100 protein-coding genes and 4 tRNA genes (1 of these 104 running past the window's edge) are annotated in these 115,343 nt (G+C 58.7%); 77 read left to right on the forward strand and 27 right to left on the reverse strand.

All coding sequences use genetic code 11. The annotated features are described in order from the left end of the window. The 8 genes from Q0I19_RS02415 to Q0I19_RS02450 all read right to left on the reverse strand — a co-directional run. On the reverse strand, positions 1 to 467 hold a 467-nt coding region (locus Q0I19_RS02415), incomplete at its 3' end, for a TPM domain-containing protein (protein WP_296023237.1). A 17-nt stretch (positions 468 to 484) separates the two neighbouring features. Continuing rightward, positions 485 to 1,561 (reverse strand): Trm112 family protein, encoded by a 1,077-nt coding sequence (locus Q0I19_RS02420; protein WP_294758233.1) that lies wholly within the window; start codon positions 1,559 to 1,561, stop codon positions 485 to 487. A 20-nt stretch (positions 1,562 to 1,581) separates the two neighbouring features. Then, positions 1,582 to 2,052 carry a hypothetical protein gene (locus Q0I19_RS02425; protein ID WP_294758231.1) on the reverse strand — a complete coding sequence of 157 codons (471 nt, stop codon included), beginning with the start codon at positions 2,050 to 2,052 and terminating at the stop codon, positions 1,582 to 1,584. Beyond that, entirely contained in the window at positions 2,049 to 3,374 is a 1,326-nt protein-coding gene (locus Q0I19_RS02430) for an SPFH domain-containing protein (protein ID WP_294758229.1), read from the reverse strand. The genes Q0I19_RS02425 and Q0I19_RS02430 overlap by 4 nt, the downstream gene beginning before the upstream one ends. A gap of 64 nt (positions 3,375 to 3,438) precedes the next feature. Next, on the reverse strand, positions 3,439 to 5,217 hold the full coding sequence (locus Q0I19_RS02435) for a zinc-ribbon domain-containing protein (protein WP_294758228.1): 1,779 nt from the start codon (positions 5,215 to 5,217) through the stop codon (positions 3,439 to 3,441). Between the two features lie 40 nt (positions 5,218 to 5,257). Continuing rightward, a complete protein-coding gene (locus Q0I19_RS02440; protein WP_294758226.1) occupies positions 5,258 to 6,904 on the reverse strand; it encodes a hypothetical protein in 1,647 nt (548 codons plus the stop codon). Positions 6,905 to 6,948: 44 nt separating this feature from the next. After that, a complete protein-coding gene (locus Q0I19_RS02445; protein ID WP_294758223.1) occupies positions 6,949 to 7,662 on the reverse strand; it encodes a procyclic acidic repetitive family protein in 714 nt (237 codons plus the stop codon). 15 nt (positions 7,663 to 7,677) lie between these two features. After that, positions 7,678 to 8,064 (reverse strand): hypothetical protein, encoded by a 387-nt coding sequence (locus Q0I19_RS02450; RefSeq protein WP_294758221.1) that lies wholly within the window; start codon positions 8,062 to 8,064, stop codon positions 7,678 to 7,680. 206 nt (positions 8,065 to 8,270) lie between these two features. Between Q0I19_RS02450 and Q0I19_RS02455 the strand changes: the two genes are divergently transcribed. The 3 genes from Q0I19_RS02455 to Q0I19_RS02465 are packed head-to-tail and all read left to right on the forward strand — an operon-like array spanning position 8,271 to position 11,493. Further along, complete coding sequence (locus Q0I19_RS02455) at positions 8,271 to 9,911, forward strand: hypothetical protein (RefSeq protein WP_294758219.1); 1,641 nt, start codon at positions 8,271 to 8,273, stop codon at positions 9,909 to 9,911. Next, the gene (locus Q0I19_RS02460) at positions 9,908 to 10,867 is read left to right on the forward strand and encodes a hypothetical protein (RefSeq protein WP_294758217.1); all 960 of its coding nucleotides are present in this window, start codon (positions 9,908 to 9,910) and stop codon (positions 10,865 to 10,867) included. The genes Q0I19_RS02455 and Q0I19_RS02460 overlap by 4 nt, the downstream gene beginning before the upstream one ends. Continuing rightward, positions 10,864 to 11,493 carry a response regulator transcription factor gene (locus Q0I19_RS02465; RefSeq protein WP_294758215.1) on the forward strand — a complete coding sequence of 210 codons (630 nt, stop codon included), beginning with the start codon at positions 10,864 to 10,866 and terminating at the stop codon, positions 11,491 to 11,493. Before Q0I19_RS02460 ends, Q0I19_RS02465 begins: the two co-directional genes overlap by 4 nt. A 130-nt stretch (positions 11,494 to 11,623) precedes the next feature. Here Q0I19_RS02465 and Q0I19_RS02470 read toward each other — a convergent pair. Next, positions 11,624 to 11,707, reverse strand: a tRNA-Leu gene (locus tag Q0I19_RS02470). A gap of 205 nt (positions 11,708 to 11,912) precedes the next feature. Here Q0I19_RS02470 and trkA point away from each other — a divergent pair. From trkA to Q0I19_RS02505, 7 genes are all read left to right on the forward strand, one after another. Beyond that, positions 11,913 to 13,274: a Trk system potassium transporter TrkA gene (trkA, locus tag Q0I19_RS02475; RefSeq protein ID WP_294758213.1), complete on the forward strand. Its 1,362-nt coding sequence runs from the start codon at positions 11,913 to 11,915 to the stop codon at positions 13,272 to 13,274. 7 nt (positions 13,275 to 13,281) lie between these two features. After that, positions 13,282 to 14,739, forward strand: a complete 1,458-nt coding sequence (locus tag Q0I19_RS02480) for a TrkH family potassium uptake protein (protein ID WP_294758211.1) — start codon at positions 13,282 to 13,284, stop codon at positions 14,737 to 14,739. 123 nt (positions 14,740 to 14,862) lie between these two features. After that, complete coding sequence (locus Q0I19_RS02485; RefSeq protein WP_294758209.1) at positions 14,863 to 15,639, forward strand: polysaccharide deacetylase family protein; 777 nt, start codon at positions 14,863 to 14,865, stop codon at positions 15,637 to 15,639. 63 nt (positions 15,640 to 15,702) lie between these two features. Beyond that, a complete protein-coding gene (locus tag Q0I19_RS02490) occupies positions 15,703 to 16,674 on the forward strand; it encodes a pectinesterase family protein (RefSeq protein ID WP_294758208.1) in 972 nt (323 codons plus the stop codon). Between the two features lie 77 nt (positions 16,675 to 16,751). Further along, complete coding sequence (locus Q0I19_RS02495) at positions 16,752 to 17,294, forward strand: hypothetical protein (RefSeq protein WP_294758206.1); 543 nt, start codon at positions 16,752 to 16,754, stop codon at positions 17,292 to 17,294. A 17-nt stretch (positions 17,295 to 17,311) separates the two neighbouring features. After that, entirely contained in the window at positions 17,312 to 18,631 is a 1,320-nt protein-coding gene (locus Q0I19_RS02500; RefSeq protein ID WP_294758204.1) for an alpha-amylase family glycosyl hydrolase, read from the forward strand. 15 nt (positions 18,632 to 18,646) lie between these two features. Further along, positions 18,647 to 19,426 (forward strand): Cof-type HAD-IIB family hydrolase, encoded by a 780-nt coding sequence (locus Q0I19_RS02505; protein WP_294758202.1) that lies wholly within the window; start codon positions 18,647 to 18,649, stop codon positions 19,424 to 19,426. Positions 19,427 to 19,503: 77 nt separating this feature from the next. Here the strand turns inward: Q0I19_RS02505 and mscL are convergent, their stop codons facing one another. Together mscL and Q0I19_RS02515 are read right to left on the reverse strand one after the other, a co-directional pair. Then, on the reverse strand, positions 19,504 to 19,911 hold the full coding sequence (mscL, locus tag Q0I19_RS02510; protein WP_294758200.1) for a large conductance mechanosensitive channel protein MscL: 408 nt from the start codon (positions 19,909 to 19,911) through the stop codon (positions 19,504 to 19,506). Between the two features lie 22 nt (positions 19,912 to 19,933). Then, complete coding sequence (locus tag Q0I19_RS02515; RefSeq protein ID WP_294758198.1) at positions 19,934 to 20,752, reverse strand: Mrp/NBP35 family ATP-binding protein; 819 nt, start codon at positions 20,750 to 20,752, stop codon at positions 19,934 to 19,936. Between the two features lie 161 nt (positions 20,753 to 20,913). On the opposite strand from Q0I19_RS02515, the gene Q0I19_RS02520 reads away from it, so the two are divergent. Next, positions 20,914 to 22,227, forward strand: a complete 1,314-nt coding sequence (locus Q0I19_RS02520; RefSeq protein ID WP_294758196.1) for an oligosaccharide flippase family protein — start codon at positions 20,914 to 20,916, stop codon at positions 22,225 to 22,227. Positions 22,228 to 22,272: 45 nt separating this feature from the next. On the opposite strand, the gene Q0I19_RS02525 is transcribed toward Q0I19_RS02520, so the two are convergent. The 3 genes from Q0I19_RS02525 to Q0I19_RS02535 all read right to left on the reverse strand — a co-directional run bounded on the left by Q0I19_RS02525 (position 22,273) and on the right by Q0I19_RS02535 (position 26,651). Next, entirely contained in the window at positions 22,273 to 24,033 is a 1,761-nt protein-coding gene (locus tag Q0I19_RS02525; RefSeq protein WP_294758194.1) for an ABC transporter ATP-binding protein, read from the reverse strand. A 308-nt stretch (positions 24,034 to 24,341) separates the two neighbouring features. Further along, complete coding sequence (locus tag Q0I19_RS02530) at positions 24,342 to 26,183, reverse strand: SGNH/GDSL hydrolase family protein (RefSeq protein ID WP_294758193.1); 1,842 nt, start codon at positions 26,181 to 26,183, stop codon at positions 24,342 to 24,344. A gap of 395 nt (positions 26,184 to 26,578) precedes the next feature. Further along, positions 26,579 to 26,651, reverse strand: a tRNA-Ala gene (locus Q0I19_RS02535). A gap of 331 nt (positions 26,652 to 26,982) precedes the next feature. Here Q0I19_RS02535 and Q0I19_RS02540 point away from each other — a divergent pair. From Q0I19_RS02540 to Q0I19_RS02655, 24 genes are all read left to right on the forward strand, one after another. Continuing rightward, complete coding sequence (locus tag Q0I19_RS02540; RefSeq protein WP_294758192.1) at positions 26,983 to 27,264, forward strand: hypothetical protein; 282 nt, start codon at positions 26,983 to 26,985, stop codon at positions 27,262 to 27,264. Positions 27,265 to 27,269: 5 nt separating this feature from the next. Beyond that, positions 27,270 to 28,049 carry a hypothetical protein gene (locus Q0I19_RS02545; RefSeq protein ID WP_294758190.1) on the forward strand — a complete coding sequence of 260 codons (780 nt, stop codon included), beginning with the start codon at positions 27,270 to 27,272 and terminating at the stop codon, positions 28,047 to 28,049. Between the two features lie 28 nt (positions 28,050 to 28,077). After that, positions 28,078 to 28,857 (forward strand): ATP-binding protein, encoded by a 780-nt coding sequence (locus tag Q0I19_RS02550; RefSeq protein WP_294758188.1) that lies wholly within the window; start codon positions 28,078 to 28,080, stop codon positions 28,855 to 28,857. 189 nt (positions 28,858 to 29,046) lie between these two features. After that, entirely contained in the window at positions 29,047 to 29,754 is a 708-nt protein-coding gene (pyrH, locus tag Q0I19_RS02555) for a UMP kinase (protein ID WP_294758186.1), read from the forward strand. A gap of 63 nt (positions 29,755 to 29,817) precedes the next feature. Then, positions 29,818 to 30,372, forward strand: a complete 555-nt coding sequence (gene frr / locus Q0I19_RS02560) for a ribosome recycling factor (protein WP_294758183.1) — start codon at positions 29,818 to 29,820, stop codon at positions 30,370 to 30,372. A 50-nt stretch (positions 30,373 to 30,422) separates the two neighbouring features. After that, complete coding sequence (locus Q0I19_RS02565) at positions 30,423 to 31,286, forward strand: phosphatidate cytidylyltransferase (protein ID WP_294758182.1); 864 nt, start codon at positions 30,423 to 30,425, stop codon at positions 31,284 to 31,286. A 12-nt stretch (positions 31,287 to 31,298) separates the two neighbouring features. Next, on the forward strand, positions 31,299 to 32,450 hold the full coding sequence (gene dxr, locus Q0I19_RS02570) for a 1-deoxy-D-xylulose-5-phosphate reductoisomerase (RefSeq protein WP_294758180.1): 1,152 nt from the start codon (positions 31,299 to 31,301) through the stop codon (positions 32,448 to 32,450). 37 nt (positions 32,451 to 32,487) lie between these two features. Continuing rightward, positions 32,488 to 33,579 (forward strand): M50 family metallopeptidase, encoded by a 1,092-nt coding sequence (locus tag Q0I19_RS02575; RefSeq protein WP_294758178.1) that lies wholly within the window; start codon positions 32,488 to 32,490, stop codon positions 33,577 to 33,579. 12 nt (positions 33,580 to 33,591) lie between these two features. Further along, positions 33,592 to 34,644 (forward strand): flavodoxin-dependent (E)-4-hydroxy-3-methylbut-2-enyl-diphosphate synthase, encoded by a 1,053-nt coding sequence (ispG, locus tag Q0I19_RS02580; protein ID WP_294758176.1) that lies wholly within the window; start codon positions 33,592 to 33,594, stop codon positions 34,642 to 34,644. A 26-nt stretch (positions 34,645 to 34,670) separates the two neighbouring features. Next, entirely contained in the window at positions 34,671 to 38,978 is a 4,308-nt protein-coding gene (locus tag Q0I19_RS02585; RefSeq protein ID WP_294758174.1) for a PolC-type DNA polymerase III, read from the forward strand. Between the two features lie 103 nt (positions 38,979 to 39,081). Beyond that, on the forward strand, positions 39,082 to 39,972 hold the full coding sequence (locus tag Q0I19_RS02590; RefSeq protein ID WP_294758170.1) for a GH25 family lysozyme: 891 nt from the start codon (positions 39,082 to 39,084) through the stop codon (positions 39,970 to 39,972). Positions 39,973 to 40,303: 331 nt separating this feature from the next. Continuing rightward, positions 40,304 to 42,283, forward strand: coding sequence for a toprim domain-containing protein (locus Q0I19_RS02595; protein WP_294758168.1), 1,980 nt, complete (start codon positions 40,304 to 40,306; stop codon positions 42,281 to 42,283). Positions 42,284 to 42,305: 22 nt separating this feature from the next. Further along, positions 42,306 to 44,552 (forward strand): DNA gyrase subunit A, encoded by a 2,247-nt coding sequence (locus Q0I19_RS02600; RefSeq protein ID WP_294758166.1) that lies wholly within the window; start codon positions 42,306 to 42,308, stop codon positions 44,550 to 44,552. Between the two features lie 49 nt (positions 44,553 to 44,601). Further along, positions 44,602 to 44,677, forward strand: a tRNA-Gly gene (locus tag Q0I19_RS02605). Between the two features lie 51 nt (positions 44,678 to 44,728). Further along, positions 44,729 to 45,061, forward strand: coding sequence for a hypothetical protein (locus Q0I19_RS02610; protein ID WP_294758164.1), 333 nt, complete (start codon positions 44,729 to 44,731; stop codon positions 45,059 to 45,061). 20 nt (positions 45,062 to 45,081) lie between these two features. Continuing rightward, positions 45,082 to 46,998, forward strand: coding sequence for a hypothetical protein (locus Q0I19_RS02615; RefSeq protein WP_294758162.1), 1,917 nt, complete (start codon positions 45,082 to 45,084; stop codon positions 46,996 to 46,998). 118 nt (positions 46,999 to 47,116) lie between these two features. Then, positions 47,117 to 47,782 carry a ribulose-phosphate 3-epimerase gene (gene rpe / locus Q0I19_RS02620; RefSeq protein WP_294758159.1) on the forward strand — a complete coding sequence of 222 codons (666 nt, stop codon included), beginning with the start codon at positions 47,117 to 47,119 and terminating at the stop codon, positions 47,780 to 47,782. A gap of 21 nt (positions 47,783 to 47,803) precedes the next feature. Continuing rightward, positions 47,804 to 48,826: an RnfABCDGE type electron transport complex subunit D gene (locus Q0I19_RS02625; RefSeq protein WP_294758158.1), complete on the forward strand. Its 1,023-nt coding sequence runs from the start codon at positions 47,804 to 47,806 to the stop codon at positions 48,824 to 48,826. Next, positions 48,801 to 49,982, forward strand: a complete 1,182-nt coding sequence (locus tag Q0I19_RS02630; protein WP_294758156.1) for an Rnf-Nqr domain containing protein — start codon at positions 48,801 to 48,803, stop codon at positions 49,980 to 49,982. Before Q0I19_RS02625 ends, Q0I19_RS02630 begins: the two co-directional genes overlap by 26 nt. Further along, positions 49,963 to 50,616 carry an Rnf-Nqr domain containing protein gene (locus Q0I19_RS02635; RefSeq protein WP_294758154.1) on the forward strand — a complete coding sequence of 218 codons (654 nt, stop codon included), beginning with the start codon at positions 49,963 to 49,965 and terminating at the stop codon, positions 50,614 to 50,616. Before Q0I19_RS02630 ends, Q0I19_RS02635 begins: the two co-directional genes overlap by 20 nt. A 25-nt stretch (positions 50,617 to 50,641) precedes the next feature. Beyond that, positions 50,642 to 51,940 (forward strand): DUF1015 domain-containing protein, encoded by a 1,299-nt coding sequence (locus Q0I19_RS02640; protein ID WP_294758153.1) that lies wholly within the window; start codon positions 50,642 to 50,644, stop codon positions 51,938 to 51,940. A gap of 15 nt (positions 51,941 to 51,955) precedes the next feature. After that, a complete protein-coding gene (locus Q0I19_RS02645) occupies positions 51,956 to 52,492 on the forward strand; it encodes a hypothetical protein (protein WP_294758151.1) in 537 nt (178 codons plus the stop codon). Beyond that, positions 52,489 to 53,307 (forward strand): putative RNA methyltransferase, encoded by an 819-nt coding sequence (locus Q0I19_RS02650; RefSeq protein WP_294758150.1) that lies wholly within the window; start codon positions 52,489 to 52,491, stop codon positions 53,305 to 53,307. The genes Q0I19_RS02645 and Q0I19_RS02650 overlap by 4 nt, the downstream gene beginning before the upstream one ends. A 96-nt stretch (positions 53,308 to 53,403) precedes the next feature. Further along, positions 53,404 to 53,487 (forward strand) — tRNA-Leu (locus Q0I19_RS02655). 142 nt (positions 53,488 to 53,629) lie between these two features. Here the strand turns inward: Q0I19_RS02655 and Q0I19_RS02660 are convergent. Beyond that, complete coding sequence (locus Q0I19_RS02660) at positions 53,630 to 54,292, reverse strand: site-specific integrase (protein WP_294758149.1); 663 nt, start codon at positions 54,290 to 54,292, stop codon at positions 53,630 to 53,632. A 208-nt stretch (positions 54,293 to 54,500) separates the two neighbouring features. On the opposite strand from Q0I19_RS02660, the gene Q0I19_RS02665 reads away from it, so the two are divergent. The 10 genes from Q0I19_RS02665 to Q0I19_RS02710 all read left to right on the forward strand — a co-directional run bounded on the left by Q0I19_RS02665 (position 54,501) and on the right by Q0I19_RS02710 (position 66,230). Next, positions 54,501 to 56,981 carry a LuxR C-terminal-related transcriptional regulator gene (locus Q0I19_RS02665; protein WP_294758146.1) on the forward strand — a complete coding sequence of 827 codons (2,481 nt, stop codon included), beginning with the start codon at positions 54,501 to 54,503 and terminating at the stop codon, positions 56,979 to 56,981. A 261-nt stretch (positions 56,982 to 57,242) separates the two neighbouring features. Continuing rightward, positions 57,243 to 57,482 (forward strand): DUF2442 domain-containing protein, encoded by a 240-nt coding sequence (locus Q0I19_RS02670; protein ID WP_294758144.1) that lies wholly within the window; start codon positions 57,243 to 57,245, stop codon positions 57,480 to 57,482. An 18-nt stretch (positions 57,483 to 57,500) separates the two neighbouring features. Then, positions 57,501 to 58,259, forward strand: a complete 759-nt coding sequence (locus Q0I19_RS02675; RefSeq protein ID WP_294758142.1) for a hypothetical protein — start codon at positions 57,501 to 57,503, stop codon at positions 58,257 to 58,259. 22 nt (positions 58,260 to 58,281) lie between these two features. Next, a complete protein-coding gene (locus Q0I19_RS02680) occupies positions 58,282 to 59,088 on the forward strand; it encodes a hypothetical protein (protein WP_294758140.1) in 807 nt (268 codons plus the stop codon). Positions 59,089 to 59,105: 17 nt separating this feature from the next. Beyond that, complete coding sequence (locus Q0I19_RS02685) at positions 59,106 to 59,840, forward strand: hypothetical protein (RefSeq protein ID WP_294758139.1); 735 nt, start codon at positions 59,106 to 59,108, stop codon at positions 59,838 to 59,840. Next, complete coding sequence (locus tag Q0I19_RS02690; protein ID WP_294758138.1) at positions 59,824 to 60,702, forward strand: DUF3137 domain-containing protein; 879 nt, start codon at positions 59,824 to 59,826, stop codon at positions 60,700 to 60,702. Before Q0I19_RS02685 ends, Q0I19_RS02690 begins: the two co-directional genes overlap by 17 nt. A 14-nt stretch (positions 60,703 to 60,716) precedes the next feature. Next, positions 60,717 to 60,917: a hypothetical protein gene (locus Q0I19_RS02695; protein WP_294758136.1), complete on the forward strand. Its 201-nt coding sequence runs from the start codon at positions 60,717 to 60,719 to the stop codon at positions 60,915 to 60,917. Between the two features lie 36 nt (positions 60,918 to 60,953). Next, positions 60,954 to 61,490 (forward strand): DUF3592 domain-containing protein, encoded by a 537-nt coding sequence (locus Q0I19_RS02700; protein WP_294758134.1) that lies wholly within the window; start codon positions 60,954 to 60,956, stop codon positions 61,488 to 61,490. A 481-nt stretch (positions 61,491 to 61,971) separates the two neighbouring features. After that, entirely contained in the window at positions 61,972 to 64,899 is a 2,928-nt protein-coding gene (locus tag Q0I19_RS02705; RefSeq protein ID WP_294758132.1) for an acyl-CoA dehydratase activase, read from the forward strand. Between the two features lie 14 nt (positions 64,900 to 64,913). Beyond that, the gene (locus Q0I19_RS02710; protein ID WP_294758130.1) at positions 64,914 to 66,230 is read left to right on the forward strand and encodes a 2-hydroxyacyl-CoA dehydratase; all 1,317 of its coding nucleotides are present in this window, start codon (positions 64,914 to 64,916) and stop codon (positions 66,228 to 66,230) included. A 78-nt stretch (positions 66,231 to 66,308) separates the two neighbouring features. Here the strand turns inward: Q0I19_RS02710 and Q0I19_RS02715 are convergent, their stop codons facing one another. Then, on the reverse strand, positions 66,309 to 66,755 hold the full coding sequence (locus tag Q0I19_RS02715) for a CBS domain-containing protein (protein ID WP_294758128.1): 447 nt from the start codon (positions 66,753 to 66,755) through the stop codon (positions 66,309 to 66,311). A gap of 225 nt (positions 66,756 to 66,980) precedes the next feature. Between Q0I19_RS02715 and Q0I19_RS02720 the strand changes: the two genes are divergently transcribed. The 11 genes from Q0I19_RS02720 to Q0I19_RS02770 all read left to right on the forward strand — a co-directional run bounded on the left by Q0I19_RS02720 (position 66,981) and on the right by Q0I19_RS02770 (position 81,924). Beyond that, positions 66,981 to 67,334 carry an Asp23/Gls24 family envelope stress response protein gene (locus Q0I19_RS02720; protein ID WP_294758126.1) on the forward strand — a complete coding sequence of 118 codons (354 nt, stop codon included), beginning with the start codon at positions 66,981 to 66,983 and terminating at the stop codon, positions 67,332 to 67,334. A 14-nt stretch (positions 67,335 to 67,348) separates the two neighbouring features. After that, positions 67,349 to 69,034, forward strand: coding sequence for a DAK2 domain-containing protein (locus Q0I19_RS02725; RefSeq protein ID WP_294758124.1), 1,686 nt, complete (start codon positions 67,349 to 67,351; stop codon positions 69,032 to 69,034). A gap of 48 nt (positions 69,035 to 69,082) precedes the next feature. Beyond that, entirely contained in the window at positions 69,083 to 71,161 is a 2,079-nt protein-coding gene (gene recG / locus Q0I19_RS02730) for an ATP-dependent DNA helicase RecG (protein WP_294758121.1), read from the forward strand. Between the two features lie 92 nt (positions 71,162 to 71,253). Further along, positions 71,254 to 72,609, forward strand: coding sequence for a serine hydrolase (locus Q0I19_RS02735; protein WP_294758118.1), 1,356 nt, complete (start codon positions 71,254 to 71,256; stop codon positions 72,607 to 72,609). 13 nt (positions 72,610 to 72,622) lie between these two features. After that, positions 72,623 to 74,068, forward strand: a complete 1,446-nt coding sequence (locus Q0I19_RS02740; protein WP_294758116.1) for a nicotinate phosphoribosyltransferase — start codon at positions 72,623 to 72,625, stop codon at positions 74,066 to 74,068. Between the two features lie 65 nt (positions 74,069 to 74,133). Continuing rightward, positions 74,134 to 74,517, forward strand: coding sequence for a hypothetical protein (locus Q0I19_RS02745; protein WP_294758114.1), 384 nt, complete (start codon positions 74,134 to 74,136; stop codon positions 74,515 to 74,517). A gap of 499 nt (positions 74,518 to 75,016) precedes the next feature. Next, on the forward strand, positions 75,017 to 76,036 hold the full coding sequence (locus tag Q0I19_RS02750; protein WP_294758112.1) for a glycosyltransferase family 2 protein: 1,020 nt from the start codon (positions 75,017 to 75,019) through the stop codon (positions 76,034 to 76,036). 12 nt (positions 76,037 to 76,048) lie between these two features. After that, entirely contained in the window at positions 76,049 to 76,702 is a 654-nt protein-coding gene (locus Q0I19_RS02755) for an HAD family hydrolase (protein WP_294758109.1), read from the forward strand. Between the two features lie 211 nt (positions 76,703 to 76,913). Continuing rightward, positions 76,914 to 77,765: an ABC transporter substrate-binding protein gene (locus Q0I19_RS02760; protein WP_294758108.1), complete on the forward strand. Its 852-nt coding sequence runs from the start codon at positions 76,914 to 76,916 to the stop codon at positions 77,763 to 77,765. Next, entirely contained in the window at positions 77,758 to 80,685 is a 2,928-nt protein-coding gene (locus Q0I19_RS02765; RefSeq protein WP_294758107.1) for a response regulator, read from the forward strand. Before Q0I19_RS02760 ends, Q0I19_RS02765 begins: the two co-directional genes overlap by 8 nt. Before the next feature lie 273 nt (positions 80,686 to 80,958). Continuing rightward, a complete protein-coding gene (locus Q0I19_RS02770) occupies positions 80,959 to 81,924 on the forward strand; it encodes a type II secretion system protein (protein WP_294758106.1) in 966 nt (321 codons plus the stop codon). Between the two features lie 73 nt (positions 81,925 to 81,997). On the opposite strand, the gene Q0I19_RS02775 is transcribed toward Q0I19_RS02770, so the two are convergent. After that, a complete protein-coding gene (locus Q0I19_RS02775; RefSeq protein WP_294758104.1) occupies positions 81,998 to 82,927 on the reverse strand; it encodes a sugar phosphate nucleotidyltransferase in 930 nt (309 codons plus the stop codon). Positions 82,928 to 82,985: 58 nt separating this feature from the next. Then, on the reverse strand, positions 82,986 to 83,948 hold the full coding sequence (locus Q0I19_RS02780; RefSeq protein WP_294758102.1) for an RING finger protein: 963 nt from the start codon (positions 83,946 to 83,948) through the stop codon (positions 82,986 to 82,988). A gap of 192 nt (positions 83,949 to 84,140) precedes the next feature. On the opposite strand from Q0I19_RS02780, the gene prfB reads away from it, so the two are divergent. From prfB to Q0I19_RS02795, 3 genes are all read left to right on the forward strand, one after another. Continuing rightward, positions 84,141 to 85,262, forward strand: coding sequence for a peptide chain release factor 2 (gene prfB, locus Q0I19_RS02785; protein WP_294758099.1), 1,122 nt, complete (start codon positions 84,141 to 84,143; stop codon positions 85,260 to 85,262). Between the two features lie 3 nt (positions 85,263 to 85,265). Further along, on the forward strand, positions 85,266 to 85,739 hold the full coding sequence (locus Q0I19_RS02790) for a helix-turn-helix domain-containing protein (protein WP_294758097.1): 474 nt from the start codon (positions 85,266 to 85,268) through the stop codon (positions 85,737 to 85,739). A 102-nt stretch (positions 85,740 to 85,841) separates the two neighbouring features. Next, entirely contained in the window at positions 85,842 to 88,196 is a 2,355-nt protein-coding gene (locus Q0I19_RS02795) for an HAD-IC family P-type ATPase (protein WP_294758094.1), read from the forward strand. A 69-nt stretch (positions 88,197 to 88,265) separates the two neighbouring features. Here the strand turns inward: Q0I19_RS02795 and Q0I19_RS02800 are convergent, their stop codons facing one another. The 6 genes from Q0I19_RS02800 to Q0I19_RS02825 all read right to left on the reverse strand — a co-directional run bounded on the left by Q0I19_RS02800 (position 88,266) and on the right by Q0I19_RS02825 (position 95,402). Beyond that, a complete protein-coding gene (locus tag Q0I19_RS02800; protein ID WP_294758092.1) occupies positions 88,266 to 89,759 on the reverse strand; it encodes a DUF1846 domain-containing protein in 1,494 nt (497 codons plus the stop codon). 142 nt (positions 89,760 to 89,901) lie between these two features. Continuing rightward, a complete protein-coding gene (gene feoB / locus Q0I19_RS02805) occupies positions 89,902 to 92,271 on the reverse strand; it encodes a ferrous iron transport protein B (RefSeq protein WP_294758090.1) in 2,370 nt (789 codons plus the stop codon). 156 nt (positions 92,272 to 92,427) lie between these two features. Next, on the reverse strand, positions 92,428 to 93,150 hold the full coding sequence (locus Q0I19_RS02810) for a DnaJ domain-containing protein (protein ID WP_294758088.1): 723 nt from the start codon (positions 93,148 to 93,150) through the stop codon (positions 92,428 to 92,430). Continuing rightward, entirely contained in the window at positions 93,147 to 93,998 is an 852-nt protein-coding gene (locus Q0I19_RS02815) for a DUF5685 family protein (protein ID WP_294758085.1), read from the reverse strand. Before Q0I19_RS02815 ends, Q0I19_RS02810 begins: the two co-directional genes overlap by 4 nt. 6 nt (positions 93,999 to 94,004) lie before the next feature. Beyond that, positions 94,005 to 94,397 carry a hypothetical protein gene (locus Q0I19_RS02820; RefSeq protein WP_294758083.1) on the reverse strand — a complete coding sequence of 131 codons (393 nt, stop codon included), beginning with the start codon at positions 94,395 to 94,397 and terminating at the stop codon, positions 94,005 to 94,007. A gap of 111 nt (positions 94,398 to 94,508) precedes the next feature. Then, positions 94,509 to 95,402 (reverse strand): pyridoxal-phosphate dependent enzyme, encoded by an 894-nt coding sequence (locus Q0I19_RS02825; RefSeq protein WP_294758082.1) that lies wholly within the window; start codon positions 95,400 to 95,402, stop codon positions 94,509 to 94,511. 236 nt (positions 95,403 to 95,638) lie between these two features. On the opposite strand from Q0I19_RS02825, the gene Q0I19_RS02830 reads away from it, so the two are divergent. The 15 genes from Q0I19_RS02830 to Q0I19_RS02900 all read left to right on the forward strand — a co-directional run bounded on the left by Q0I19_RS02830 (position 95,639) and on the right by Q0I19_RS02900 (position 110,596). Beyond that, entirely contained in the window at positions 95,639 to 96,037 is a 399-nt protein-coding gene (locus Q0I19_RS02830; RefSeq protein ID WP_294758080.1) for a sigma factor-like helix-turn-helix DNA-binding protein, read from the forward strand. After that, a complete protein-coding gene (gene ffh, locus Q0I19_RS02835; protein ID WP_294758078.1) occupies positions 96,027 to 97,373 on the forward strand; it encodes a signal recognition particle protein in 1,347 nt (448 codons plus the stop codon). The genes Q0I19_RS02830 and ffh overlap by 11 nt, the downstream gene beginning before the upstream one ends. Positions 97,374 to 97,478: 105 nt before the next feature. Beyond that, positions 97,479 to 97,721, forward strand: a complete 243-nt coding sequence (rpsP, locus tag Q0I19_RS02840; protein WP_294758369.1) for a 30S ribosomal protein S16 — start codon at positions 97,479 to 97,481, stop codon at positions 97,719 to 97,721. A 30-nt stretch (positions 97,722 to 97,751) separates the two neighbouring features. Next, positions 97,752 to 97,985: a KH domain-containing protein gene (locus Q0I19_RS02845; RefSeq protein ID WP_294758077.1), complete on the forward strand. Its 234-nt coding sequence runs from the start codon at positions 97,752 to 97,754 to the stop codon at positions 97,983 to 97,985. A gap of 235 nt (positions 97,986 to 98,220) precedes the next feature. After that, positions 98,221 to 98,751, forward strand: a complete 531-nt coding sequence (gene rimM / locus Q0I19_RS02850) for a ribosome maturation factor RimM (protein ID WP_294758075.1) — start codon at positions 98,221 to 98,223, stop codon at positions 98,749 to 98,751. Positions 98,752 to 98,755: 4 nt separating this feature from the next. Next, a complete protein-coding gene (trmD, locus tag Q0I19_RS02855) occupies positions 98,756 to 100,018 on the forward strand; it encodes a tRNA (guanosine(37)-N1)-methyltransferase TrmD (RefSeq protein ID WP_294758073.1) in 1,263 nt (420 codons plus the stop codon). A gap of 212 nt (positions 100,019 to 100,230) precedes the next feature. After that, positions 100,231 to 100,494: an HPr family phosphocarrier protein gene (locus Q0I19_RS02860; protein WP_007046747.1), complete on the forward strand. Its 264-nt coding sequence runs from the start codon at positions 100,231 to 100,233 to the stop codon at positions 100,492 to 100,494. Between the two features lie 65 nt (positions 100,495 to 100,559). Beyond that, on the forward strand, positions 100,560 to 102,410 hold the full coding sequence (uvrC, locus tag Q0I19_RS02865) for an excinuclease ABC subunit UvrC (RefSeq protein ID WP_294758071.1): 1,851 nt from the start codon (positions 100,560 to 100,562) through the stop codon (positions 102,408 to 102,410). Between the two features lie 19 nt (positions 102,411 to 102,429). After that, on the forward strand, positions 102,430 to 103,677 hold the full coding sequence (locus tag Q0I19_RS02870) for a response regulator (RefSeq protein WP_294758070.1): 1,248 nt from the start codon (positions 102,430 to 102,432) through the stop codon (positions 103,675 to 103,677). After that, complete coding sequence (locus Q0I19_RS02875; RefSeq protein ID WP_294758069.1) at positions 103,677 to 105,392, forward strand: sensor histidine kinase; 1,716 nt, start codon at positions 103,677 to 103,679, stop codon at positions 105,390 to 105,392. The genes Q0I19_RS02870 and Q0I19_RS02875 overlap by 1 nt, the downstream gene beginning before the upstream one ends. After that, a complete protein-coding gene (locus Q0I19_RS02880) occupies positions 105,376 to 106,344 on the forward strand; it encodes a substrate-binding domain-containing protein (RefSeq protein ID WP_294758067.1) in 969 nt (322 codons plus the stop codon). The genes Q0I19_RS02875 and Q0I19_RS02880 overlap by 17 nt, the downstream gene beginning before the upstream one ends. A gap of 327 nt (positions 106,345 to 106,671) precedes the next feature. Next, positions 106,672 to 107,745 (forward strand): galactose ABC transporter substrate-binding protein, encoded by a 1,074-nt coding sequence (locus tag Q0I19_RS02885; RefSeq protein ID WP_294758065.1) that lies wholly within the window; start codon positions 106,672 to 106,674, stop codon positions 107,743 to 107,745. 114 nt (positions 107,746 to 107,859) lie between these two features. Further along, positions 107,860 to 109,368 (forward strand): sugar ABC transporter ATP-binding protein, encoded by a 1,509-nt coding sequence (locus Q0I19_RS02890; RefSeq protein WP_294758063.1) that lies wholly within the window; start codon positions 107,860 to 107,862, stop codon positions 109,366 to 109,368. Between the two features lie 14 nt (positions 109,369 to 109,382). Continuing rightward, the gene (locus tag Q0I19_RS02895) at positions 109,383 to 110,366 is read left to right on the forward strand and encodes a beta-methylgalactoside transporter (protein WP_294758061.1); all 984 of its coding nucleotides are present in this window, start codon (positions 109,383 to 109,385) and stop codon (positions 110,364 to 110,366) included. A 2-nt stretch (positions 110,367 to 110,368) separates the two neighbouring features. Next, positions 110,369 to 110,596, forward strand: coding sequence for a hypothetical protein (locus Q0I19_RS02900; RefSeq protein ID WP_294758059.1), 228 nt, complete (start codon positions 110,369 to 110,371; stop codon positions 110,594 to 110,596). A 58-nt stretch (positions 110,597 to 110,654) separates the two neighbouring features. Here the strand turns inward: Q0I19_RS02900 and Q0I19_RS02905 are convergent, their stop codons facing one another. The 3 genes from Q0I19_RS02905 to Q0I19_RS02915 are packed head-to-tail and all read right to left on the reverse strand — an operon-like array spanning position 110,655 to position 112,928. Continuing rightward, a complete protein-coding gene (locus Q0I19_RS02905; protein ID WP_294758057.1) occupies positions 110,655 to 111,233 on the reverse strand; it encodes a flavin reductase family protein in 579 nt (192 codons plus the stop codon). After that, the gene (locus tag Q0I19_RS02910) at positions 111,230 to 112,213 is read right to left on the reverse strand and encodes a glycosyltransferase family 2 protein (RefSeq protein WP_294758056.1); all 984 of its coding nucleotides are present in this window, start codon (positions 112,211 to 112,213) and stop codon (positions 111,230 to 111,232) included. The genes Q0I19_RS02905 and Q0I19_RS02910 overlap by 4 nt, the downstream gene beginning before the upstream one ends. A 19-nt stretch (positions 112,214 to 112,232) precedes the next feature. Continuing rightward, positions 112,233 to 112,928, reverse strand: coding sequence for a Crp/Fnr family transcriptional regulator (locus tag Q0I19_RS02915; protein ID WP_294758054.1), 696 nt, complete (start codon positions 112,926 to 112,928; stop codon positions 112,233 to 112,235). A gap of 103 nt (positions 112,929 to 113,031) precedes the next feature. On the opposite strand from Q0I19_RS02915, the gene Q0I19_RS02920 reads away from it, so the two are divergent. The 3 genes in view from Q0I19_RS02920 to Q0I19_RS02930 are tightly spaced (each overlapping or abutting the next) and all read left to right on the forward strand, a layout consistent with a single transcriptional unit that may run on beyond the window. Further along, on the forward strand, positions 113,032 to 114,099 hold the full coding sequence (locus tag Q0I19_RS02920; protein ID WP_294758052.1) for an MqnA/MqnD/SBP family protein: 1,068 nt from the start codon (positions 113,032 to 113,034) through the stop codon (positions 114,097 to 114,099). Further along, positions 114,089 to 114,856, forward strand: a complete 768-nt coding sequence (locus Q0I19_RS02925) for an ABC transporter permease subunit (protein WP_294758051.1) — start codon at positions 114,089 to 114,091, stop codon at positions 114,854 to 114,856. Before Q0I19_RS02920 ends, Q0I19_RS02925 begins: the two co-directional genes overlap by 11 nt. Then, on the forward strand, positions 114,853 to 115,343 hold the 5' portion of the coding sequence (locus Q0I19_RS02930; protein ID WP_294758050.1) for an ATP-binding cassette domain-containing protein. 73 nt of this gene lie beyond the right edge of the window; only the first 491 of its 564 coding nucleotides appear in the window; the start codon lies at positions 114,853 to 114,855; the stop codon falls past the right edge of the window. The genes Q0I19_RS02925 and Q0I19_RS02930 overlap by 4 nt, the downstream gene beginning before the upstream one ends.

Below are 115,343 nucleotides of genomic sequence, written 5' to 3' on the forward strand. Positions count from 1 at the left end.
TAGAAATCCAGCGTGTCAGCGCACATTTCTATGTAGGTGTCGGAGGCCTTGTAATACGATCCGTCCGAGAGCATCGGCACGATCTTATCTTCGATCTGGGCGATGCGGTAGTCGGTAAAGGCGGTCACGCCGTCGCCGTAGGTGATGGTAACATAATCGCGGGAATCCAGCGCGATCAAAAACAGAATGCCGCTTTTGCCCTCGCCGTAGCCAAGGTCATAGCCGCGGTACCAATCCTTGGCGAACTCGCGCACGTTCTGTCCGCCGATGTCAGACACCGTCAGCAGGTAGACATTGACACCGTGTCCGGCGCTGGCGTCCTGCGCCTTTTGCTCCAATTCGGCGGTCACTTCGGGTTTGAACAGCTCGTAGGTGTCCATCACCAGCGGCATTTCGGCAAACGCCGGCAGGGCGCAGAACAGGCACAGCAGCAGGGCTGTCAGCAGAGAAAACAGGTTTTTCTTCATAAGGCTGTTTCCCCCTTTCAAAGCAGGATGGCAAGCAGGATCATCAGCGGAACACTGATGCCCGCAAACCAGGCGGCAAACTTGCGCTTGTCGACGGGCAGATCGCCCACCAGCTTGCCGGTCTGCCCGTTCATGGCGAACAGATAATCCTTGCCCTGCCATTTGGTGTGCAGCATCCAGACGGGCAGCAGTGCGTAGTGCTTGGCGGTGTAATCTATGCTGATGTTCTCACTCAGGGTGCTTACGCTGCTATAGCCGGTAATGCTGGCCGAAAGTTCGCTGCTGACCGAATTCTGCATACGGCTGTGGGCGCGGGCCTGGCAGGTGTCGGCGTCCTCGTCGTATTTGTCGGCCATGTAGCCCGGCAGATAGGCGGTCGAGAAGGGCTGGAAGGCGCGGTAGTCATACGGCTCAATGGCGTCCATGTGGCCGTTGGGCATCTTGGTCGAGCCGTCCACGGGCACGCCCATAAACTGGGTAGTACCCGCGCGGCGGACATCATAGTGCTTGGTCGTGGTGATGACGTAATCGCCATTGCGGTGGGACGAGGAGTTGGACGCCGCATAATGCCCCGAACCGGACGCGTTGGCATCATACAGCCAGAAGGGGACATACACGCCCTTGATCTCCTCAATGTGGTTTTGTGCCGAGAAGGCGCTGGGCAAAAACCGCTTGCCGCGGTAGTATTTTTTCAGTGCCGCCTTGGCGGCGTTTTTGTCCAGCACAAACGGCAGGACAAGCTCGGGGCGCTGCATCCCGCTGAACTGCCCCGCGATGACCGTGGGGTTGCCGCAGTAGGGGCAGCTGGTCGCGGCGGTGGTTTCGTCACAAATCAGCTCCGCCCCGCAGGACGGGCAAGAGTAGCTGCGCAGCCCGGCGGCCTCGTTCTCGCTCCAGACGGAGTCGGGCGGGGGCGCCTCTTTGTTTTGCGCGGCGGTTTCGGCAGCGGCTTCCTTTTGGGCATACATGGCTTCTATCTCGGCGGTGTCGTAGCTGCTGCCGCAGAAATCGCACACCAGCTTGCCGCTGGCGCCGTCAAAGTGCAGCGGGCCGGTACAGGCCGGGCATTGGTAGTTGGTAAGCTGCGTTGCCATTATGCGTCACCTCTCTTTCTTTAGGTTGGCAGCTGCTGTGTCAGCTCCATCATAAAATCTTTCAGGGTTTGGCGGGTGTCACCGTCGGCATCCAAATAGCGGTAGACGGTCTCGCCCTCCGGGGTCTCATAAATCAAACAAAGGGTTTCCAGCGGCGCATCGGCAACAAACAGTCCGCCGTGGGTCGTTTTTTCGTCCGGCAGGGTTTCCAACCCCAGCTTTTCTGCCAGAGCCAGGGCATCCTGCCAACAACTGTCCGCAAGGGGGACATCCTCCTGCTCCACCCAGTCGCCGTCCTTGTAATGGCAGCTGTACACACAGCCGCCGGACGGGTCGGTCTTTATGCTGAACCCGTATTCGTCATCATAGCACATGCCGGAATAGCTGATGCTGATACCCACCAGCGTGCCGGGCGGGGCTTTTTTACAGCCGGACAGTATCAGACAAGTGGCTGCGGCGCACAGCGCCGCAGCCAGCCGTTTTTTCATCACTGGCCAAAGGGCTTACCGCACTCCGGGCAGAACTTGGGCGGGTGAGCCGGGTCATCGGGCGTCCAGCCGCACTGGCTGCACTTGGCGGGGGCGGGTGCGGGCTTGGGGCTGCCGCAGTTGCAGCAGAACTTGCCGGTGTTGGTGGTGCCGCAGCTGCAAACCCAGCTGCCTGCCGCAGGGGCGGGTGCGGGCTTGGGGCTGCCGCAGTTGGCGCAGAATTTACCGGTATTGCCGGCCTGGCCGCAGCTGCAGGTCCACCCGGCGGGTGCGGGGGCAGGTGCAGGCGCGGGGGCGGGCTGTGCCGCTTGCTGCTGGGCACCCATCTGGTACAGGTTCTGGGCGTTCATGCCGCCCGCGGCGCCGGCCATATTCATGCCCATAAAGGCCATGGCGGGGCCTGCGCCCTGGTTGCCGGCGGCGGTCTGCATGGCGCTGGCCTGTGCGCCCACAAGGTGTGCGGCGGCGCGGGTCGGGTCCATAAAGGCGGCGTTGCGCTGCATCTCCTTGAGCATCTGCTCGTCTTCCTCGCTGGCCTTTACGCTGGACACGCCGAAGGATACGATCTCAATGCCGCGCAGCTTGCCCCACTTGGCGCTCAACACGTCGTTCAGGGCTTCTGCCAGCTCCATGGTGTGGCCGGGCAGGGAGGAGTAGCGTATGCCCATATCGCTGATCTTGGCAAAGGCGGGCTGCAGGGCGGTCATCAGCTCGGATTTCAGCTGCCCGTCAATTTCGTCGCGGGTGTAGCCTTCCTCGACATTGCCGCAGACGTTGGTGTAGAACAAGATGGGGTTGGTGATGCGGTAGCTGTACTCGCCAAAGCAGCGGATGGCAATGTCGATGTCAATGCCCGCGCGCTGGTCGACCACGCGGAAGGGAACGGGGCTGGGTGTGCCGTACTTGTTGCCCACCAATTCCTTGGTGTTGAAGTAGTAGATGCGCTGATCCATCGGGGCTTCGCCGCCGAAGGTAAAGCGCTTGCCGATATTCTGGAATACTGCGCCGATGGATTCGGACAGATCGCCGCTGAACAGCGTCGGCGCGCTGCCGGTGTCGTAGGTGTACTCGCCGGGTTCGGCGCACATATCCACGACCTTGCCCTGCTCCACGATCATGGCGCACTGGCCGTCGGCTACGGCCACGATAGAACCGTTGGTGATGATGTTGTCATTGCCTTTGGTGTTGGCGCTGCGTCCGCTCTGGCGTTTCCAGCCGCGGGTGGCCAACAAATCGGCGGGCATTGCCTCACAATAAAAGTATTCCTTCCACTGGTCGGCCATTACGCCGCCGGCAGCGCCCATTGCAGCTCTGATAAGTCCCATAGTGAACCTCCTTTATATAGGGGGCGGGCAGTGCCCGCCCCGTCTTGTGTGGTAGATGCAGTCGTTATGCGTTGGCCAGGGCAGCTTTGTACTCATCGTAACGGGGCGGAAGTTCCTCCAGTTCCTCGTCCCACTCGGTGCCGTCCAGCCTCATGTAGAAGCTGATGGAACAGGCCGAGCCGTCGTCGCCCTCGTAGTCGTACATGAACAGCGAGATGTGGTCATTGTACGGGTACAGGTAGAAATTGTATGCCTGGTCCTCGGTAATATGCTGGTCAAGCACAAAGTCATAGCCGTCCAGGATCGGCTCAATGTGGTCATCGTATACGTTGACCCACATCGTGATAACGGGGTCGTCGGGCATGCCGTCGCGGTAAACCTCAAAGTAATGTCTGCCGTCAGAGGTCTCACCGATGTAGCCCCAGCAGTCGTAGGTGTCGGTGTCGAAATAATCGCGGTTGGGCACGTTCTTGTAGTTTTCCATGCGGAACCAGCCGTACCAGTTGGTGTTGCCCAGATCGTCGTAGGTGTTGCCGTCGTCGTAACTATAGGGCGGGTCCGGCTCATTGGGGCCGTCGGTGCCGTTCAGCGAGCCATTACCGTCATCCGGGTCAAAGTCGTCGCCGTCGTCATCGCCGCCGTTCAGCAGGGCGGGGTCGATTTCAGGCTTGGTGTCGCTGCGCTTAAAGACCATGGTCATGCCGTCAAACTCGATGGTCAGCAGGTCGCCCTCGCGGGTGTAGGCCATGGCAGGGGTGTTGGGGTCGGTCAGCGCGTAGAAGTTGCCGTCCTTCCATTGGAAGGTGACAAAATCCTCCATGTAGGTTTCGCCTGTGCCGTCCGCACGCAGCTCAATGTAGAAGTCCTCCATATCGACAAGGGCAAGTTCTTCCTTGGAGAGGGTGTATTCGCTGTCGGCGGCGGATTCCAGTACATAGATGCCCACGTCGGTGTCGGTCGGGGTGGTCTGCGTCATGTCACCGCCGTCGGTGGGCTGCTGCTCGACTGTGCCTTCCTTGACAAGGTAGAGTGTCACGCCCTGCCCCTGCACGTCAGCCAGCGTTATCAGGCCGTTTTTCAGGGTGCCTGTGCAGGTCAGGCCGCTGCAATCCAGCTGCAGGGTGTCACCGTTCAGCGTCCACTTGCCGTAGGCCTTGGTGCCGGCGACCATTGCAACGCACTTGCCCTTGTCGTTCAGATCCAGGGTAAAGCCGCTGCCAAAGGCCGTGCCGATCTCGCGGGAGGAACCGCCAATCTCGGCGCGGGTCACCTTCCAGGTGCCCTGGTTGGGGTCGGCGGCGTTGGGCTTGCCTGTGCGCAGGGAACCGCTTATCATCGTGACGATGATCATCAGCAGGAACACCACAGGAATGGCAAGCAAAATCAGCCGCTTCGGGCTTAACGGGGCGCGGCGGCGCGGGGGTTTGACGCCGGGGGCTACGCTGCCGTAAGGGTTGCCGACCGTGCCGCCGGGCGGGGGCGGTGTGATAACATTAGGCGCATCGGGCGGGGTGGATTGCGGCGGGGGGCTTGCATAGCGCGGTGTGCCGGGCTGCGGCGGTGCGGCAGACGCATTGCCTGCATAGGGGTTCGCCGGGGCGGCAGGTGCCGGGCTGGGGTTGGCGTAAGGGTTGCCCGCCGGGGCTTGCGGGGCAGCAGGCGGGGGCGTCGGCGGGGCCGCAGGTGCGGGTGCCGGCTGCGGGGCCGGTGCGGGTTGTGCCGGGGGTTGCGGAACAGCTGCGGGCTGTGCGGGTGCCTGCGGTACGGAGACTTTTGCTCCGCAATTTTCGCAGAATTTAGTACCGGGCTTTAACTCGGCACCACATTGCGTACAGGTTGCCATAGTGTCTGCCTCCTTTACAAGATAATCGTTTCAGATTTTTTTATTCGTCTGTCATTTGGAACCAAACGGATTCGTCCTTCGGCAGGTTCAGCAGGGATTCCCCGCCGATATGCCTTACATAAAAGCCGCCGTAATCGGTGGGCATCATGGCCACGGTTTCGCGCTGTGCGCGTCCTACATCCATGCGGTACAGCGAAATGCTGCAGATCCAGCCGCGGTCATCCATGCCAAGGTAGGTGATGCCGCTGTCCCATGTGGCGGGCTCTTGGGTTTCGTTTCGGTATTCGCCGATGTAGAAGTTCGGCTGATCCTCGCCAATTTCAAACCAGGTGCCGGTGTAGTCGCTTACATACGAGCCGATCAGGTTGGGAAGTCCCATCGGGTCGGCATTGTGCATGGCCTCGACCAGATTGTACTTTTCATTGTCGCGGGAGACAGCGTACACCGTTGTATACTCGGCTTCAAAATCCGGATCATAGGCGGTGCCGATCTCAAACTTGACGATCTCGTTGACGCCGTACAGCGGGCCGCCGTTGGCCATGGTGCCGCACTGTGCGCCGCTGATCACGTCAATATACTCGACGCTGCCGTCCTCGGTCAGCAGGAACACATAGGGGGCGTAATCCTGGCCGACGCTGGTCATGAGCATCTTCACATAATTGCCGTAGCAGCCGCTTACCGTAAACTCGGTTTGGTCGCCCAACTCGTACCATTCCTTCATGGTCTGGTAGGTTACGGCGCCGTCGGTGGTTACATAGTCGGTCAGGGCGCGCACCGTCACCTTGCCGGTGGCGGTCACATCGCAGGTAAACCATTCGTCCTGCCCGTGCAGCACCTGGCCGCTGGCCTGCCGCTTGTTGGGGTCAACCTGAACATCTGTCCAGTACATTCCCGACCCGGCGGCGGTGTACATCGGTACGGTCACGACAAAACCGTTTGAAAAATGGGGAAATATGGAGTAGTAGGTAAATACACTGTCAAGCTCGCTCAGGCTTTGCGCGCGCATCTTGTACAGCATGGCGGTATATTCGGGGTCATTGCCGCCGCAATAGACATCGAAATTCTGTGCTGCGGCGCGCTGCAGCGCGTTCAAGGTCTTTGCACTGTCGGTGTAGCCCATGTATTCCAGCAAATCCAGATTGGTAAGTTCCTGCCCTGTGGCAAAGTTGTAATGGTAGCTGCCTACATCGTGGTTGAACATCCTGTCGGAACTGGTCACCTGCAGGCTCAGCACGGGGCCGTTCCAGTTGCTGACCCAGATGATGTAGCTGGTGTCGATGAAATCATTGCGGGAACGGGCATCCAGCGCACGCTCCACCAGATAGCCGTATCGGTAGTCGATTATCGCGTTGATGTTCTTGGCGTCCTCGGTGTCATCGTCGATCTGCGGCACTTCATAAAAATAGGTGTCCTCGATGCCGTAGGGGTCGGTGTAGGTAAAGCGCTCGCTGTACAGCGGGATAATGCGGGAATCATCCAGCCTTTGGCTGTTTTGCGGCTTGACAGCGGCTTCGTCTTTCTGAACGGTCGGGGCCGTATCGTCGGACGACTCGGCTGTCGGTTCCGTTATCGGGGCGGAAACCGACGGAGCGGCAGAGGATGCCGGGGCAGGCGGGGCATTGCTGCGCCCGCAGCCCGTTGTGATCAGCAGCAGGGCCGCCGCCGTCAGGGATAGCAGTTTTTTCATGGTCGGTTCACCTGCCTTTCGTTTGCGGTTGTCGGGCTTTTACTTTAGCCAAAGGTGACGCTGCTCAGCACGGCGTCGCCCTCGGTGCCGGGTTCGATGTCCACGCCGGAGATCCTGATGCTCAGCCAGCCGCCGGTGGGCATCTCGCCGTAGTATTCCGTCCACCACATACCGACCTTTTTGTAGCTGCGTCCGGCCAGCTCCACGCCGCCGATGGTGCGCGGGGCAAGCTCCTCCACGTTTTCAAAGTCGTCGTAATAGTAGTTGATCTTGTCCAGATCTCTTTGCAGCTCAAATAACATGCGCGGGTCGCCGGAGAAGATATTGCTGGGGTCATCGGTCGGGAACAGCTTAAAATCCCCAAAGCTGTTCGTGGCAGGCTTGTACCAGCCCTGGTCGGGGCAGGTCACATTGAGTACCAGCGTATAGTCCGTGCCGAATGCCTCCAGGGTCACGGTGTTCAGGCCGGCAGCCGACGGGTAATCGGGATTCTCCGCGGGGGCGGAAGCGGGGGTCGGTTCGGGTTCGGCTTCCGGCGTGGCGGCGGGTTCGGGGTCTGCGGCAGGGGTGGCGGGGTCGGTCTTGGCTTCGGTCGAGGTTTCGGGCTTGGGTTCAACAGCCGGCTCGGTGGCCTGAGATTTCAGCTCAGCCAGGCCGGAGCTTACCTCGGAGGTAACATCCCCCTTGGAACAGGCGGTCAAAGCCAGAAGCATGGTGGCTGCCAGCGCGGCAGCGAGTGTACGTTTTACCTTTTTCATAACTGTCCTCCTTTGTCATAAACTGTCGATCATTGCGCTTAGATAGGCCGGCGAGACAGAGGCATACACAAAATCGTCGATGATATGGTCTTTCTTCGCCATGCAGACGGCGGCGGCCAGCTCCGGGTATTCGGCCTCGTCCACCAGCAGGACGGTTTTGCACCTGGGGCGCATATCCTGCAGGCTTGCCGACAGCAGCAGCCGATCCGACAGCCTGCGCGGGGCGCGGGTGCAGACCTCCATCAGCAGCACATTTGCGCGGCAGGAACGGCACAGCGACGCGATGTCCTGCGTTTGCGGGCCGACGCTGTGCACCAGGAAATCCGGCCTTTGGCGTTCCAGCGCCATCGTCAACGCGCGGGTCATCACAGAATACTGTGCATCCAAAACGATCCTACGCACGGTACGACCCCCTTTCCGAATGTGCTATCCGTCATCTATATCATACAGCAAGGCGACTTTTTGCGCCCCCACCAAATGGATAGTTTTCATCAACGAAAAGATAAAAATTTGTAAGATACTTGCAAAAATCATCGGTTTGCCCCATAATAATGAAAAAGGGAACTATACCCCCGCCCGCAGAACTTCGCCCGAAAGGACTGTGCCCCATGTCAAAGTTGCAATACCGCAATCTGTATGTAGCCCTTGCCGTTACGGCGCTGATATTCTGCGCCGTGGTTATGCGGGTGTGCTATCTGCCGTACTCCGGGCTGTGGCGCACACTGCTGTACAATGCGCTTATCGGCGCATGGGGCGTTTCGGTCTGGTGGCGCATCCTGCAAAGGCAGACCCGAAATTGCCTGCTGCTGTCGGCGGCGCTTATGCTGCTGTGGCTGGACCTGCGCCTGATCCGCTTTGATTTCGCCACGACCCCCGCCGCGCTGCGCCATCTGTGGTACAGCTATTATGTACCCATGCTGTTGATTCCCACGCTGTCGGTCTACGCGCTGTTTTTTCTTGACCGTTCGCAGACGCGGCCGCTGTTTCGGTATCGCCTTGCCATATTTGTTGTGCCCGTTGCGCTGTTTACGATGGTGCTTACCAACGACTTCCACCAGATGGTGTTTGCTTTCCCCTTAGGGTATAAAACCCTCGATGATCCCGATTACACCTACCGCTTCGGCTACTACCTATGCATAGTGTGGATTTTATTCTGCGGCCTGTTTACGGTCGTCTATCTGGTACGGCGCTGCCGCATCCCCCACACGGGAGGTTTTCTGTGGCTGCCGATGCTGCCCATTGCTGTGGCGCTTGTGTACGGCATTTTGTATATACTGCAATTTCCGTGGCTGCGCAGGATAGCCGGGGACATGACGGTTGTGCAGTGCCTGACCTTCACGGCAACGTATGAAGCCTGTATCCAATGCGGGCTGATACAATCCAACTCCGGCTATGCCTCGTTTTTTGAGGTGTCATCGGCCAAGGGCATCATCACCGACAGACAGTTTTCCACGGTCGTGCGCTCGGCCCGTGCCGCGCCGCTTACGCAGGACTGTATGCGTCAGGCAATCGCGGGCACTGTACAGCCGGACCGCAACACCCTGCTGCATGGGCATACGATTTCCGGCGGCTATGTTTTCTGGCAGGAGGATATCACCGAGCTGGCTGACCTGCTGGAGCAGATGCGCATCACGCAGGAGGAACTCAACGACATCGGGGACATCATTCAGGCAGAGACTGCACAAAAGGCCAAGTGGCTGCAATTGAGCGAACAAAACCGCCTGTACGACCAAATCGAGGCTGTCACCGCCCGTCAGCTGGCCTTGATGCAGAAGCATCTTGCCAATCTGCAATCTGCCCCCGATGCCGAGAGTGCACGGCGGCTGCTAAAGCAGATCGTCATACTGGGTACCTATATTAAAAGGCGCAGCAACCTGGTGTTTGTCTGCGACAAGGCCGACGTCATCGACACCGCCGAGGTGCGCCTGAGCCTGTTTGAATCGGCCGAGAGTCTGCGCATCAGCGGCATACAATGTACCGTGCAAATCAGCGAGACCGCGCAGATACCCGCAAGCTGCGCCGTGGCTGTCTACGACGCCTTTGAGGCGATTCTGGAGGCCACCCTGCCGGGCATGGAAAACCTGTTGTTCTGCGCCTTGCACAGCGGACAGGGCTGGACTGTCCGCTGCAGCATACAGGGAGCCCGCCGCCCGCTGAATATCCCGGACTTTCCCGCCATGCAGTCGGAATGGGACGAGGACGGCCTTTTGTATCTGACATTGCCCCTGCCGGAAGGAGGCTGCCCATGATTTCCCGCAATGCCGTAAAAGAGAGCTTCGACACGCTGCCTGCAGGCATCTGCTGCTTTAACCGCAACGGTCTGCTGCGATTGGTCAACCACAAAATGCAGAGCATTGCGGCGATACTCTGCGGGCGTGACCTGCAAACGCTGGCAGATTTGCAGCAGGCGCTGCACAACCCCGGCGGCGGGGTGTGCCCGGTGGACGCGGCAACCGGAATCTATCGGTTCCCCGACGGGACGGTGTATCGTTTTGTTTTTCACGACGGAACGGACAAACAGGGTGTTTTTTATACCGAGGTCATGGCCTTCGACGTCAGCCGCCAGGCGGCACTGCATGCAGAGCTGGCACAGGAAAACGAGCGACTTGCCGACGCAAACCGACGCGCCAAACGCCTGTACGACAACATGCCCGACATTGTGCGGGAGGAAGAAATATTAAAAATGAAGATGCGGGTGCATGACGATATCGGTCATACCCTTATTGCGGCGCGACGCGCCCTGCGCCATGGGCAGGAATTGGAAGAAATACGCCGTCAGGCTGCCGAATGGCAGCGCGCCATCGACCTTTTGTGCCGTGCCGGGCAGGAGGATACCGCATATGACCCGCTGGAACACATGCAAAAGCGTGCCGCCGCCCTGGGCGTCACAGTTTGGCTGCACGGCGAATACCCGACGCAGCGCGCCGAACGGGAGCTGTATGCGCTGATTCTGCGGGAGTGCACCTCCAACTGTGTGCGCCACGCCGGTGCCAGCGAACTGTACGCCGATTCCGCCCGCAGCGGGCAGCAGTGGCAACTGTGCATAAAGAACAACGGCCTGCCGCCGGAAAAGACCGTTCGGGAGGGCGGGGGACTGTCCTCCCTGCGCCGCCGCATAGAAAAAGCAGGGGGCACCATGACGGTACATTCCCTGCCGAATTTTGTTCTGGAGATCACCCTGCCGCATAAGGAGGAACAGCCATGATACGGGTAATGATCGTTGAGGATCAAAAGCTGGTGCGCAGCCTGCTGGAAAGCTATATCCAAAATGAGGAGGGCTACCGTCTGGCTGTGTCCATACCGGGTGCGGCCGAGGCCCCGATTTTGTGCGATACCGAGGACATCGACCTGATTTTGATGGATGTGCAGACAGCCCAGCGCGAAAACGGCCTGACCGCCGCCGAAAAAATACACAAGGCGCATCCGAATATTAAGATCGTGGTGGTGACATCTCTCATCGACCATGAGATACTGAAGCGCGCCAAGGCGGTCGGTGTGGACAGCCTGTGGTACAAGGACGGTGACGAGGGTACGCTGATGCAGGTCGTGCGCAGCACGATGCAGGGGGCACATATCTTCCCCGATGCGCCGCCCAGCGTAAAAATCGGTCTGGCAGCCAGCAGCGAGTTCACCCCGGCAGAAATGCGTGTGCTGCGCCTGTTGGTGCGCGGGCTGTCTTACAGCGGCATCGCGCGGGAACTTTGCGTGGAGCCGTCCACGGTGAAATACCACGTCATCAATATGCTGCAAAAAACAGGGCTGGAAAACAAGCTGCAGCTTGCCATCGCCGCCAGCGAAGCCCGCCTTGTGGTGGATTTTACCGAGGAGTAGGAAATACGAACCATAAAATTCGACCCTGCCCGCAGAGAAACTGCACTGTGGCTTCCCCCAAAGGGGGGAAGGCTTTTCCCCGGCACAACAAAAAAGGGCGCAGGAACTTTTGTTCCTGCGCCCTTACCCTTGGTGCGGAAGATGGGACTTGAACCCACACGTCATAGACACACGCACCTCAAACGTGCCTGTCTGCCGATTCCAGCACTTCCGCATAGCATTGACTGCAAGCATGATTCTACCACATATCCAAGGCAAAAGTCAAGCATTTTTTGCAAATTTTGTGCGGCGCACGGCAGCTGCCCCAAAAAAGTTATGCAAACGTCAAAAAATGTCCTATTGCTTTTTTGTACCACTTTGCTATAATGGCTATATAGTAAAAGTGTGCGCCTTAGCGCAACAACAAAGGAGCATCTCTTATGAGGATCGTGGTCGTCGGTTTGGGCAAGGTAGGCCGTGCCTTGGCGGCACAGCTTACCGCAGAAAAACACGATATCGTGGTGGTGGATCAAAACGCCGCCCTGATCGACAATTTTGTCAACATCTATGACGTGCGCGGCGTACCCGGCAACGGTGCGAGTTATGACGTGCAGAAAGAGGCGTTTGAAGACGGTGCCGACCTGTTGATCGCCACCACCTCCAGCGACGAAATCAACATTTTGGCCTGCATGGTCGCCAAAAAAATCGGCACCCAGCACACCATTGCCCGTATCCGCAACCCCGAATATGAGCAGCAGCTGCACTTCATGCGCGATGAGCTGGGCCTTTCGATGATCGTCAACCCCGAAAAGGCCACCGCGCGTGAGATGGCCCGTGTGCTGCGTTTTCCCAGTGCCATCAAGCGCGAGCAGTTCTGCCGCCAGCGCTTTGAGCTGATCGAGTACCGCATCACTGCCGACAACCCGCTGGTGGGTATGGCCCTGGCCGACCTGTACCGCAATATCCGCGTCAAGATCCTGATCTGCGCTGTGGCGCGCCGCAACGAAACCATCATTCCCGGCGGCTCCTTCACGCTGGAGGCGGGGGATAAAATCTATCTGACCGCCTCCACCCGCGACCTGGAAGAATTCTTCCGCCGTCTGCACCTGTTCCGGGCCAAGGCCAGCAATGTCATGATCGTCGGTGCCAGCCGCATGGCCTACTATCTGGCGCGTGAGCTGGAAGATATCCAGAAAAAGATGATCGTCATCGACTCCGATGCTGCCCGCTGCCAGGCTATGAGCGAAAAGTTCCCCGGCGTACTGGTCATCCACGGCGACGGTGCCGACAGCGAGCTGCTCAGCGAGGAAGGCCTGGCCGATATGGACGCCTTTGTCGCCTTGACAGGCATGGACGAAACCAACATCATTCTGGCCATGTATGCCTCCCAGTTTGACTGCAAGGTCATCGCCAAGATCAACCGTTCCTCCTTTGCCGATCTGGCCGCCGCCAAGGGTCTGGTGGACAGCGTTGTCTCGGCAGCGTCCGTCACCACCGAAACCATCGTGCGCTATGTCCGCGCTATGCAGAACAGCTTTGATTCCGACAACATCAAGACGCTGCACCGTCTGGTCAACGGTCGGGTCGAGGCGCTGGAATTCAACGTCGGCGCCGATTTCCCCTTCATCAATGTGCCGCTGAAGGACCTGACCCTCAAGGACGGGCTGCTGCTTGCCGGCATCGTGCGCGAAAACAACAAGACGGTCATCCCCTCCGGCAACGATGCCCTGCAGCCGGGGGACGACGTGGTGGTCGTCACCACCGATACCACGCTGCGCTCACTGCGCGACATTGTAAAGTGAGGCGGCTATGAATTACAGAATGGTCGTCTTTGTGCTGGGCCGCATCTTTTTGGTGGAGGCAGCCATGATGCTGCTGCCGATGGTGTGCTCCGCCATTTACGGGGAATGGTACATGCTGCCGGCGTTTTTGCTGCCGGCGGTCATTTTGCTGCTGCTGGGGCTGGCTGCCAGCCTGCGCACCCCCAAAAACACCACGATTTATGCCCGCGACGGCTTGGCCATCGTGGCACTGGTGTGGGTACTGATGTCGGCTTTCGGCGCACTGCCGTTTGTCATTTCGGGCGAGATCCCCGCCTTTGCCGACGCCTTTTTTGAGATGGTGTCCGGCTTTACCACGACAGGCTCCACGATCCTGATAGACGTCGAGGCGCTCAGCCACGGTGCCTTGTTCTGGCGCAGCTTTTCCCACTGGGTGGGCGGCATGGGCGTGCTGGTGTTCGCCATGGCTGTGCTGCCGATGACCGACGGCCGCGCCATGCACCTGATGCGCGCCGAGGTGCCCGGCCCTACCTGCGGCAAGCTGTCCAGCAAATTGAGCGACAGCGCCAAAATCTTGTACGGTATCTACTTTGCCATGACCGCGGTTGAGGTCGTATTCCTCTGCGCGGGCGGTATGTCGCTGTACGATTCGCTGATCCACTCCTTCGGCACGGCGGGCACCGGCGGCTTCAGCAGCCGCGGGCTCAGCATTGGTGCCTACCACAGCCCCTATTTTGAGTGGGTCATCGGCATCTTTATGCTGCTGTTCGGCATTAACTTTAACCTCTACTACTTCATTTTGATGCGCCATTTCCGCGAAGCCTTCGGCTCGGAGGAGCTGCGCGCCTATCTGGGCATTGTGCTGTTCTCCACCGTGACTATCGCCGCCAACATCCTGTCCATGGTGGGCGGCGTCGGCGAAGCTGTGCGCACGGCGTTTTTCCAGGTGTCGTCCATCATCACCACCACCGGCTACGCCACGGCGGACTTCAACCTCTGGCCGACCTACTCCCGCATTTTACTGCTGCTGCTAATGTTTGTGGGCGGCTGCGCAGGCTCGACGGCGGGCGGCTTAAAGATATCCCGCGTGATCATCTTCTTTAAGGCGGCGCGGCAGGACCTGAACAAGATGCTGCACACCCACGCCGTGACCACCATCCGGTTTGAGGGCAAGCCCTTGGACGAAAAGACCCTGCAGGGCGTACACAACTATTTTAACGTCTATATGTTGCTGGTCATGCTGTCCACCGTGCTGGTCAGCCTGGACGGCTTTGATTTGACCACGACCTTTACGGCGGTCATTACCTGCCTAAACAATGTCGGCCCCGGTATGGAATTGGTCGGCCCTATGGGAAATTTCTCGCATTTTTCGGATCCCGTCAAGTACCTGCTGTCCTTCGATATGCTGGCAGGCCGTCTAGAACTGTACCCCATGCTGGCGTTGTTCGCCCCGCGCCTGTGGCGCAGCCGCCGCACCATGCGCTAACACACCCCGCTTCGGCGGGGTTTTATTTTTGCCTGCCGCCGCATACGCTGTACAAAACACGCTTGAATCGGGGAGGGCTGTGCCGTGCGGCAAAAAAATACACATTCCGAGACTCTGCAAAAAATGTTCGTTTGTGCAGCGGCAGCGATGCTGTTGGCGGGCGTGGCGCTGACGGCGCATCACCTGTACCATGCCGAAAATGCCGAAACCGCTACCCCCAACGACTGCTTTGCCGCAGCCGCCGCGCAAAATCCGGCGCTGCCCAAGATGGTCTGCCTGACCTTTGATGACGGCCCCAGCAAGAACACCGATGCCATCCTGCAAATTCTGGACGAAAACAAGATCCCCGCCACCTGGTTTGTCTGCGCACAGGACGCAAACGAAGCGTACCTGCCCAAAATCGCGGACATCCTGGCGGCGGGGCATCAGATCGCTTTGCACAGCGCCACCCACGAATATGCAAAAATCTACCGCAGCACCGACGCGTTTTGGCGTGATATCGACGAATTGAAGGACGCCCTGCGCCCCTACCTTGACCCCGACGCGCTGGAATGGCTGCGCTTTCCGGGCGGAAGCACCAACACGGTCAGCCACCGATACGGCGGCAGCGACATCATGAAACGCCTGAAAGCCCAGACCGAGGAACGCGGTCTGCACTGGATAGACTGGAACGTCTGCGCCGAGGACGCCACTGCCGCCCACCCCAACGCCGCGCAGATTTTGCGCAACATAAAGCGCGAGGCCGAGGGGCGGGACATCTGCGTGGTGCTGATGCACGACACCAAGGCCACGGGGCAGACCGTGCAAGCGCTGCCGGATATCGTGCAGTATTTTAAGGAGCAGGGCTACGCCTTTTGCACGGTGGCGCAGATGGACGCTGCCAAAAATAAAGCGGAATAGTCTGGAAATGAAACGGATTTTGCGGTATACTAAAGGAAATACAGAGTAAAGAGGGTATAACGTATGCAGGAACGCAAAACCATTGTCATCGCCGCCGACGGCAGCGGCGACTTTGCCACCCTGACCGCCGCCGTGCAGGCGCAGCAAGCCGATGCGCAGCAGCCCGTGCGGTTTTACATCAAAAAGGGCATCTACCGCGAGCGCCCGTTCATCGAGCTGGCAGACTACTGCCTGCAGGGCGAAAGCCGCACCGAAACGGTGTTCACGGCGGGCGTGGGCGGGCGCGACCCCTGGCCCGGCGAGGAAAAGACGGGCACTTTCCGCAGCTACACGCTGTTTTTGGGCGGCCGCCGCGCCGAGGTGCGCGACCTCACGGTAGAAAACACCGCCGGGGACGGGGCCAAGGCAGGGCAGGCGCTGGCAGTTTACGCCGATGCCGCGCGCGTCTATATGGAAAACGTGACCCTGCTGGGCAACCAGGACACCCTGTTCACGGCACCGCTGCCCGAACAAGAGCGCGAGAAAAACGGTTTTCGCGGCCCGCGTCAGGACACCCCGCGCCTTGACACCGTGCAGTATTACCGAAATTGCACGATTCGCGGCAACATTGATTTTATCTTCGGCGGTGCCAACGCCGTGTTTGACCGCTGCCGCATCGAGCCGTGGCGCCACGCCAAACCTGTCAGCTATATCACCGCACCCAGCACCCCCGCCGGGCAGCCCGGCTACCTGTTTGTGGACTGCACCGTGCAGGGCAACTGCCCCGCGGGCAGCGTGTATCTGGGGCGCCCGTGGCGCAAGGACGCCGCCTGCTGCTGGCTGCACTGCCGGTTGAGCGAGGAAATCAGCCCCGACGGCTGGGACAACTGGAACAACCCCGAAAACGAAGCCACCGCCCGCTTTGCCGAGTACGAAAATACCGGCAGGGGTGCAGCCGCCGCACGGGCTTTCGGCACTGTGAACGATGCTGAAACCCTGCAAAAGCAGCTGGAAAATTTGACCGCACTGCGTGCAATGTTTGATGTGGAAGCGTAAACTGCGCAAAATGACCAGAAAATCCTTGAAATGTAAAACAAAACAGTGTATAATGTGCAAAGTAAGAGGGAAAAGAAATGCGTAAGACCGAAAGTCAAAAAATCGCCCTGTGCGGGGTGCTGGGGGCGCTGTCCGTCGTGCTGCTGCTGTTGGGCAGCGCATTGCAGATCGGCACCTACGCTGCGCCCATGCTGGCGGCGTTTTTGCAGATCCCTGTGCTGGAGGAATACGGCCCCAAGTATGCGCTGCTTTTGTACCTGACGGTATCTGTTTTGGCGGTGCTGCTGGTGCCCGAAACCGAGCTGGCACTGTTTTACGCGCTGGTCATGGGGTATTACCCCGTGCTGCGCACAGCCCTCCAACGCGTAAAAAACACGCTGCTGCGTTGGGTTGCCAAGTTTGCGGTGTTCAATGCGGGCACGGCGCTGCTGTATCTGGTGCTGTTCGCGCTGCTTGGCCCCGCTGTTCTGAACGAGCTGCTTGAGGACGGCGTCGGCATGGCAGCCATGCTTTTGGCCATGGGAAACCTGTCCTTTTGGCTGTGTGACCGTGCGCTGCTTAACCTGACCCGCTACTACCATGTTGCCCTGCAGCCCAAACTGAAAAAGAAGTTCTTCTGAAAAAAGGAGTCATAGCTATGTGGTACGAGGAAGCCGTTGTCTATCAAATTTACCCGCTGGGGTTGTGCGGCGCGCCGCTGCAAAACGAGGAGCCGGACGGCGCGGACAACCACCGTCTGCTGCGCCTGCTGGATTGGGTGGCGCACATCAAAAAGCTGGGCGCGACCTGCGTTTTGTTCAACCCCTTGATGGAAAGCGACGCCCACGGCTACGACACCCGCGATTATAACCAGGTGGATCGCCGCTTGGGCAGCAAGCAGGATCTGCAGCAGGTGTGCAGCGCCCTGCACGCTGCGGGCATCCGTGTGCTGTTTGATGGTGTGTTCAACCATGTGGGGCGCGGCTTCTGGGCGTTCAAGGACGTGCAGCAGCGCCGCTGGGACAGCCCTTATAAGGACTGGTTCCACATCAGCTTTGACGGCAACACCAACTATAACGACGGCTTCTGGTACGAATCGTGGGAGGGCTGCAACGAGCTGGTCAAGCTCAACCTGCAAAATCCGCAGGTAAAGCAGCACCTGTTTGACGCCGTGCGCGGCTGGGTGCGCGATTATGACATTGACGGTCTGCGTCTGGACGTGGCATACTGCCTTGACCTCGGCTTTTTGGGGGAGCTGCGCGGTCTTGCCAACGGTATCAAGCCCGATTTTGTGCTGGTGGGCGAAACCCTGCACGGCGACTACAACCGTTGGGTCAACGACCACGCCTGCCACAGCGTGACCAACTACGAGTGCTATAAGGGGCTGTATTCCAGCTTTAACACCGGCAATATGCACGAGATCAGCTACAGCTTAAACCGCCAGTTCGGGTCCGAGCCGTGGTGCCTGTACACCGGCAAGCATCTGCTCAGCTTTGTGGATAACCACGATGTGACGCGCATTGCCACGATCCTGACTGACAAAAATCACCTAAAGCCCGTCTATGGTCTGACCTTTGGTATGCCCGGTGTGCCCGCCGTCTACTACGGCAGTGAGTGGGGCATGGAAGGGGACAAGCGCAACGGCGACCCGACCCTGCGCCCCGCCGTGGAAACCCCGCAGGAAACCGAGCTGACCGCATGGATCGCCGCACTCGCCAAGGCAAAGACCGGCAGCAAGGCGCTGTGCTACGGCAGCTACCGCAATGTGCTGGTGCAGCCCAAGCAGCTGATTTTTGAGCGCTGCGCCGACGGCGAGCGGGTGCTGGTTGCCATCAACGCCGATGCAAACCCCTTTGATGCCCACTTCGACGCGGGCTGCGGGCGCGCGGTGGACTTGATCGACGGCACCGACCACGACTTCGGCGGCGGCAGCAAGCTGGAACCGTACAGCTGCCATTTCTGGAAGTGTGAACGCTAAGGAGGAAAATTCGCTGTGCATCCGATAAAAATCGTGTTTTTTGATATTGACGGCACACTGATCGATATGCAGACCAAGCGCATTACCCCCGCCACGCTGGAAACCCTGCGCCGTCTGCGCGCGGGCGGGGTCAAAATCTGCCTGGCCACGGGGCGCTCGCCCATCACACTGCCGGACATTCCCAACGTGAAATTTGACGCTTACCTGACTTTCAACGGTTCTTTGTGCTACACCGAAACCGAAACCATTTTCAGCAACCCCCTCGCCCCCGACGATGTGCGCACACTGGTGCGCAATGCCACGGCTCTGGGGCGCCCTGTGGCTGCCGCCATGCGGGACGAGCTGGCCGCCAACGGGGCTGACCAAGATTTGACGGACTACTTTGCCATTGCCAACGAGGTGCCGCGCATCGTGCCGGATTTTGATGACCTGTGCAATACAAAGGACATTTATCAGGTTATGTTGGGTTGCCGCGCCGCGGATTACGAGGCTGTTTTGCAGGGGGCGCACGGGGCAAAAATTGCCGCCTGGTGGGACCGCGCCGTGGATGTCATCCCGGCGGGCGGCGGCAAGGGCATCGGCATACAAAAAACGCTTGCCTATTTCGGGTTGACCCCCGCGCAGGCGGCAGCCTTTGGGGACGGCAACAACGACTGCGAAATGCTGGACGCCGTGGGCACGGGCATTGCCATGGGCAATGCCTCGCCGGAATTGAAAGCCCGTGCCAATGCCGTCTGCGGCGATGTCGCACAGGATGGTGTTTACCGGTATTGCTTAGAACAGCACTGGATTTGACGGACATTACATAACAAAAAAGGTTTGGACAGGCGAAAGCCTGTCCAAACCTTTTTCTGCTTTTTATGTTTCTGCGGTTATTGGTCGCCGCCGCGCTTTTTCAGCTCTGCCAGAATTTCAGCCAGCAGCTCCTCCTGCGTGGGGGCTTTGGGTGCCGGTGCTTCGGGGGCGGGTTCCTCCTTTTTGCCAAACTCCAGCAGCTTGTTCATGCCTTTCAGCATTAGGAACAAAACCAGCGCCAGAATCAAAAAGTTGATCACCGCCGACACAAACGCGCCGATGCCCAAATTGATATCAAAGGGCAGATGCAGCACGACCTCGCTGAAATCCGCCTTAAACAAAATGCCGATGACGGGGTTGATGATGTTCTCGGTCAGGGAGGTGACCAGCGCACTGAACGCACCGCCGATCAAAACACCGACGGCCATATCCATCATGTTGCCTTTTAGGGCAAAAGCCTTAAACTCTTCCAAAAACTTCTTCATACCGCATCCCTCACTTTGCTATTTACTTCAGCAGCTTTGCCACGGCGTTGGCAGCGCCGTCCAGCGAATCCCCTGCGAACATCTCGATCATGCCGGCGTCGGCCTCCTTGGCCAGTTCGGGGTCGATGGGCATCTTGGCCAGAACAGGCAGGCTGTACTTGGCGGCGATCTCGTCCACATGGCTGTCGCCAAAGACGTTGATATGCTTGCCGCAGTCGGGGCAGACAGCGTAGCTCATATTCTCGACCAGGCCGAGAATGGGCACGTTCATCATCTGGGCCATCTGCACGGCCTTGCCCACGATCATGCCCACCAGCTCCTGCGGGCTGGACACAATGACAATGCCGTCCACGGGCAGGGTCTGGAACACGGTCAGCGGCACGTCGCCGGTGCCCGGAGGCATATCCACAAACAGGAAATCCACATCCCACACCACGTCCTGCCAGAACTGCTTGACAGCACCGGCAATCACGGGGCCGCGCCATACCACGGGGGCTTCGGGGTCGTCCAGCAGCAGGTTGATGCTCATCACCTGCACGCCGGTGCGGCTTTCCACGGGGCTGATGCTCTCACCGTCGCCGGTGGCGGGGCCTTTCACGCCGAACAGGCGGGGGATGGACGGGCCGGTGATATCAGCGTCCAGAACGCCGGCCTTGTAGCCCATGCGGCGCATCGAAACGGCCAGCATGGCGCTGGTCATGCTCTTGCCGACGCCGCCCTTGCCGGACACAACGCCGATGACCTTTTTGATACGGCTGTTCTTGTGCGGCGGCTCGTGGCTCGGCGCGCGGTGATCGCAGTTTGCGCTGCAGCTGCTGCAATCGTGCGTACATTCACTCATTGCTTACTTGCTCCTTCTTGAACGGCAGGCACAGCCCGCCGCGTTTTTGCATACGCCAATAGTTTAACAAATCCTGACGGAAAATGCAATACTTACCAATACCATATCGGCATATTACAGGAAAACCCCGCATACCGTATCGGTAGGGAAGGGGGTGCCCCATGGCACAGCGCAGCGTTTACCTGAAGAATGCGGCCCGGCTGGCAGTATCGGGCATGGTGCTGCGGCTGCTGGGCATGGGCTACCGCGTGTTTTTGTCCCACCGTTTGGGCACCGAGGGTATGGGCCTGTACCAGCTTGTTTTGGCGGTGTACACGGTGTTTGTGGCGCTGGCGTCGTCGGGGCTGAATGTTGCCTCCACCCGTTTGGCGGCGCAAAGCCTGGCGCGCGGGCGGGGCATGGCGGCAACGCTGCGCAGCCTGTGCGGTACGGCGCTTTGCTTTGGCACGGCGGCCATGGTGCTGCAATTCGCCCTGGCGGGGGTGTGCGCGCGGGTGTTTTTGCACGATATCCGCGCCGAGATGCCGCTGCGTATTCTGGCGCTCAGTCTGCCGTTTCTTGCGGTGGCGGGGGCAGTGCGCGGCTGTTTTTTGGCGGCGCGCAAGGTAAAGCCCAACATTACGGCGCAATTCGTCGAACAGCTGGTGCGCATGACCACGGCGGCGTGTGCTTTGCAGATGTGGCAGCACTGGGGCGCGGGGTATGCCTGCGGGGCGGTGCTGCTGGGCAATACCGTCAGCGAGGCGGTGTCCTGCGGGATTATGCTGGCTTTTGCCGCTAAAACGCCGGAATTTGCCGCAACCCCCGCCGAGCCGCTGCACCCCTACACCGCCAAGGAGTTGTATGCCATCGTCCTGCCGGTCGAGGGCAGCCGCCTGCTGGCAGGGGGCTTGCAGGCGGCGGAAAGCGGGCTGATCCCGTACACGCTGACGCTGTACACGGGCAGCCGTGCCGACGCATTGGCGCAGTATGGTGCCTTAAAAGGCATGGCATTGCCGCTGCTGTTTTTCCCGTTTTCGGTGCTGGCAGCGCTGTCCGGCCTGCTGATGCCGGAAATTACCCGCGCCCACACCGCCCGCAACATGGCGCGGGTGCGGCATCTGGTGCGGCGTATGCTGGCGGTCACGGGGGCACTGTCGATACTGGCGGGGCTGGGGTTTGCGCTGGCGGGCGCACCGCTGGCGGAACTTTTGTACGGCGACCCCGCCGTGGGGGTGTATGTGCGGCACCTGAGCGCCGCCGCGCCGTTTATGTATATGGAAAGCATGGTGGACGGCGTGCTGAAGGGGCTGGGCGAGCAGCTGGCGAGCTTTCGGTATTCGCTGCTGGACTCGGCCTTTCGCATAACGGCCATCATGCTGCTGTTGCCGCGCTATGGCATGGGGGCGTTTTTGGGTATCATGGTGGCATCCAACGCGATGACCTGCCTGTTGAATATGAACCGTATGCGCAAAAAGCTCAAGGCAGCGTCATAAAAAATGTGCCGGGGCATCGCCCCGGCACACGGTTTTTGTATAGGGTTACAGCGTCTGCCCGCTTACCAGACCGTTCCACAGACGGTAATAAATGCCTTTCTGCGCCAGCAGCTCGGCGTGGCTGCCTTCCTCCTCAATGCCGTCTTTGCCCAGCACCAGGATGCGGTCGGCGTTTTGGATGGTCGTCAGGCGGTGCGCAATGGTCAGCGTCGTGCGGCCAACGGCCAGCTTGTCCAGACTTTGCCCGACAAGGATCTCACTCTCATTGTCCAGGGCGCTGGTTGCTTCGTCCAGCAGCAGAATACGCGGGTTCTTCAAAAATACCCGTGCAATGGAAATGCGCTGCTTCTGCCCGCCGCTCAGCTTGACGCCGCGCTCGCCCACATAGGTGTCGTAGCCGCTTTTCAGCGCGCGCACAAACTCGTCGGCACCCGCTAGGCGGGCGGCTTCCTCAATTTCGGCGCGGGTGGCATCGGGGCGTCCGTAGGCGATGTTTTCCGCCACCGTGCCGCTGAACAGGTAAACGTCCTGCTGCACCACGCCAATGGCACTGCGCAGGCTGTGCAGCGTCACGCTGCGCACGTCCTGCCCGTCGATCAGAATACGGCCGCCCGTGACATCGTAAAAGCGGGGGATCAGGTTGCACAGGGTGGTTTTGCCGCCGCCGCTGGGGCCGACCAGCGCCAGACTTTCGCCGGGGTGGATGGTCAAATTGACGTGGCGCAGCACCTTGTTGTGGTCGTCAGGGTACTCAAAGCTGACGTCCTGCAGCTCAATGCCGCCCTGCGTGACCTGCAGCGCCTTGGCGTCGGGGGCGTCGGCAATGGCAATGGGGGTGTCCATGATTTCGGCAAAGCGCTCGATGCCCGTCATGCCGCGCTGGAACTGCTCGGCAAATTCTACGATGCGGCGAATGGTGGCAATCAGCGTAGATACATACAAAACATAGGCGACCAAATCGCCGGGCGTGATGGCGCCGTACACCAGAAACAGACCGCCCGCCAGAATGACCACCAGATACATCAAGCCGTCAAACAGACGTGTCGAGGTGTTGAACGCCGCCATAGCGTAGTAGCCCTTGGTTTTGATGGCCTCAAACGCGCGGTTGCCCTGCTCAAACTTTTCGCGCTCCAGATCCTCGGCGGCAAACGCCTTGACGACGCGCTGCCCCAGCAGGCTGTCCTCGATGGTGGCGTTCAGCTCACCGATCTGGAACCGCTGCTCGCGAAAACGGGCGCGCAGCTTCTGGTTCAGCTTGACCGAAACCACACCCATCAGCGGCACACAGGCGAACACCACCAGCGTCAGCAGCACGCTGGACTGGCACAAAATCACAAAGGATGCGGCGATCTTGATGCCCGCAATGAAAAATTCCTCGGGGCAGTGGTGGGCAAACTCGGTCACATCAAACAGGTCGTTGGTAATGCGGCCCATGATTTGCCCGACTTTGGTGTTGTTGTAATAGGTGTGGTCCAGCCGCAGCAGGTGGTCAAAGGCATCGCGGCGCATGTCGGTTTCAATATGCACGCCCATAATGTGGCCGACGCTGGACATGAAATACTGCGCTGCTGCGTCAATAATGCGCAGCACCAGATACAGCGCCGCCAGCTTCAGCACCAGCGCGGCGGTCAACGAGCCGACCGAGTTGGTCAGCGTGCTCATGATTTTGGGCAGGATGATATCGCACAGGGTGGTCAGTGCGGCGCAGAAAAGGTCAAAGCACAAAACGCCCTTGTACTTGGCCAGATAAGGCATAAAGCGGCGCATCAGTGCGCCGTTGCTGTTTTTGCGTTCGTTATTTGCCATAAAAACAAGGTTCTCCTTTTGGTAATGTTCACAAGAAAGCCGCCCGAAAGGGCGGCGCAGTTTGCAGAAAAAGTTACTTGCCGGAAGATTTGTAGGGATGGGTCTTGACCCATCCGCACATTTGGCCGCGCGCAGCGCATAAAATCGCGCCGAATGGCGCGCGGTTATCTCGCAGTGTCGTGCTTTTGGCAAGGCAGCACGGAACGGTCGAGACCGTTCCCTACAAAGCATTCGATAGGTTGCAAATGCTGCATAAAGTCAAAAAAGGTTTTTCGACAACCTGAGCCGCCCGAAAGGGCGGCATGGGATTATGTTTCGGGGACGTCGGTGGTTTCGGGGGCGGGGTCACTTTCACCGCTTGGTTCGTTGGTGGTTTCCGACTCTGATGGTGCGGTCGGCGGCTCCGTCGGTGTGGTGGTTTCCGTCGGTGTGGTGGTTTCCGTCGGCGTTGTAGGCTCCGTCGGCGTGGTAGGTTCCGTGGGCGTTGTAGGCTCCGTCGGCGTGGTAGGCTCCGTCGGTGCGGTAGGTTCCGGCGGCGTGGTAGGCTCCGTCGGTGTGGTAGGCTCCGTCGGTGTCGGCGTCGGGGTTGCTGTGGGCGTTGCCGTCGGAGTAGGTGTCGGAGTGGGTGTTGGAGTGGGTGTCGGAGTGGGTGTTGCCGTGGGCGTGGCCGTCGGCTTGGCGCTCGGTGTGGCCGTAGGTGTGGGAGTGGCGGCAGCTTTGGTCTGTGTACAGCCGGTGTGTTTGCAGTGGAAAGCGCCGTCCTCACCGGCTGTATCGCTCCAGGCGTGCTCCTGATAGAGCGCTTTGTTTACCGTTACGGTCTCGCCGCACAGGCTGCAATTATACACATAGCCGTGTACGGCGGTGCAGTCGGCGGGGTATTGGGTGGAACCTTCATTCAGAGAAAGCGGCGATTTACCGCTGTATTCTTCCGAGTTGGGATAGGTATGTTCGCACTTTGCAAACACGGCGGTCACAACCTCGCCGCCGGCATTGGCCGTGGCGGGCATGGTAAAGGCAAGGGTGGCATCTGTGTAAAGGGCACCGTCGCTGGCCAGCCAGCCGCGGAATACCCAACCCTTATCGGCCGTGGCTGTCACGGCGGCGGCAACACCGCCCTTGCTTACCAGCTGGCTGGTCGAACCGGACAGCACACCGTTGCCCTGCACGACAAATTCCAGCGGAACCTTGGCATCGCGCACGGCGATGGGATCTTCCTTGATCAAATTGACAGGTACGCCCACGGGGGTCGGGATCGTGCCCAAGGGCTGGGGGCGTCGATCCTCCGTGATGTAGGCGTGGGTGCGCACATACTGAAACAACGCTGTTACGGCGGTTTTGGAAAGGTGCACGCCGTCCGACAGCGTGTAGTCTTTTTTGGCCCAGCCTGTGGATTCGTCCCGCAGGACCTCGGCGGTGTTCAGAAACTTGAAGTCGTTATCCGTGCACATCGTCTCAATGGCGGCATTGTAGGCGTCCACCTGTACCATGTCCAGGCGGGTGTTGCTGCGCTGCTTGTCCAGCGGGGGAATGGCGCTGACAATGATATCGCAGTAGGGCCAGGCATCGCGAATGGCCTTCAGACCCTTTAAGTAGGTGGAAATAAAGGACGTTGCATCGGTGGAAGTGCCGCTCAGGTTGTTGGTGCCGTAGCAGATGATGATGCGTTTGGGCTTGAGCATGGCCACAGCCTTGGGCACGGTGTACATCTTGGAGGAACCCGTGAACTGCTCACATTCCAGTGTGGTGATGGCACCCGCCCCCATGCTGACAACGCCGATATTGTTGGCCGAGGTGGTGAACGCCTTGCCGGTATCGTCGGCGTATAAAAGGTAGCGCGCCGTGTTGGAATCGCCGATAAACAGTGTCTCGTCCACATAGCTGCGGCCCGCGTCGGCGGTTTCGGGCAGAACCGTGCCGATTTCAGCGGGATCGGTCACGACCGATACCGAGGCCGAGGCTGCACCGGAGCTTCCGCCGGACGAGGCCGACGCAGGGGAGCCGTTGGGCAGGGCCGAAGGATTCTTGCGTTTGGGGGCGGTCACGACCAGCACAACAGAGACCGCAACCGTAACGACCACGGCGGCAGCGGAGGCAATCAGGATGGTCAGCTGTCGGCGTGACAGCGTGGAAAGAAAAGGCATTTTCATAGCGGACACTCCCCTAAACGCAAATACTTATCTGTATGATACAACAAAATTGATAGGGACGCAAACCTATATTGCATAAATTTACATCTTGGACAAAGCCTGCCCGTAAATTTTGGGCAGGTTTTATGAAAGGCGATGGAGAAGTCGGGAAACCTTGCGCCCCGCAGCGGCGGGGACGGGCTGTTCGAATCCTCTACAGGTCAACATAAAAGCAAAAGCCCCGCCGGGGTACGGCAACCGGCGCATGGACCTGGAGGAATTCTCCCGCGCCCTCGCAAACAGCCCACCGGGCTGATTTGCGCCCCGCTGCGGCGGGGACTGGCTGTTCGAATCCTCTACAGGTCAACATAAAAGCAAAGCCCCCTGCCGGGACACGGCAGGGGACTTTGTTTTTATGGACCTGGAGGGATTCGAACCCTTGACCTCTCGGATGCGAACCGAACGCTCTCCCAACTGAGCTACAGGCCCATATTTGCGACTTGATTATTTTAAGCCATTCGCCGCAAAATGTCAAGTGCCAAGCGGTAAAAATTTCAAAAGAAATTTCCGCAAAATTATTTTGCAGAAAATTTTACGCATAAGATTCCCCTTGGCGCAAAAAAATGATTGCTATACCGTACAATGCGTGGTATACTGAAACTACCCCACGCGGCGGCGTAGAAAAACGTATACGCCGTGTGGATTGAATCCACCTGTGTTACATTTTATAATTGATCCAATGCCGCACAATTTGCGGCACTAACAACCGCAAAAAATGTGCGGTTGTTGCAGAATGTGACATTGTGGAGTGTGAAAAGGAATGAAAGGTCAAACATCAGACGGAGAGCTTGCTGTGCTGCGGCGCGAGTTCTCGGAGCTTGCGGGGTTACAGGCAGCGGGCTGCATAACCTATACGCTGCGCAAACACGCGGATGCATTGTACATAGCTGCGCAGAAAAATGGTCTGCCCGCGCGGGAGTGCATCTTCCCCGGTCAGGACGCTGCGCAGGCGGAGCTTTTGCTGTGTTTCCTGTACGAAAATGCCGTTTCGCCCCAGCAAATCAACGATGTGATCCGGGACCTGTATCCGGGCTTGAGGTGACTGCTATGCCGCTGTTAGAAAATCTTGTTTTTGCGGCAGAACTGCCGCAGGAGCCGGCACAGGTCACGGCGCTTTTTGCCGTTTCGCAGTCCTTGGAGCGCGACTGCATCCGGCTGTACGCCCACAGCCAGCCCTGCGTAACGGCGGGCGTGTACGCAACGGCGGAGGCACTTTTGCAGGCGCTGCAGGAGGGAATTTGCCCGCAGGTGGTGGCGGTGGATGTGCTGCTGCCCGAAGCGACGTTTCAAAACCTGCTGCAAAGCGTGCAGAAATTGCCCGGTTTGCCCAGCCCGAAAATCCTTCTGCTGACACCTTTTCCCGAAACCGCCGCCGCGCGCGGCGCTTTGCACAAGCTGGATCGCTACGCCCGGCTGGTGCGCCCGTACAGTATGGAAGCGCTGTTCGGCACAGTGTATGCCCTCGGTGCGGACGAGCGCAGCACGCGCATCTATCATATTCAGCGGCTTTGCTGTGCGGCGATGCAAAGCCTGAAAGCCGACCCCACGCTCACCGGTACGCAGTATCTGAACCGGATTTTGCTGTGCGCCCTGCTTTATGAGCAGGAGCTGCCGCTGAGCCGCTTATACCAGATCGCGGGCGAGGAACGCGGTATCGACGAAAAGGCGGTCACGGCGGCGCTGTCCCGCCTGTCGGGGGCGCTGTGCCGCAAGCACACCGAAGGGTATGTTGCGCTGTGCTGGCGCTGCGGCTGCACATCGCAGACGCCGCTGTCCAACGGGCGGCTGATTCGCGCGCTGATTGAGGAATTGCGCACCTACCTATGATATGCCACACCTTACGGAGGCGATGCTTATGGAATCGCAGGAGAAACAGGATACCCTTTTGGCCCTGCGCGGCGGGCTGCAGGGGCGTATGGCGCTCTCTTTTGATATGCTGGAAAACACGCTGGAAGTGCTGCAAGGCCGCTTGGACGATGCCGACCAAGAGGACGTTGCAGCGCTGCTGGCTGCCGCACGGGAAGAATTGCAGGACTTGCGCCGCCTGAGCCGCCATACCGTCCACGCTGCCTGTCTGGGGCTGACGGAGCCGGAGTTATACCCCATGGAACTGGCAGGAACCCTGCGTGAAATGTGCGATTTTTGCAGCCGCGACCTGCAGGAGCTTGGCAGCGGCATAGAGATTCGGCTGACCTGTGAGCCGGGCGTGCAGATTTTGCCGACCATGGGCGATGCCCGGCTTGTGGCACGCATTACGGGCAATTTGCTTTCCAACGCCATCGAAGCAGGGGCAAAGCGGATTTGCCTGCACCTGTTTGCCGATAAGCTGGTGTACAGCGATGACGGCTGCGGTATGCCGCAGGACGCGGCGGAGCTGTTGAGTAACGGCGTCAGCGCCGCACGGCTGGAGCAGTGCGGTGCCACCGGCCTGAGGGAGATACGCCGCTGCGCCGAGGCGATGGGCTGGCAGATCTGCGCACGGCAAGGGCAGGGGACACAGCTGGAATTTACCCTGCCGCCCTGCACGGTGGATATCGGCAGCCTGCTCTTAGAGTCCGACAACTGGTATGCCGGGCGCAGCCGCGAGGTCCTGCACGGGGAACTGGTGCACGGGCTGCGCGCCTGCCGGCAATAAAAAGCAAACACATCCGTAAACGACGCGGGTGTGTTATTTTTTGCCTGTGAGCACAGGGGGCCAAAATCTTTTTTTCGGTGTGACTTTACTTTGCGCACAATCTATTGTAAAATAGAAACAATCATATTGGTTCACTGTGCCCTTGCGCTGCGGCGGCGGGGGCAAATACAAAACAGGTGGTGCTTTATTATGGCAATCCAGTACAAACGTATTCTTCTCAAAGTCAGCGGCGAGGCGCTTTCCGGCGCTAAGGGCACCGGCTTTGACGAGGCGACCATCGCCTCCATCTGCGCGGGCATCAAGGCCGCCCATGACCTGGGCGTGCAGATCGGCATCGTTGTGGGCGGCGGCAACTTCTGGCGCGGACGTTCCAGCGGCAGCATGGATCGCATGGACGCCGACAAAATCGGTATGCTGGCAACCGTTATGAACGCGCTGGCGGTCAAGGATGCGCTGCGTCAGCAGGGTGTGCCCGCCGTGGTCATGACCAGTTCCTTCATGCCCCAGGTGGCCGAGGTGTTCACCAGCGACAAGGCTATCGCCGCGCTGGAAAGCGGCAAGATCGTTGTGTTCGGCGGCGGTACCGGCAACCCCATCTTCTCCACCGATACCGCCAGCGCCCTGCGCGCGCTGGAAATCAGCGCGGACGCCATGTTCAAGGCCACTATGGTCGACGGCGTTTACGACAAGGACCCCCACAAGTACGCCGACGCCGTGCGCTATGACACGCTGACCTTCACCCGCGTGCTGGACGAGCGTCTGGCCGTCATGGACTCCACCGCCGCAACGCTGTGCCGCGACAACGGCCTGCCCATTCTGGTGTTTGACTTGGGCGAGCCCGCCAACATTGCCAAGGCCGTGCAGGGCGAGGTCGTGGGAACCCTGGTAAAAGAATAAGTTGAAAAATTCATAAAATCCCCCTATTCTGATAAATATTGACAAAATAAGGAGAAAACGATTATGAGCAGCATGACCAAACCTTTTGAAGAAAAAATGAACGCCAGCGTGGACCATCTGGTGCGTGAACTGGCCGCTATCCGCGCCGGCCGCGCCAACCCCGCCGTGCTGGACCGCGTGGCAGTGGACTACTACGGCAGCCCCACGCCCATCAACCAGATCGCCGCCGTCGCCGTGGCCGAGGCCCGTATCCTGACCATCACCCCCTGGGATCGTTCCATGCTCAAGCCCATCTCCAAGGCTATCCAGACCAGCGACATCGGCATCAACCCCATTGACGACGGCCAGGTCATTCGCCTGGTTTTCCCCGCCCCCACCGAGGAGCGCCGCAAGCAGCTGACCAAGGACGTTGCCAAGCAGGGCGAAGAAGCGAAGATCGCCGTGCGCAATGTCCGCCGCGATGCCATGGATAAGTTCAAGGCCCAGAAAAAGGCCGGTGAGCTGACCGAGGACGACCAGAAAAAGCTGGAGGAAGAGACCCAGAAGCTGACCGACAAGTATGTCAAGCAGGTCGACGAGATTTGCGCCAACAAGAACAAGGAAATCATGGAAGTCTGATTTTCTGGTGTGACCCAGACAAATTTTTCACCTGAAAGGGAACTACCGCTATGAAGACCCGTGTTATTACCGCCGTCGTGGGGCTGGCTTTTCTGGCCCTTGTTCTTACCTTTTTTGATACGCTGTTTTTTGACCTGACGCTGACGGCTATCTGCCTGTTGGCCATCCATGAGGTATTTTCCGCCATGGGCTTTGGCAAAAAGCAGTGGTACCTGTACGCTGTCACCGTGCCGTTTACGCTGATGATCATGCTCAGCGGCATGCAGGCCGTGCGCGCAGTGTTGCTGCCGTGCAGCTTTTTGGTGGTGCTGTTCTTCAACATCTGCCAAATCAAAAACGTTAAGACGATCGATTTCGGCAGGCTTTCCGGGTTTGTGTATTTTTCCGGCGTTATCATCTTCTGTTTCTATTCGCTGGTACACTTAAAGCGGGTGCTGCCCTTTGCAACTTACCGCTATGATGCCATCTACTTCATTCTGCTGATTTTGTGCTTTGCCTGGGGCGGCGATACCGCGGCTTACTTTGCAGGCCGCGCCTTCGGCAAGCACAAGCTGGCCCCCGTGGTCAGCCCCCACAAAACGGTGGAGGGCGCTGTCGGCGGTGTGGCGGGCAGCATTGCGGCCGGTATGGTGCTGACGCTGGTCTACTCGCTGCTGTCTGCGCGGTATCATGTCATTACCATCAATGTGCAGCCGTATCATTACCTGATCCTGGCCGTCATGGGCGGCATTGCCTCGGTGCTGGGCATCCTGGGCGATCTGTTCGCCTCGGCCGTCAAGCGCCAGGTGGGCATCAAGGACTACGGCACCATTTTTCCCGGTCACGGCGGTATTCTGGACCGATTTGACAGTGTGATGTTTGTCGCGCCGTTTGTGTCCATCGCCGTGCGGTTCTTCTTCTATATGATTCACTAAAAGGACGATAGTATGAGCAAAACAATTACCTTGCTTGGCTCTACCGGTTCTATCGGCACCCAAAGCCTGGACGTGGCGCGCATGCACGGCTACAAGGTGTTCGGCCTTGCGGCCAACTCCAGCGTGGAGAAACTGCTTGCGCAGATCAACGAATTCCACCCCGAATATGTGGCCGTGGCGGAGCCTTCCGCCTATGAAAAACTCGCCGCTGCGCTGGCAGGGCAGGCCGATGCGCCCAAGCTGCTGCAGGGGGCCGAGGGGCTGCGCACCCTTGCTGCCATGGACGGCGCCGGAACGGTGCTGAACGCCGTGGTCGGCATTGCCGGTCTGCCCGCCTCCCTCGCCGCCATTGAAAGCGGCCACGACCTGGCACTGGCCAACAAAGAAAGCCTTGTCACCGGCGGCCATCTGGTCACCGATGCCGTGGCCAAACACGGTGTGCACCTGCTGCCTGTGGACAGCGAGCACAGCGCCATCTTCCAGTGTCTGCAGGACGCCCACAGCGCCAAAACGCTGGAAAAGATCCTGCTGACTGCCTCCGGCGGCCCCTTCTTCGGCATGACGACCGAGCAGCTGCGCACCAAGACCAAGGCGGATGCCCTCAAGCATCCCAACTGGAATATGGGCGCCAAAATCACCATCGACTCGGCCACCTTGATGAACAAGGGCCTGGAATTGATCGAGGCAGCGTGGCTTTTCGGCCTGCCGGAGGATAAGATCCAAATCGTTGTCCAGCGCGAAAGCATCATCCACTCGGCGGTGCAGTTCAGCGACCATTCCATTCTGGCGCAGCTGGGCGTGCCGGATATGCGCATCCCCATCCAGTATGCGCTGACCTGGCCCGAGCGTATGCCCAGCCCCGTGCCGGAGCTGGACTTTGCGGCGCTGACCAAGCTGAGCATCGCCCAGGCCGACGACGAGACCTTCCGCTGTCTGGCCGCCTGCAAAAAGGCCATCCGCAAGGGCGGGCTGGCACCCTGTGCCGCCAACGGTGCCAACGAGGCCGCCGTGGCGCATTTCCTGCGGGATGAAATCGGCTTTTTGGACATCGGCCGCCTGGTCGAGGGCATCGTGGACAGCGATTCCTTCGGCGGCGATTACACGTTGGACGATGTGTACGAGTGCGACCGCATGGCGCGCGCGTATGTCGAAAGCCATCTGTAAAATCTATGGGCGACACCGCATTTTTTGAGAGGTTCCTATGACGTTTTTCATAACTGCCGCTGTATCGCTGTTGGTGTTCGGCAGTGTGGTGCTTGTGCATGAGCTGGGGCATTTTTTGGCCGCGCGGGCAGCGGGCATCCGTGTCGAGGAGTTTTCTGTCGGTATCGGGCCGCGCCTGTGGGGCTTCACCGGCAAAAACGGCACCCGCTACTCGCTGCGTTTGCTGCCCCTGGGCGGCTACAACCTGTTCGAGACTCCTGCCTCGGAGGATGAAACTGACGATGCTGCGCAGGAAAACGCCCTGACCTGTCAGGACAAGCCGCTGTTTCCCGCCCCGATGGAGAACCTTTCTTTTGAGGAAGCCCCGCCTCAGCAGCGCTTTTTGGTGACGCTGGCGGGAGCTTTGATGAACTTTTTGCTGGGGGCGGCGCTCATGCTGGTGCTGGCGCTCTCCATGCAGGTGCTCGGCTCCAACCGCGTGGCGGATTTTACCGAAAACGCACCCAGCGCCGCCTATTTGCAGGCAGGGGACGAGATTCTGTGGGTGGACGGCACCCGCTGCCGCAGCAGCTTTTCGCTGCTGAACAGCTTTGACGGCACGCAAAAAGAACATACGCTCGTCATAAAAAGGGGCGGTGAGGTCATGACCCTGCGCGGTGTGACCGTTGCCCCCCAAAAGGACGAAAACGGCGCGCTGAAAAGCCCCATCGACTTCCGCGTCGTGGGTGTGGCCAGAACGCCGCGCGCCGTGCTGAATCAGGCGGTGGATTTCTTCAGCTTTTACAGCACGATGATCCTGCGCAGCTTCGGTGACCTTGCCACCGGCAAGACCGGCATGGATCAGCTTACAGGCCCCGTGGGCACCGTCGCGGTGGTGCGGCAGGCCATCTCCTACGGCTGGCAGGACGTTGTCTCGCTGATGGCGCTGCTGACCATCAACATCGGCATCTTCAACCTGCTGCCCGTTCCCGCACTGGACGGCTGCAAGCTGCTGTTTTTGGCGTTTGAGTCGCTGACAGGGCGTGCCGTGCCCCTGCGTGCGCAGGCCGTCATCAATGCGGCGGGTATGCTGGCGCTTATGGGGCTGATGCTGTTTGTGACCATGCAGGACGTGATACGCATTTTTTAAGGAGGCACAACCATGAACCGTCAACTGAAACGGGAAGTGAAAATCGGCAATATTACCATCGGCGGCAACCACCCGATTGCCGTGCAGACCATGCTCAACGTGCCGGTCAAGGATATTGCCGGCAACGTGGCACAGGCACAGCGCGTCGCCAAGGCGGGCTGCCAGATCGTGCGCGTCACCGTGCCCACGCCGGAGGATGCCGCCGTGGTGTCCGCCATTAAAGAGGCCGTGGATATCCCCGTTGTGGCCGATATCCACTTTGACTACCGCGCCGCGCTGGCGGCTCTGGACGCCGGTGCCGACAAGATCCGCATCAACCCCGGCAACATCGGGGACGATGACCGCGTCAAGGCGGTGGCGGATGCCTGCAACGCCAAAAATGTACCCATCCGCATCGGCGTAAACGGCGGCAGTCTGGAAAAGCATATCCTTGCCAAGTACGGCGCCCCCGTGCCGGAGGCTATGGTCGAAAGCGCCTTGTACCATGTGCGTCTGCTGGAAAAGCACGACTTTAATAATATCGTTATATCGATCAAATCCAGCAATGTACCCCGTATGATGTCCGCCTACCGGCTGCTGGCAGCGCAGACGGATTACCCCCTGCACGTCGGCGTGACCGAGGCGGGCGGCAACCGTATGGGGCTGATCAAGTCGGGCATGGGCATCGGCGGCTTGCTGCTGGAAGGCCTGGGCGACACCCTGCGCGTCAGCCTGACCGATGAGCCGGAAAACGAGGTCTACGCGGGGTATGACATCCTGCGCGCCGTCGGCTACGCCGTGGCGGGGCCGGAGATCATCAGCTGCCCGACCTGCGGGCGCACCCAGTACCCGATGATCGAAATCGCACAGGAGGTCGAAGCCCGCCTGCGGGACGAGGGCTTCCAAAAGCCGCTGAAAATCGCCATCATGGGCTGCGTTGTCAACGGCCCCGGTGAAGCCAGCGATGCGGACATCGGCATTGCGGGCGGCAAGAACGAAGCGCTGCTGTTCATCCGCGGCGAGAAGATCCGTATGCTCAAGGGCGACATTGTCGGCCAGCTGCTGGAGGAGATCCACAAGCTGTAATATTTTCACGCATCAGAGGTGTCCATTTGAAACCTTTTGTCACGCAGGTATGGCCGCAGTTCACGGCCGATGCCCAGTTCTGCAATGCGTTCTCCACCGTTTTGGTGGAGCGCGTTGAGCTGTACCGCACAAAAAGACAGGTCGTAATCTGCCTGCGCAGTGCCGAACCACTGGATTCAGCGCTGTGCGGGCGCCTTTGTGCGTCCTTGCAGGACACCTTTGCCGGGTATGAGCTGCAGGTCAAAAACTATTTTGCCTACCCCAACATCACCCCCGAATCCGTCGCGCTGATGATTGAGGAGCTCAAGCAGCGGGGTATGCCCGTCAACGGATTTCTGGACAAAAAGCAGCCCGTAACCTTTGGGGCGGACGGCATTACCGTGCATGTCAACGCGGGACGCCCGATTCTGGAGAGCGTGGAATTCCCCAAGGTGCTGGCAGAGCTGATCCAAGAACGCACCGAGGCACTGCCCATTGTGCGTTTGGCTGACAGCGGCGCTGCGCGCAGTGAGGAAGAATTTGAAAAATACCTGCAGGAGAAAGCGCCCGTCATCAAGTTTGAGGCCAAGGAAACCCCGCCCGATTTCACCATCGAGGGGCTGGCGCTTACCAACAAGCCGGTCAAGCTGTTTTACGGCAAAAACTTCAAGCCTGCCGAGACCCGCCGCTTAAACGATCTGGGCGACGGCGGCAAGGTGACGGTCTGGGGCGATGTCTTTGCCACCGAGGTCAAGGGCAGCCGCCGCAAGATTTATTTCACTTCCATCACCGACTATTCGGGCTCGGTCAACCTCAAAGTTCTGGGGGACGAGGACGCCGATATGTCCAAGTGGGAGGGGCTGAAGCCCGGCACCACACTGATCGTGCGCGGCAACTATATGTATGACAAATATGAGCATGACTACGTCATTTTGCCCTATGATGTCCTGCAGGTAGAGCGCGCGCAGCGGCAGGATACCGCGCCCGAGGGGCAAAAGCGTGTGGAGCTGCACCTGCATACCAAGTCCAGCTCGATGGACGGCTTCAACGACCCCGGCAAGATCGTGCGGCTGGCGCACCGTATGGGACACCGCGCCGTCGCCATCACCGATCACGGCGTCTGCCAAGGCTACCCCGAAGCCATGCTGGCCACCGATGCCATCCACGAAAGCGACCCCGGCTTCAAGCTGATTTACGGCTGCGAGGCGTATTTTGTCGATGATATGATCCCCGCGCTGTACGGCGGTGCCAAAATGCCGCTGGACGGCAGCTTTGTTGTGTTCGACACCGAAACCACCGGTCTGGACCCGCATACCGAGCGCCTGACCGAAATCGGCGCGGTGTTTGTCGAAAACGGCAAAATCAACGCGGAAAAGAAATTCTGCACCTTCGTCAACCCCGGCAAGCCCATTCCGCCGCGCGTGGTGGAGCTGACGGGCATCAACGATGCCATGGTGGCGGACGCCCCCACGCCGGACGAAGCCATCCGCGCCTTCAAGGAATTCTGCGGCGACCACATTCTGGTGGCGCACAACGCCCACAGCTTTGATATGCTGTTTATCCGCAAGGCAGGGGAGAGCGCGGGCGTCAGCTTTGACGAAAACACCTACATCGACACGCTGCCTATGGGGCAGGCGCTGTTCCCCGGGCTGCGCAACTATAAGCTGGACACCATCAACAAGCACCTGGAAATTCCGCCGTTCAACCACCACCGCGCCGTGGACGATGCCATGGCATTGGCGCGCATCTTTGAGGTGATGCTGGCTGATCTGGAAGAAAAGGACATCCACAATGTCGAGTCCATCAACACGGGTCTTGGCGGCAACAAAGAGGTGCTGAAAAAGAAATACTACCACCTTATTATTTTGGTGCAAAATCAGGTGGGGCTTAAAAATCTGTACCGCATCGTCAGCGCGGCGCACACGCAGTATTTCTTCAAAAAGCCGCGCGTACCCCGCAGTTTGCTGAACCAGTACCGCGAGGGGCTGTTGCTCGGCTCGGCGTGCGAGGCGGGTGAGTTGTACCGCGCCATTGTGGCGGGGCAGCCCTATGAGCAGCTGCTGCGCATTGCCGAGTATTACGATTTTCTGGAAGTGCAGCCGCTGGGCAACAACGAGTTTATGGTGCGCAACGGTCAGGTGGATTCCATGGAAGCCATCAAAAACTTCAACCGCACCGTCATCAAGCTGGGCGAGGACCTGCACAAGCCCGTTGTCGCTACCGGCGACTCCCACTTCCAGGAGCCGGAGGACTGGATCTACCGTGCGGTCATTCAGGCGGGCAACGGCTTTAAGGATGCCGACAACCAGGCGCCGCTGTATTTCCGCACCACCGATGATATGCTGGAGGATTTCAGCTACCTGCCCAGGGAAAAAGCCTTGGAGGTCGTGGTGACCAACCCCAACAAGATCGCCGCCACCATCGACAACAACCTGCGCGCCATCCCCAAGGGAACCTACCCGCCCAGTATTCCGGGTGCCGAGCAGGAATTGCGCGATGATACATGGAAACACGCCGCGCGCGACTACGGCACACCGCTGCCGGACGTACTGCAAAAGCGGCTGAAAAAAGAGCTGGATTCCATCTGCGGGCACGGCTACGCGGTTTTGTATGTCATTGCCGTGCGTCTGGTGGCGTACTCCAACGCGGGCGGCTATCAGGTGGGCAGCCGCGGCTCGGTCGGCTCGTCCGCCGTGGCGCACTTCTCCGGCATTTCGGAGGTCAACTCCATGCCGCCGCACTATCTCTGCCCCGAGTGTAAGCACAGCGAGTGGATCAACGACGGTGTGCACTTTGACGGCTTTGACCTGCCGGATAAAAACTGCCCGGTCTGCGGCACCAAGATGATCGTGGAAGGGCATGATATCCCGTTTGAAACCTTTCTGGGCTTTTACGGCGACAAGGAACCCGATATCGACCTGAACTTTTCGGGTATGTATCAGTCCTGCGTACACCGCTATACCGAGGAGCTTTTCGGCAAGGAGAACGTCTTTAAGGCGGGCACGGTGTCCGGCTTGCAGGATAAGACCGCCTATGGCTACGTCAAAAAGTATCTGGAGGAGCGCGGCAAAACCGTCAACCGTGCCGAGGAAAACCGCCTTGTCATCGGCTGCACGGGCGTCAAGCGCACCACGGGGCAGCACCCCGGCGGCATGGTCGTTGTGCCGGATACCTTTGATATCTACGATTTCTGTGCCATCCAGCACCCTGCGGACGACGTCAAGGGCGGCTTGCTGACCACCCACTTTGAATTTAAGTACCTGCACGACACCCTGCTTAAATTGGACGAGCTGGGCCACGATGTGCCGACCTTCTACAAGTATTTTGAGGAATACTCCGGCATACCCATCGACTCGGTGCCGATGAACGACGAAAAAGTCTACAGCCTGCTGACCAGCCCTGCCGCCCTCGGCGTCACCGAGGAGCAGATCGGTTCGCGCACAGGCACCTTCGGCATCCCCGAAATGGGCACCAACTTTGTGCGTCAGATGCTTTTGGACGCCCAGCCGAAGAATTTCTCGGAATTGATCCAGATCTCCGGCTTGTCCCACGGCACCGACGTCTGGACGGGTAACGCCGACGAGCTGATACGCTCCGGTACCTGCACGATCGCCGAGGTCATCGGATGCCGTGACAGTATTATGCTGTACCTGCTGCGCAAGGGGCTGGAACCCAAAATGGCCTTTGACATCATGGAGGCCGTGCGTAAGGGTAAGGTGGCCAAGGGCGGCTTTAAGGCCGGGTGGGAGGAAGCCATGCGGGAGCACGATGTGCCCGACTGGTATATTGAATCCTGCCGCAAGATCAAGTATATGTTCCCCAAAGCCCATGCCGTGGCCTACCTGATGGCGGCCATTCGGCTGATGTGGTTCAAGGTGTATCACCCTGCGATTTTCTATGCCGTGTACTTTACCGTGCGCGGTGCGGATATCGACTACGAGGCGGCCGTCGGCGGTGTGCGGGTAGCCAAACAGCACCTGAAAGAAAACGAGGCGATCCCCAAGGACGAGCGCACCGCCAAGGATGACGATGCGTTGGTCAGCCTGCAATTGGAAAACGAGATGCTGCAGCGCGGCTGCGAATTTTTGCCCATTGAACTGGGCAAGAGCTATGCCAGCAAGTATGTGGTGGAGGACGGCAAGGTCCGTTTGCCGTTTACCTCGCTGCGCGGTCTGGGCGATGCCGCCGCCATTGCGTTGGAACAGGCGACCATGAACGGCCAGCAGTATATTTCGGTGGAGGAATTGCAGCAGGCCAGCGGCGTGGCAAACTCGGTGTTCGATAAGCTGCGCGCGGTGGGCGCTTTGGGCAGCCTGCCCGAAACCAGCCAGGTGGATTTGTTCAGTATGATGTGACCGTGCAAGGCGCCGTTCCCTTTTTTGGGAACGGCGCCTTTTTCGTCCCGTAATAACAATCCGGCGCCCGGCGGCATACTATATCCGCAAAGGGGGGCTTACTATGGCTGTGTTTCAAAACGGCATTGACGTGTCGCGGTATCAGGGCAGCGTCAACTGGCCGCAGGTGGCGGCGGCGGGCAAGCAGTTTGCCATTGTGCGCGTCGGTTCCAGCGGCAGCGGGGGACTGTACATTGACCCGTACTTTTACCAGAATGTCAACGCCGCCCATGCGGCGGGGCTGCGCGTCGGTGCCTACTATTACACCTACGCCCGCACACAGGAGGCAGTTGCCAACGAGCTGACGGTTTTCCTGAACGCCCTGCAAGGCATACGCCTGGAATACCCTGTTTTTGTGGACGTGGAATCCAAAAATCTGACCACCCTCGGCCGTGCACAGCTGACGGCGCTGGTGCAGTATGCCATGGATATCCTGTACCAGCGCAAATGGTACGCAGGGTGGTACAGTTACACCAACTATATCAACGATAATATCAACGCGGGGGCGCTCAGTGAATATCCGCTGTGGGTGGCCGACTACCGCAAAACACTCGGCTACCGCGGAAGCTATGCCATGTGGCAGTATTCCGGCAGCGGCAGCGTAAACGGCATTACAGGTGCATGCGATTTGAACCGCAGTTACCAGGATTTTCTGCCGGCCATCAAGGCGGGCGGGTTCAATAATTACGGGGCCGACGGCCCCGCCTTGCAGGAGGTGCAAAACAAACAGCTGGTCGTTTTTAACGAACGGACGGAGTATTTTTACACCGCCAACCTCAATGACGTGGTGGGGTACCTGCCCCTTGGCAGCTACCGTGTCACAAAGCGCACGACGGAAAAATACGCCGGGTACGATTGGGTGGTTTTTCGCTACAAGGGCGGCGAATACTGGACCGTGCTGCTGGGCGACCGCAACCGCTTGGAGGATTGCACCTGCGGAAAGGACAGCGATTGAAATTTACCTCTTGAAATACAACCATAAGTTGTGATATAATGGGGACAGAATTTGACAAGCCCGCCTATTTTGTGGTTTAATACAAAGGCAACACTGCACAATTCCCGCCTTACGGCTTAAGCACCGCTCCGGCGGCTGCGGCACGGCATCTGCGTTGCCAAAATGCTCGCCAATACACAAAGTATTGCCTGTGCTTTTGGCTTAGCAGCTGCCGCACCTCGCTCGCCGTATCAGCACTTAGAATTCTGCCGTGTTGCCTAGAATCTACGCAAAATGCGCCGGAGAATATCCGACTTGAAGATAGTAAAAAAGCGATAAAGCAGGGAGAATTATGCCGAAGAAACAACAGGAATACGGAAACGAAACCATACGCCAGCTCAAAGGTGCCGACCGTGTGCGCAAGCGCCCGGCGGTTATCTTTGGTTCGGACGGTGTGGAGGGCTGCGCCCATTCCATTTTTGAGATCGTGTCCAACTCCATTGACGAAGCCCGCGACGGCCACGGCAACCGCATCAATGTCACCCTTTTCCCCGAACACGTCGTCGAGGTCGAGGACTTCGGCCGCGGTATCCCCGTGGATTACAACAAGGTCGAGGAGCGCTGGAACTGGGAACTGATTTTTTGCGAGCTGTACGCCGGCGGCAAATACGGCGAGGGCAGCGGCAACTATGATTTCAGCCTGGGTCTGAACGGTCTGGGTCTGTGCGCCACCCAGTACGCCAGCGAGTGGATGACCGCCGATGTCTACCGCGACGGCTTCCACTACCATCTGGATTTCAAAAAGGGCGAAAATGTGGGCGGCCTGAAAAAAGAGCCGTTCTCCGGCCGCCGCACCGGCTCGGTCATCCGCTGGAAGCCCGACACCGAGGTCTTTACCGACATCAACGTCCCCGCCGCGCAGTTTCAGGATATGCTGCGCCGGCAGGCTGTCGTAAATGACGGCGTGACGATGGTTTTCAACGACAAATCCGGTCTGGAGCCGCAAAAGTACGAGTATCTGTACGAGCACGGCATTACCGACTACGTCAACGAAATTGTGGGCGACAAGGGGCTTACCCCCGTGCATTTCTGCACAGGCGCTGCCACGGGCCGCGACCGCGCCGACCAGCCGGATTATCAGGTCAAAATGAACGTGGCGTTTGCCTTTTCCAACACGGTGCAGACGCTGGAATACTACCACAACTCCAGCTGGCTGGAGCATGGCGGCAGCCCCGACCGCGCCGTGCGCACCGCCTTTGTGAACCAGATCAACGCCTGGCTCAAATCGAAAAACCTGTACAAGAAAAACGAGAGCGCCATCACCTTCAACGACGTGCAGGACTGCCTGGTGCTGGTATCCTCCAGCTTTTCCACCCGCACCAGCTACGAGAACCAGACCAAAAAGGCCATCACCAACAAGTTTGTGGCGCAGGCGATGACCGAGTTCCTAAAGCACCAGATCGAGGTCTATTTTATCGAGCACCCCGACGAGGCCGAAAAAGCCTGCAAGCAGGTGCTTATCAACAAGCAAAGCCGCGAACACGCAGAAAAAGCGCGTATCACCATCAAAAAGACGATGACCCAGCAGATGGATCTCGCCAACCGTGTGCAAAAATTCGTCGATTGCCGCACCAAGGACGCCGCCCGCCGCGAGCTGTATATCGTGGAGGGTGATTCCGCTATGGGCGCGGTCAAGCAGAGCCGCGACTCGGAATTTCAGGCTATCATGCCCATCCGCGGCAAGATTCTGAACTGCTTAAAGGCCGACTACGCCCGCATTTTTAAGTCAGAGATCATCACCGACCTGATTCGTGTCATGGGCTGCGGTGTCGAGCTGGGCGGCAGCCACAACAAGGATCTGGCCAGCTTCAATCTGGACAATCTGCGCTTTAATAAAGTGGTCATCTGTACCGATGCCGACGTGGACGGCTACCAGATCCGCACGCTGGTGCTGACGATGCTCTACCGCCTGACGCCGACCCTGATCAACAAGGGCTACGTCTATATCGCCGAGTCCCCGCTGTACGAGATCAACACCAAAAACAAGACCTTCTTTGCCTACACCGAGCCGGAGAAGGCGGACATTCTGCGCCGCATTGAGGGCGAAAAATACACGATCCAGCGTTCCAAAGGCTTGGGCGAAAACGACCCCGAGATGATGTGGCTGACCACCATGAGCCCCGACAGCCGCCGCCTGATCAAGGTGCTGCCCACCGATGCCGAGCGCACCTCGCAGGTGTTTGACCTGCTTTTGGGCGACAATTTGCAGGGCCGCAAAGAGCATATCGCCATGCACGGCGCCGAATATCTGGACGATTTGGATGTAAGCTGATAGAAACCCCGAGGATAGAGTAATGGCTAAAAAGAAAGAGAAAAAACTGACCCCCGCCAGACCCCAGCTGGGGGACAACGTGGAAATCCTGTCGGCGGGTGAAATTCTGGAATCTCCCATCACCGACACGCTGGAAATCAACTATATGCCCTACGCGATGAGCGTCATTGTTTCCCGCGCGCTGCCGGAAATCGACGGCTTCAAGCCCGCCCACCGCAAGCTGCTGTACACGATGTACGAGATGGGCCTGCTGAAGGGCAACCGTACCAAGAGCGCCAACATCGTGGGCAGCACCATGCACCTGAACCCCCACGGCGACGCCGCCATCTATGATACGATGGTGCGAATGGGACGCTCCAACGAGAGTTTGCTGGTGCCTTTTGTGGACTCCAAGGGTAACTTCGGCAAGGCGTACAGCCGCGACATGGCCTACGCCGCCGCCCGTTATACCGAGGCCAAGCTGGAGCCGGTCTGCGACGAATTGTTCCGCGATATCGACAAGGACACCGTGGATTTTGTGCCCAACTATGACGGCACGACCACCGAGCCGACCCTGCTGCCCGTCACCTTCCCGACGATTCTGGCCAACAATACGCTGGGCATTGCCGTCGGCATGGCGTCCAACATCTGCTCCTTTAACCTGGAGGAACTTTGCAACGCCACCGTTGCCCTGATGAAGGACGCCAAGGCGGACTTGCGGGAAATTATCCCCGCACCGGATTTCGTCGGCGGCGGCACGATTCTGTACGATGCCGACGAGATGAACAGCGTGCTGGAAACCGGCCGCGGCAGTGTGCGTGTGCGCGCCAAGTGGAGCTACGACAAGGCCAATAACTGCATTGACGTGACCCGCATCCCGCCCACGACCACGGTCGAAGCTATCATGGACAAGATCACCGAGCTGGTCAAGCTGGGCAAGATCCGCGAAATCAGCGACATGCGTGACGAGACCGACCTCAACGGCTTGAAGCTGACCATCGACCTCAAACGCGGTCAGGACCCCGACAAGCTGATGAACCGCCTGTACAAAGCCACCCCGCTGGAGGACAGCTTTGCCTGCAACTTCAATGTCTTGATTGGCGGGCAGCCCCGCGTGCTGGGTGTGCGCGATATCCTGCTGGAATGGATCGCCTTCCGCGCCGAGTGTGTGCGCCGCCGCACCTACTACGACCTGAAAGGCAAGGAAAAGCGGCTGCACCTGCTGCAAGGCTTAAAGGCTATTTTGCTGGATATCGACAAGGCTATCGAAATCGTGCGCAACACCGCCGAGGAATCCGAGGTCGTGCCCAACCTGATGATCGGCTTCGGCATTGACGAGGTGCAGGCCGAGTATGTGGCGGAAATCAAGCTGCGCCACCTCAACCGCGAATATATTCTCAAGCGCACCGAGGAAATCGAGGAGCTGGAAAAGGCCATTGAGGACTTGCAGGATATCCTGAACCGTCCCGCGCGCATCAACAAAATCATCATGCGTGAGCTGGCCGACGTCGCCAAAAAGTATGGCAAGCCCCGCCGCTGCGAAATTCTGTACGAGCTGCCCGCCGCCGAGGCGGAGGAGCCGGAGCAGCAGGTGCCGGATTACCCCGTCAACCTGTTCTTCACGCGCGAGGGGTACTTCAAAAAAATCACCCCCCAGAGCCTGCGCATGAGCGGCGAGCAAAAGCTCAAGGACGGCGACGAGGTGCTGTTCACCTGCGAGGCCACCAACAGTGTAGAGCTGCTGTTCTTTACCAACCACCATCAGGTCTACAAGTCCCACGCCTATGACTTTGCCGACAGCAAGGCGAGCGTGCTGGGCGATTACGTTGCCTCCAGCCTTGGCATGGACGAGGGCGAGGTGCCGCTGTATATGGTGGTCACGCCCGACTACAAGGGCTGGATGCTGTTCTTCTTCAAGGGCGGCAAGTGCGCCAAGGTGCCGCTGTCCAGCTACGAGACCAAGCAGAACCGCCGCAAGCTGCTGAAGGCGTACAGCGACAAGGACGAGCTGGCCTTTATGCGCTACCTGCCTGAGGAAACCGAGCTGGCCATCTTTACCTCCAACAACCGTCTGCTGCTGGCGGCCACGGCGCTCATCCCTGAAAAAGCCACCCGCGATTCCGCCGGTGTCAACGTAGTTACGCTGAAAAAGAACGCCAAGATCACCCGCATCACCCCCAGCGACACGCTGGAACTGACCGATGCCCACCGCTACCGCGTGCGCACCCTGCCCGCGACAGGTGCCATCATCCGCGCCGATGATACGGCAGAACAACTGACCCTCGGCTAAAAAAGTATTGACAAATCCGCTGCTTTGCGGTATAATTGCAGTCACTGATGCGGGATTAGCTCATCCGGTAGAGTGACTGCTTCCCAAGCAGTAGGTGGCGAGTTCGAGACTCGTATCCCGCTCCATACAGCGTACTGACAGATTGGTCGGTACGCTTTTTTGTTAGGAGAATCTGTATGCTCAACGCATTTCCTATTTATCATTGGTTCCGCAACGGCAACCCCTATTCGGGGGCGGAGGGCGGTATGCGGTATGTCATAACACCGTGCAAGCGCCCCGACCCTGCGGACGAAACCGGCAAGAAAAAGCTGTCCTTCCTGTGCGCGCAGGTGTGGCCCGGCCCCTGGAGCATTGAGCACACAGCCGAAGAAAAAATAGAAACGCAGGAGTTTTCTGCCGACCAGCAGGGTCTGGATGCCGCTGTGGCCTGGCTGAAAGAACGCTACGATGCCGAGCGCAGCCGCTGGGACAACATCCCCTCGATTCTCGACTGTGAGCCGGACCGATAACGCGATGTAAGGGGTATTTCATGTTGCAGAAGAATAAGTGGGGCACAGGCAGTGCCGTGCTGTTTGCCGCAGCGTATGCCGTGTACCTGTATGCGGCAGTCATCAGCGGCGGTTCCTTGGGGGCGCTGCTGATGTTTCAGGCCGCGCTGGCGCTGGGTGTGGTGCTGGCGGGGTACACCGTAGCCAAGCGTTTTTTGCCGGGGGCAGGCTTTCGCAAATTGCTGCCGATATCCTTCACGGCGGGCTGCGTACTGCTGTATCTCTGCTATATTGCTGCCCATGGTCAGCGCTGGGTGCTGCTGCTTCCGCTGCTGCTGGGGCTTGTTTCTGCCAAGGAAGTCGTGCAAAAGCTGCGCCGCTATCAGCCCTGCCGTGCCGATGCGATCCTGCTGGCAACGCTGGCGTGCTTTACGGCCGCTTATGTGTTGTGCGCGGTGCTGCCCTTTGCCAGGGCGGACAAGCTGACCAATTTTGCCTATCATCAGGATATGCTGTGGTCGGTGGGCAATGCCGCTGCCGCTAAACTGGGCTTTCCGATCCAGGATATGCGCTTTGCGGGTACCACGCTGAACTACCACTATCTCAACGATGTCACGGCGGGCATCCTGGCGTTTGCGCTGGGCAACCTGCCCGCCTACGAATCGCTCTGCTTTTACTGGTATCTGCCGGTGGTGTGTGTGCTGGTGCTGTCCCTATATGAACTGGCGTGCCGCTTTACGGCACACCGTACCTTTGCGGCGCTGGTGCCGGCAGGGGTGCTGTTCGGCGTGGGCAGCACGGGTGTGTTTCAGTATGTGACGAACATCAACGGCATGGGTACGGCCACCGTCAGTCTGTGCGCCGTATTTGCGCTGTGCGCGTATCTGGATGACGCGGCAGCGTTTCGCAGGCTTTCCCTGCCGCGCAAGCTCGGCTTTTACCTGCTGGGGTATGCCGTCGGGTTTGGCTGTTCTATGTTCAAAAGCACCATCGGCGCACTGGCGTGTCTGGCTATGCTGGCGGCGGCGCTGGCAGGGCTGCCGACCCGCAAAAGCGGCGTGCGGTATTTCGGGCTGGCGGCAGTCAGCGGGGCGGGCTTTGCCACCGCGTATCTGTCGGTTTTCTCCAAGGCGGTCAATAACCTTGTGTTCAGCGGCTGGCAGGGGCTGTGGCAGCTGCCCCAAAATGTGCTGAAGGCCGGCGGCGTCATCGCCGCTGTGTATCTGGCGGCGATGCTGTACAGTCTGGCGCACTTTCCCGCGCTGCGGTTTGACGCACTTATGGCAAATGCCGTGGCGATCGGCGGGGCGCTGGCCGTAAGCCTGTACACCCACTATTCCGCATCGCAGGTGTATTTTGTTCTGATCGCCGTGCCTATGATGCTGGTGTGCTGTCTGCCCCTGCTGGACCGCCTGTGTGCGCAAAAGCGTCCGGCCTGGGGCTGCGCGGCGGCGGTGCTGGCGGTGTGGATGGGCATCAACTGCCTGTCGCTTTTGCCCAATGCCCGCAGCGGTGTGCAGGCGCTGCTGCGTATTTACCACCTGCGCGTCAGCGATTACGCCGAGGAAAACATCACCGCGCAGGATTATGACGCGATGCTTTGGCTGAAAAACAACAGCGATGCCGAGGATATCTTTGCCACCAACCGCAACAACAAATGGTACGAGATAGGGGAGGGCGTGTTCCACTACTACACCGCCGCCAGTGAGCGCCGCTGCTATCTGGAAAGTTACCGCTACTGCATGGATTACAGCGGTATGTACCACGAGGTGCGCCGTCGGCTGGAGCAGGTCAGCGACGGTATCTTCCATAAATACAGCGAGGATGAGGCCTTTGCCGTTGCCGGACAGGAGGATATCGACTGGCTGGTGGTTTTCACCCCGGTGAACGACCCCGCCTGGCAGCGCAGCCCTGCCTATGAAAATGACACGGTTAAAATTTACCGTGTCAACGAATAAAATGAAATCTCTGCAAAAAGGCAGCCCAATTTCGGGTTGCCTTTTTGTGTAAAATAGGGTATACTATACTCGTATGTCTGTAACAATTCTGCGTAAAAGAATCACGGGAGAACCCTATATGAGTAAAGTTGCCGCTTCTATACTTTCTGCCGATTTGGCGAACCTCGCCGAGGACAGCCGCCGCCTGCTGAACGCCGGTGCGGATATTCTGCATTTTGATGTGATGGACGGGCATTTTGTGCCCAATATCAGCTACGGTGCCCCCGTGCTGACCTGCCTGAAAAAGGCTTTGCCCGACGCGTACTACGATGTACACCTGATGATCAGCGAGCCTGCCCGCTATGCCGTGGATTTTGCCAAGGCCGGCGCGGATCTTATCACCTTCCACTACGAGGCTGTACCCGGCAAGGTGGGCGAAACCATTGACGCCATCCGTGCGCTGGGCTGCAAGGTGGGTATCAGCATCAAGCCCGGCACCGCACCGCAGGAAATTTTTGCCTGGCTGGACAAGGTGGACCTTGTGCTGGTGATGAGCGTAGAACCCGGCTTTGGCGGCCAGAGCTTTATGCCCGCCGCACCCGAACGCATCGCCGCCCTGCGTAAGGAGTGCGACCGCCGCGGCCTGCACACCCTGCTGGAGGTGGACGGCGGCATCAACACCGAGACAGGTGCCCTGTGCGCGGCAGCCGGTGTGGACTGGCTGGTAGCAGGCAGCTTTTTGTTTAAAGCGAAGAACCCCGAAGCCGAGATCCGCACCCTGCACGATTTGAGCTATCAGAGCTAATGTAAGGAGATAATCGATCTTATGGCCAAACATAAGTATCCGGAACGCAGCGAAAACTATTCATTTTACAGCGACCTGCTGTGGTGCAGTGTGCCGCTGACCGGCATGGCATGTTATTTTTACGGTATGCGCCCGGCGCTGCTGATGCTGGCAGGTCTGCTTACGGCCTATCTGTTTGACTGCGCGCTGGCCCCCCTGCACGGGGAGGGTTACCGTTCCCACGAGCCGTCCAGTGAGTGCTTTGCCGCGCTCATCGTATTGATGATGCCCGCTACGGTGTCCTATGCGGTGGTCGTGGCGGCGGTCATTGCATCGGTGCTGGCCAAGGAGGCTTTCGGCGGCGAGGGACACTATCCCTTCCACCCGGCGGCTGTCGGCATGGCGGTCGCAGGGATTTCCTGGCCGGAACAGCTGTATCTTTACCCCGTGCCCGGCACCAGGCTGCCCCTCTTAAAGCCCGCCTACGACTATGCCACCGTCGAAGGCATGAGCGCCACCCTGCGCGGCGGCGGTCTGCCCAGTGACAGCACCATGGAGCTGCTTACCGGCAACGTTTCCGGCGGTATGGGCACCTGCGCCGCACTGGTCATTGCGGCATGCGGGCTGTTTTTGCTTGCGCGCGGGCATCTGCGTCCGGGTGTGCTCATCCCGTTTTTTGTGCTGTGCGTGGGTCTGCCGTGGCTGCTCCCGCAGCTGAATGAGCTGCCGGTTTTCAGCGCTCCGTGGCAGTTTGTGCGTCAGCGCGTCTACCTGGAAAAGTATATCCTGCTCTCCGGCACGACGCTGTTCGGCGGCCTGTTCCTGGCGTGTGAGCCTGTTACCATGCCCAGCCGTACAAACGCCCAGGTGGCCTACGGCATCATTTTGGGCGTGGCGGTGTTTGTGTTCCGCAGCTTCAGCCCGTATGAAACGCCGATGTGCTTTTCTTTGCTGATCGTGGACGCCATTCCCGAATGGCTCGACCTGATCAGCCACCGTACCGAGCGTATTCGCTTTATGAAAAAGGAGGAAAAGCGCCTTGCCCAATCATCCGACACGGAATGACCGCCGCAAAGGTGAGGATCGTTCCGAAACCCTGATCATACCCCACATTACAAAGGAAATGGTGCAAAAGGCGCAGCAGATGGCCGACCAAGGGGCCTCCCGCGCCGAGATCGAGCAGGCTATATTTGCGATGCAGCAGGCGCCGTTCCAACCGGAACCGCCGCAGACCCCGCCGCCCCGCCGTGGCTTCAGGGGCTTTGGACGCCGCGAGGCCGCCCCGATCGAAACACCGTCGACCCCAACGGTGACCCCGCCCGAAAAACCGGCCGCAGCCGATGCCGAGCCGACGGTGGCTTTTGCGCCGCAGTCCGAACCGCAGCAGGAGCCGCTGCCCGCGCAGGAGCTGCCGCCGCAGTCCGAACCGCAGGCAGAAACGCCCGAACAGCCCGCACCGCAGACGGCGGCGGAACCCCCGCAGCCGCCGCAAACCGCAGCGGCCCCCGCGCAGCCTGCCGCCGAACAGCCCAAGACAGCACCGCGTTCGTCCTCCCGCATACCCCGCAGCTATCAGGAGGCCGAGGCCGATTTGAACGAAAAGATCCGCCGCGACCATATCTGGCTGTCCAACCCCGTCATGGTGCGCGGGCTGGGGCTGGCGCCTGTCATCGGCGCCGCGCTGGACGGCAGACGTGCCCTGATGCTTTGCGTGGCCTGTCTGATCCTTGTCACGCTGACCCGCCCCATCGCCGTCGCAGTCTGCCACCTGACCCAAAACCGCTGGCGGCCGATTATATACTGCTACACGGCAGCGGTTTTGTACATTCCGACGTATATTTTACTCTACCGCATTTTTGGCGCCGACATGTCGATGCTGGGCATCTACCTGCCGATCCTGACGGTCGATCCGGCCATTGTCAAGCGCATGGAATTTACCGAGCTGGAGCCTGTCTCCACAGCGCTGCGCCACGGCTGGAACAACGCGCTGGGCATGTGCGCGGCACTGCTGCTGGTAGGCTGCCTGCGCGAATTTTTGGCCACGGGGTCGGTGTTCTACTATGTCATTCTGAACAGGACCCTGCTGCCCATGGCAGCCCTGCCCGCCGGCGGCTTTGTGCTGCTGGGCGTTCTGGCGGCGTGCTGGTGCGCCGTTGTAAACCTGTACAACAACTACAAGCATGAGGAGGTGCGCCGTCTGTATGCCAAACGTAAGTCTTGATTTGAGCAGCGTGGGCTACGGCGTGCTCCAGTTTTTGAGCTATATGGTGCTGGCTGTTTTTGCCGAAAACGTCATTTTGTCCCGCGCCCTGGGTGTTACCCGTCTGCTCAAGCTCGTGCCTGACTATAAGGCGCAGATTTGGAACTTCGCCCTGCCGCTGATACTGGTCATGACCCTGTCGGCCCCCTTTGGGTGGCTGGCTCACAACGTCATTTTTATCTGGCTGCGCGGGGTGCTGCCCGCCTGGATGCCGCTGTCCGCGCTGCGCCCGCTGGTGTATCTGACCTGCGGCGTGGCGGCCATGGGCATCACCTGGCTGCTGTTTTTGCTGCTGCCGAAAAAAATCGCCGAGCCCTGCCGCGAGCAGCTCAGCCTGGCCACCTGCAGCACCGGCGTGCTGGGCACGCTGCTGATTTGCGCCAACCAGAACTATACCATGCTGCAGTGCATTGCCTTTGGTTTGGGCAGTGCGCTTGGCTATATCTTCATCGTCTTTATTGTGCGTGAGGGCCGCCGCCGTCTGAACAACAAGGCCGTGCCCGCCATCTTTAAGGGGCTGCCCAGCTCCCTGATTTACGTCGGCATCCTGTCGCTGGCCATCTATGCGCTGGTCGGCCATGCCGTCGTGCTGTAACCGCTTTTTCAGAGGGGATGTGTTGATGATGTCGTTTCCGTGTTTTTCTGCCGCCGATATCCTGCTGCCTGCCGAAACCGTGCCGCTGGAAACCTGGGCCTGCATTGCCGTGGATCAGTTTACCTCCCAGCCGGACTACTGGCAGCGCGCCGAGGCGCTGACCGCCGATAAGCCCAGCACGCTGCATATCGTGCTGCCCGAGGCATACCTTGGCACTGCCCAGGAGGAGCCGCGCCTGCAAAGCATCCGCGCCGCCATGCGCAGCTACCGCAGGGACGTTCTGACCCGCGCCGTGCACGGCTATGTGTATGTCGAGCGCACCCAAATGGACGGTACCGTGCGCCAGGGTCTGGTCGGCATGGTGGATTTGGAGGCCTACGACTACACTCCCGGCGCAAAGCCGGCCATCCGCCCCAGCGAGGCAACGGTCGTGGAGCGCATCCCGCCGCGGCTGCGTGTGCGCCGCGGTGCCGAATTGGAGACGCCCCACGTCATGATGCTGGCCGACGACGAACACGGCACGTTGATCGAACCGATCGGGGACATCAAGGATACCCTGCCGCTTTTGTATGACGGCGAGTTGATGCTGTGCGGCGGTCATCTGCGCGGCTGGGCCGTGCAAACGCCGGAACTCATCGCACAGGTGGACGCCGCGCTGGCCGCCCTGGCGGACCCCGCTGCCTTTGCCAAGCGCTGGCCCGCCGCCGAAGGGCAGACCCCCATGGTGCTGGCCGTGGGGGACGGCAACCACAGCCTGGCCACCGCCAAAGCCTACTGGGAGGAACTGAAACCCGGCTTGACCGAGGAACAGCGCCGCACCCATCCGGCCCGCTGGTGCCTGGCAGAGGTCTGCAATGTACACAGCCCTGCCATTGAGATCGAACCCATCCACCGTGTGGTGTTCGGCGTGACAGCCAAGGAATTGTTTGCCGACCTGGACGCCTGGGACAAGCAGCAGAAACCCACAGCCCCCACCGCGCAGCAGACACTTTGCCTGGCTGACGCGGCAGGGGAGAGCCGCGTGGCGCTGCAAAACCCGCCCGCCCCGCTGACTGTGGGCAGTATCGAGGCATTTTTGGCCGACTGGCTGCCCCAACACCCCGCCTGCAAGGTGGATTACATCCACGGTGCCACCACGGCCCTGAGCCTGGCCGCCGACCCCGCGCACCCCGCCACAGCCATTTTGCTGCCGGACTTTGCCAAGGCCGATTTGTTCAAGGGTGTGGTTTTGGGCGGTGTGCTGCCCCGCAAGACCTTCAGCATGGGCCATGCCGAAGAAAAACGCTACTATAACGAATGCCGCGACCTTACTGCGGAACAATAAGAAATGGACGTAGACATGGAAAAAACACAACAAACTCCGGGCGGTGCACCGCATCGTCGCCGCCGCAGACGCGGAAACACCAGCGCCCCGCAGCAGCCCCGCCGTGAGGGGGAGACGACCGCCCGCGCCGAGGCACCGCGTCAACCGCAAGAGCCGCAGCAGCCCGCCAAGGGCGGCAAACCGCCCCGCGGCCGCCGCCCCGCCCAGGCACAGCCCAACCGTGCCGAAACCCCAGCGCAGCCGCCCAAGCAGCCGCGCCCCCGCAACGCCGCGGCACAGCCGCCCAAGCGCGAGCCGGCAGTGCGTCCGCAACCGGCTCCCAAGGCGCAGCCTGCCCGCCCGCCGCGCGCACCCCGCCCCCGCGCCGAACAGGAATCTGCCGGGCTGGAGTTGATTTCCCGCCGCCCGCCGAAGCAGAAGTTCGCCAGCTTTGAGGAATATCTCTCTGCCCACGGCGGCATCACCGCACCGCTGCCCCCGGAGCCGGAGCACACCGAGCCGCTGCCGGAGGTTTCCGCAAAATTGCCGGAATCCCCGGCTGACAACGCATGACCCCCGCCACAGCGTCGGCCCTGCGCTGCCCGGTCTGCCACAAGCCGCTGCTGCTTGTGGGTCGCAGTCTGCGCTGCGCCGCCTCCCACAGCTTTGACCTTTCCAAAGAAGGGTACGCAAACCTGCTGCCGCTGCAAAAAAAGCACGCCGCCGACCCCGGCGATGGCAAGGAAATGGTGCGCGCCCGCCGCACGTTTCTATCGGCGGGATACTATGCGCCGTTGATGCAGACGCTGACAGAAATTTGCGCCGCGCTGCCGCACGGCCATGTGGTGGATGCCGGCTGCGGTGAGGGAAGCTATGACGCGGCCCTGCTGCGCGCTCTGCCCGAAACCGAGCTGGTAGGCTTCGATTTGTCCAAGGAGGCTGTGCGTCTGGCCGCCAAGCTGGTGCCGCAGGCTGCATTCTGCGTGGGCGGCAGTTTCTGCGCCCCCGTGCGCGACGGCTGGGCCGATGTGATTTTGAACATATTCTCGCCCTTTGCAGGGGCGGAGTTCCGCCGTATGCTGGCATCGGGCGGATACCTTGTATATGCTGTGCCCACAGCGCGCCATCTGTACGGCCTGAAACAGGTGCTGTACAAAACACCCTATGAAAATGAGGTTCGGGATATCGAGTACGAGGGCTTTTCCTTTTGCTATGCAAGGCAATCTGAAAGCAAAATCACGGTGCAAGGCCCGGATCTGCAGGCACTGTTTGCCATGACGCCCTATTACTGGAACACCCCCGCCGACGGTGCCGAGCGCCTGGCTGCCTGTGACAGCGTGACCACCGAAATCGGATTCCGCTTTTTGGTGTACCGAAAAATCGGCTGACGCAAAGCCGCCGATCTGTGCATTTTCTTCTTGAAAAATGCAAAAAGCCACTTGACAATTTACGGTGATGACTTTATAATATATAAGTCGTCATACGCCGGTGTGTTGGAATTGGCAGACGAGACGGACTCAAAATCCGTTGGTGGTGACACCGTGTGGGTTCGACCCCCACCACCGGCATTCCTTATACCTAAGCCTTTTAGCGGCTTAGGTATTTTTTGTGTGGCAGACAAGATTTAGGCTTGTCTGCCATTTTGTCTGCCACTTTTGCCCCAAATGGCAGACAAAACGGATTCCATCTCCGCTGGGCTTGTCGGTTCTCTCAAGCAATTTTTCGCTTGGGAGATTTCTTTTTTTCGGGTAGTTCGCCAAGGTTGATTTTGCTGGCAATCATGTTCGCAGCTTCCATCTTGCTGTCCACGTCGATGTGGGCGTAAATATTGGCTGTGGTGGAGAAGCTGGAATGCCCCAGCCACATCTGTACCTCTTTCATTGCGACTTTGTTTTTGATAAGCAAACTGGCGCAGGAGTGGCGGAAATCGTGATAGCGAATCGGACGGAAACCGTTCTTCAAGAGCATTTCGCGGAAAACCCGTGTCACATAGTCCGGGGTCACAAGATGCCCCATATCATCCACGCAGATGTAGTCCTTATACTCCTTGCAGTAGCTGCCGCCGCAAAGTTTCATTTGATGGTGCTGGTGTTTTTGGGCTTTCAGTAAAGCCTGTTCTGCTGCGGGAATCAGAGGCAAACTGCGGAAACTGGCCTTGTTTTTCGTCCGACACTTGGAAACGTCCACCACTTTGCCATCCACATTGATGCGTTCAAAGGTGCGCGAAATCGTGATGATTTTCCGGTCAAAGTCGATGGCCGACCATTGCAGACCGATTGCCTCGCCGCAGCGCAATCCATAGAGCGCGGCAAGCATAACAGGTTGTCGGGCAGAAAGCGGATTTACTTTTTCAAGAGACGATCCCCGTTCCAATCCCTGTTCAGGATTAGGGGTTGCTTAGAAACAGAAAAAACTACATCTTGCCGTGCAGGACATGATGGTGTAAAATGAAAATAACGAGAGGGTCCCTTCGTAAAGGCAGCAATACGGCATAATCAAAAGCTGCAGATGATGCAAAGACTTACAGCCGTGCGGTTTGCATGGAAGTCTGCGAGAATACAATTCGTTGGAGGTGTGCATTATGCCCAAGCCAAAATGGAATCTGAACACCATTTACATATCTGAGCGGCTGCAAGAGAGCCTGCGGCCTATTTCCCGCTGCGCCATGACGACTGTGGTCGCGCCCATGGGCTATGGAAAAACCACAGCGGTGAACTGGTATCTCGGCGAGCGTGCCAAAGCAGAGGTGCTGCATATCATCCGTATCAGTGTGTATTCCGACAACCTTGCGATTTTCTGGAAGAGCGTACAGGAGGCGTTTGCCCGCGCAGGGTTCACCTTCCTGCGGGAGTATCCCTGCCCAACGGACGCGGCAGGCGGCGGGCTGCTGGTAGACGATCTCTGCCATATGCTGGCGGATGAGTCCCCCTGTTACATCTTCATTGACGATTTTCATCTGCTGACTGACAAGCGTGCCTCCCTATTCCTTTGTATGCTGGCAAATCGGCTGCTTGCCAATGTGCATATGATCGTTGCCAGCCGTGACCGCTTTTTGCCCGCTGCGGAGGCTGTGCGGCTGGGGGGCAAGGTATATCAGATCGGCAGGGAACAGCTGCGTCTCAACCATACGGAGCTTGCGGTTTATGCCCACCGCTGCGGGACAAAGCTATCCGATGCGCAGGTGGAAAGCCTTCTCTATTCCAGTGAGGGCTGGTTCTCTGCCGTGTATCTGAACCTGTGCACCCTCTCCGAGCGCGGCGTGCTGCCCAGCCGGAATTCCGACATTTACACCACTTTTACCGCCGCTATGATCGATCCGCTGCCGGAAAAGCAGCGGGAGTTTTTGGCGGTAATGGGCCTTGCCGATGAGTTTACCGTCGAAATGGCGCAGTGTATCACAGGGGATGCGGATGCGGCGCGCATCCTTTCCATGCTGACCGAGCAGAACGCCTTCGTCACGCGTTTGCCGGACGGCGTGACCTATCGCTTTCATCACATGATGAAGGAATGCGCTGAACGGAGCTTTCACAAGATGAAGGCGGAAACACAAAAGCTCTATTGGGAGCGCTTCGGGCAGTGGTATGAAAACCAAAAGCAGTATCTTCACGCCATTGCCGCCTACCGAAAAAGTGAGGACTACCACGCACTGCTGCGGGTCATTCGCGGTGATGCGGGCATTCTGTTGGCCTCGCTGAAGCCGGAGGATGTGCTGGACGCCATAAACAAATGCCCCGCCGAGACATTGAAGGCCAATCCCTTTGCCATTTTGGTCCTGATGCGGCGGATGTTCACATGGCGGCAGATCCCGAAAATGCTGGAGCTGAAAGAACTGCTGCTGACAGCCATTGCGGAACACCCGGAATTGTCGGCGGAGGAGCGCGGCAACCTGCTGGGGGAGTGCGACCTTATCCTGAGTTTTCTCTGCTATAATGACATCAGCGCCATGAGCCGCCTGCACCGCAGTGCCAGCAGGCAGATGTCCCGCCCCGCCATCAGCATCCGATCCGGCGGCGGCTGGACCTTTGGCTCACCGTCCGTCCTGATGATGTTCTACCGCGCACCGGGAGAACTTGAGGGCGAGCTGGCCGAGATGGATGAGTGTATGCCCCATTACTATAAGGTCACGAACAACCACGGACAGGGCGCGGAAACCATTATGCGCGCGGAGGCGCTGTTCTGCCAAGGAAATTTTACCGATGCGCACATCGAGCTGGAGCGCGCTTACGCACAGGTCAGGGACAACGGGCAAATCAACATGGCGCTGTGCTGTGATTTCCTGTCGCGGCGGCTTTCTCTGCACACCGATGTAGAGCAGCGCTATACCTTTGCCGAAAGATACGCAGAGCTGCTGCAATATCACGATGCATCGTGGATCAACATCTGGAACGCCACCGGTGCCTATTATCACGCGCTGCGGGGCGAAACAGAAAAGATCCCGGAGATTTTTTCGCAGCACAGGCTCTCCACTGTCAATATGCTTGCGCCGGGCAAGCCCATGATGGAAATGATCGAAAATCAGGTGTATCTTGCCCAAGGCGCCTATGCCAAGGTGGTGGGACGCAGCGCGGAACTGCTGGCGGTGTGCGAGGCGATGCACTACGCGCTGGTAGCGCTGCACATCCGTATCCAGACGGCGGCAGCCTATGAGAAATTGGGCAAGACCGAGGAGGCCCGTGTATGGCTGCGGAAAGCGCTTGCCGACGCGGAACCGGACGGCTTTGTGATGCCGTTCGTGGAGAACTACGACGGCCTGCAGCCCATTCTTGCGCGCGAGATGAAGAACGACCTGATCGTAAAGATCACCGCCCTTGGCGAAGCGGCAAAGGCGCGGAACGCCGCAAGCGTGCGTCCGGCAGCATTTGATGTGCTGACAGCGCGGGAATTTGAAATCGTAGAGTTGATGGTGCAGCGGCTCAGCAACCGTGAGATCGCCGAAAAGCTCTATCTCTCCGAGGGGAGCGTCAAGCAGTACGCGAACCAGATCTATTCAAAACTTCATATTGACGGCGATACCCGAACCAAGCGAAAGCAGCTTGCCGAGCTGCTGGGGCAAAAGCCTTAGGGCAACACCGCACGATTCCCGCCTTACGGCTTAAGCACCGCTCCGGCGGCTGCGGCACAGCATCTGCGTTGCCAAAATGCTCGCCAATACACAAAGTATTGCCTGCGCTTTTGGCTTAGCATCTGCCGCGCCTCGCTCGCCGTATCGGCACTTAGAATTATGCGGTATTGCCCTAGCCTTTGGTTAATGGTTATCCCACCCGATCCACCGTACAATGTAGGTACGGTGGATCTTTATTTTTACAGAAGGGAGGGCCTACACTTGAACCGAAGGTATCTCACAGCTGTCACGCCGCTGCCTGATTATATTTTGCAGGTCGATTTTGTGTCCGGAAGTCGGCTTTTGCTGGATATGAAGCCGCATCTGGATAAGATTCGGTTTCGCCCGCTTGCTGATGCGCGGGTGTGGAACAGCGCTGTGACCAACGGCATCTTTGTCCGCTTTGGCGATGTGGAATTGAGCCACGATGAGATATTGTCTATGGCGGAGCAGGAGCATTGACAAAAGGAGCGTATCACGATGAAACATGTAGAACGATTTTTGTCTCTCGCTTTGGTGGCGGTGCTGTGCCTGTGCCTTGCTGCCTGCGGCGAGAGCAATAGCAACGAAGATTACGGCGATGACGGCAGCGACTACAATTTGTATGGTGTCCCGGATTCCATCGAGGGACTGGTCAAGGACAGTGAGCAGATGGCAAATCTGTACCTGTACGGCGGCGCATGGACAGGGGAGGACAATGGAACCCTGATTGCTGCCACCAGTGATGACGGCGATGAGGTGCGCTTTGCCCTGTATGATGCCGATGAAGAACTGACTGCCAGCGGGTTCATACAGTTTGTGCCGGAGTATGATTATGACTATTTCTACAACGAGCACGACGGAATCGCATATCGCAGCTGGTTCGATGAGGACGGCGCACTGTATGTGGCAGATCTCGGGACCTTTACGCGGGTGACAGGCGATGCACCGGGCGAAAATATCGGTGACACCGGCTTTGAGAGGATGGCAGGCACCTGGTATCTAGATGCCGAAGCGGACGCGCGCAGCATCCTTGTGTTTGACGAAAACGGCGGTTGGGAGCTGATGGAGCGTCCCGACGGCGACGGGGATCCCGCCGTGGTGGACAGCGGCATCATCGAGGTGGCACCCGATGACGACGAAGAACTGTATCTTGCGGTTTCTTCCCAATTCGATGATGTGGTCTATGAGTTCACCCTGATCGACGACGATACCATGTGCTGGGGCGGCGAGTTCGAGTACTATCAGAAGATGGCATAACAGCCACAGGAAGGAGAGGGCAATGAAAAAGTTTTTTGCTTTCATTTCGGCGTCGGCGCTTCTGTTCCTTGCCCTGCTGGCAGGCTGCGGCACCGCCGAGGAACAGATTGCCCCGCAGGACGACCCCAACGAGGGACTGGGCGGTGACCTTACCGAAGATACCGTGAATGACTTCAGCGGCTTTGAGGGTATCTGGCTGGGCGAGGCAAACAACGACTACGATTCCATCGAGTTTGATGCGGATGGAAATTGGACGCTTTACCTTTGCGGTGAGGCTGTAGATGAGGGTTATCTCCGCTATGAGCCGGAGTGGGAGGCCGTCTATGCTTACAGCAGCCGGGATGATTCCGGCAGCCGCATTGCCATGCAGGACGGTCAGCTCTACACAGCCGCCTACGGCTACTTCAATCCCGGTGAAGGGATGGAGTACCTTTGGTATGAGGATGGCAGCCAACGCACCGAGGACGATGCGGAGGTACCTGACGAAAATACAAGCCCGAACAGCGGCGCAGATTCCTACTGGAGCTGGGATTCCGACCTTTGCCAGCGGAATGTTTCGGAATTCGAGGGCATTTGGTACTATGACGGCGACCTGTCGTCCGAAACCTATATCGTCATCGACGGAAACGGCAGCTGGAGCTATTACCGGCGCGCCCCCGGTGCAGAGCCTGCAGAAATGGATTGCGGAACCTTCTCTTACTCTACGGACGAGGTAAGCACCTATTATGCAGATTCCACGATGTATGACGGCGTGTCCTACTGTGTCTTTGAGCTTGACGAGGATTCACTGGTATGGGGCGATGAAGGCGTTTATTACCTGATGGAGTGACCGGAAGGAGGTGTATCATGAAAAACCGGTGGAAGAACACCGCATTCTTTGCGCAGGTGATGGTGCTTTGCCTGGGCCTTGCCGCCTGCGGCAATTCCGATGATGTGGCGGGGGATGATTGGCGCACGACCGGTATGGTGGTCGACAGCGGAACCATCACCCATGACGGCGACAGTGTGGATGTTCTGGTCACAGTGAGCGAGAGCAGCGCAGCCTTCTATCGGGACATCCCGGAGCAGGTACTGTTCGACAGCGTCGCCTTCCCCATGGACATTCCCGATGCGGAGCAGGCGTTTCACACCATCTCCTTTGACGATCTGGACGGCGACGGCGAGAGCGATGTATGGGTGAGCTTTCTTCACGAAAACGGGGATGCAACGGATCTTGTCTGGATCTGGGATCCGGAGGAGCGCTATGTCTATCGGGAGGATCTGTCCGCGGTTCCGGCGGACGAGGGCGATCCAAGCGATTATGCAGGGCTTTGGGAGTACCCGGACGAAAATCTTTGGCTGCGCATCTATGAGGATGCGACATGGGAATTTGTAAATGATCAGGAAGATGTCATGGAGTACGGCACACTGTGGGCGGACGAAAACGGTGTGACGCTGCACTTTGACGGCAACGGCGATACCCTGCAGCTGGATCGCAGCGTCAGCGGCGATCTCATCAACAGCGTGAACGGCGATATGCTTTTCCCGGCGGAGAGTGACCGGCAAGGCAGAATAGGAGACGAATATGGAAGAGAAGAATAAAAACCTGACGGATGAACAGCTTTCGCAGCAGCTGCGCAAGAGTAACGGCGGAAAATGGGGAGGAACGTTCCTTTCGCTGCTGGGCGGCGTGCTCGTCTTTGCGGGGATCGTGCAGGGCGGCAACCTTGTACTGATCATTGCGGGCGTTGTGATCCTCGCGCTGGGACAGACGGCAAAGGGGAAATCCAAGGAGCAGGCCGGCCGCCGGACCTTCGATGCCCTGGCACCGGATATTGTAAGCACAGTCTTTGACAACATACAGATGGACCCCGCCCCGCACATATTGGATGCGAAGGATACAAACATCCCCCTGCCCGGCCACACCTATTGCAGCGGCAGCGGGTATATCCGCGGAACCTATCAGGGGCTGACCACCGAATTGTGTACCGTCAGGCTGACGGAGGTGAACGAGTTTCAGCGCGAGGAAACCGGTCAGTGGGAGAAAAACGAGCGCGAGGTCTATACCGGGCAGTGGATGCTGTGCGAGCTGAACCGGGAATTTCCGACCTGGCTGACCATCTGGCCAAGAGAACGGATGGATAAACTGTTCGGCAGCAAAACCATCCGGACAGGAAACGAGGCCTTCGATAAGCGCTTCAATGTAAGCAGCGATGATGAAGCCGCAGCCCTGCACATTCTGACGCCCGACTGCGCAGAGAAAATCCTGGCGCTGGCAGATTCCTCCTTCGGTAAGTTTGCCGTAAACCTCAACCGTGACGGCAGACTGTATCTCGCGGTTCACAGCGGGCACGGCTTTTTTGACCTCGGCAAGGGCCGTGAGGACCCGGCACAGCTGCGTGGGCGCTTTACCCGCGAACTGACGTGGTTTACGAATATGATCGATGTATTCCGCGGCGCGTAAAGGGGGTGGGCAATATGCCGCTTTGGCTTGCTGTGGTGCTGTTGGCATTGGCAGTTATCGGCATCGTGCTGTGCCGTAAATATCTGCGCCGAAACAAAACCGTGCGCATCCTCGGTATCAGTATCTGTGTGCTGCTGGCGTTGGCCTGTATCCTGTATATCGGCCTGACCCTTCTCTTTGTGGATGCGGTGCAAAACCAGCCGCCCACATTGTGACAGGAAAGGCACCGGCAGAGGTGTGAAGGAGGTCGTATGAAAAAGAATCGAATCCTCATGATCAGTATCGTTCTTGCAATAGCGTTTGTGGCGTGCCCCATAGAATCTACGCGGAATATCACAGCGGGAATCGGCTTCATTCTCGGCGCTTTTTCGGTGGCATGGCTCGGGGTTCGCCAGCGGAAAGGCGCACGGCAGGAATACGAGGATACTGTGCGGCGGTACACAGGCACCACGATGATGAAGGTGGTATGGGTCGAGGAATCGGTCAACGAACGGTGGGAGCAGCAGGAGGACGGCAGTGAACAGCTGCGCCGGGAGACGGTCTATCTTCCAACCTATGAGTACACCGTGAACGGCAAGACCTATCGGTACGCAAGCCGTCAGACCGTTTCCGGCAAGCGGGAACTGGGACGGCAGGTGGTCGGTTATTACGATCCCACCCGGCCCGACCGTATTACCGAAAACAAGCCGCGAAAGCCTGTTTTGGGCGGGATGTGCTTCTTTATGTTTGCCGCATTCCTGCTCTGGTTCGGTATCCTGTCCTTTGCCGGTATGCTTTCCGTTTCCTGATACTGCGGGCACTGCTGCCCAACAGCGCGATGAAGGAGACATGATGAAAAAGCAATTTGTAAGCATCCTGTTTGCCCTGTGCATGGTGCGCTGCCTTGTGCCTCTGGCTCCATTTGTTCAAAAATACTTCGCAATTTGTTTGAACTTTCTTCATGGCTTTGTCACAACTTAACGGTATACTAAATGTGTTCCGACGGAAGGGAGCAGGGACCCGACCATCGGAGCAGGAACCCCAAGTTTTTTCATCCATACTCCTCTTTTCTTTTGACGGCGAAGCGGTGCGGGCACAAAAGCCTGTGCCGCTTTGTCGTTTTTTGGGCGGGGTTCTATGACAGTTTGCGCCGACTGTACTGCATTTTACGCAAAAATACTTGCGAAATTTCGGCAAAGGGCGTAAAATTAAATAGTTATGGCACTTTTGCAATGGGCAAAAGGTGTAGAGAGGAAAGTACTTTGTATCTCCGTGGGAGGTTTAATTGCTATGCGTGTTGGCTTGGATATCGGTTCCACCACCATTAAATGTGTTGTGCTGAATGATGCCGATGAGATCGTATATTCTACCTATGAACGTCATTTTAGTCATATTTTAGAAAAAGGCCGCGCCCTTTTGCAAAAGGTCGCTGCCGAATATCTGCCCGACGGTCGGGCAAAGCTTGCCATTTCCGGTTCTGCCGGTATGGGTCTGGCGGACAGCTGCGGTGTGCCTTTTGTGCAGGAGGTCTTTGCCACCCGCGTGGCCGCCAACCGTCTGGCGCCGGGCACCGACTGCATCATCGAGCTGGGCGGTGAGGATGCCAAGATTTTGTTCCTGACCAACGGCACTGAGGTGCGCATGAACGGCAGCTGCGCGGGCGGCACGGGCGCGTTCATCGACCAGATGGCTACCTTATTAAAAATGGGCGCGGACGAGATGGACAAGGCCGCCCAACAGGCGACCCGCACCTACACCATCGCCAGCCGCTGCGGTGTGTTTGCCAAAAGCGACATCCAGCCGCTGATCAACCAGGGCGCGCAGGCAGGGGACATCGCCGCCTCCATCTATCAGGCTGTGGTCAACCAGACCATTGCGGGTCTGGCGCAGGGGCGTCCTATCCGCGGCAACATCCTGTATTTGGGCGGGCCGCTGACCTTCTCCCGGACGCTGCGCCAGAGCTTTGACAAAACGCTGGGCGTCACCGGCACCTGCCCCGAAAACAGCCTGCTGTTTGTGGCGCTGGGCGCTGCCTACTATGCCGACGAGGAATCCGACCTGAACACCGTGGCCAAGCGTCTGGGCGAGTACAGCGCCACTGCCACCTATGTCAGCCTGCCGCCGCTGTTTGCCGACAAGCAGGAGTATGAGGAATTCCACGCCCGCCATCTGAAAGCCACAGTACCCTGTGTACCCTTTGGCGCGGATTGCGGCCCTGTGCATATCGGCATTGACTCCGGCTCGACGACCATCAAGCTGGTGGTCATTGACCAAAACGCCAACATTCTGTTCACCAGCTACCGCCCCAACCTTGGCAACCCCATTCCGCTGGTGCGCGAAACGCTGCTCAAGCTCTACCAGGAGCATCCCAACTTGCAGATCGCCAGCGTGACCACCACCGGCTACGGCGAGGAACTGGTCAAAAATGCCTTCCATTGCGATCGCGGTCTGGTCGAAACGGTGGCGCACTTTACGGCGGCCAAGCACTTTTTGCCCAACGTTGATTTTATCATCGACATCGGCGGCCAGGATATGAAGTGCTTCAAAATTGAGGACGGCGCCATCAGCAACATCTTCCTCAACGAAGCCTGTTCCTCCGGCTGCGGCAGCTTTTTGCAGACCTTTGCACAGGCGCTGGGCTATGACGTCAAGGAATTTGCCGCGCTGGGTCTTTTTGCCGACAAGCCCGTTGACCTCGGCAGCCGCTGCACCGTGTTTATGAATTCCTCGGTCAAGCAGGCACAAAAAGACGGTGCATCGATTGAAAATATCAGCGCGGGACTTTCTATCTCGGTGGTCAAGAACGCGCTGTACAAGGTCATCCGCGCCTCCGGTCCCGAAGAACTCGGGCGCAACATCGTTGTGCAGGGCGGTACCTTTTATAATGAAGCGGTGCTGCGCGCCTTTGAAAAAGAGATGGGCGTCAACGTCATTCGTCCCGATATTGCGGGGCTTATGGGCGCGTTCGGCGCGGCGCTGCATGGCAAAGCCCGCGCGGGCGAAAACGCACACAGCACCGTGCTGACGCAGCAGCAGCTGGAAGCCTTCAGCCAGAAGGTCAACACCGTGCAGTGTCAGGGCTGCGGCAACCACTGCCAGCTGACCATCAACATTTTTGCCGATGGCAAGCGGTTTATTTCCGGCAACCGCTGCGACAAGCCCGTAACAGGCAAGGCCAACAGCGAGGAACTGAACCTGTACACCTACAAGCGCAGCCTGCTGCAGGGCTACCGCACGGCCCCCGCACCTGCCGCGCCGCGCGCCAAAATCGGTCTGCCGCTGTGCCTGAATATGTACGAGCTGCTGCCGTTCTGGCACACGCTGTTTACCCGCCTGGGCTTTGCGGTGGTGACCAGCCCCTTCTCGGACCGAAAGCTGTACCAGTCCGGTCAGGCGACCATCCCCAGCGATACCGCTTGCTTCCCCGCAAAACTCAGCCATGGGCACATCCGCTGGCTGTGTGAGCAGGGCGTGGACGCCATCTTCTACCCCTGTATGAGCTACAATCTGGACGAGCATCTGGGCGACAACCATTACAACTGCCCGGTGGTAGCCTATTACCCGGAGGTGCTGGCAGGCAACTGCCCGGAGCTTGGCACAACAAAGTTTATCTACGACTACTTCAATTTGGAGCGGCGCAAGGATTTTTATAAAAAATTCGCCCAATCGCTGGAAAAGTATTTCCCCGGCTTTGACAAAAAGACTGTGCATGAGGCCGTTGATGCCGCTTATGCCGAGTACGAGAAGCACATGCAGCTTGTGCGCGAAAAGGGCGCGGACATCATCGCGGAGGCCCGCCGACAGGGCAAGCACATCATTGTGCTGGCGGGACGTCCCTACCATGTGGACCCGGAGGTCAACCACGGCATTGACCAGCTGATCATCCGGCAGGGCGCCGCCGTCGTGACCGAGGATTCCGTCAGCGGCTACGAGCAGAAATTCCCCACGGCCGTTTTGAACCAGTGGACCTACCACAGCCGCCTGTATGCTGCCGCCAAATACTGCACAGAACAGCCCGATATGGACCTTGTGCAGCTGGTCAGCTTCGGCTGCGGTCTGGACGCCGTGACCACCGACGAGACGCGCGAAATCCTGCAAGCGGGCGGTAAGCTGTACACCCAGCTGAAAATCGACGAGATCACCAATCTGGGCGCGGTGAATATCCGCCTGCGCAGCCTGTTTGCGGCGCTGGAAGAACGCAAGCAGGACAAGCACTGAGAGGTTACAAGGCTATGGAATACATGACACCCAATTTTACCAAGGACATGGTAAAGACCCATAAAATTCTGATCCCGAATATGGCCGTCACGCAATTTCGGTTGATTCAGGCGGCGCTTGCCAGCGAAGGGTATCAGACCGAGGTGCTGGGGAATTGCGGCAGCGAGGTCGCCCAGCTGGGGCTGAAATATGTCCACAACGACACCTGCTACCCCGCGCTGCTGGTCATCGGGCAGTTTCTGGATGCGCTGAACAGCGGCAAATATGACCTGGAGCATACCGCCCTGCTGATCACCCAGACGGGCGGCGGCTGCCGTGCGTCCAACTACATCAAGCTGCTGCGCAAGGCACTGGTCAAGGCGGGGTACGGCAATATCCCCGTGGCATCGCTGAATTTTTCCGGCCTGGAAAAGGGCAGCGGTCTGCCGCTGACCCTGCCGCTGATCCGCAAGGTCGTGGCGGGCATCTTCTACGGCGATATGCTCTGCGCCCTGCGCAGCCAGACCCGCGCTTACGAGAACCGCCCCGGCGATGCCGACGCCATGACCGAGAAGTGGATCGCCGAGATTCAGGGCTGGATCAAGAACGACAAAAACTACGCCGCCCACGATATGAAAAAGCGCTTTTATGACATTGCGGCGGACTACGCGACCATTCCCGTGACGCGGGTGCCCAAGGTCAAGGTGGGCGTTGTGGGCGAGATTTACGTCAAATACTCGCCGCTGGGAAACAATGACCTGGAGAAGTTTCTGGAATCGCAGGACTGCGAGGTCAACCTGCCGGGCCTGATGGGCTTTGTCAACTACTGCATCGCCAACTACGGGCTGGACGTCGAGCTGTACGGCGGCAACAAGCTGATGCAGGCGGGTGCCAACGCCCTGCTGGATTGGATGGACTCGGTCGGCGTGGCCTGCAACGAGGCCATGCGCCACTACGGCTTTTACGCGCCGGGTTCCTTCCGCGAGCTGATGGAAAAGCCCAAGGGCATTATTTCGCTGGGCGCCAAAATGGGGGAGGGCTGGCTGCTGACCGCCGAAATGATCGAGCTGGTCGAGGGCGGATACAGCAACATCGTCTGTGCCCAGCCGTTCGGCTGCCTGCCCAACCACATTGTGGGCAAGGGAATGATCAACAAGATCCGCGCCCTGCACCCCGATGCGAACATCACCCCTGTGGACTATGACCCCAGCGCCACCCGCGTCAATCAGGAAAACCGCATCAAGCTGATGCTGGCCGTGGCGCGCGAAAAGCTGCAAACCCCCGCCCCGCCTGCGCCCCTGACCGCCGAGGAACTGGCGGGCGGCGCACCGCAGATCACAACAACGGTATAAACAACAAATCCGCTGCGTCATCAGAGCGCAGCGGTTTTGTTATAAGTATTAAAAATCTATGCGATATAGCCTTGGGCATTACGAAATCTTTCGGAACAAATCGCTCTCGGGATTCGCCAGATTTTTCTCGTACTTGTGATATACTTCCTTCAGCAAAACGGTACGGCGCACCATACCGATAAACACATTGCGGTCGTCCACCACGGGCACAAAGTTCTGATCCACGGCGGCGCGCAGCAGACTACCCATGTCGGTGGTCACGGTAACGGCCTTATAGTCGCGTCGGCGGGGAAAACTGGCGATCGGCACATCCTCGCTGGCCTCCAGATCCAGCCCGTGCAGGTTTTTCATGCCCCAAAGGATATCCCCCTCGGTGATGGTACCCACATACTCGCCGTTGCGCTTTAGCACGGGAATGGTCGCAAAACGCTGGTTGGACCATTTTTCCAGGGTCTGGCGCAGGGTAAAGTCCTCATAAATATACAAAACATCCTGTTTCGGTGTCAGGAAAAACAGCAGATTCATACGATCGATGCTCCTTCAATTATGTTCGGCACAGGCAAGCCCCGCCTGTGCCTTTCTGGTATAAGTATATACTTTTTATGCCCGAACTTTGTGAATGGATTGTTAAATCCCCCATAAAACAGAAATTTATCAAAAAGCACTGTTCAAGCGCGTAAAAAAGGTGTATAATAGCCTTATATATTCGGCACCCCACCCAGGGGGAACCCCATTCAAGGAGGTACAAGGATGATTACCAAGGTCAATCCGTATGGACATATTTCCCTTACGAATGATTATTTTTCCGGCCTGGTCGAACAGGCGGCCAAGCAGTGCTACGGTATTGCGGCTATGGGCCAGGCCCCGGCCGAAACGGTTGTGCGCAGTGCCCTGCGCACGGGCAGCCTGCCGCCCAAGGGCGTTTCGGTAACGCAGGAAGGCGGCCGTCTGGTCATTGCCCTGCACATCAAGGTGGGCTACGGGCTGAATATATCTACCATTACCCAGAGCATTACGCACCGCGTTAAGGACGAGGTGGAGCACGCCACAGGACTGAAAGTTGCGCGCATTGACGTGTATGTGGACGATATCATTGATTTATGAGGTGTAAACAAACTATGATTACTGGCCAGACCTTGCGTGACGCCATTCTTTCCGGCGCCAACAATATTGCCAACCAGCGTACCCGCGTGGACGAATTGAACGTTTTCCCGGTTCCCGACGGTGACACCGGCACCAACATGAGCATGACCATCGGTGCGGCCCGCGCCGAGCTGGAAAACCTGCCCGACTCCTGCACCGTGGCCGAGGCCAGCAAGACCGCTGCCTCTGCCATGCTGCGCGGCGCACGCGGCAACTCCGGCGTTATCACCAGCCTGCTGTTCCGCGGCTTTTCCAAGGCATTGAAGGACAAGACCACCGCCGACGCCGCAGACCTTGCCGCTGCACTCAAAATGGGTGTGGAGGCCGCTTACAAGGCCGTTATGAAACCCACCGAGGGCACGATTCTGACCGTCAGCCGTCTGGCTGCCGAGCGCGCCGCCGAGTGTACCGGGATGGACATCTCCGAAATGTGGAAAAACACCCTCGCCGCCGGTCAGGCAGCCCTGGACGACACCCCCAACCTGCTGCCTGTGCTGAAAAAGGCCGGCGTCGTGGACGCGGGCGGTCAGGGCATCATGGTCATCTTCGAGGGTATGCAGCAGGTATTTGACGGCAAGGGCATCGTCGCCGGTGCCGAGGTTGCCGCCAAGCCCAAGGTTTCCAGCGAGGCTGCCGGCAAGGGCGTCTTTGCCGATGACCTGATGAAGGTCGAGGACATCAAGAACGGCTACTGCACCCAGTTCCTGCTGCACAAGGACGAGAACGCCAGCGTCGCGCGCCTGCGCGCCTTCCTGGAATCCAACGGCGATTCCGTTGTCGTGATCGAGGACGATGACGTTGCCAACTGCCATGTGCACACCTCCGACCCCGGCATGATGCTGAGTGAGGCCATCAAGTACGGCTACCTGACCGACTTCAAGATCGAAAATATGCACGAGCAGTTCCTGGCCCGCCAGAAACAGGCTAAGGGTCTGGAAAAACAGGCCGAGGCCGAGGAAAAGAAGGACAGCGAGTTTGTCTACGCCGCCGTTGACCCCGAGCGCGAGTACGGCTTTGTCGCCGTGGCCGCCGGTGAGGGTCTGAAAGGCGTATTCAGTGATTTGGGCGTTGACGCCGTTGTCAGCGGCGGTCAGACAATGAACCCCAGCACCGAGGATATTCTGGCCGCCATCCAGAGCGTCCCCGCCAAGACCGTGCTGGTGCTGCCCAACAACAAGAACATCATCATGGCATCCGAGCAGGCGCAGAAGCTGGCCGACCGCAAGGTCATCGTGCTGCCCACCCGCACCATTCCGCAGGGCATGACCGCCATGCTGAACTTTGACCCCGACACCGCCCCCGAGGAGAACGCCGTCAATATGATGGCCGCCGCCGACCAGGTGGGCACGGGTCTGATCACCTACGCCGCCCGCGACAGTGAATTTGACGGCAAGCCGATTAAAAAGGGCGAGATCATGGCCCTGGAAAACGGAAAGATCGTGGCCACCGGCACCGACATTGTCAAGATGACCTACCGTCTGGCCCGCGCGATGCGCAAGAAGGACACCCAGTTTATCACGGTGATTTCCGGCTGCGATGTCAGCGATGAGGAAGCCGAGCATACCACCGATATGGTGCGCGCCAAGTGCGGCGGCAATATCGAGGTCAGCCACATCAGCGGCGGCCAGCCCGTTTACTACTATATGATTTCCGTGGAGTAAATATCCACAATACAAGGCGAATTTGGTGTAACTCCGAGTTCGCCTTTTTTGATACTTGCCGCACAAAAGGAAAGGAGGTCCCGCATGGCAACCATCGACAGCTCGGTACAATACCTAAAAGGGGTAGGCCCTGCCTTTGCCAAAAAGTTTGAAAAGCTGGGCATTGTGACCATACGCGACCTGCTTTTGTGCTACCCCCGCAAATACATCGACTACACGCAGCCCTATACGGTGGAAACCGCCCCCTACGATGTGGAATGTTGCGTTAAGGCGACGGTTCTGCAAAAGGAGCCGCCCCGCCGCATCAAGGGCGGCCGCATGATGAACCGTGTGCTGGCAGCCGATGATTCCGGTGTGCTGGCGCTTTCGTGGTTCAATGCACCCTACGCCGCCGATAAGCTCGCAGTGGGGGAGAGCTATTATTTTGAGGGGCGCATCGGCGGCACTATGACCCACCGCGAGCTGCTGCACCCGCTGGTGCGCACCGAAGCACAGGTACAGGCAAGCCCCTTTGTGGCGGTCTATCCGGGCACCGAGGGGCTGTCCCCGGCGCGGCACAACAGCTGCGTGCATGCGGCGCTGCCTTACGCGGAAGAGCTGCAGGACCCCCTGCCGTCGGAGCTGCTGACCCGCTATAAAATGCCCCCCAAGGCCGCAGCGGTGCGGGCGATCCATGCACCCAAAAATCAGCAGGAATTGGCCGCCGCGCGGCGCCGCCTGATTTTTGAGGAACTGTACCTTCTGCAGCTGGGTATTTTTCTTTTGCGCAGTCGGGACCGCAATGTCACCGGTGCGCCTATGCGCCCGATGGATCTGGAAACCTTCTGGCGCAGCTTGCCCTATGCCCCCACGGGGGCACAGCGGCGCTCGGCTGAGGAAATCACCCGCGACCTTTGCGCGGAAAAGCCGATGAACCGCCTGCTGCAGGGCGATGTCGGCAGCGGCAAAACGCTGGTGGCGGCGGCAGCCATCTGGTTTGCCGCCCAAAACGGCTGGCAGAGCGCCATGCTGGCCCCCACCGAAATTCTGGCACGGCAGCACGCCGCCAACCTGGCCGACAGGCTGGAGCCTTTCGGCGTCAATGTCACGCTGCTGGTCGGCGGTATGAAACCTAAGGAAAAACGCGTGGCGCTGGAAGCCATAGCCGACGGCCGCGCCGGGCTGGTCGTGGGAACCCACGCCGTGCTGACCGACACGGTGGTGTTCCGCAACTTAGGGCTGGCCATCGTGGACGAGCAGCATCGGTTCGGCGTGCGCCAGCGCGGCCTGTTGGCAGGCAAGGCGCAAAACCCGCATCTTCTGGTCATGAGCGCAACGCCCATCCCGCGCACACTGGGGCTTTTGCTGTACGGCGATTTGGACATTTCGGTGCTGGACGAGCTGCCCCCCGGCCGCAAGCCCATCAAAACGTGGTTCATCACAGGCAAAAAGCGGCAGGATATGTTCGGTTTTCTGGACAAGCAGATCGAGGCCGGGCATCAGGTGTATATCGTCTGCCCCGCCATTGAGGAAAACGAGCTGGATTCCGGCATGACGGCGGTAAAAACCTACTACACCGAAACCGTCTGCCCGCTTTTGCCCAACCGGCGCATCGGACTTTTGCACGGCAAGATGAAACCTAAAGAAAAAGACGATGTAATGCTGAAATTCAAGGCAGGGGAGCTGGACGTCCTCGTCAGCACCACGGTCATTGAGGTCGGTGTGGACGTGTCCAACGCCACGGTTATGGTCATCGAAAACGCCGAGCGGTTCGGCCTGTCGGCGCTGCACCAGCTGCGCGGGCGTGTGGGGCGCGGCGCGGCGGATTCCTGCTGTATCCTTATCTCCGACAACGGCAGCGATGCCGTGCGCCAGCGGCTGCAATTCCTGTGCCGCACGTCGGACGGTTTTGCCGTGGCAAAATATGACCTTGAGACCCGCGGCCCCGGCGACTTCTTTGGTTCGGCGCAGCACGGTCTGCCCACCCTGCGGGTGGCCGACCTTGTGCAGGACACCCGCACCCTCAAAGTAGCGCAGACCGAAGCCAAGGCACTGCTGGCGGTTGACCCCAACCTTGCTAAGCCGCAGCACAAGGCGCTTTCCGATGAGGTGGCGCGCCTGTTTGCCACGGCGGGCGCTATGAATTGAGCAATTTTTGTCTTTTCATTTTGCGGAAATTCTGCTATACTGAAATAAGTATATACTTGTATCGCGACAAAATTGCGACAAAGGAATTGTCCATGAAAAAATTCTTTTCGGTTTTTATAACGCTGCTGCTGGTGCTGGCTTTTGCCCTGCCTGCTGCGGCAGAAGGGCAGGGCAGCGCCCTCTCGGTGGAGGGTGCCCCCGAACTGACTGCCCCGGCGGCCTATGTGGTCAACCTGGACACCAACATTGTTGTTTACGACAAAAACAGCGAAACGCCGCTGCAGGCCGCCAGCCTGACCAAGATGATGACCGTGCTGCTGGCGCTGGAAAGCTACCAGGACCAGCTGGACACCATCAGTATTCAGGCGCCAAGCTATATCTATGACATCATCTGGGAGCAATCGCACTACGCCTCCACCGCCGATATCCGCCGCGGCGAAACCTACACCCTGCGCCAGTATCTGTATGCCATGCTGCTGCCCAGCGGCAACGAGGCTGCCTACATTGTGGCGGACTATATGGGCGGCGGCAGCCTGGAAAATTTTTATGCCATGATGAACGCAGAGGCCGAGGCCATCGGCTGCACAGGCACCCACTTTGCCGACCCCTGCGGCTTAAACACCGACAACGTCACCACGGCGCGCGATGCCTACCTGATTTTGCGCGCCCTGACACAGTACGATGCCTTTGCCGAGATCGCCGGAACCCCCACTTACTATATGGGCGAAAAAGAGGGCTATGCGCAGGGCACTTACCTGCTGCAAAGCACCGACAAAATGCTGTACCCCGCCAGCAGCTACTACCGCAGCTATGTGCGCGGCGGCAAGACCGGCAGCCTGGGCGAGTGGCAGAATTTTGCAAGCTGGCATACCCAGGACGGCGAAAATTATATCAGCGTCCTGTTGAATGTCCCGCTGGAAAGCGACCCTGAGGGCGGCCGCCCGGCGCTGCTGGAAACCGGCACCCTAATGGATTGGGTGTTTGACAGTTACACGGTCGCCCCCGCGCTGGACACGACCCAGCCTATCACCGAGCTGCCGGTCGTCTATGCCACGCAGGCGGACACGGTCATGGTCTACCCCGACAACAATATGATGACCCTGCTGCCCCGCAGCGGCGGCGCAGCGCTGACACAGCAGGTCTTTGCCGTGCCCCAGCGCCTGGCCGCCCCTGTGCGGCAGGGCGATGTCGTGGGCAGCGTCACCCTGACGATAGAAGGGCAGGCAATCGGTACGGTACAGCTGATTGCGGGCAGCAACATTTCCCGCAACCAGACGCTGTACACAATTTCCCGCGTGGCGGAGTTTTTCTCCGGCACCTATTTCAAAGTGGTTGTAATGCTGACTATGGCGGTCATCGCCGTATACGCATTTATATGGGTACTGTCCCTGCTGGGGGTCTGGGGTCGAGAAAGCAGCGGCTATACCCAAAACAAAAAATACAAGTAAGAAGGTTTTACCAATGATCGATGTAAAGCGTAACCTTACCACCATGACCGATTTTTATGAGCTGACCATGTCTGCCGGCTACCTGGACGAGGGGTATCTGGACAAAACGGCGGTGTTTGATATGTTCTTCCGCCGTGTGCCGGACGGCGGCGGCTACGCCATTATGGCGGGTCTGCAGCAGTTTATCGAGGCTGTCGACAACCTCTGCTTTACCGAGGAGGACATCGCTTATCTGCGCTCCACCAAGGTGTTTGACGAAAAGTTCCTCGAATATCTGCGCAATTTCAAGCTGCACTGCAACATCTGGGCAATCGAGGAAGGCACCCCCATCTTCCCGCAGGAGCCGATCGTTACCGTCGAAGGCCCTGCCATTGAGTGCCAGCTGCTGGAAACGCTGCTGCTGGTCACCTTCAACCACCAGTGCCTGATCGCCACCAAGGCCAGCCGCATCGTGCGCTCTGCACAGGGACGCCCTGTCATGGAGTTCGGCGCCCGCCGCGCCCAGGGCTATGACGCCGCCTACTACGGCGCCCGCGCGTCCTATATCGGCGGCTGCGGCTCCACCTCCTGCGTGATGGCTGCCCGCGATTTTGGCATCCCCGCCTCCGGTACGATGGCGCACAGCTGGGTGCAGATGTTCCCCAGCGAGTACGAGGCGTTCAAGAAATACGCCGAGCTGTACCCCGACGCCTGTGTGCTGCTGGTGGACACCTACAACGTGCTGCGCCACGGCGTGCCCGACGCCATCAAGGTGTTTGACGAGGTGCTCAAGCCCATGGGCAAGCGCCCCAAGGGCATCCGCATCGATTCCGGCGATATTGCCTACCTCTCCAAGAAGGCGCGCAAGATGCTGGACGCCGCCGGTTACCCCGACTGCACCATCTGCGCTTCCAACAGCCTGGACGAGTACATTGTCCGCGACCTGATTTTGCAGGGTGCCCGCGTGGACAGCTTCGGCATCGGTGAGAACATGATCACCGCCAAGAGCGACCCCGTGTTCGGCGGCGTGTACAAGCTGGCCGCTGTCAAGGAGGACGACGGCAGCTACACCCCCAAGATGAAGCTGAGCGAATCCGCCGAAAAGATGACCATTCCCTGCCTGAAAAAGGTCTGGCGTATCTACGACCAGGACGGCAAGGCGATGGCAGACCTGATCGCCATGGCGGACGAGGAAGTCTCGACCGAGCATGGCATCACGCTGTTTGACCCCATCGAAACCTGGAAAGAGTGCACCTACGTCAACTGCACGGCGCGCTGCCTGTCCACCCCCATCTACCAAAACGGCGAGCGCGTCTACACCTCCCCGAGCCTTGACGACATCAAGAAGTTCTGCAAGGCGCAGGTCAATACCCTGTGGGACGAGGTCAAGCGCTTTGAGAACCCGCACCGCTACTATGTGGACCTGAGCCAGAAGCTGTGGGATACCCGCAGCGCCCTGCTGAAAAAGCTGTCCAAATAAATTGTTATAAGTATTGCCCCCTGCGCATACTAGGGTTATTCCGGTATGGGCAGGGGGCTTTGTTTTTGGAAACGTTGGTTTTGTTTGTGCTGGGTGGCGCGGCGTATGCGTGGCTGGAAATTGCCTGGCGCGGGGTCACGCACTGGTCGATGTTTGCGGCGGGCGGGGTGTGCCTGTGCGCCCTGCAAAGGCTGGCGCGGGGCAAGCTGCCGCTGGGGCTGGCAGCTGCGGCAGGGGCGGCCGGCATTACGCTGCTGGAACTGGCGGTGGGGCTGGCCTGCCGCGTGGTTCTGCGCCGCCGCGTGTGGGATTACAGCGGCGAGTGGGGCAATTTTGCGGGGCTAATCTGCCCCAAATACAGTTTTTACTGGTTTTTGCTGTGCGGCTGGGTGATTTTTCTTTTAAGAAGTCCTTTTTATATCGCTAAAAAGCAGAGGCAAAATCGATAAAGTACAAAATATGGTACTGCTGATCTGCGATAATTTAGGTAGAGAAACAGAAAGGCGGTACACAAAAATGACGCAGCAATTCCGTTATATAGCAGGGCATATCGAGGTTTACAGCGAGAACGGGGAATTCCTGTTTTCCGCCGACACCATGCAGGAAGCATGGGAGGAGCTGTCGGCGTAAGGGCAGCGGGCAACAAAAAATCATTGCGCGGTAGGGGCGGGGCATGCCCCGCCCGCGACATAATGATAACGCAAAACTTACGGGTTAGTCCGTAGGGGCGGCATATATGCCGCCCGTTGCAGCCATACCGGCAATGCAGCCAAATGGGTAAACCGCACGGGACGCATATATGCGTCCCCTACAACCCCGCCCTACAAGGCACGCAAAAAATCATCGAACCATCGCCCATAAAAAATATCTCTTGTATTTTCGGCAAAAATAAGGTATTCTATATACAATCGCGTCCTAATGCCCCGCGCTGAAAATAAGGAGAATACTATGAAACTCATCACTTTTACCGTGCCGTGCTACAATTCGGCTGCCTATATGTCCCACTGCGTGGAGACCCTGCTGCCCGCCGGTGAGGAGGCCGAGATCATTCTGGTCGATGACGGCTCCAAGGACGATACCGGCCGCATTGCCGATGAATTTGCCGAAAAATACCCCGACATCGTCCGCGTGATCCATCAGGAAAACGGCGGCCACGGCGAGGGCGTCAACCAGGGTATCCGCAACGCCCGCGGCGTCTATTTCAAGGTGGTCGATTCTGACGACTGGCTGGACACCGACGCCCTGCAAAAGGTCATGGCCACGCTGCGCGAACACCTCAACGACGAAAAGCCCCTGGACCTGCTGATGGCCAACTATGTGTATGAGCATGTTGCCGACAACACCCAACTGGTCGTCGACTACAAGGGCATCCTGCCCGAAAACCGCGTGTTCGGCTGGCAGGATATCGGACATTTTCCGCAGAACAAGAACATCCTGATGCACAGCGTTATCTACCGCACCGAAGTGCTGCGCGCCTGCAAGCTGGAGCTGCCCAAGCACACCTTCTATGTGGACAACATCTTTGTCTACCAGCCTCTGCCGCAGGTGGAGACCATTTATTACATGAACCTAGATTTGTACCGCTACTTCATCGGCCGCGAGGATCAGTCCGTCAACGAGAAAAACATGATCAAGCGCGTTGACCAGCAGCTGCGCGTCACCCGCATCATGATGAAGGCCGTCAACCTGTATGACCTGCCCGTCACCCAGGACAAGCTGCGCGCCTACATGCTGAACTATTTCTGCATGATGATGGCCATCTCCAGCATTTTCCTTACCCTGGACGGCAGCGAGGACGCCCTGCGCAAGCGCAGCGAGCTGTGGGCAGACCTGAAAGCCCACGACGAGCGCCTGTACCGCCGCTGCAAGTTCTCGGTAGCGGGTGCCTGCAACCTGCCCGGCAAGCTGGGCGGCGATATCAGCATCGGCGGCTACCGCATTGCCCAGAAGATCTTCAAGTTCAACTAAGGGGACACGGCTATGCAAAAATACAGCGTTGTGCTGTTTGATTTGGACGGCACACTGACAGACTCCGCCCCCGGCATCCTGAACTCCGTGCGCTACGCCTGCCGCAAGCTGAACCTGCCGGAACCCCCGCCCGAAACCCTGCGCCGCTTTCTTGGCCCGCCGCTGCTGGACTCCTTTCAAAATCTGATGGGTCTCTCGCCGTCGGAAAGCCAACAGGCCGTGGATGCCTTTCGGGAATATTTCCCCACAAAGGGTTTGTTTGAGAACGAGGTCTACCCCGGCATTGCGGAATTGCTGCGCGATTTGAAGGCCGCCGGAAAAACCGTGGTGCTGGCCACCAGCAAGCCCGAAGAATTTGCCCGCCGCATTATGGAGCATTTTGACCTTGCGCAGTATTGCGATGCCATCTGCGGTGCCACGCTGGACGAGACCCGTACCGACAAGGGCGAGGTCATTGCCTACGCGCTGCAGACGGCGCATATCACCGACACCGCCGCCACCGTTATGGTGGGGGACAGGGAACACGATGTCAAGGGCGCGGCCAAAAACGGTCTGCCCTGCATCGGTGCACTGTACGGCTACGGCAGTCGGGAGGAACTTTCCGCCGCAGGTGCGGTGGCCATAGCCGACACGGTGGCTATGCTGCATGACCTGCTGTTGACCTGACCAAAATACCATGTACAGCCCCCGCCGGTTTCGGCGGGGGCTGCTTGCTGCGGGGGAGCGAATGACGCCGGATTCCCGCGAAATAACGGCAAAAATGCAATGGCACCACTTGTGCTCCAACGCAAAATATGGTATAATTTAAAATTACGAGTGAAGAAACCAAGCTATGCGTTTTTACAAAATACAGTGTATAGGGTAGGGAAGATCAAGTATGTTCGGTTTTGCAAAAAATACGTTCCTGCGTTCCTTCAAATCATGCTTACACGCGGTGCGCCGATGCGTGCTGCCGGTGATGCTTGTTCTGGCGGCAGGGCTTTGCGGCTGCGCGGGGCAAAATAACGCCCTGCCCGCCAATGCGCCCACCGTCACCATCGGCATCGACCCGTTTGAGCCGTACTGCTATATGGACGGCAACGGGCAATATGCCGGCATCGACGTGGATCTGGCAACCGAGGCGTTCACCCGTCTGGGGTACAACGTTGAATTTCAGGAAATCAACTGGCCCGACAAGGACGACCTGCTGCAGGACGGCACCGTGGACTGCGTTTGGGCGTGCTTCAGCATGAACGGACGCGAGGACCTGTACCAGTGGTCGGGTCCGTATATGAGCAGCCGTCAGGTTGTGGCGGTGCGCGCCGACAGCAACATCCACGAGCTGGCGGACCTCGCGGGCAAGCGCATCGGCGTGCAGGCCACCACCAAGGCTGAGGGGCTGTTTTTGGGCAAGATCCCCTCCGACTTACCGGCGGGGCAGGTCAGCAGCTATGCCACGACCGGGGATATGTTCGCCGCGCTGCGCAAGGGCTATGTGGATGCCATCTGCGGGCATGAGGCATTGATCGCCGGGTGGATCGGCACCGAAACCATGGCCTACCGCCTGCTGGACGAAAGCCCCTTACAAACCGAGCTGGGCGTCGCCTTTGCCAAAGGCACCCACGCCGAGCTTTCCCTTGCGCTGACCCAGACGCTGGAGCAGATGCAGTACGACGGCACCATGGGGCGCATTCTGGAAAAATACGGCATCGACGCACAAAAAGCGATGGGAGGGGATGAAAATGCCTAAGGACGCACGCTGCAGAAGAAACCACCTGTTTTTGCTGGCGCTGGCCGTGGTGGGCGCTTGCGTTTTTGTCATTTTTACCAACCTGAACCGCGCCATGCTGCGCGAAACCTTGGACGAAACCTTTACCTTTGTCGAAACGCGCGTGCATATGTACGAGGTGGACGAAGCCAACGACCGCGTCAAAAGTCTGACCCGCCTGCAGGACAAAACCGCCGCCCTGCGCGATGAAATGATGCTGAAAGACGATTTCACCCCCAGCGACCTCAACGCCTTTGCCGACACCCAGCGGCTGACCGGCGTGCTGGTGCTGGACGGCGAATTGAAGCTGGAAATGCAAAGCACGCGGGACGGCGACGCCATGCAGCTGTGGAAAGAGCAGCTGCAAAGCGACTATGTCCGCGAGATTCTGGACTACCCCCAAAAATCCTACACCACCCGCGTGGAGCAGGACGGCGAGATTTACGATTTTGCCGCCCTTGCGCGCACCGATGCGCCGGGGCTTTTGATCGCCTACGCGCTGAAAGACAGCGAGGATGTCGGCGATTTGACGGTGGGCTACCTGCTGGATAACTTCCCGCTGGAGCATGGCGGCATTGCCACCATCTGTGAGGGCGACCTTGTGCTGACCAGCAACAGCGCGGAGCAGGTCAACCGCACGCGCGAGGAATGCCAGCAGACGTACAACGGCGAGCAGACCCGCGTGTCCGGCGGCATTGCCGAGCTGCACAGCAGCCGCGGCGTCTGGTACGGCAGCCGCAAAAATGTCGGCAAGTACGAGGTGTATATCTTTTTCCCGGCGGGACAGGTGTTTATGATGCGCAACATCATCTTCGCGTCCTACCTTGCCCTTACCGTGCTGACCTTTCTGTTGGTGCTGCTGCTGCAAAGCCGCGCCGACAAGGACGCCTTGCAGGAAACCCAAAAGCGTATGGGCATCATCACGGCGCTGAGTACGGCGTATGAGTCCATCATGCTGGTGGACTTGGAGAAAAACACCGTCGAAACCCTCAAGGATGTCCCCGGCGAGGAGCAGTATAACCGCACCCGCACCATACAGCGCGAGGAACAGGTGCGCCGCACGCAGGCTATGATTGCCGAGCCATACCGCGCGGAATATTTTGAGTTTATAGATATGACCACCGTTCGGGCGCGTTTGAAGTCGCATAAATCGCTGGCGTTCACCGCCCGCACCGTCAACGATAGGTGGGCCACCACGCTGCTCATCCCGCAGCGCACCGATGAGGACGGCAACGTCACGGCGGTGCTGGCTGCCACCCGCGATGCCACGGAAGAAAAGCAGACCGAGCAAAAGCAGGAGGACGCCCTGCGCAGCGCCCTGGCGGCGGCGGAACACGCCAACAAGGCAAAGACGGTATTTTTGAACAGTATGTCGCACGACATCCGCACCCCGATGAACGCCATCCTCGGCTTTACGGCGCTGGCAACGACCCATCTGGACAACGCCGAGCTGGTCAAGGAATACCTGCAAAAAATCAGCGTGTCGGGGCAGCATCTGCTCAGCCTGATCAACGATGTTCTGGATATGAGCCGCATTGAAAGCGGCACCATCAAGCTGGACAACGCCGCCGTGCATCTACCCGATGTGCTGCACGACCTGCGCACCATCATACTGGGCAATATCAGCGCCAAGCAGTTGGAACTGTATGTAGATACGCAGGATATTAAGCACGAGGATATCATCACCGACAAGCTGCGCTTAAACCAGATCTTGCTGAACATCGTCGGCAATGCCGTAAAATTTACCCCCGCGGGCGGCACCATCAACATCCGCGTTACCGAAAAGCCCTGCCCCCGCAGCGGCTACGCCACCTATGTGATCAGCGTCAAGGACAACGGCATCGGTATGTCCCCGGAGTTCCAGCAGCACGTCTTTGACTCCTTCGCGCGCGAGCAGACGGCGACCCGCAGCGGCATCCAGGGCACCGGCCTGGGTATGGCGATCACGAAAAACATCGTAGATATGATGGGCGGCAGCATCACGGTCAAGAGCGAGCAGGGCAAGGGCACCGAGTTTACCGTTACGCTGCACTGCAAGATCAGCGAAACGGTGACCAAGAGCCAGCCCATCCCCGAGCTGCGCGGCGCGCGCGCCCTGGTGGTGGACGACGACGCCCAGACCTGTATGAGCGTCAGCAAGATGCTGCGCGAGATCGAGATGGCGGCGGACTGGACGACCTCCGGCAAGGAGGCGATCCTGCGCGCCGAGGAAGCCCACGAGCAGGGGCGCGACTTTAAGGTGTATATCATCGACTGGCTGATGCCCGATATGAACGGCATTGAAACGGTGCGCCGCATCCGCAAGGTCATTGAGCCGGGTACGCCCATCATCATTCTGACCGCCTACGACTGGTCGGATATCGAGCAGGAGGCACGCGAGGCGGGCGTGACGGCGTTTGTCGCCAAGCCGCTGTTTATGTCGGAGCTGCGCGCCGTGCTGACCCACACCCAGACCGAGCCGCAGCCCATGCAGATGCCTAAGCACGCGGGCTATGCGGGCAAAAAGGTGCTGCTGGTCGAGGATAACGAGCTGAACCGCGAGATCGCCACCGCCATTCTGGAGCAGGCGGGGCTGCAGGTGGACAGCGTGGAGGACGGCACTGACGCCGTGGCGCGCATGAACGCAGCAGCCGAGGATCAGTACGATTTGATTTTGATGGACATCCAGATGCCCCGGATGGACGGCTACACCGCCACGCGCAAAATTCGCGCCATGGATAACCCCAAGAAGGCGAGCATACCCATTGTGGCCATGACCGCCAACGCCTTTGACGAGGACCGCAAAAAAGCCTTTGCGGCGGGCATGAACGCGCACGTCGCCAAGCCCATTGACATGGCGGTTTTGTCCCACACGCTGAACGAAATTTTTGCCGCCAAGGGTCAGACAGGGGAAACGGTGTGAAAACCGCTTTCGTTATACCGTATAATTATTCTGCGTGTAAGGCCGCCCGGCTGTTGAAACGGGCGGTCTTTTTTGTTTGTCCGCATATGGAAAACAAAAAGTCGTACTTTTGTAAAAAGTTTGTAAAATCATGGTAAAAAATCGATTTTACCGTAAAATAATGATTGTACATCGAATAAATCCATGTTATAATACAGCGTATGTGCTTTTGGGAAGTCCGGCAAAAACAGGATGCCTTGCAGGACGACCCACTGATAGGGGGTGAGGGAAATCATGCACAAGCTGCAAAAAATATGCAGGAAGATACAGGGAAAACAGAATACACAGGGCTTTACGCTGGTGGAATTGATCGTTGTGCTGACCATCCTCACCATTTTGGCCGTTATGCTGATCCCCACCTTGCAGGGGTATCTGGAAAAAACTCTGGAGACCGCCGACGTTGTCGAGGTGCGCCAAGCCTACATGGACGTGCTGACTGCGTCGCTTACGGGCGACAGCGAGAATATGACCAAAACCGTGCAGCTCCGCCAAAAGGAGGACGACTGGCAGTCGATGGACCCTGTCACGATTGCGGGCATCACGCATTACAAGGCCGATGGTGATACGGAAACCTGGACAGGCATCCCGACGGCGGGCGGTCAGTGTGAGGTTTCTTATAAAGAGGGCGTCGGCATTGTGTTTACCTGGTCGGGCAAAAGCCATAAGCCCTCGCTGGCTCCAAGACCGCCGACACCGACAATAGATTTTGATGAGGATATACACGGCATCTTGCAGAAAACCGACCTTTTGAATAAGCATAAAACAAGCAACTTTGAGATAGACTCGAAATGTCGCAACTCCACGATGCTGCCGGTAGTACAAAAAGAATTGAGCGAAAACAGCCTGCTCAAGTACGGCACATGGGCCTACCTGGCAGATACCAACAAACTGTCAGAAAACCATGCCTACCTGTTTTGGACGTCCGTGGACACAGACGCGGTGGGGGCGGGAAAAAAGATCCCCGTCATTGTCAGCCGAGCGGGCGGCGGGTATTATATTGCGGAGTCGGTCACGGCAGAAAGAACCGTTCTAAACCACCCCGAACAATCCTACGTTGCCATTGCGAATCACATATGGAATTACGGTGGCTTTAGCACATATACCAAAGGCACAAGGTATGCCACCATGGAGGAAGCCTACGCCGCTTACAAGCAAAAGCTGGCTGACTATCCGGAGTACAAGGATACGCTGCCGAAATAACGGTGTTTTATAAACAAGCAAAAGCCGCCCGCGGCGCACAACCTGTGCGCCGCGGGCGGCTTGCTTATAGGGTTTACTTTTTCAAATCGCTGAACAAATCCTTTTGGTATACGCCGTCCTCGATCAGTTTGGCAAAGCTGTCGATGACGATCTGCTTGTCCTCCGCATAGGTCACGCCGAACCATTTGTCGTGGGTGGGCAGCACCTTGACACTGACCTTGCCGTCATGCAGCAATTCGTCGATATAGATGGGCAGCAGGTATTCGGCTTTCAGGGGGTTCGCGGGGGCGGCCTTCTCAAAGAATTCCACAAAGCCCGCGTCCAGCAGGTCGATGAACTCAGGGGTCAATGCCCACATATTCATCGAGACCAGGCTGTCAATGTCAATGCTCTTGCCGCCGGCGGCCGCACCCTCGGCGGTTTTTTCAATGCCGGAGGTTTCCAGCACACCGGTCAGATAGTGGGCGTCGTTCATCTGGCAGATGCCGCGGGTCACGGCGCCGTTGTCGCTCAGGGTGTTTTTCAGCACAAAACCGGCCATGGCCAGATCGCCGGACTTTTCGGGGGTGTAGCCCTGCAAAAAGTCGTGCAGCTGTACAAAAGCCTCCTTGCCGTAGTAGTCGTCGGCGTTGATAACGGCGAACGGCTCTTTCACAAGCCCCTTGCAGGCCAGCACGGCCTGCCCGGTGCCCCACGGCTTAGTGCGGCCTTCGGGTACGGCAAACCCGGCAGGGATAGCGTCCATGGCCTGGAACGCATAGCCAATCTCAACGCCCAGCTCGGCGCAGGTTTTTTCGATGCGGTCACCGATAGCCTCCTTGAAGGCCTGCTCGATGTCGCGGCGGATGATAAAGACGATCTTGTCAAAGCCCGCCTCAATAGCGTCGTGGATCGAAAAATCCATGATGATCTCACCGTTGGGGCCGACGGCCGCCAACTGCTTGATGCCGCCGCCGAAGCGCGACCCAATGCCGGCTGCCATAATGACCAAAGTTGTTTTCATGGGATTCCTCCTAGTTTCCGTTTCTTCCTTCATTATAAAAACGCCGCAAAATCGGCGCTTATAAACTTACACCGTATGTGGCAAACACATAGCGCACAAAGGCGGGGCCTGCCAGATACATGAAGCCCACCGTCAAAAGGGCAGAGACGCCAAAGTACAAAACGACCAGCAGAATACTGGTGCCGCCCTGCTGCGCAAGCTCACGGCTGCGGGTCGGCTCATCGGGGCAGCGGGCGCAGATAGCCTCAATGTTGCGCTTGGCGGTTTTCTGGTACCATGCCACGGCGCTCAGCCCCATAAATACCTTGTAGGCGCACCACAGGATATCGCAGACAAGAACCGCGGTTTCCAGCCAGGCTGCCCCCGCCAGGACCCCGCCCAGCACAGCGGGGTTGTACTGCTGCAAAACCAGCAGCGCCAGCGGCGTGTACAAAAGCAGCTGCACAAGCGCCATCAAAATGCCCTGCTTCCACATTTTGCGGTAGAAAAAGTAGATGGGCCCCAGCAAAAAGGCCGAAAAACACAGGGTGATTTTTTTGCCGGTTTTTTCCATGCGGAAAAACTGCATCAGGTAATACAGCGCCGAGTGCCCGGTGTAGGTGGCCCAGTCCTGCGCCTGGATGCCGTCGATGCAGTCGGTGGGTTTCAGCTCCACGCGGGTGATGTCGGGTGTGTCCATGGTGCCGCGGGCGTAAATGGGGGCATTCTGCGGCGGCTCGCTGCGCGGTGCGGCGTTCAGCGGCACACCGCAGTGGCTGCACTTTACGGCACCCGGCTCGTTGTGGTTGCCGCAGTTGGGGCATACCGCCAGGTGGCGGGCGGCAGCGGCCTCGTCAGCGGGCTCGGCATCGGGCTTCCACTCAAAGCCGGCGGCATGTTCTGCCTCGTGCACACAGGCACCGACCTTTTTCCAACATTCGCGGTGGTAGGGGGTGCCGCATTCGGGGCAGACAACAATATCGTCAGCGTCGGTAAAAGCCTGCTCGCAGACGGGACAGTGATTCTTGGTATATCTTGCCATTCTTTAAGCTCCTTTTTGATACATATCCCCATTATAGCGCATCAAACGGACAAATGCAAAGAATTTTGGTAAAGTTCAGGAATTATTCAGAGAAAAAGTACATCTTTTGCTAAAATCGCAAATCCTCTTTACAACGGCGGCGCTTTGTTTTATACTAATAGTGTGAATTTGTGCCGATTAAGGGGTATTATTATGATAACCATTGACGAACTGAAACAGAAATTGGGCGGCATGCAGACCTCCGTGGACGATCTGCGCGAAGCCCTTTCCATCGAAGCCAGCGAAAAGCGCCTGGCCGAGCTGGAGCACCAGATGACCATGCCCGGCTTTTACGATGACCAGGCCCGCAGCCAGAAGATCATCAGCGAGATGGGCGAGGTCAAGAACAAGCTGGAGCTTTTCGGTAAGCTGTCCACCCAGTATGAGGAAGCCGAGACCCTGCTGCTGATGATCGAGGAGGAGAACGATCCTTCCCTGACCACCGAGGGCGAGGAGGCTGTCAACGCCGTGGAAAAATCCATCGACGAGCTGCAGTTGATGACGATGCTCAACGGCGAGTACGACCACAGCAACGCCATTCTGACCTTCCACGCCGGTACCGGCGGCACCGAGGCGCAGGACTGGGCCGAGATGCTGTTCCGCATGTACACCCGCTGGGCCGAGGCCCACGGTTACAGCGTGGAGGTGCTGGACGTGCTGGACGGCGACGAAGCCGGCATCAAGTCCGCCTCCATGATGATCAAGGGCGCCAACGCCTACGGTATGCTCAAGAGCGAGCACGGCGTACACCGTCTGGTGCGCATCAGCCCGTTTGACGCCAACGCCCGCCGTCAGACCAGCTTCTCCAGCCTGGAGGTCATGCCCGAACTGGACAACAACATCAATATTGAGATCAACCCCGCCGACATCGAGATGCAGGTGTTCCGTTCCTCCGGCGCGGGCGGCCAGCACATCAACAAGACCTCCTCTGCCGTGCGCCTGATCCACAAGCCCACCGGCATTGTGACCAGCTGCCAGACCCAGCGCAGCCAGCTGCAGAACCGCGAGTACGCCATGGAAATGATGAAGGCCAAACTGTACCAGATCGCCCTGCAGCAGCACAAGGATAAAATCGACGATATCAAGGGCGTGCAGAACGAGATCGCCTGGGGTCACCAGATCCGCAGCTATGTCTTTATGCCCTACACCCTGGTCAAGGATCACCGCACCAACTACGAAAGCGGCAACGTGCAGGCAGTTATGGACGGCGATTTGGACGGCTTTATCTACGCCTACCTGAAAGCCAGCTCCCGCGGTGAGCTGCAGGACGTGTAAGTGATGGATACCCGTTTTTTCCGCCTGACGACCTCGGTTGGGCGGCTGCAAAAGCTCATCCAGAAAATCAAGACCGAGGGCATGGGCCATATGGATTTGAAGGGCAGCCACACCGTGGTGCTCTGCCTGCTGGCAGCCTGCCCCGAGGGGCTGCATTTTGCCGAACTGACCGAGCGCTGCGAGCTGGACCCGGCGCTGATCTCCCGTGTATTGGCAAGCCTGACCCGCGCGGGCTACGTCAATAAGGACGGCGCCCCCGGCAAGTACAATGCGCTGTACACGCTGACACCGGAGGGGCTGCAGTGCGCAGACCGTGTGAATACGGTCATTGCGGCGTTTCGCCAAAAGGCCGATGAGGACATTTCCCCTGAAGAACTGGAAACCTTTTACAGCGTATTGGATCGCATGACCGCAAACCTGGAAGGTGCCTTGCAGGAGAAAACCACCCTGTTTGCCCCCTTGCAAAAAGAAAACTGAAACAAAAGCTCCCAAATGCCCCAAAACGGCGTTTGGGAGCTTTATTTGTTCATAACCTGCGGGTATACTAATACCATTACCCGAAAGGAGCAGCCCTTTTTTATGGAATCACAACAGGGTCTTACCGCGCAGGAGGTCGAACGCCGCCGTCAGGCAGGACAAATCAATCATGCCCCGCAGTCGGCCACCAAGACGGTGGGGCAGATCGTGCGGGATAATATCTGCACCTACTTCAACCTTGTTTTTATGGTGCTGGCGGTCATGCTTGCGCTGGTCGGTTCCTGGCTGAATATGGGGTTTCTGGGCATTGTGTTCTGCAACACCATCATCGGCATTTTTCAGCAGCTGCGCGCCAAAAAGACCATTGACGAGTTGACGCTGGTTTCCGCCCGGCGGGTGCGCTGCCTGCGCGGCGGCATCTGGGGGGAGGAACTCTCGGAAGAACTGGTCAAGGACGATGTGGTGGAGTTCGGCGCGGGGGATCAGATCGTGGCAGACGCGGTGGTGCTTTCGGGCAGCGCGCAGGCGAATGAATCGCTGCTGACAGGCGAAGCCAACCCCATTACCAAGACGGCAGGGGACGTGCTGCGCTCCGGCAGTTATCTGATGGCGGGGCGCTGTGTGGCGCGCCTGACCCGCGTGGGTGCTGACAGTTACGCCAACCGTCTGACGGCGGCGGCGCAGGCGGACGGACACAAGGTCGCCAAGGGCGAGATGATGCGTTCGCTGGACAAGCTGATCCGCGCCATCGGCATTGTGCTGATCCCCGTGGGTGCGGCGCTTTTGTACAAGCAGCACTGGGTGCTGGCGCTCACTATGTGCAGCAGCGTCGAAAGCACGGTGGCGGCGCTGATCGGTATGATCCCCGAGGGGCTGTACCTGCTGACCAGCGTCGCGCTGGCCGTGGGGATGATGCGCCTGGCCGGCCGGCGGGTGCTGACGCAGGATATGAACTGCATCGAAACGCTGGCGCGGGTGGACGTGCTGTGCGTGGATAAAACCGGAACCATCACCGAGCCGACGATGCAGGCGGGCGAGCCGATCCCGCTGGCAGACTGCCCCGATTTAAGCGACGTGCTGTGCAGCTGCTACGCGGGGGATATCCCCGACAACGACACCGGCAGGGCGCTGCAAAAAGCGTATGGGCAGGGCAAGCCCCGCTGGACGGTGGGGCAGACGATCCCCTTTAACACGGCCTACAAATACAGTGCCAAAACTCTGCAGGGCTGGGGCATGTGTGTGGTGGGTGCACCCGACGTGCTGGCAGGGCCGCGCAGCGCCGAGTTTGCCCCGCAGCTGACCGCCCTGCTGGATACCGGCTGCCGCGTGCTGCTGCTGGCGCGGTATGACGGCACACTGGCGCCGGGCGACAAGCCCGATGCCGCGCGGCTGCAATTTCTGGCGCTGCTGCCGCTGCAAAACCCCATCCGCGCCAACGCCCCCAAGACCTTTGCCTACTTTGCCAAGCAGGGTGTGCAGGTCAAGGTGATTTCGGGCGACGACCCGCGCGCAGTCAGCCGTGTGGCGGCGCAGGCGGGCATTGCCGGGGCGGAAAACTGGGTGGATGCCGCGCAGCTGCAAAATGACTGTGAGTTGGCAAAAGCGGCCGAACAGATGACGGTATTTGGCCGTGTGACCCCTGAGCAGAAGCGCAAGCTGGTACACGCCCTGCAAGCGCAGCACCACACGGTTGCCATGACGGGTGACGGCGTCAATGACGTATTGGCGCTAAAAGATGCCGATTGCGGCATTGCCATGGCCAGCGGCGCACAGGCAGCCACGCAGGTGGCGCAGCTGGTTTTGCTGGATTCGGATTTCGGCGCTTTGCCCGCCGTTGTGGGCGAGGGTCGCCGTGTCATCAACAATATCCAGCGCTCGGCCTCGCTGTTTCTGGTCAAAAACATCTTCTCGCTGCTGCTCAGCGTGGTGGCGCTCTGCCTGCCGCTGGCGTATCCCTTCAAGCCGCTGCAGCTTTCGCTGGTGTCGTCGGTAACCATCGGTATACCGTCCTTTATTTTGGCGCTGGAGCCGAACCGAGAGCTGGTGCGCGGGCGCTTTTTGCGCAATGTGCTGCGCGCGGCCATGCCCGGCGGGCTTACGGATTTTCTGCTGGTGTTCTGCGCGATGGGCTTCGGCTTTGCATTTGATCTGCCCGCCGACACGGTGGGAACCATCTGCACGCTGGTTGTGCTGACGGTGGGCATCAGTGTGCTGTGGGGCGTCTGCCGACCCTTTACGCCGTGGCATTGGGTGCTGTGGGGCAGCTGCGCGGTGCTGGGCTACGGCGGCGCGGTGCTGCTGGCACCGTGGCTGAACCTTGTCCGGCTGGACCTCGGCGGCAGTCTGGTGCTGCTGGTGCTGCTTGCCTTGGTGCCGCCCACGCTGTACGCCATGACCCTGGCGGGGGACAGGCTGCGCAGCACCGCCGTGGAGCTTGTGCAAAAAATACGGCAGTGATCAAAACAAAAGCACCGCACAGCGAGAAATTCGCTGTGCGGTGCTTTCCTTTATGCCCAAAACGGACGTTTATTTTTTGTGGTACTTGCGATCCTCTTCTTCGTAGACGGGGTCGCAGGTCAGGTACATACCCAGCTTTTTCAGCGTGTCGGTATCCACGGCGGACAGTATGACCGTAGAGTGGATGTCGCAGCCTTTCAGCTTGGGGATCTGGTGCAATGCGGTGTTGGCGGCCTCGTCGTCGGCGGCGGAGCCGGACAGCGCAATCAAAATTTCGTCGGTGTGCAGACGGGGGTTCTTGCTGCCTAAGTAGTTGGTTTTCAGTGTCTGGATCGGCTCAATGGTGCGCTGGCTGACCAGATCCAGTTCCTGGTCAATGGCAGCCAGCTTTTTCAGCGCGTTCAGCAGCGCGGAGGACGCAGCGCCCAGCAGGGGGCCGGTCTTGCCGGTCACAACGGTGCCGTCGGGCAGCTCAATGGCCACGGCAGGGGCACCGCCGGTGGCAGCACTGCAGGCGTGGGCCTGTACTTCAACGGCGCGTTCGCCCACAGCCAAACCGGCCTGGCTCATCAGCATTTCCAGCTTGTAAAGCTCCTGCTGGGTGGCGTTGTCGTTGATCTTGCGGTCGCACAGGCACTTGAAATACCGGCGCAGAATCTCCTTTTTGCTGGCCTCGCAACACACGGCATCGTCGGTAATGCAGTTGCCCGCCATATTCACGCCCATATCGGTGGGGGAACGGTAGGGGCTTTTGCCGGCGATCAGCTCAAACATCGCGTTGACAACGGGGAAAATCTCGATGTCGCGGTTGTAGTTGACGGCGGTCTTGCCGTAAGCCTCCAGATGGAACGGGTCGATCATATTGACGTCGTTCAGGTCGGCGGTGGCGGCCTCGTAGGCAAGGTTTACGGGGTGTTTCAACGGCAGGTTCCAGATGGGGAAGGTTTCAAACTTGGCGTAGCCCGCCTTGACGCCGCGCTTGTGCTCGTGGTACAGCTGGGACAGGCAGACTGCCATCTTGCCGCTGCCGGGGCCGGGCGCGGTGATGACCACCAGCGGGCGTTCGGTCTCGATGTATTCGTTTTTGCCGTAGCCGTCGTCGCTTACGATACGGGCAACATCGTTGGGGTAGCCGGCAATTTTATAGTGGCGGAAGCTGCGGATGCCCACGCTGTGCAGCTTGTTCTCAAACTTTTCGACTTCGGGGTGGGCGGTGTACATCGTGATGCAGACGCTGCCAACAAACAGCCCCATACCCTGGAATGCGTCGATCAGGCGCAGAACGTCCATATCATAGGTGATGCCATAGTCGCCGCGCATCTTGTTGTTTACGATGTCCTCGGCGCTGATGACCACCACGATCTCGGCCTGGCTTTTCAGCTGCAGCAGCATCTGCAGCTTGGAATCGGGCTGAAAGCCCGGCAGCACGCGGGAGGCGTGGTAGTCGTCAAACAGCTTGCCGCCAAATTCCAGATACAGCTTGTTGTCAAACTGCGTAATGCGTTCACGGATGCACGCCGACTGTGTTTTTAAGTAGGCGTCATTATCAAATCCCAGCTTCATAACCGCTCCTTTATATTCTTAAAACTCCAAATTTACCTAACTTACAGTATACCATATTGCGGGGCGGGTTACAATGCACAGCGGGCAAAAAATTTGCGCAAAAATGCCGAGGTCGCAGGACCTCGGCATAAAGCAGTCTGAATTATACAAATCCCAGCAAGGTGCCCACGGTGTGCACCAAAAATGCCATGACCCAGGCAATGCCGCATTGCAGCAGCACCACACCGGCGGCGGCGCGGGCGCTGCCCAGTTCCCGCTTGACGGCGGCCACGGCGGCCACGCAGGGGGTGTACAGCAGGGTGAACACCAGGAACACCACGGCGGTAAACGGGGTGAACAGCGAACTCAGCGCAACCTCGCCGCCCAACAGCACGGTCAGGGTGGAAACCACGCTCTCCTTGGCGGTAAAGCCGGTGATCAACGCGGTCGAGACCCGCCAGTCGCCAAAGCCCAGGGGTGCAAACAGCGGGGCGATCCAGCTGCCCAGCATTGCCAGCAGGCTGCTGTCGGGCGTGGCAGCAACGTTCAGGCGGGCGTCAAAGGTCTGCAAGAACCAAATCAGCACGGTGGCCACAAAGATGATGGTAAAGGCCTTTTGCAAAAAGTCGCGCGCCTTTTCCCAAATCAGCTGCCCCACGCTGCGCGCGGAGGGAAAGCGGTAGTTGGGCAGTTCCATAACAAAGGGCACGGGTTCGCCCTTGTACTTGGTGATTTTCAAAACCAGCGCATACAAAATGCCGCACAAAATGCCGAACAGGTACAGCCCGATCATGACGGGGGCGCGCAGTGCGGGGGCAAAAAAGGCGGCGGTGAACATGCCGTAGATGGGCAGCTTGGCCGAGCAGCTCATAAACGGGGTCAGCAGAATGGTCATCTTGCGGTCACGGTCGCTGGATAAGGTGCGGGTAGCCATAATGGCGGGCACCGAACAGCCGAAGCCGATCAGCATCGGCACAAAGCTGCGGCCCGAAAGCCCGATGCGGCGCAAAAGCTGATCCATCACAAACGCCACGCGCGCCATATAGCCGGTGTCCTCTAAAATCGAGAGGAAGAAGAACAGCGTCACAATGATGGGCAAAAAGCTCAATACGCTGCCCACACCCGCAAAAATACCGTCAATGACCAGACTGTGTACCACGGGGTTGATGCCATAGGCGGTCAGTGCCCTGTCTGTAAGTGCTGTCAGTGCGTCAATGCCAAGGGTCAAAAGATCAGAAAGCGCCGCGCCGATGACTCCAAAAGTCAGCCAGAACACCAGCGCCATAATGCCGATAAAGCAGGGCAGGGCGGTGTACTTACCTGTCAGCACACGGTCAATGGCCACGCTGCGCTTGTGCTCGCGGCTTTCGCCGGGGCGTACGACGGTCTTTTCGCACAGGCGCTCAATAAAGCTGAAACGCATATCGGCCAGCGCCGCCTCACGGTCCAGGCCGGTGTCGTTTTCCAGTTCGGCAATGGTGTGACCCAGCATCTCGGTCTCGTTGGCGTCCAGATCCAGTGCTTTTTCAATCAGGGGGTCGCCCTCCACCAGCTTGGTGGCGGCAAAGCGGGCGGGCAGCCCGGCGCGCTGGGCGTGATCCTCGATCAGATGGTTGACGGCATGGATGCAGCGGTGCACGGCGCCGTCGCGCCCGTCAGCGGCATCGCAGAAGTCGATGCGTCCGGGACATTCGCGGTGGCGGGCAACGTGCAGGGCGTGCTCGACCAATTCGTCAATGCCCTCGTTCTTGGCGGCGGAGATGGGCACCACGGGCACACCCAGCAAATCCTCCAGTTCGTTGACCATAACGGTGCCGCCGTTGGCGCGCACCTCGTCCATCATGTTCAGGGCCAGCACCATCGGGATGCCCAGTTCCATCAGCTGCATGGTCAGGTAGAGATTGCGCTCAATGTTGGTCGCATCTACGATGTTTATAATGCCATCGGGATGGGTGTTCAGCAAAAAGTCGCGGGTGACGATCTCCTCACTGGAATAGGGCGAAAGCGAGTAGATGCCCGGTAAGTCGGTTACAACAGCCTCGCTGTGGCCGCGAATCGTGCCGTCCTTGCGGTCAACTGTCACGCCCGGAAAGTTGCCGACGTGCTGGTTGGAGCCGGTCAGTTGGTTGAACAGCGTGGTTTTGCCGCAGTTCTGGTTGCCGGCCAGGGCAAATTTCAGCGGCTGACCCTTGGCGATCACGCCGCCGTTCTTGCGGTCGTGGTAGCTGGGCGCCTTGCGCAGCTCGCCCACACCGGGGTGGGGTACGGGCGCGTGGCGTCGCTCGTCACGGGCGGCGCGGTCGGTTTCGTGCACATTTTCTACTTCGATTTTGGCGGCGTCCGCCAGGCGCAGGGTAAGCTCATAGCCGCGCAGTTCCAGTTCAATGGGGTCGCCCATGGGGGCCACCTTGCGCAAAGTCACCTCAGTGCCGGGGGTAAGACCCATATCCAGCAGGTGATGGCGCAATTCGCCCTCACCGCCGATGGTTTGCAGGATCGCATCCTGACCGATTTTCAATTCATCCAGTGTCATACTAATTCCCTCTGATTTACCATGGATTTCCAGAAAAAGTATAGCACGCTCCATGCGGTATGGCAAGAGCCGAAGCGGCATATTTTTCCCGCAAAACTGCACAAAAACAGACCTGCCCGAGCAAAGGGCAGGTCAGCAAAGATTTGGAAAATCATATCAGCAGATAAAGAATCCGCCGCGGCCGCCGCAGCAGCACCAGCTCATAATGTTGCACAGCAAAAGGTACATCCAGAACGACAGGCAGAACCGCCCCGGTGCGCCGCTGGGCTGGGCGTAGGGCTGCTGGTAGCCGGTGTAATCGCGCCCCGGACGCTGCAACTGATCCAGCAGATTCTGGTAGGCGTAGTTGTTGGGCTGCATCGAAACGGCTGTGCGGGCTTCCTCCTGCGCACGGATGTTGTTGCCAAGGCCCTGATGCGCCAAGGCGGCATAGTAATGCCATTGCGCCGTGCGCTCGGCGGCGGAAATGCCGTTCAGGGTGTTCAGGGCTTCCTCGTAAAAGCCGCTGCGGAGATAATTCGCCGCTGCGCGCAGCTCGCCGCTTTCCTGCCCGGAGGTATAGGTCTGCTGGCCGGAACTGCTGTAAAAGCCAAAACCGAACGGCCCGTAGGCAAAGCCGCTGAACGGCTCCTGATAGTCATAGCTGCTCCGGCTGGAATAGCTGCCGTAGCTGCTTTGGCTGTAGCTTTGCCCGCCGCCCTGTTTGCGGCGCATAATTTCGCTGTAAGCGGCCTGTACTTCCTTAAAGTGTTCCTCGGCATCGGGGTCGTCGGGGTGCAGGTCGGGGTGATACTGCTTGCACTTTTGGCGGTAGGCTTTTTTCAGGGTCTCGTCGTCGGCACCTGGGGTGATGCCCAGTACGCTGTATGGATCGGTCATCGGGTACGTCCCTCTCTGCGTTTTCTCAGCGGTGCGTAAAGGCTCCACACACCGGCGTAGATGGTATTATACAAAAGCTGCCCCTCAGGGGTTTCCTTTAAGATGGGCAGGGTTTCAAACTGTCTGGCGCATTGCCCCATCTGCTGGGTCAGCAGGTCGTGGCAGCGCTGCTCATACTCGGCGGGGGGCAGGGTGTCTGCCAGCTGCTGCAGGGCGTTAAAGCGGCCGTGCCGGCGGTCCTTATCCAGGTCGTCGTAGGCGTCCATCAGGTAGATGAAGCCGCCCAGCCCCTGCCCCATGCCGCAAAGCACCTGCCGCCATTCGTCATCGCGGCAGGCAAAAATCTCACCCAGCAGTGTGCCGAAGGCATGGCACAGGGCGTCCAGGTCATGGCTGTTGGCGCCCTCTAAACGGTTCAGCGCGTCCAGCCCGCTGACCACGGCGCGGTACTGGCGGGGATGGCGGCGCTCGATATCGGGCAAAAACGGCTGCAGCTGCTCGGCCCGGCGGCGGCTGCCTTGGCGCTGGTCGTCCTGCCAGTCGTCCAGATAATTGTAGTAGGCCAAAAGCACCGTCATGTCTGCCGCATAGTCTATAAAGGTATTGTCGGCGCGCGGGCGGGGCTTAACGGGGTGCGGCGGGCAGCGTCCCGTGCTGAATTTCGTTTCGGGGTCATACAGGGCACTCAGCAGCAGGGCGGCAAAGGTCATGTCATAGCTTAACGCCAGCCGGGCAGCCGAGCCGTACCGCTTGCCCAGCGTGCGGCAAAGCCCGCAGTAATAGGCCTGGTAGCAGTCCAGTGCGGCCTTGTCCAGCCCTTTGCGATAGATGGTAACATAGCCGAACATAACACGTCAACTCTTTTTGGTAAAGTGTGTGTGGCACTTGGGGCAGGTGATGGCAATGCTGCCGCGCCCGCGCGGTACGCGCAGCTCCTGCCGGCAGCCGGGGCAGCGGAAATACTTGTACTGCTTTCGCTGCTTGAAGCGCATACGGTATTTGCCGAACCACGCCGTGACCTTGCTGCGGTAAAACAGGTACTTGCTGTTTTCGGCGCGGCGCCTACAGAAGTCGCGGCTTAAGGTGCGGTAATAACAGTACGCCAGCAGGGCAAACCCGCCCCAGTATAAAACGGCGGAGAACCATGTGCCGAACAAGATGCAAATCAGGCTGCATACCGACAAAAATGCGCTGAATTGGTCAAAGCCGTAGCGGCCCGCCATAAAGCGCCGGAACCAGTTTTTCATACCGTAGTCACCTTTCCGCAGCGTATCTTAGTATACGCTCTGATCTGTAAGTATGCCATATAAATGTTTGCAAATCGTGAACAAGAGACAAAAAGAATTTGAACTTTTGCCTTATTCGTACATTCTGCGCCCCGCAAAAACACAAAGCGGACGTTTGGCCTTGCCGGTGCTCATTAGCTGTTCGGCGGCGGCCAGCGTTGCCCCCGCGCTGGTGCAGGCGGGGATGCCGTCAAAAAACAGTACCTCGCGGGCGGCGCGCTCGGCCTCGGAGGTGGTCACAGTCAGCACGGTGTCCACAACGTAGGGGTTGTAGTTGTCGGGCACAAAGCCGGGGCCGATGCCGCCGATGCCATGCTGGCCGATGAACCCGCCGGAAATCGCGGCGCATTCGGCAGGTTCGACCGCCACAATGCGGATCATGCTGTTCCACGCCTTGATGTACTCGGCAACGCCGGTCACTGTGCCGCCGCTGCCCACGCCGATGACCACAGCATCGATGGCATCCCCGGCGGCTTTCAGGATCTGGGGGCCGGTGACGCGGCGGTGGTATTCGGGGTTGTCATCGTTGGAAAAATAGCGCGTATAATAGCCGTTGTAGCGCTGGGCGGTCTGCTGGGCGATGCGGTCCATCGCCTTGCGGCTGCCGCTGCTGCTGACAACGATGCGCGCACCCAGCTCCTGCAGGCGCTGGCGGCGGGCAATGGGCAGGCTGCTGGGCACGACCAGAATACACGGGTGGCCTGTGGTGGCACAGCTGACGGCCAGCGCCGAACCAAAGCTGCCGGAACTTGCCTCCACCACGGGCATACCGGGGGTCAGGGTGCCGCGCTCGGTCGCAAAGGCCAGCATGGTCTCGGCCAGGCCGTCCTTGCAGGTGCCGGTGGCCCCGCCGAAATCCAGATACGCAAGCACACTGGCCGCCAAAGCATGGTGGCCGGAGTAACCGTCCAACCGCACAACGGGGGAACGGTATACATCTTGATAGTAGCTTTTGAGTATCGGCACGGTAAGCAGCCCTTTCCTTTTATAATAGAAAAAACAAAGTAGCCCTATTATAGCATAATCCGCCGCGATTTGCACCCAACAGACAGACAAATCTTAAAATTTTGCCAAAACCCGCCGTAAACCGCAAAAAAGTTGCCGAAAACCCTTGACTTGTGCGCCGGATACTGGTATAATTCAAAAGCTGATGTAAAGAAAATAGCTTTACATCGCAAACGCAGTAAAGGGGGAACGGGTATATGGCGGGCAAACCGCAGAAAAACCTGACCTATTCCATACTGCTGGATTTTTACGGTTCGGTGCTTACCGAAAAGCAGCGGATCATCTTAACGGAATATTACGATGAGGATCTTTCCCTGGCCGAAATTGCCGAGAATATGGGCATCACCCGCCAGGGCGTTCGGGACGCCATCAAGCACGGCGAGGCCGCGCTGGACGAACTGGAAACAAAGCTCGGCAATGCACGCCGCCACACCGCGATGCAGCGCGATTTAGAGCGTCTGCTGCAGCTGACCATGGAAGTGCGCTGCTGCAACTCCGGGCTGTACACCTCATCCCCGCAAATCGACAAGGACACCGGCGAGATGCTTAGCATCATCCAACGCCTGAACACGCAGGAGGACGCAGATGGCATTTGAATCATTGACAGATCGCCTGAACGGCGTTTTCAAAAAGCTGCGCGGCAAGGGCAAGCTGAACGAGGCAGACATCAAGACTGCCATGCGCGAGGTCCGTATGGCGCTGCTGGAAGCCGACGTCAACTACAAGGTCGCCAAGGACTTCTGCGCGCAGGTTTCCGAGCGCGCGATGGGGCAGGAGGTCATGGAAAGCCTGACCCCCGCCCAGCAGGTCGTTAAAATCGTCAACGATGAGCTGACAAAGCTCATGGGCGGCGATGAGATCCACACCCTGCGCATCAAAAACAAGGGTCAGACCGTGCTGATGATGTGCGGCTTGCAGGGCAACGGTAAAACCACCCACGCCGCCAAGCTGGGCAAGTATTACCGCAGCCAGGGGCGCCGCCCGCTGCTGGTCGCCTGCGATATCTACCGCCCCGCTGCCATTGAGCAGTTGAAGGTCGTCGGTGAACAGGCCGGTGTGCCGGTGTTCACGCTGGGCACTGAAAAGCCCGAAATCATCGCCCAAAAGGCAATGGCCTACGCCAAGGATCACGGCAACGATATCGTTATTCTCGATACCGCCGGCCGTTTGCAGATCGACGACACCCTGATGGAGGAGCTTGTCCGCATCAAGCAGGCTGTCGAAGTGGACGAAACTCTGCTGGTCGTCGATGCCATGGCAGGTCAGGAAGCCGTCAACGTTGCCAACACCTTTAATGAAAAGGTTGGCATCACCGGCGTTGTCCTTACCAAGACCGACGGCGACACCCGCGGCGGCGCGGCACTTTCGGTGCTGGCTGTCACCGGCAAGCCCATCTATTTCCAGGGCACCGGCGAAAAGCTGGAGGACCTGGAGCCTTTCTACGCATCCCGCATGGCAAGCCGCATCCTGGGCATGGGCGATGTGCTTTCCCTGATCGAAAAAGCGCAGACCCTGCAAAACGACAAGGAAGCCGAAGCCGCCGCCAAGCGGATGATGGAAAACAAATTTGATATGAACGACCTTCTGGCTCAGTTCCAGCAGGTCAAAAAAATGGGCGGTGCATCGGCGCTGCTGGCCATGATGCCCGGCGGCAGCCAGATCGACCCCTCGCAGCTGGACGAAAAGGCCCTGCCCCGCATTGAGGCCATCATCTACTCGATGACCCCGGCCGAGCGCGCCAAGCCCGACATCATCAACCCCAAGCGCAAGCGCCGCATTGCCGCAGGCAGCGGCACCTCGGTGGAGGAAGTCAACAAGTTGCTGCGTCAGTACGAAATGATGCAAAAGATGATGAAAAAGGTCCGCCGCAACCCCAAGGCGTTTATGCGCGGACTTTCCGGTATGAAGGGCGGCTTTGGCCGCGGCTTCTGATGCCGCAAATAATTTGGTATGACCCGCAAGGCTATACGGCCCAAGGGTGTACAATATAAATTCTGTTGCCCCGCAAGGGCCGTAAACAATTTTTGGAGGAATAGTATTATGGTTAAGATTCGTCTGCGCCGCATGGGCGCCAAGAAGGCTCCTTTCTATCGTGTTGTTGTTGCTGACAGCCGCTTTGCCCGCGACGGCCGTTTCATCGAGGAGATCGGCTACTACGATCCCACCAAGAACCCCAGCGTTGTCAAGATCGACGAGGAGAAGGCTAAGCAGTGGCTGTCCAACGGCGCTCAGCCCACCGACACCGTTCGCGAGCTGCTGAAGAAGGCTTCCGTTCTGTAATTGCAGGTTTTCTTGTAGGAGGGAACGTCTATGCAGGAACTCTTATTAGCCGTTGCCCGCGGTCTTGTCGAGGACAAGGAGGCTGTGCAGGTGACTGTTGACCCTCTGCGTGAGGACGGCACTGTCGTCTATCACCTCAAAGTGGCAGAGGCCGATATGGGTCGTGTCATCGGCAAGCAGGGACGCATCGCCAAGGCTATCCGCGTTGTCATGCGTGCCGCTGCTGTTCGCCAGGGCGAAAAAGCAGTCGTCGAGATCGACTGATGATTTTAGCACTTTGCCGCAACGGTAAAGTGCTTTTTGGCAATACCGCATAATTCTAAGTGCCGATACGGCGAGCGAGGTGCGGCAGATGCTAAGCCAAAAGCGCAGATAATACTGGATGTCTTATCGAGCATTTTGGCAACGCAGATGCCGTGCCGCAGCCGCCGGAGCGGTGCTTAAGCCGTAAGGCGGGAATTGTGCGGTGTTGCCTTTTCTTTCCCCAGGAGGTACACTTATGCAAAACTATCTGCCCGCCTGCAAGATCGTGTCTACCCACGGTGTTCGCGGCGAAATGAAAGCCCTGCCCCTGTGCGACGGCGCTGCGTTTCTGGCTAAGTTCAAGCGGCTGTTCGTCACGGCACAGGGCGGGGGAGAGTGCAAGGTGCTGGGCGTGCGCGCGCAGGGCAACACCATTCTGCTGCGGCTGGAGGGTGTGACCGATATGGACGCCGCCCGCGCGCTGGTAGGCCGCACCTACTACTTTGCCAAGGCGGACGCCCGTCTGCCCAAGGGTCGCTTTTTCATCGACGACCTGCTGGGCTGTGAGGTGCTTGACGCCGAGACCGAGCAGGTCTACGGTACGCTGACGGCCATTGACCGCCCCGCCGCGCAGGATATCTACACCGTCACCGATGCCGAGGGCGGCACCCACATGCTGCCCGCCGTGCCGGAATTTGTCAAAAAACTGGACCCCGACAACCGCCGCATCCTTGTGACCCCCATCGAGGGTATGTTTACCGACGCCGTCAACGGAGATAAGGATTAAAGCTATGCGCATCGACATCGTGACTCTGTTTCCCGAACTGTGCGACACCTTTTTGTCGGCCAGCATTCTGGGCCGCGCCCGCGCCAAAAACCTGTTTGAGGCGCACTGCCATCAGATTCGGGACTATACCTTAAATAAACAAAAGCAGACCGATGACTACCCCTACGGCGGCGGCTGCGGCATGGTGCTGTATGCCCAGCCCATTGCCGATTGTCTGCGCGCCGTGCAGGCACAGTGCCGGGCGCAGGGCAGGGCTAAGCCGCACGTTGTGTTTTTGACCGCCGCCGGTGCGCCCTATGATGAGGCCAAGGCGCGTGAGCTGGCACAGTATGACGCTGTAACGCTGGTTTGCGGCCATTACGAGGGCATCGACCAGCGCGTGATCGATGCTTTCGGGGATGAGGAAATTTCCATCGGGGACTATGTGCTGACCGGCGGCGAGCTGGCAAGCCTTGTGGTGGCGGACAGCGTGCTGCGTCTGCAGCCCGGCGTGCTGGCGGAGGAAAAAGGCTATCAGGACGAAAGCTACTGGGACGGCCTTTTGGAATACCCCCAGTACACCCGCCCCGAAGTGTGGGAGGGGCGCGCCGTGCCGCCTGTGCTGCTGACAGGCGACCACCAAAAAATCGACGCGTGGCGCGGTGAACAAAGCCGCACCCGCACCCGCACCCGCCGCCCTGACCTGTATGACCAATGGTGTGCCACCCACCCGATGACCGAGCTGCCAAAGTGGAAGCGCGGCGAGAATATGCGCCTTGTCAAAACCGAGGAGCAGTGGCAGCGCGCCGCCGAACTGGCTGCCGAGGGACGCCGCGCCGTCGGTGCCCCCGTAGGCACGGCGGAGGCACTGGCAAGCCTTACCGCCGAAGCTATGCTGCCGCAGCTTTTACAGCAGCATAAGGACGGCTGGGCCTTCTACCTGCATTACACCAAAAATACGGCGGACGGCATGGTAGGCGTCTGCCACAAGACTGGCAGAATCGGCTGCTTGTTTGTCACAGAAGCTGCGCGCGGCAAGGGCATCGGCGCCAAGATGCTGGATTTTGCCCGCAAAAAGCTGCCGGAGCATACAAACCCCACACTGACCGTGCTGAACACCAACACCCGCGCCATCGCCCTGTACAAGCGTATGGGGTGGGTGCCTGCCGGCACCGAAGCGATATATGACCCCGCCAAGGACGTTTTTTGTGCGGTGTACTGTGAAGAATTGCGGATGTGCTACCGCCCGCCGGTCGATGGTTTTGTAAGTGCTGACCAACAATGTTGAAAACAAACTGGTAAAAATGCACAAAGACGACCGTCTGCTTTTGGTGGAATTACAGAATCCTGCCAAATTTGCAAATTTCCACTGTACAAAAACGACAAAATAGGATAAAATAGAAACAATCAAGGCGGCGTATTACACGCAATAGACCGCCTGACGAAACGCCCACGGGAAACGCAAGGGCATATTATTTTCAAAAGTAGGAGAGAATAACTATGTACGTCAAAGAAGTTACCGTTGAGAATCAGGTTGGTCTGCACGCCCGCCCGGCTACCTTCTTCATCCAGAAGGCGAACGAGTACAAATCTTCCATCTGGGTCGAGAAAGAGGAGCGCCGTGTCAATGCCAAGTCCCTGCTCGGTGTCCTGAGCCTGGGTATTGTTGGCGGCACCACCATCCGCATCATTGCCGATGGCGCCGATGAGCAGGCTGCCGTTGACGGCCTGGTCAAGCTGGTCAGCTCCGGCTTTGCCGAATAATTCTTTCTCAAAACATCTGCGGCGGGGCCTACCCGCCGCTTTTTTTGTAGGAAAAGGAACACAGTATGACAAAAGCCGAGCTTTACAAAAAAGCCTGTATGCTGCCACTTTTGCCGGGGGTCTATATCATACGCGACAAGCACGATACCATTATCTACATCGGCAAGGCAAAGCGGCTGAAAACCCGCGTGTCGCAGTATTTCCGCGAGGGGGTGCCCCACGACGCCAAGGTCACCCAGATGATCGCCCACGCCTTTGCGTTTGACGTCATCGTCTGCCAGTCGGAGTTTGAGGCGCTGGTACTGGAAGCCAGCCAAATCAAAGCCCACACCCCCAAGTACAACATTTTGCTCAAGGACGACAAAGGTTACAGCTATGTTAAGGTGACCAAGGGGCCGTGGCCGCGCATTTCGGCGGCGCTGCAAAAGGATGACGACGATGCCGACTATATCGGCCCCTTTACCTCCGCCTTTGCGGTGCGCGAGATGGTCGAGACCGCGCAGGACTGCTTTCTTTTGCCCCGATGCGGCAAGAATTTTCCGCAGGATTTCGGCAAGGGGCGCCCCTGCCTGAACGCCCACATCGGCAAGTGTATGGCCGTGTGCAGCGGCAAAATCTCCTGCGAGGCCTACAACGATGCCGTGCAGGGTGCGCTGCACATGATACGCTACGGCAAAAAGGATATTGTAAAGCAGCTGCGCGAAAAGATGCAGGCGGCCTCCGACCGGCTGGATTTTGAGACCGCCGCCCTGCTGCGGGATCAGATCCTGGCCATCGACCGCGTGGCAGCCGGGCAGAAGGTCGTCATGGACGCCGACACCGAGATGGACGTCATCGCACTGGCAGGCACCACCAAGGCGGTCTGTGCCGCCGTGCTGCGCTACCGCGACGGCCGCCTGACCGACAAGCGGGAATTTCTTTTTCCCGACACCACCGACATTGACGCCGTGCGCGAGGAATTTCTGCCCCAGTATTATCTGGACGGCGAGAGCGTACCCAAGATCATTGCCGTTGATGCGCTGCCCCCCGATGCCGAAGCGCTGAACGAGGCACTCAACCAGGCGCGCGGCACCAAGGTGGAGCTGTATGTGCCGCAGCGCGGCGACGTAGCCAAACTGGTGACGATGGCCTACACCAACGCCGTCGAGCGCTTGGGGCGCGAGAGCGGCCGCTACACCCGCGAGGAAAAGCTGCTGGAGGAGGCCGCCCAGCTATTGGGTCTGAAGGCCCCGCCCCGCATGATCGAAAGCTACGATATCTCCAACTGGGGCGACGGCTCCAGCGTCTGCGGCATGGTCGTTTTTAAGGACGGCAAGCCCTACCGCAGCGGTTACCGTCGCTTTAAGATGAAAAGTGTGGCCGGCACCGACGACTACGCCTCGCTGGCGGAAACGCTCTCCCGCCGTGCTGCCGAGTATGAGGCCGCCCGCCGCGGCGAAAAGCCGGACGGTGCGCAAAACCAGTTTGCCGCCCTGCCGGATTTGCTGCTCATCGACGGCGGCAGGGGGCAGGTGGGTGCCGTAAAGCAGGCACTCAAGGGTACGGCGCTGGAAAACGTGCCCACCTTCGGTATGGTCAAGGACGACCACCACCGCACCCGCGCCATCGTGGATGACGCCGGGGGCGAAATTGCCATAAACCGCAACCGCAATATCTTTACCTTTGTGACCAACATTCAGGACGAGACCCACCGCTACGCCAACGATTACCGCAAGCGCGCCATGAAAAAACGCTCCTACGCGGCAACGCTGACCGCCCTGCCCGGCGTGGGCGAAAAGACCAGCGCCGCCCTGCTGGCGCACTTCAAGACCGTGGCCGCCGTCAAGCAGGCAAGCATCTCCGACTTGGAGGAGGTCAAGGGCATCAGCCACGCCAAGGCGGAAAAGCTGTACAACGCGCTGCGCAATTCCCTGTAAATCGGAAAAGAGGAAATTTATGGCAGATAAAAACATTTATACGGTGCTTGTTGCCGACGACGAGGACGAGCTGCGCGAGGCTGTCTGCACCATGATCCCGTGGGAAGCACTGGGCTTCCACCTGGTGGGCAGTGCCAGCAACGGGCTGGATGCGCTGGAACTGGTCGAACGGCTGGAACCTGACCTGCTGCTGACCGATATCCGTATGCCCTTTATCTCCGGCATTGAGCTGGCACGGCAGGTGCGTGAAATTCGCCCCGCGATGCATATTGCCTTTTTGAGCGGTTATGATGATTTTGAGTACGCAAAACAGGCGATCCAGTACAACATCATCAGCTATATGCTCAAGCCCCTGACGATGGACGGCCTTGCGGCAGAGCTGAAGGCCATCCACGAGCGCATCGACACCCGCTATGCGGGGCTGCGCCGTGCCGACAGCCGCAACGCAGACCGTGCGGCCTTTGTCATTCCGCTGGTTTTGCAGCGCTACGAAAACGCCCCCGACGATTTGGAGGAACGTCTGCGCCGTGCCGCCTGTGACTGCGGGCTGCTGCGCGGCCTGGATGACCGCAGCACTCTGGTGGTGCTGGCGGCCTCGCTGGCGGGCGACTCGGACTACACGGGCGGCTTTACCCAGCTTGTGGAGCAAAGCTCCAATAAATACCTGCGGCATTTCGTTTTCAACTGTTCGGGGCGCATTGTCGCGGTGCTGCTGGGCAACCATTCGGACTTTGAGGAATACCTGCACATTCTTGCGGACGAGATCTGCCAGCTGGCAGAGCGTGCCCTGGGCCGCACGGCCAGTGTCGGCATCAGCCGCGAGTACACCGACTTTGCCGAGCTGCACGATGCCTACAAGCAGGCAATAGACGCGCTGCATACCGCCGCCGAGGACGAAAGCGGCGTGCGTTTCAGCAGCGATACCCGCAAAAACGGCAGCCTGTGCGAACGCGCGCTGGAAATCATCAACCAGCATTACATGGACGAGGATCTTTCCCTGGCATCCCTCAGCGCCATGCTGGACGTCAGCCCCAACCACCTCAGCGCCTGCATCAAAAAGTCGGAGGGGGAGACCTTCATCAACATTCTGGTGCGCCGCCGCATGGAGACCGCGCAGGAGCTGCTGCTGACCACCGACCTGCAAATTCAGGAGATCGCCCGCCGCTGCGGCTACATAGATCAGCATTATTTCAGCTACTGCTTCAAGAAATACAGCGGCACCTCGCCCGTGGCCATGCGCCGCGCCCGCAATGAGGGGCACACCTGATGCGCCCGCCGCGCACAGCGCAGTTGGTTGCTGCGCTGATTTCGGCATTGTCGCTGCTGGTGCTGACCCTGTGCACCGTTCTGTTCCTGCGCAGCTACCGCAGCAGTATTATTGAGGCAGCGCGCACTAACAGCGCCCAGGCGGTCAGCCAGGTGGTGGGCAGCGTCGGCGGCTATGTCGATTCACTGGAGGAGGCCGTCGACATCGTGACCTCCCACTTGGACGAGGAAGAAGCCGACCGTGACGCCTTTTTGGCTGCCTTCCTGACAGCCCGCCCCGAAATTGCCGCCATAACCGTCTATGACGAAAACGGCGAACTGCTGAACTGCTGGGCACAGGACGGCCGCACCCCGCGCGAGGATATCGTGCGCAATCTTTCGTTTGATTTGAAAACTGCCAAGCGGCTGGGGCAGGGCTATATCAGCCCCCCGCATGTCGAGTCTATCTTTACCGGGTACTACCCGTGGGTCGTTTCGGTCGTGCGCCGCATACCGGACGGCGGGCAGCGGTGCTGGGTGTCCATTGATGTCAGCTTTAAGGAGCTGGCGGGCACCATCAATGCGGTCGGTATCGGCCGCCACGGTTACTGCTACCTGATGGACGAGCGCGGCAACATGGTCTACCACCCGCAGCAGCAGCTATTGTACGCCGGGCTGAAAAAAGAGGAGGCCGGGCGTCTGGCCTGCATCGGGGACGGCACTTATGTTGAGGACACCGTCATTTACAGCGTCAAGCGCGTGCCGGGCAGCCCCTGGCGCGTCGTCGGCGTCAGCTATGTCGATGAAACCGTAAACGACAGCTTCTGGCAGATGTTCCGCATCGCTGTGGCTACGGCCGCCCTGATTTTTTTCATGGCGCTGGCGGCAGGGCTTGTGCTCTCCCGTTATTTGAGCCGCCCGCTGCAGGAGCTGGAAAGCGCCATGGAACAGTTTGAGCGTGACGCCGACCACTTTGCCTATCTGCCGGTGCGCGGTACGCGTGAGGTACAGAATCTGTCGGACTCCTTTGCCCATATGGTGCAGCGCATACAAAAGCTGATGACCACCGTGCGCGAGGAGGAGGTCGTTCTGCGCAAGACAGAGCTGAAAGCCCTGCAGGCGCAGATCAACCCGCATTTTCTGTACAACACGCTGGATTCCATTGCGTGGATGTGCGAGCGCGGCAAAAATGCCGACGCCGTCGAGATGGTCCATGCGTTGGCGCAGCTGTTCCGCATCAGCATCAGCCGCGGCCATGAGCTGATCCCCATTGAAAAGGAGCTGCAGCACGCCGAGGCGTATCTGCGCATCCAGAAGTTCCGCTACAAAAACCGGTTTACCTACCACTTTACCGTGGACGAAAGCTGTCTGCACTGCCTTTGCAACAAGATCACCCTGCAGCCCATCATTGAAAATTCCATCGTGCATGGGCTGGATCTGATGGTCGACGCCGGACACATTGAGATCACCGTCAAGCCGGACGGCGAGGACATTCTGCTGATCGTCGAGGACGACGGCATCGGCATGGAACCGGAGCAGGTCAGCGCCCTGCTGCAGAACGAGCCGAGTGACCGCACAGGCATCGGCGTCAAAAACGTCAATGACCGCTTGCGCATCTATTTCGGTGCAGAGTACGGATTATCCATCCGCAGCGCACCCTATGAGGGGACGACCGTGACGATACGCATGCCCCGTGTGCCGGAGGATAGGGAGGCCGAATATGATAAAACACGTTAAACGGCTGCTGCCGGCGATGCTGGCATTGCTGCTGGCCGGCTGTGCCGCGATTCCGCAGGATACACCCACGAGCCGATACAAGGTCGCGCTGATTGCAAAGTCCACGGGGCTGGAGTTCTGGAACGCCGTCTTTACGGGGGCACAGGCGGCCGCCACCGAATATAATATCGAACTTACCGTCACCGCGCCCGACGATGAGGAGGACTTTGAAGGGCAGAACGCCCTGATCGAGAATGCCGTGGAGGAGGGCGCCAAGGCCATCATCTTCTCTGCCATTGACTACGAAGCCAACGCCGCCGCCATTGATGCCGCTGCGCAGGCGGGTGTTCTCATCATCAATATTGACTCGCAGGTCAATTCCGACCATGTGTCGGCCTACATCGGCGTTGACAACTACGGCGCGGGGCGTATGGCTGCCCAAAGTGCGCTGGACGGGGTATCGGGGCAGCTGCGCGTCGGTCTGGTCAACTACGAGGTCAACGGTGCCAACGGCCGCGACCGCGCCGCCGGTGCCTGCGACGCCTTTCAGGAAAGCGGACGCGCCGAGGTCATTGCCACGGTACAGACGCATCCCAATTCCGAGGATGCCCGCCGGGACGTGCTGGAAATGCTGCGGGACCACCCCGAAATCAATGTGCTGGTGGCTCTCAATGAGCCGATCGGCGTCGGCACAGCCCGTGCCGTGCACCAGATGCAGCGCGCAGACGATTTGTGGCTGGTCGCCTTTGACTCCAACGGCGAAACAGTGGACGCTTTGCAAAACGGCGCCGTGGATGCCCTGATCGTGCAGAACAGTTACTCCATGGGGTACTTCGGTGTGCAAAGTGCCTATAAAATGCTGGCAGGGCAGGGAAGCAGCGTTGAAACCAACAACGTTACCGCCGCTGCCGTTGTCACCCGCGACAACATGTTCGCCATGGATAACCAGCGCGAACTGTTTTTGTTTGAGTAAGCAGGCCGCCGCCCGATTTTGCAAAATTCTTTCAATTATCACCGCCTTTTTCACGGAGGCGGTGTTTTTTTACCCTTATTTTTGATAGATTTCTTACAAAATTGCATCAATTATAACCGTTTTGTCATTTTTGATGGTCAACCTGCACAAAGAACCAAACGCATAGTTGGGCAATCTGTTCGACAAGGTGTTTTTTCCCCCTTTTTATCGGTGAAATTTCACCTTGTTTTTTCACCCCTTCCCGTGTATTATAATAACTGTCATCAGGGCCGCAACCTCTACAAGCGGTCCGCAAAAAAACCACTGCAAAAAGAAGGAGAAACAATTATGAAGAAATTGGCTTCTATCGTACTGGCCGGCTGCATGGTCGTATCCCTCGCCGCTTGCGGCGGCGCTGCTTCCTCCAGCGCTCCCGCTTCCTCTTCTGAGGCTGTTTCCGCAGCTGAGAGCGCAGCCGAGAGCGCAGCTGAGAGCGCAGCTGAGAGCGTTACCGAGGCCGCTCAGGGCGGCAAGGTCGGCGTCTGCATCTACAAGTTCGACGATGCTTTCATGACCACCTACCGTAATGCTCTGCAGGAAATCCTGGAAGGCAAGGGCTACGAAGTCACCATCGTGGACGGCAACAACGACCAGGCCAAGCAGAACGAGCAGATCAACACCTTCATCACCCAGGGTGTCGACGCTCTGATCATCAACCCCGTTATGACCTCCGCCGCTGACCAGATCATCTCCACCGTTAAGGATGCCGATGTTCCCACCGTTCTGATCAACCGTGAGCCCACCGCTGACCAGATGTCCGCTTACAACAAGCTGGTCTACGTTGGCTGCGATGCTGCTCAGTCCGGCAAATTCCAGGGCGAGCTGATCCTCGACACTGAGAACAAGGGCGACATCAACGGCGACGGCAAGGTTTCCTACATCATGATCCAGGGCGACCCCGAGAACATCGATGCTCAGCTGCGTACCGAGTACTCCGTCAAGGCTCTGAAGGATGCCGGCGTTGAAGTCGAGCAGCTCGACCTGCAGCGCGGTGACTGGGACCGTAACAAGGGCCAGGAGATCGCTCAGAACGACCTCGCCAAGTTCGGTGATCAGATCGAAGTCGTCTTCTGCAACAACGACGATATGGCTATCGGCGCTCTGCAGGCTATTCAGGCTGCCAACCGTACCGTCAACAAGGACATCTACCTCGTTGGTGTTGACGCTCTGGACGCTGCTCTGAACGAAGTTGCCAACGGCAACATGACCGGCACTGTTCTGAACGATGCTAAGGGCCAGGCTACGCAGGCTGTTGCTTCCATGGAGGAGCTGCTGGGCGGCAAGACCTTCGAGGCCGGCAGCCAGAGCGTGTACGTTGACTATGTCAAGGTCACTCCCGACAATGTTAAGGACTTCCAGTAATCCGTAATTACGCTGCGTAACGCAAGCTGATTCTGGGTGCGTGTGCATGTGCGCACGCACCCACTTTTTTCGCAAAAAGGTTACAAAAAGATTAAGCAGAAGGGGGCCAGCGAATTGTCAGAGTACCGCTTGGAGATGTGTGATGTCGTCAAGACGTTCCCCGGCGTCAAGGCACTGAATCACGCACAGCTGAAATTGAAACCCGGCACCGTCCATGCACTGATGGGCGAGAACGGCGCGGGCAAGTCCACCTTGATGAAGTGTATGTTCGGTATCTACCACATGGACGAAGGCAAGGTTATTTATGAGGGGCAGGAGGTTCAGATCAAGGGACCTCTGGATGCACTGAATCGCGGCATTGCGATGGTGCACCAGGAATTGCAGCCCATCCCGGAGCGTTCCATCGGCGAGAATATCTACGTCGGGCGCTACCCAACCAAGAAATACGGACCCGTCACCGTCATCGACCACGACAAAATGTACGCCGATGCGGCCAAGGTCCTGAAGGAAGTCCATCTGAATTATGATCCGCACGCAAAGCTCGGAACCTTGAGCGTTTCCCAGATGCAGCTGGTGGAGATCGCCAAGGCGGTCTCCGCAGACTGCAAGGTGCTGATCCTCGACGAGCCGACCTCCTCGCTGACGGCAGCTGAGGTCGAGGCACTGTTCACCATCGTGAACGAGCTGCGCGCCAAGGGCGTTTCCATCGTCTACATCAGCCATAAAATGGACGAAATTCTTCGCATCAGCGACGAAGTCACCATCATGCGCGACGGCCAGTACATCGGCACCTGGGAGGCCAAGGAACTGACCACCGATATGATCATCACCAAGATGGTCGGCCGTGAGCTGTCGAACCTCTACCCGCCGCGCTCGAATACGCCCGGTGAGGTCGTGTTTGAGGTCAAGGACTTCACGTCCATCAACCCCAAGAGCTTCCGTCACGTCAACTTCAACGTCCGCAAGGGCGAGATCCTCGGCGTTGCGGGTCTGGTCGGTGCTCAGCGCACTGAGCTGATGGAGGGCCTGTTCGGTCTGCGCTGCCACACGTCGGGCACCATCACCTATAAGGGCAAGGAACTGACCATCAACCAGCCGCAGGACGCCATCAAAAACGGCATCGCCATGCTGACCGAGGACCGCCGCGCCACCGGTATTCTGGGTGTGCTTTCCATTGCGGATAACGTCTCCATTGCATCGCTGAACAAGTATCTGATCGGCGGCATCATGCTGGACGACAACAAGATTGAGCAGCTGGTGCAGGATAATGTCGCCAAGCTGTCCATCAAGACGCCATCCTCCAAAACGCAGATTCAATCGCTGTCCGGCGGTAACCAGCAGAAGGTGCTGATCGCCCGCTGGCTGGCCAACGACCCCGATGTTTTCATCATGGACGAGCCGACCCGCGGCATCGACGTCGGTGCAAAGTATGAAATTTACTGCATCATCGCCGAGATGGCCAAACAGGGCAAGAGCATCATCATGATCTCCTCCGAAATGAGCGAGCTGATCGGTATGTCGGACCGTATTATGGTCATGTGCGATGGCCGCTGCACCGGCTTTATCGACGGTGATAAGGCGAACCAGGAGAACATCATGACGCTGGCTACCCAGTTTGAATAAGGAGGAATCCGAAAATGGAGAAAAAATTCGACTTTAAAAAATTCCTGTCCAATAACGCGATCATTATTCTGATCGTTTTGCTGGCCCTCTTCGTCGGCTGCACGACCCAGAACTTCTTTACTGAGAAAAACGGCAAAAACCTGCTGCTGAACGTCGCCCCGCGTTTCATCATCGCCTGCGGCGTTTCCGGCTGCCTGATCACCAAGGGCACTGACCTGTCCGCCGGCCGCCAGGTCGGCCTGGCCGCCTGCTTCTCCGCCATGCTGCTGCAGAGCGTTGACTACGCTGCCCGCATGCTGCCCTGGCTGCCCAATATTCCGTGGCCCGTGGCCCTGCTGATCGTCATGGCGATTATGGCCTGCTTCGGTGCCATCAACGGCTGCATTATCGCATTCCTGAAGGTTCCTCCTTTCATCGCTACGCTGGGCATGCAGACCATCGTCTACGGCCTGTGCTCCGTCATCACCAACAACCAGCCCATGGGCGGCTACAAGCAGAGCTACCTGACCGTTGCCAGCGGCACGCTGGGCCCCATCCCGTTCCTGGCTATTTTCGCACTGATCATCGGCATCTTCTTCTGGTTCCTGTACAATAAGACCCGTCACGGCAAGTACATGTACGCCATCGGCGGCAACGAGAACGCCGCTCAGGTTGCCGGTGTCAACGTCACCGCGTCCCTGATCCGCATCTACATCCTGGCCTCCTGCATGTACGCTCTCGGTGGCTTCCTCGTCGGCGCAAAGGCCGGCGGCGCCTCCACCAACACCGGCAACGGCTATGAGCTGGAAGCTATCGCAGCCTGCACCATCGGCGGCGTTTCCACCAACGGCGGCGTCGGCAAGGTCTCCGGCGTTCTGGTCGGTGTTCTGGTCTTTGAAGTCCTGAAGATCTGCCTGCAGTTCCTCGGCGTCGACCCCGCCTACACCTACATTGCACAGGGTCTTGTCATCGTCATCGCCGTTGCTCTTGACCTGCGCAAGTACCTGGCTAAGAAGTAATTATGGAAGAACAAGAGAAACAACTCACCCCTGAAACGCCGGAGACGGCCGAAACCCCCGAAACGGAGTCTGCGCGTCCCGACCGCAGCCAGCTGAATGCCTTTGAAAATTTCTACGAAAATTTCCGCAAGGTGCCGCTGAAATACATCGACATATTTATCGGTGTCTGCATTACGGCGCTGGTCATAGTGGTTCTTATCGGGATTCTGAAAAGTAAGGGATTCTTCTAAAAAAGCAAATCGCCCGCAGAAGGTAAAACTTCTGCGGGCGATTCTTGTTTACGAAAATTTATTTTTTTACGGGCTTTTTCTTTTTGCGAACGCTGTAACCAAAGCTGCCCAGCTTGCGTCCCAGTGCCAGATAATCGCCGTGGGAATAGACGATCAGCTTGGCCTTGTTCAGGCACAGCTTGCCTTTTTCGTCCAGCAATGCCTCGTCCACATCCACGGCCACACACTCGGCCAGAAACAGGTCGTGGCTGCCTAAATGGATGACCTGCGTCACCTTACACTCCAGGTTGACGGGGCTTTCCGCCAGCAGCACGGTGCCGACCTTGGCGGCGGGGGCGGGGGTCAGGTGCATGGCGGCAAATTTGTCTATGTCGCGTCCGCTTTTGACGCCGCACCAGTCAATGGCGCGCACCAGATTTTCGGTAGGCAGGTTTACAACAAATTCACCGCTTTCGGCAATCAGATGATGGCTGTACCGTTCGGGCCGAACGCTGATGGACAGCATCGGCGGCTGGGTGCAGATGGTGCCGCACCAGCCCACCGTGATAAGATTCGGCTTGTCGGGCGAACCGCAGCTTACCAGCACCGGCGGTTCGGGATTTAACAGGGTGGAACCTTTCCAGACCTGACGGCTCATTGTGCATCCTCCTTGATTTCACCAAAGTTGGGGGTCGTTTCGCTGATAATATAGCGCGGGCGGTGCTTGGACTCCATGTAAATTTTGCCGATATACTCACCGATAACGCCCAGGCAAATCAGCTGTACCCCGCTTACAAAGCAGATGATGCTGGTCATGGACGCCCAGCCCGAAACGGTCGCGCCGATAATGGCCTCCACAACAGCCCAAATCACGCCGATAAAGCTGACCAGCGCCACAAAAACGCCAAAGCCCGTGATAAAACGAATGGGCTTGATGGACAGGCTCGTGATGCCGTCAAACGCCAGCGACAGCATCTTGGACAGGGGATAGTGGCTTTCGCCGGCGATGCGCTCGTGGCGCTCGTAGGTAACACTGGTGGATTTGAAGCCGACCAGCGGCACCATGCCGCGCAGGAACAGGTTGACCTCCTTAAACTTGGCAAACTCCTCCAGTACGCGGCTGCTCAGCAAGCGATAGTCGGCGTGGTTAAAAACAACCTCGGCGCCCATGGCATTCAGCAGCTTGTAGAAACTTTCGGCGGTAAAACGCTTAAAAAAGGTGTCGGTGTCGCGTTTACTGCGCACGCCGTACACTACATCGCAGCCGTCGCGATAGGCGTCTACCATGCCGTCCATGGCGTTGATGTCGTCCTGACCGTCGCAGTCGATGGAGATGGTAATGTCGCAGCGGCTCTTGGCCTCCATCAGACCGGCCAGCACGGCGTTTTGGTGGCCGCGGTTGCGGCTTTGGCAGATGCCGACATAGTGCTCATCGGCGGCAGCCAGCCCGTTGATGATTTCCCAGGTGCGGTCTTTGGAACCGTCGTTCACAAACAGGACGCGGCTGTCGGGGCTGATTTTCCCGACTGCGGCAAGATCGTTTATCTTCTGCAAAAACAGTGGCGCGGTGATGGGCAAAACCTCCTGCTCGTTGTAGCAGGGGATAACAATATACAAAATCGGTTGGGTGCGATTCATGGCGATACTCCTGTCCGTATTACATTTTTTGTGTTTCGGCAAGCCGACGCAGATCTTTAACGGTGAGGCGGTTTTTTTGCACGGCAATCAGCCCGTCCTGCTGCATACGGCTCAGCTCCCGGCTCAAGGCGCTGCGGTCGCAGTTGAGGTAGGCGGCCAGCTCGGCGCGGGTCAGCGGCGTGGTAAAGCTGTCGGAACCGGCAGCCCTGCACTGCCCGACCAGCCACAGCGCAATGCGCTGCCGCAGGCTCTTGCAGCAAAGCAGCTCCAGACGGTCATCTAAAGCAAAATATTTTCGTGTCACCGTAGAAAGCCAGTTCTGCAGCAAACGCAGATGCAGCTCCGGCAGGCTGCTGCCGGGCTGCAGGATCGCTGCGGCGGGCAGATACAGTACGGTGGTAGCCTCGGCAGTGCGCACGTTGACAGGGCTTTGATTCTGCCCGCCCGCCAGCACGTCGGCAAAAACGTCGCCGGGGCCAAGGCGTGACATCACGATGTCGGTGCCGTCGGGCAGGGGCTTTTCGGCAAAAATGCTGCCCTGCACGATCACGCCGACCTCGGCGGTCGAATAACCTGCCATCAGCAGAATTTCTCCCTTGTCATAGCGGCGCAGACGGGGGCAAAACTCCTGCAGCAGCGCGTCCAGTTCCTCGGACGTAAAGCCGTGCAGCAAATCGGTGCGCTGCAGCAGCGGATAGTAGGGGGTGTAGTCCATAGGTTTTCTTTCTTCCGTTGCCAATGCAACAGACATTTTTCTATCATTATAGTATAGTAAGGCAGCAAATGCAACCGAATAGAAAGATTTGGGGGAGAATTTTATGAAACTGAAAAAAATCCTGGCTGCCGTCACGGCGGCGGCTCTGGCATTGTCGCTGGCTGCCTGCGGCGGTTCCGCAAGCAGTGTAAGCAGTGAACCCGCACCGTCCGTCGTCTCGTCCTCGGCCGAGGAAACCGCCGCCCCTACTGAGAGCGAGCCGCTGCGCGTGGCCGGGCTGAAAGGCCCCACCACCATGGGACTTGTCAATTTGCTGGGGCTTTCGACCGATTCCAAGGCAGACGAAAACGGCCTGAAGCCCAGCCAGGACGGCAGTGTGCTGTACAACATGTACGGCGCGGCGGACGAGCTGGTGCCGCTGCTCGTCAAGGGCGACCTGGACGCCGCCTGTGTACCCGCCAACCTTGCCGCCACCCTGTACAACAAAACGCAGGGCGCGGTGCAGGTTGCCTGCATCAATACGCTGGGCGTTCTGTATGTGGTGGAAAAGGGTGACACCGTGCAGAGCATGGCAGACCTCAAGGGCAAGACCCTTGTCACCACCGGCAAGGGCACTACGCCGGAGTATGTTCTGCGCTATCTGCTGAGCCAGAACGGCATCGACCCCGACAAGGATATCACCATTGAATACACCGCCGAGGCCACCGAGGCGCTGGCCAAGGTACAGGCAGGGGAGGTCAGCATCGCCATGCTGCCCCAGCCCTTTGTGACGGCGGCCATGGCACAGACCGAGGGTCTGCGCGTGGCGCTGGATATGAACGCCGAATGGCAGACTGTGGCTGGTTCGCCGTTGGTAACAGGCGTTTTGCTGGTGCGCAAGGACGCTGTTGAGGCTGACCCTGCCCGTTTTGCCGATTTTATGGAAAAGTACAAGCTCAGCACCGAGCAGGCCAACACCGACCCCGAAGGCACCGCCGCCCTGTGCGAGGCGTTCGGCGTGGTGGCCAAGGCGGCACTGGCGCAAAAGGCGCTGCCGCAGTGCAACATCGTGTTTGAAACGGGCGACACCATGAAAACCGACCTGACTGCCTACTACCAGATTCTGTTTGACGCTGACCCGACCGCTGTCGGCGGCGCATTGCCCGGCGACGACTTCTACTATGCAGGCTAAGTTCCCGCTTTGGCAGCGCCTTGCCGCGCTGGCGGCCTGGGTACTTTTGTGGCAGCTGGCCGCCTCTGCCTTGGGACACGGCGGGCTGTTTTTGGCTACGCCGTGGCAGACCGTGCAGGCACTGGCGGCACTTTTGCCCACAACGGCGTTTTGGCGCAGTATTGCTTTTAGTACGCTGCGCATCCTGCTGGGCTTTGCGCTGGCTGTGCTGGGCGGGCTGGTACTGGGGGCGGCGGGGGCGCGATGGCGCGCGGTTCGGCTGATGATCGACCCCGCCATGCAGTTGATCCGCGCCATGCCCGTGGCCAGCTTTGTGATTTTGGCGCTTTTATGGGTGCGCAGTGCCAATTTAAGCGTTGTCGTCAGCTTTACCCATGTGCTGCCTGTGATCTATGCAGGTGTGCTGGGCGGCATTGCCGACACCGATCCCCGCCTGTTGGAGATGGCCAAAGTCTACCGACTGCCGTTGACTGCGCGCCTGCGGTATATCTGGCTGCCGGGGATCTTTCCGAGCTTTTGCCAAAGCTGCATTGCCGCCATGGGCATGTGCTGGAAAAGCGGTGTCTCGGCGGAGGTCATCGGCCTGCCCGACCACAGTGTGGGCGATGCCTTGTATCGCGCCAAAATCACCCTTTCGACACCCGATGTCTTTGCCTGGACGCTGGTCATCGTGCTGCTGTCGGCGGCGCTGTCGGGACTTGCCGCCAGGGGGCTGACTGCGCTGAAAACAAAACTTTGCGGGGAGGCTGCCGCATGAGCATTGTGATAAAACACCTCTCCAAACGCTTCGGCACCGAGACGGTTCTGAAGGATTTTTGCTGGCGGGTGGAGGGACCGACGGTCCTGATGGGAGCAAGCGGCGTCGGAAAAACAACGCTGCTGCGCATTTTACTGGGGCTGGAAACGGCGGACAGCGGCAGTGTCAGCGGCGTTGTGCGCCCTGCGGCGGTCTTTCAGGAAAATCGGCTGTGCCCGCAGCTGAACGCCGTGGACAATCTGGTTTTGACAGGGCACGGCCTTGGCAGCGAAACGGCGGAACAAGAGCTTTTGGCGCTGGGCTTTGCCCCGGCGGAGCTGAAGCTGCCGGCAGCGAGACTTTCCGGCGGGCAAAAACGCCGCGTGGCGCTGCTGCGCGCGCTGCTTTGCCAAGATGCCGAAACGCTGCTGCTGGACGAACCGTTTACCGGTATGGACGCCGAGTTGGTACGGCAGGCCGTGCAGACCACCGTGTGCCTTGCCGGGCA

Source organism: uncultured Gemmiger sp., assembly GCF_934561205.1.
Taxonomy (GTDB): Bacteria; Bacillota; Clostridia; order Oscillospirales; family Ruminococcaceae; genus Gemmiger.

What these genes read in the sequence shown, in the direction of transcription:
- Q0I19_RS02625 (WP_294758158.1), top strand. Translation starts at nt 47,804, where the DNA reads ATGGCCAAACATAAGTATCCGGAACGCAGCGAAAACTATTCATTTTAC.
- prfB (WP_294758099.1), top strand. Translation starts at nt 84,141, where the DNA reads ATGATAACCATTGACGAACTGAAACAGAAATTGGGCGGCATGCAGACC.
- Q0I19_RS02770 (WP_294758106.1), top strand. Translation starts at nt 80,959, where the DNA reads ATGCACAAGCTGCAAAAAATATGCAGGAAGATACAGGGAAAACAGAAT.
- ffh (WP_294758078.1), top strand. Translation starts at nt 96,027, where the DNA reads ATGGCATTTGAATCATTGACAGATCGCCTGAACGGCGTTTTCAAAAAG.
- Q0I19_RS02880 (WP_294758067.1), top strand. Translation starts at nt 105,376, where the DNA reads ATGATAAAACACGTTAAACGGCTGCTGCCGGCGATGCTGGCATTGCTG.
- Q0I19_RS02680 (WP_294758140.1), top strand. Translation starts at nt 58,282, where the DNA reads ATGAAAAAGTTTTTTGCTTTCATTTCGGCGTCGGCGCTTCTGTTCCTT.
- Q0I19_RS02455 (WP_294758219.1), top strand. Translation starts at nt 8,271, where the DNA reads ATGTCAAAGTTGCAATACCGCAATCTGTATGTAGCCCTTGCCGTTACG.
- uvrC (WP_294758071.1), top strand. Translation starts at nt 100,560, where the DNA reads ATGACAAAAGCCGAGCTTTACAAAAAAGCCTGTATGCTGCCACTTTTG.
- Q0I19_RS02500 (WP_294758204.1), top strand. Translation starts at nt 17,312, where the DNA reads ATGTGGTACGAGGAAGCCGTTGTCTATCAAATTTACCCGCTGGGGTTG.
- Q0I19_RS02790 (WP_294758097.1), top strand. Translation starts at nt 85,266, where the DNA reads ATGGATACCCGTTTTTTCCGCCTGACGACCTCGGTTGGGCGGCTGCAA.
- rimM (WP_294758075.1), top strand. Translation starts at nt 98,221, where the DNA reads ATGCAAAACTATCTGCCCGCCTGCAAGATCGTGTCTACCCACGGTGTT.
- Q0I19_RS02920 (WP_294758052.1), top strand. Translation starts at nt 113,032, where the DNA reads ATGAAACTGAAAAAAATCCTGGCTGCCGTCACGGCGGCGGCTCTGGCA.
- Q0I19_RS02465 (WP_294758215.1), top strand. Translation starts at nt 10,864, where the DNA reads ATGATACGGGTAATGATCGTTGAGGATCAAAAGCTGGTGCGCAGCCTG.
- Q0I19_RS02715 (WP_294758128.1), bottom strand. Translation starts at nt 66,755, where the DNA reads ATGAATCTGCTGTTTTTCCTGACACCGAAACAGGATGTTTTGTATATT.
- Q0I19_RS02765 (WP_294758107.1), top strand. Translation starts at nt 77,758, where the DNA reads ATGCCTAAGGACGCACGCTGCAGAAGAAACCACCTGTTTTTGCTGGCG.
- Q0I19_RS02815 (WP_294758085.1), bottom strand. Translation starts at nt 93,998, where the DNA reads ATGTTCGGCTATGTTACCATCTATCGCAAAGGGCTGGACAAGGCCGCA.
- Q0I19_RS02925 (WP_294758051.1), top strand. Translation starts at nt 114,089, where the DNA reads ATGCAGGCTAAGTTCCCGCTTTGGCAGCGCCTTGCCGCGCTGGCGGCC.
- Q0I19_RS02900 (WP_294758059.1), top strand. Translation starts at nt 110,369, where the DNA reads ATGGAAGAACAAGAGAAACAACTCACCCCTGAAACGCCGGAGACGGCC.
- Q0I19_RS02490 (WP_294758208.1), top strand. Translation starts at nt 15,703, where the DNA reads ATGCAGGAACGCAAAACCATTGTCATCGCCGCCGACGGCAGCGGCGAC.
- Q0I19_RS02445 (WP_294758223.1), bottom strand. Translation starts at nt 7,662, where the DNA reads ATGAAAAAGGTAAAACGTACACTCGCTGCCGCGCTGGCAGCCACCATG.
- Q0I19_RS02695 (WP_294758136.1), top strand. Translation starts at nt 60,717, where the DNA reads ATGCCGCTTTGGCTTGCTGTGGTGCTGTTGGCATTGGCAGTTATCGGC.
- Q0I19_RS02615 (WP_294758162.1), top strand. Translation starts at nt 45,082, where the DNA reads ATGTTGCAGAAGAATAAGTGGGGCACAGGCAGTGCCGTGCTGTTTGCC.
- Q0I19_RS02550 (WP_294758188.1), top strand. Translation starts at nt 28,078, where the DNA reads ATGGAATCGCAGGAGAAACAGGATACCCTTTTGGCCCTGCGCGGCGGG.
- Q0I19_RS02525 (WP_294758194.1), bottom strand. Translation starts at nt 24,033, where the DNA reads ATGGCAAATAACGAACGCAAAAACAGCAACGGCGCACTGATGCGCCGC.
- trmD (WP_294758073.1), top strand. Translation starts at nt 98,756, where the DNA reads ATGCGCATCGACATCGTGACTCTGTTTCCCGAACTGTGCGACACCTTT.
- Q0I19_RS02755 (WP_294758109.1), top strand. Translation starts at nt 76,049, where the DNA reads ATGCAAAAATACAGCGTTGTGCTGTTTGATTTGGACGGCACACTGACA.
- Q0I19_RS02885 (WP_294758065.1), top strand. Translation starts at nt 106,672, where the DNA reads ATGAAGAAATTGGCTTCTATCGTACTGGCCGGCTGCATGGTCGTATCC.
- Q0I19_RS02810 (WP_294758088.1), bottom strand. Translation starts at nt 93,150, where the DNA reads ATGACCGATCCATACAGCGTACTGGGCATCACCCCAGGTGCCGACGAC.
- Q0I19_RS02600 (WP_294758166.1), top strand. Translation starts at nt 42,306, where the DNA reads ATGGCTAAAAAGAAAGAGAAAAAACTGACCCCCGCCAGACCCCAGCTG.
- Q0I19_RS02540 (WP_294758192.1), top strand. Translation starts at nt 26,983, where the DNA reads ATGAAAGGTCAAACATCAGACGGAGAGCTTGCTGTGCTGCGGCGCGAG.
- Q0I19_RS02635 (WP_294758154.1), top strand. Translation starts at nt 49,963, where the DNA reads ATGCCAAACGTAAGTCTTGATTTGAGCAGCGTGGGCTACGGCGTGCTC.
- Q0I19_RS02710 (WP_294758130.1), top strand. Translation starts at nt 64,914, where the DNA reads ATGGAATACATGACACCCAATTTTACCAAGGACATGGTAAAGACCCAT.
- mscL (WP_294758200.1), bottom strand. Translation starts at nt 19,911, where the DNA reads ATGAAGAAGTTTTTGGAAGAGTTTAAGGCTTTTGCCCTAAAAGGCAAC.
- feoB (WP_294758090.1), bottom strand. Translation starts at nt 92,271, where the DNA reads ATGACACTGGATGAATTGAAAATCGGTCAGGATGCGATCCTGCAAACC.
- Q0I19_RS02735 (WP_294758118.1), top strand. Translation starts at nt 71,254, where the DNA reads ATGAAAAAATTCTTTTCGGTTTTTATAACGCTGCTGCTGGTGCTGGCT.
- Q0I19_RS02645 (WP_294758151.1), top strand. Translation starts at nt 51,956, where the DNA reads ATGGAAAAAACACAACAAACTCCGGGCGGTGCACCGCATCGTCGCCGC.
- Q0I19_RS02720 (WP_294758126.1), top strand. Translation starts at nt 66,981, where the DNA reads ATGATTACCAAGGTCAATCCGTATGGACATATTTCCCTTACGAATGAT.
- Q0I19_RS02725 (WP_294758124.1), top strand. Translation starts at nt 67,349, where the DNA reads ATGATTACTGGCCAGACCTTGCGTGACGCCATTCTTTCCGGCGCCAAC.
- Q0I19_RS02495 (WP_294758206.1), top strand. Translation starts at nt 16,752, where the DNA reads ATGCGTAAGACCGAAAGTCAAAAAATCGCCCTGTGCGGGGTGCTGGGG.
- Q0I19_RS02740 (WP_294758116.1), top strand. Translation starts at nt 72,623, where the DNA reads ATGATCGATGTAAAGCGTAACCTTACCACCATGACCGATTTTTATGAG.
- Q0I19_RS02440 (WP_294758226.1), bottom strand. Translation starts at nt 6,904, where the DNA reads ATGAAAAAACTGCTATCCCTGACGGCGGCGGCCCTGCTGCTGATCACA.
- pyrH (WP_294758186.1), top strand. Translation starts at nt 29,047, where the DNA reads ATGGCAATCCAGTACAAACGTATTCTTCTCAAAGTCAGCGGCGAGGCG.
- ispG (WP_294758176.1), top strand. Translation starts at nt 33,592, where the DNA reads ATGAACCGTCAACTGAAACGGGAAGTGAAAATCGGCAATATTACCATC.
- rpe (WP_294758159.1), top strand. Translation starts at nt 47,117, where the DNA reads ATGAGTAAAGTTGCCGCTTCTATACTTTCTGCCGATTTGGCGAACCTC.
- Q0I19_RS02775 (WP_294758104.1), bottom strand. Translation starts at nt 82,927, where the DNA reads ATGAAAACAACTTTGGTCATTATGGCAGCCGGCATTGGGTCGCGCTTC.
- Q0I19_RS02910 (WP_294758056.1), bottom strand. Translation starts at nt 112,213, where the DNA reads ATGAATCGCACCCAACCGATTTTGTATATTGTTATCCCCTGCTACAAC.
- Q0I19_RS02590 (WP_294758170.1), top strand. Translation starts at nt 39,082, where the DNA reads ATGGCTGTGTTTCAAAACGGCATTGACGTGTCGCGGTATCAGGGCAGC.
- Q0I19_RS02565 (WP_294758182.1), top strand. Translation starts at nt 30,423, where the DNA reads ATGAAGACCCGTGTTATTACCGCCGTCGTGGGGCTGGCTTTTCTGGCC.
- frr (WP_294758183.1), top strand. Translation starts at nt 29,818, where the DNA reads ATGAGCAGCATGACCAAACCTTTTGAAGAAAAAATGAACGCCAGCGTG.
- Q0I19_RS02860 (WP_007046747.1), top strand. Translation starts at nt 100,231, where the DNA reads ATGTACGTCAAAGAAGTTACCGTTGAGAATCAGGTTGGTCTGCACGCC.
- Q0I19_RS02595 (WP_294758168.1), top strand. Translation starts at nt 40,304, where the DNA reads ATGCCGAAGAAACAACAGGAATACGGAAACGAAACCATACGCCAGCTC.
- Q0I19_RS02665 (WP_294758146.1), top strand. Translation starts at nt 54,501, where the DNA reads ATGCCCAAGCCAAAATGGAATCTGAACACCATTTACATATCTGAGCGG.
- Q0I19_RS02875 (WP_294758069.1), top strand. Translation starts at nt 103,677, where the DNA reads ATGCGCCCGCCGCGCACAGCGCAGTTGGTTGCTGCGCTGATTTCGGCA.
- Q0I19_RS02435 (WP_294758228.1), bottom strand. Translation starts at nt 5,217, where the DNA reads ATGGCAACCTGTACGCAATGTGGTGCCGAGTTAAAGCCCGGTACTAAA.
- Q0I19_RS02530 (WP_294758193.1), bottom strand. Translation starts at nt 26,183, where the DNA reads ATGAAAATGCCTTTTCTTTCCACGCTGTCACGCCGACAGCTGACCATC.
- dxr (WP_294758180.1), top strand. Translation starts at nt 31,299, where the DNA reads ATGAGCAAAACAATTACCTTGCTTGGCTCTACCGGTTCTATCGGCACC.
- Q0I19_RS02520 (WP_294758196.1), top strand. Translation starts at nt 20,914, where the DNA reads ATGGCACAGCGCAGCGTTTACCTGAAGAATGCGGCCCGGCTGGCAGTA.
- Q0I19_RS02895 (WP_294758061.1), top strand. Translation starts at nt 109,383, where the DNA reads ATGGAGAAAAAATTCGACTTTAAAAAATTCCTGTCCAATAACGCGATC.
- Q0I19_RS02760 (WP_294758108.1), top strand. Translation starts at nt 76,914, where the DNA reads ATGTTCGGTTTTGCAAAAAATACGTTCCTGCGTTCCTTCAAATCATGC.
- Q0I19_RS02915 (WP_294758054.1), bottom strand. Translation starts at nt 112,928, where the DNA reads ATGGACTACACCCCCTACTATCCGCTGCTGCAGCGCACCGATTTGCTG.
- trkA (WP_294758213.1), top strand. Translation starts at nt 11,913, where the DNA reads ATGAGGATCGTGGTCGTCGGTTTGGGCAAGGTAGGCCGTGCCTTGGCG.
- Q0I19_RS02420 (WP_294758233.1), bottom strand. Translation starts at nt 1,561, where the DNA reads ATGGCAACGCAGCTTACCAACTACCAATGCCCGGCCTGTACCGGCCCG.
- Q0I19_RS02515 (WP_294758198.1), bottom strand. Translation starts at nt 20,752, where the DNA reads ATGAGTGAATGTACGCACGATTGCAGCAGCTGCAGCGCAAACTGCGAT.
- Q0I19_RS02795 (WP_294758094.1), top strand. Translation starts at nt 85,842, where the DNA reads ATGGAATCACAACAGGGTCTTACCGCGCAGGAGGTCGAACGCCGCCGT.
- Q0I19_RS02750 (WP_294758112.1), top strand. Translation starts at nt 75,017, where the DNA reads ATGAAACTCATCACTTTTACCGTGCCGTGCTACAATTCGGCTGCCTAT.
- Q0I19_RS02675 (WP_294758142.1), top strand. Translation starts at nt 57,501, where the DNA reads ATGAAACATGTAGAACGATTTTTGTCTCTCGCTTTGGTGGCGGTGCTG.
- Q0I19_RS02800 (WP_294758092.1), bottom strand. Translation starts at nt 89,759, where the DNA reads ATGAAGCTGGGATTTGATAATGACGCCTACTTAAAAACACAGTCGGCG.
- Q0I19_RS02780 (WP_294758102.1), bottom strand. Translation starts at nt 83,948, where the DNA reads ATGGCAAGATATACCAAGAATCACTGTCCCGTCTGCGAGCAGGCTTTT.
- Q0I19_RS02480 (WP_294758211.1), top strand. Translation starts at nt 13,282, where the DNA reads ATGAATTACAGAATGGTCGTCTTTGTGCTGGGCCGCATCTTTTTGGTG.
- Q0I19_RS02845 (WP_294758077.1), top strand. Translation starts at nt 97,752, where the DNA reads ATGCAGGAACTCTTATTAGCCGTTGCCCGCGGTCTTGTCGAGGACAAG.
- Q0I19_RS02460 (WP_294758217.1), top strand. Translation starts at nt 9,908, where the DNA reads ATGATTTCCCGCAATGCCGTAAAAGAGAGCTTCGACACGCTGCCTGCA.
- Q0I19_RS02690 (WP_294758138.1), top strand. Translation starts at nt 59,824, where the DNA reads ATGGAAGAGAAGAATAAAAACCTGACGGATGAACAGCTTTCGCAGCAG.
- Q0I19_RS02650 (WP_294758150.1), top strand. Translation starts at nt 52,489, where the DNA reads ATGACCCCCGCCACAGCGTCGGCCCTGCGCTGCCCGGTCTGCCACAAG.
- Q0I19_RS02820 (WP_294758083.1), bottom strand. Translation starts at nt 94,397, where the DNA reads ATGAAAAACTGGTTCCGGCGCTTTATGGCGGGCCGCTACGGCTTTGAC.
- Q0I19_RS02485 (WP_294758209.1), top strand. Translation starts at nt 14,863, where the DNA reads ATGTTCGTTTGTGCAGCGGCAGCGATGCTGTTGGCGGGCGTGGCGCTG.
- Q0I19_RS02575 (WP_294758178.1), top strand. Translation starts at nt 32,488, where the DNA reads ATGACGTTTTTCATAACTGCCGCTGTATCGCTGTTGGTGTTCGGCAGT.
- Q0I19_RS02610 (WP_294758164.1), top strand. Translation starts at nt 44,729, where the DNA reads ATGCTCAACGCATTTCCTATTTATCATTGGTTCCGCAACGGCAACCCC.
- Q0I19_RS02640 (WP_294758153.1), top strand. Translation starts at nt 50,642, where the DNA reads ATGATGTCGTTTCCGTGTTTTTCTGCCGCCGATATCCTGCTGCCTGCC.
- Q0I19_RS02430 (WP_294758229.1), bottom strand. Translation starts at nt 3,374, where the DNA reads ATGGGACTTATCAGAGCTGCAATGGGCGCTGCCGGCGGCGTAATGGCC.
- Q0I19_RS02700 (WP_294758134.1), top strand. Translation starts at nt 60,954, where the DNA reads ATGAAAAAGAATCGAATCCTCATGATCAGTATCGTTCTTGCAATAGCG.
- Q0I19_RS02830 (WP_294758080.1), top strand. Translation starts at nt 95,639, where the DNA reads ATGGCGGGCAAACCGCAGAAAAACCTGACCTATTCCATACTGCTGGAT.
- Q0I19_RS02870 (WP_294758070.1), top strand. Translation starts at nt 102,430, where the DNA reads ATGGCAGATAAAAACATTTATACGGTGCTTGTTGCCGACGACGAGGAC.
- Q0I19_RS02905 (WP_294758057.1), bottom strand. Translation starts at nt 111,233, where the DNA reads ATGAGCCGTCAGGTCTGGAAAGGTTCCACCCTGTTAAATCCCGAACCG.
- Q0I19_RS02685 (WP_294758139.1), top strand. Translation starts at nt 59,106, where the DNA reads ATGAAAAACCGGTGGAAGAACACCGCATTCTTTGCGCAGGTGATGGTG.
- Q0I19_RS02545 (WP_294758190.1), top strand. Translation starts at nt 27,270, where the DNA reads ATGCCGCTGTTAGAAAATCTTGTTTTTGCGGCAGAACTGCCGCAGGAG.
- Q0I19_RS02705 (WP_294758132.1), top strand. Translation starts at nt 61,972, where the DNA reads ATGCGTGTTGGCTTGGATATCGGTTCCACCACCATTAAATGTGTTGTG.